Origin of the sequence: Aeromonas sp. 55A (assembly GCF_051919665.1) — a bacterium.
GTDB classification, from domain to species: domain Bacteria; phylum Pseudomonadota; class Gammaproteobacteria; order Enterobacterales; family Aeromonadaceae; genus Aeromonas; species Aeromonas veronii.
In genome coordinates, this window is sequence record NZ_JBQBEH010000001.1 from 401384 (window position 1) to 513895 (window position 112512).

Sequence of the window (112512 nt, forward strand, 5' to 3'; positions counted from 1 at the left end):
GTAGATGCATCCAGACAGCACTGAGCAAAATCAGATTAAAAGTACCGGTCACGCGAGAGAGAGCAGGCATAGCGTCATTGACCCACGCCACCGCTGCCTCACGGGTATGACATTGCCCCTGTAGAGCAAGTGCCTGACAGGGCTCGGCAGCAACCACAGTGTTGCCCTGATGGAGCTCGGCTAAAAACGCAGCATCCCGACCACTGCCAGCCCCCACATCAAGCACCCTGCGCGGTGCAGCCAAAAGCCAAGGCTCCAGCAGAGTGAGCCAGTCGCCGTGAACGGCGCGCGCAGATACCTGTTGGTAACGAGTCGCCAATTCGGTGGCATGGCACTGGTAGTAGTCGAGGGACACAATGCGTTCCAAACGGAAAAGGAAGTAAAATAATCTCACAAGATCAGTTAGTTGGCCATGGCCAGAACGACACTTTCCCAACATGAACGATTAATCGGGCAGCGGCATTTACAAAACCGGGTGTCCGCCAAAAGAACCGCGGCCAGAGGGCTCTGAATGATGCCACCATTCAACATTTCGGGTAATATTCGGCCAACTCACTGATCTCTTGGCACTTATTATCGCCATGAGAGGTCAACGCCAGATGGAGATGGCTATTAATGAACTCGACTGATGTCGTGACCCTGTTTGGGGATGACAAGATTCTTTCCTTTGACCTTGAACTGACCCGGGACGAAAAACTCCGTCATCTGGGGGCGCTCCTGGCTGGTCGTGAACTCAATCTCAAAGGCCCGCAGGATCTCGCACTCAAGGAGTTAAATGCGCTGGCACAAGGGGCGGATGTGATCCTTGGTCACAATATTCTCGATTTTGATCTCCCCTGGTTGGCCAAACAGGCTGTACGCCCTCAGTTACTTCTCGAAAAGCCGGTAATAGATACCCTCTATCTATCTCCCCTTGCCTTTCCCAAAAACCCCTATCACCGCTTGGTCAAGGATTACAAACTGGTTCGAGATACCCTCAATGATCCGGTCGCGGATGCAAGGCTCGCATTGCAGATTTTCTCGGAACAGCTGATAGCACTACAAGCCTTACCCCTGTCCCAATTGCAGCTTTATCAATATCTGTTCGACCAGGGAGTCATGGCGCAATTTAACACTCAGGGTCTGTCACTGGTGTTTGCCAGACTGACAGGCCGCCCGCCAGTGCGGGTCTCGGAGCTACCCACTCTCATCAAGAGCATTGCCCATGAGAAAGCGTGCCCCAATCAGCTCAACCGAGTGATTGGTGATGCCCTGCGTCAACCCATGCTGTTGTTACCATTGGCTTATGCCTGCGCCTGGTTGCCCGTGTCCGGCGGGAACTCCGTATTGCCCCCCTGGATTTGGCGCAGCTTCCCCCAGACTGCAGAGATCATTCACACAGTTCGTGAACGTCACTGCGGTCATGCTGACTGCAGCTATTGTCAGGAGAACCACGACGCACGCCGCCATCTGCAGCGAATTTTCGAGCTCGACAACTTCCGCAACTTGCCTGATGGGACACCATTGCAGAAGGCCTTGATCGAGGAAGCCATGGCTGGCGTCGCATTGCTCGGCATACTCCCAACCAGCGGCGGCAAGTCGCTTTGCTACCAACTCCCGGCACTGGTGCGTAACCAGCGAAGCGGTGCTCTCACGGTCGTGATATCCCCTCTGCAGGCTCTGATGAAAGATCAAGTGGATAACCTTAAACACAAGGCCGGTATTGAAGGTGTTGCCGCTATCTCGGGGCTGCTGACGCTACCAGAGCGAGGCGCGATTCTTGAACAGATCCGCATGGGGGATATCGCCTTGCTCTATATCTCCCCCGAGCAGTTGCGCAACCGCACAGTCAAACAAGCAATACGACAACGTCAAATCGGTGGCTGGGTATTTGACGAAGCGCACTGCCTGTCGAAATGGGGACATGATTTTCGCCCTGACTATCTCTACTGCGCCAAGGCCATCGCCACAATTGCCAAGGAACAGCAGGTCCCCATGCCTCCTGTCTTCTGCTATACCGCGACCGCCAAACCGGATGTGATTGAGGATATTTGCGCCCAGTTTCTCGATAAACAACCCAGACCTCTTCTCAGACTGGAAGGCGGGGTTGAACGTACCAACCTAGAATATGCCGTCGTTGAGTGTCCCGGTCTCAATAAACAGGGCCATATCCTTAACCTGCTCGAGCAGTTCTTCGGTGAGGAAAAGCCCGGTTCCTGCGTTATCTACTGCGCAACCAAGCGCAGCGTGGACGAGCTGGCCGATTTCCTCGGTCAGCAACAATCCCTCCCTGTCTCGCGCTTTTACGCCCGAATGGACAGTGCACAGAAAAAAGCGACTCTCGAACAATTTATCAATGGCGAGATCCGGGTCATCTGCGCGACCAACGCCTTCGGGATGGGGATCGACAAGGATGATGTGCGTTTGGTGATCCATGCCGATATCCCCGGCTCCCTCGAAAACTATCTACAGGAAGCGGGACGAGCTGGCCGCGATACAGCACAAGCCCACTGCGTATTGCTGTTTGATGAACAAGATATCGAGAAACAGTTTCAGCTCGAGGCCATGAGTGAAGTCAGCCTGCGCGATATCAAACAGATTCTGCGCGGAATAAGGCTCAGGGCCAGCAAAGGAGGCAAGCAGGATAACAACTCGCCACTGGTCGCCACCAGTGCAGAGCTCATCAACCAGCCAGAGGTAGAAACCAGCTTCGCTGCCGATGACAGCAATGCGGATACCAAAGTCAAGACAGCTATTGCCTGGCTCGAACGAGCGGGCTATCTGGAACGTAGCGACAACATCACTCAGGTATTTCAGGGTCGTCCCCTGTTTGCCTCCACCGAGGAGGCGATGAAAAGGGTAGAGAGTCTGAAACTGGCCCCCAAGGCCAAAGCCATATGGCAAGCGGTTATCCAGGCGCTGATGAGTGCTGCCGACGATGATGGCCTCAGTGCCGATACCATCGCCGAAGAGGCAGGCCAATACATGGCAGACAAGGGTAGTGGTGTTCAGGCCAGCGAAGTGATGCGGGTACTCACCCAGATGGCAGATGTCGGCCTTCTCTCTCAGGGGATGTTACTGACTACCTGGCTTCGCCCCAAAGGAAGAGACAATGCCCGCGTGCTCTACGGGCAAGTACACAGCATTGAAAAGGCGATGCTGGACACCTTGCGTGAAAAAGAACCCGAACCTGATACAGGGCAAGGGCTGATCTTTAACATTCGACTGGTCAATCAGGCCATCAAAGATCTGGGGCATGAGCGGTGTAACCCTGGCTTGCTGCGCAATTTGCTGACCAGCTGGGCCCAGGATGGTCGCTCGGGGGGCGAGAAAGGCTCCATTGATGTCAAATATCTCTCTCGGGATCTTTACCAACTCACCTTCAACCGAACCTGGTCCCAGATTGAGCAGACAATTGATCAACGCCATCGCGTCACTGGCGCCACCCTCGATTTTCTCTACACCCTGTTGGCAAGCAGCGAAGAGAGTGTCCAGCGCCAGGTGATGCTGTCATTTGCCCTGGAGCAACTGGTCAAATACCTGCGAGAAGACATGGATGTGGCTCAGCTCATGAACAAGCGGGAGGCAAGCAGCCAGCAGGAGTGGTTGCTCAAAGGGGCAGAGCGGGCACTGCTCTACCTGCATGAGCAACACGCCATCGTGCTGCAAAATGGCCTTGCCGTGTTCCGAAGCGCTATGACCCTCACGCTGACCGCTGAGCGGCAGCAACAATACAACAAGGCAGACTATCAGCCGCTTGAGCATCACTATCGCCAGAAGGTGATTCAGATCCATGTGATGAATGAATACGCCCGCATCAGCCTGGAACACTTCAAGAAAGCCAAAAAGCTGGTGACAGACTACTTCTCCATGGAAGCTGACAAGTTCCTCGGTCACTACTTCAAAGGGCGCAACAAAATCCTGGAGCTGGCGACCAGCGAACACTCCTGGAAGCGCATCGTCGAAGATCTTCACAACCGTTCCCAGGAACAGATCGTCCAAGCACCGCCCGAGCAAAACTTGCTGGTACTGGCAGGGCCGGGGTCAGGCAAGAGCAAGGTGATTATCCACCGCTGCGCCTATCTGATGCGGGTCAAGCAGATCTCCCCATCGCGGATCATGTTGCTCTGTTACAACCATAATGCGGCGATGTCCCTGCGCCGACGCCTGACCGAGTTGCTGGGGCGTGACGGAGCACGGGTCTCGGTATTCACCTTTCACGGTCTCGCAATGAGTCTGACGGGCAATGCGGTGCAAAATCGGACATCAGACGATATCGACTTTACCACCATCATTGATGACGCAATCAAGCTGCTCCGGGGAGAGCAGAACCAGCTTGGTCTCGAATTGGAAGAGCAGCGGGAAAAGCTGCTCGGTGGACTGCAATTTCTGCTCGTCGACGAGTATCAGGACATTGATGAACAACAGTACCAGCTTATCGCTGCACTGGTTGGAAAAAGCGAAGAGGATGAAGAAGCGCGCCTGCACCTGATGGCGGTGGGTGATGACGACCAGTCTATCTACGCCTTCCGCGACGCGAACGTCAGCTTTATTCGCCGCTTTGAGCAAGACTACAACGCCCAGACTCACTTCCTGACCTGGAACTATCGTTCCACCGCCCACATCATCGAGACCTCCAACCGCCTGATTGAGCACAATCAGGATCGCATGAAGCGTACACATCCCATCGAGATCGACGACAGGCGCAAGATGGAAGTGGCTGGGGGGCACTGGGAGGGGATGGAGACAGCACAGGGTCTCGTCATCATCCAGCAGTGCCAGGATGCAGCCCAACAGGCAGCCGAGGTCGTGAGACATATCGCGCTTATCCGTGAGAAGACTCCCACTTGCCCGCTGGAATCTATCGCCGTGCTGGCCCGTAATGGGCTGGAGAAGGAGGAACTGGCATGGGTACGCTCGGCACTGGCAGATGCTGATATTCCCTGTCGTTTTACTCTGGATAAAGAGAACGGTTTTCCTGTGCATCGCTGCCGTGAAATCTTGCGCTATCAGAATTGGCTACAACAGCAAGGTCATGCCCTGCTGACAGCGGAGCAACTTGCAGCCCCTCTCCCTCCACTCTCACTGGCCAACCGTTGGGAGGAGCTACTGCACGATCTGATTGCTCAATGGCAAGCCAGCCAGGGAGAGCACGCTCTTTCTGCCCACCACTTCCTGATGTTCCTCTACGAATATCTGAGCGAACAGAGACGCCAGATCCGCTTTGGCAAAGGAGTGCTGCTAAGCACGGTGCATGGGGTAAAGGGAGAGGAGTATCGCCATGTACTACTTCTCGATGGCGGTTGGCAACGCTCTGCCGAACTATCGTCCGGCAACCAGGAAGAGGAGCGGCGCCTCTTCTATGTGGGGATGACTCGCGCCATCGACAGACTGGTTCTCATGGCTCGCCACGATCAACGTAATCCCCATATTCCACTGATCGCCTCCCACTGCTACGTGCAGAGACCTAACGCAACCCGACCGGACAGACAACGTCGTTTCGCCATGATGGGTATGTCGCAACTGGTGCTGGGCTATGCCGGACGCAGTAGCGAGACTCATCGTATCCACCGCCTGCTCAGTCAGATAAAGGTTGGCGATGCCGTGCGTATCGCTCCCGATAAAAACAACAAGCTTCATGTGTATCACCAGAATCACGAAATAGCTCGCCTCTCCCTGTTCGGCGAAGAGACCTGGAAATTCGACATGAATAGCATCCGTGAAGCCCGAGTGATTGCTCTGGTGGAACGACGTAAAGAACAGGAGAAAGAAGAGTATCAACCCAAGATGCGCAGCGAACGTTGGGAGATCCCCATAATCGAGCTGGAGTTATGAACCAAACTGGTAGCCCCCCATGCTACCGGGATAGACCTTCACGACTTGCAGCACCAGCTGTGCCGGTACTGCAATAGGTGATAGTGAAAGCCTGGTGACTTGACGACACGTCGCCGCCAATAGCCTCAATTCAGGTCATAATGTAGTGGTCAACTAAATCCAGACTCTTGGTTAGGCCGAACCTCGGCTTTTGCTGGCGGTATCCCGTTATTGTATTGATGTGGACGCCGCCAGTTGTAGTAATCCATCAAGTAATAACTGATATCTCGTTTCGCTTCTCGCAAGCTCATATATCCCATAGCCGGGAGCCACTCTGACTTCAGGCTTCTGAACAACCGTTCCATCGGGGCGTTATCCCAGCAGTTTCCACGCCGACTCATACTCTGGGTCATGCGATAGCGCCACAGTCGTTGCCGAAATGCCCTGCTGCCATATCGGCTGCCCTGGTCGGAGTGAAACAGCACACCGGATGGGCAACCCCGCTGCTGATAGGCCATCTCCAGTGCTTTGATTGCCAATTCTGCATCAGGTTTATCAGACATCGCCCAGCCCACGACCCGCCGGGTGTACAGGTCAAGCACCGCTGCCAGGTAATACCAACGACCACCTGCCCAGACGTAGGTGATATCGCCACCCCACACCTGATTGGGTTGCTGGACATCAAATTCTCGGGCCAGCAGATTGGGAATGTCCGGTCGTTCAGACCGAGCGACCTGATAGCGATGAGCGCCCGGTTGCTTGGATACCAGACCGGCTTCCTTCATCAGGTTACGTACTTTGAATCGACCAATCTGATACCCCAACTCCCGCATCATCGACATCAAGGCACGGCTGCCTGCCGAGTTCCGGCTCACTTTGAACAAACGGCGCAACTCACAGCGATGCTGCATGCGCTCACGGTTAATCGTCCGCCTGCGAGCCAGATAGTCGTAAAAACAGGATGTTGGAACATCGAAAGCGCAGCAGACCAGGGTGATGGGGGCTTGCTCCCTTAATCGGTCTATCAGCGCGTACGTGTGAAGTCGTCCGACATCAAGAGAGCAGTAGCTTTTTTAGAATGACCTTTTCACGTTCGAGTCGGTTGATACGGGCTTCCAGCTCCTGGATTTTCTGCTGCTCAGGAGTTAGCGCTTTGCTGATTGGGGTTGTGCCACTGCGTTCGGATTGAAGCTGCTGAACCCAGCGACGAAGCACAGTTTCACCGACATCCAGTGAACGGCTTGCTTCGGGAACAGAATACCCCTGGTCGAGCACCAGGGATGCGGCTTCGAGTTTGAATTCGGCAGTAAATGAGCGACGTAATCTTGTCATTGAACACCTCAGGTCATGGTGGCGACTGTACCACCTAAAATGGTGTCCGGGATGATTAGACCACTACATTGCTTATTGGCGGGTGACCCGGATCTGCAGGGTCTGGCGCTCGCTCTGGCTACCTCGCCCGCCCTGTAGCTGGGTGCCGAGGCTACTCCCCTGATCCGCTGAGCTGGTCGAAAGCTCTCCCACCGTCAGCCACTGGCCCGGGGCCCCGCTCACCTCAGTGGCACTCTGCCCACGATTGATGGTGCCCTGATCCAGCCTCGCCTGTTCGCTGCTCAGCGCAATCTGCACCCGATCGCCAATCAAGGTGGCCGTGGCATAGAGGCCGTTCACCAACGGCATCATCCCCACCACGGCGCCCCCGTTCCATTGGTAGAAAGTCACCGGCTGATAGGAGCCCATCTGCAGCAGCACGGGACGGCCCGAAAGCCCGCGCACCTGCCAGCTGTCGTTTTGGCTGCGCTGGTACTGCTGGGAGTTGCCATCGAGCAACCACTGCCGCTTGGCCTCGTCGCGACTGATTGAGCCCCCCAGTTGCTGACCGCTGGCGGCACCATCGACCCGCCACTCGATAAGCAGGCTTTGCGGTGGCTGGCTGATCTGCGCCAGCGTGGCTTCGGCCTCCTGCAGCTGGGCTGGCGTCCCGCTCAGCACCAGCTGATTCCCCATGGCGCTGACCCCAAGCTGGGGATAGATCTCCTTGAGGGTCTGCACCGCCGCCTGCGCCTCGAAGACCGGGATCACTTTCACCTCGGCCCACAGCGATGGGCTCCAGAGTCCCATCATGCAGCCAAGCCACAGCAGCGCCCTGCGGCCAACCTTGCCCATCCGAACCATTACGCTCTCCTCGTTCTCTGTGCTCTTCTCGCTCTCTGTTCTCTCTCTGCTCAGGCGTAGACCTGCGCCCGCAGCCAACAGCTCAGCCCTATTCCGCTCACTCGTCGATGATGAACCCGGCGGTTGCAAAAAAACAATCGGGAATGCAGCAACTCCGTGATTTCCCACGGTATGAAGCTCTCATTCCACGCCCGTTATCGCGTAAGATAGCGCCATCATAGTTGCCCAAGCGGAATCCATCATGTTGAAACAGCTGTTGTTACTCCCCCTCGCCTTGCTGCTGGGGGCCTGCTCCCTGACCCAATACAACGTCAGCGAGGCCGAAATCAACCAGTACCTCAAAGATCAGGTCTCTTTTGAAAAACAGCTGGGGATCCCCGGCATCATGTCGAGCAAGATCCGTCTGGATGAGATGCAGAGCCGTATCGGCCGCAAACAAGCAGATCGCATCGAGCTGGACGCCGCTGGCGACCTGCAGGTGAGCAGCCCCCTTGGCAGCCAGCAGATGAAGATCCGCTTTGCCCTGAGCGCACGCCCGGACTATGTGGCCGATCAAGGCGCCATCTATCTGCGCGACCTTGAGCTGATCTCGGTCAAGACCGAGCCGGCCGATATCGGGGCTGCCCTCACCCCACTGCTGCCCACCTTCAATCAGTCCCTTTCCCTGTTCCTGTCGCAGACGCCGGTCTATCGCCTCGACAGCAGCCGCAAGAACGAAGCCAGGATCAAGGAGAAGGTCGAAGCCCTCAAGGTAGAGCCGGGCCGTCTGGTCATCCCGTTCAAGCTGCTCTGATTCCCGCCGCACCGGCACTTTCAGCGCGCTCAACAGATAACCGTCCTATTCGACAGCGCACATCCGGTTTAACGTGCAGCCGAATGGGGCGGTTTTTTACTTCTCAAGTTCCCCTCAACACAGCATAATGCAGACCATTCTCATTTAGATTCGTCATGAGAAGCGTCAATAATAAAACCAATGGTGAGAAGGGACATGAGAAAAACCGTACTGGTTCAGGCAATCGCCTGCGCACTCCTCAGCAGCGCCGCACAGGCTGCCGTCAAAGTCGAAGACAAGACATTCAATACCGCCGCCAACATGCTGGCCTATACCGAATTCGAGCTCTCCGGTGAGCCGCTGGCCGAAGCGCTGGGGCTGGATCTGGACGTGCTGGATGCCAACCGTGCCGATGAGCCGACCCCGTTCGACTTCGCTGCCGGCATCGAATCCTACGAATACTCCGAAGAGGCGATGTACGCCCTCAACTACCAATCCGGCATGGGCCCGCATCTGGTGAACGGGCCGCAAAACCTGGCCCGTGGCGGCACCATGGCCTCTCTGGGGCAACGGGTGCTGGCCATGGCCGACGCCGTTGGCTTCCCGGCTGATGAAGTGCCGCAGGGCATGTATCCCCTCTCCCTGCCCTACGCATCCGCCAATCCGGAGTTTGCCCAGGCCGTCAACGCCACCCCGGTCAATGGCGACCAGATCACCATCAAGACCGCCAAAGGGACCGAGAAAACCGTCAAGACCCAGGTGCCCGCCTACTTCCGCGACTACAGCACCCTGCGCTGGAGCGGCAGCGACAACCTACTGGTGCCCGCAGCGGTGGGCGGCATCCTGCTCAAAGAGGTGATGTGGTCCCAGGACTTCCTCGGCGGCATGCACGTGGCCGAGACCGATGAAGAGGTAGAAGCCGCCTCCGCCACCATGGATCAGGATGGCAAGCACAAGCTGGGCGTCTCTGCCGCCGATGGCTTCAACGGCATGATGCTGACCGAACAATCCATCGACAAGCTGGCCATCATGCAGAACCAGCTTGGCTTCGACGGCAAGCAACTGGGCGCCAAGATCACCCCGCAGTACGATCCGGCCAAGGGCGTGATTTACTTCCCCCATCAGGTGAAAGTGACCGAAACCAGCAACAACGATGCCGGTGCCATCGGCAAGCTGGAGGTGGTGGATGGTTCCGCCCAGCTGCGCGATGCCTGGATGATGCTGTGGCCGCTCTCCGAGTTCTATGCCTTCAGCGATCAGCGCAGCGCCAACACCAACCAGAACCCGGCCTTCCACGCCGTGTTTGACGGCGCGCCGTTTGCCGCCGCACCGGCTGCCAACAAGGCCAATGACCTGGGCAAAGCGGTCGCGGGCAGCGATGCCTTCTCGCTGGCGATCAATCTCTCCAATCTCACCTTCAAGAACCTGGCCGCCCTGCACTTTGATGCCAAGGCTGGCACCCTGGTCGACAGCTGGCAGGCAGGCAAACAGGGCAAGCACGTCACCACCTTTGACGCAGCTTACGCACTGGTCGCCCTGCAGATCTTCCAGCGCGCTCAGGATGCGCTGCCGGTCGGTTACGCCGCCGGTTACAATGGCGAGCTGAACCTCAAGACCAGGCAGGGTCAACAGGCGCTCGACTTGATCCGCAAACAGGCCGATTTCATCCTTGCCAACCTCAAGGGCAAAAATGGTCTGGTGCATGACGGCATCACGCTAGGTGGCAAGCTCGATGCCGGCCACTCCATCGATGCGCAGTTCGCCGCCATCCGTGGTCTGACGGCCGCCTTCCTCGCTACCTCCGATGCCAATTACCGCACTGCCGCCCGCGAGCTGTTTATCGCTGCCGACAAGGCCTACTTCAATGCCAAGGCGGGCACCTGGCTGGCTGGCAAGCAGGGTGAATACACTCCCTGGACCCAGGCTGCCATCTCCGGCGCCCTGCGCTCAGCCATGCTGAACCTGCGCAACGAAGGGGCCGAGAAGGCGCCCGAGTTGGAGCTGGCCAAGCTGACCGGTCAGTACGTCAGCTGGTTCCGTGGCACCGTCAACGGTGGCATGCAGATGGCCGAGTGGATCGGCGACTCCGGCGAGAACATCATCGAAGGTGCCGGCAGCGACACCGACGAAGATGGCGTACCGCAAGTGACCGCCGCCGGTGGCAAGCACGGCACCGCCATGGTGATGGCCGCCAAAGCGGTGGTTAGCGAATAATCCTCGCCATTTACCAGCATGAAAAAGGGAGCCAAATTGGCTCCCTTTGCATTACAGCGTCTGACACAATTTCAAGGGCCTTCCTCAAACCAGCTTGTCCAGCATCTCCTTGGTCACCAGCACAATCCCCTGCTCGGAGCGGTAGAAGCGGCGGCTATCCTCATCGGCATTCTCGCCCACCACCAGCCCATCGGGCAGCACACATCCCTTGTCCACCACCACCCGGCGCAGACGACAACCGGCGCCAATCTCGACCCCGGGGAAGATGATGGCCTGATCCAGAGTGCAGAAGGAGTGCACCCGCACATTGGTAAAGAGCACCGAGTTGAGCACAAACGACCCGCTGACGATGGTACCGCCCGAGAACATGGAGTTGATGGTCATGCCATGCTGACCATTGCGATCCTGCACAAACTTGGCCGGTGGCGTCAGGGTCTGGCTGGTCCAGATGGGCCAGTTCTGATCGTAGATATCGAGCTCGGGCAGCACGGAGGCGAGATCCATGTTCGCTTCCCAGAAGGAGTCCAGCGTACCCACGTCACGCCAATAGGGCTTTTGCCCCTCGCGCGCCCCGACACAGGACATGTTGAAGGGGTGAGCAAATGCCATCCCCTCCTCCACGATGCGGGGGATCACGTCCATCCCGAAGTCGTGTTTGGAGTCCTGATTGTGAATATCCTCCTCCAGCAGTTGGTATAGGTACTCCGCCTCGAAGATATAGATCCCCATGGAGGCCAGCGAGCGATCTTCACAACCCGGCATGGCGGGCGGATTGGCCGGTTTTTCGACGAAGGCGCGGATCTTGCGCTGCTCGTCGATATCCATGATCCCGAAGGCCGATGCCTCGGCCCGCGGCACCTCGATACAAGCCACAGTCACCTTGGCGCCAAGGCGCACATGGTCGAGCAGCATGGCAGCGTAATCCATCTTGTAGATGTGATCCCCCGCCAGCACCACCAGGTATTTGGGGCCGTAGTCACGGATGATATCGACGTTCTGATAGATGGCATCGGCGGTACCGCGATACCAGTGCACCTCGTCCACCCGTTGCTGGGCAGGGAGCAGGTCGATGAATTCGTTCATCTGGTAACGCAGGAAGGACCAGCCCGATTGCAGGTGACGCAGCAGGCTGTGAGATTTGTATTGGGTGACTACACCAACCCGGCGGATCCCCGAGTTGATACAGTTGGAGAGCACAAAATCAATGATCCGGAATTTGCCACCGAAATGGACGGCAGGCTTGGCGCGGTTGTCAGTCAACTGCTTCAGGCGACTACCACGTCCACCCGCCAGCACCAGTGCCATACTCTGGTTCAATAATTGTCGTGCTTTGGCACTATTTTCGGGCTCTAACAACATGATTTACCTCTGCCTTGTTTGATCTATTTTCAACTCATCTTCGCCTGTTTCGGCACCTGTGAAAGTGGTTTCACTCACATTTAACCGATCTCAATTGACCCTTTTCACCGAGTTGCGAGGAATAGCATGCTTTGCACCGCAAGCTTGGTTAAAATTCCCTCATAAAGCAGCCACTTCAAGGATAAAAAGATGGTTCACAAGCTTGGACGCCCCCTCTTCATGATCGCCACCATAGTGACCATACCCCTGCTGCTCCTGCAAGCAGTTTGGTTGGCCCTTCAGAGCACACCGCTCACTCTGACAGTTATTCTGGCCACCACACTGCTCGGCATGATCCTGTTGTTAATGCTGGCCATGCGCACCATGGACGGCATGGTCCAGCATCAGGAGCTCACCTGGGTCAAGGCCATCAGGAGCCGGGATCCCTCACTGCTTGATGAGCCCGCCTCCCGGGAAGTGCTGCAACAGCTGCTGGAGCAGTTCGAGAGTGCCGAACAGAGTGCCCATCGTCAGCTGACCGAACTGAGCAATCTGGCCACCACCGACGAGCTGACTCAACTACTCAACCGCCACGCCTTTCGCCGCGACATGACCGAGTTGCTGCAGCGGGATCAGGACACCCAGACAGCAAGTCTGGTGCTGATCCGCGCCACCGAGCTTGGCAAGATCAACGCCCAGCGCGGCTTCCAGTCTGGTGATGCCTACATCAAGGACATGGCGGCCCTTATCAAGCGGGTGGTGAGCCGCTTCCCGGGCAATCAGGTCTATCGCATTTCGGGGGCTGATTTCGCCGTACTGGTGCAACCGGTGGCCAATATTCCCCCCCATCTGCTGGGACAGGATTTGAAAGTGGCTTTCGATCACTATCAGGCTCAACACGAGCTGGAGAGCACCGGTTACTCGGGGTTGACCAAGCTCAGCAGCGGCCAGAAAATCGAGGCCGTGCTGGCCAGGGCGGATTTGGCGCTGGCACGCGCCCAGACCGAAACCATCAATGGCTGGGCCATCCAGCAGGATGACAACGTCTCCGATATGCAGGGACAGCATCACTGGCGCGAGGTGCTGACTGAAGTGCTGGCACAGGAGCGCCTCAGCTTCACCTATCAGCCAATCCAGCCCCTGCACCGCAGCATGCTGGCCTACAACGAAATCTACACCCGTTTCAGCGGCGGCGATGGTACCGCCCTGCCCACCGACACCCTGTTTGCCATGGCCCAGCGGCTCGATATGGTGATGCGGCTGGAGCAACTGGTGATTGTTCATATAATGCGTCAATACCGGGCTTTTGGTGCCAATCAGAGTCGCTGGGGAGTCAATCTCTCCCCCAACCTGCTGCAAAACAGCGCCTTCCTGATCTGGCTTGACCGCCAGTTGCTCAAAGATCCCAATACCAGCGCCAATCTGGTGTTCGAGCTGGATGAAGAGCATCTGGAACGCAACTTGACAGGTGCCAAACGGGTATTTGAACTGCTGCGCCGCAACGGCAGTCGCTCGGCCATCGCCAATTTTGGCAAGGGGATCGGCTCCTTTACCCTGTTTCGCGAGCTCAAGCCCGACTACATCAAGCTGGACCCTGCCCTTATTACCGGACTGGAGCAGGATCAGACCAACCAGCAGTTTGTGCGGATGATCGTCGATGTATCACATCGGATGGGATGTCAGGTGATTGCTGAGGGGGTGGAACAGCTTGGCCAGAAACAGCTGCTGCAGGGGATGTACGTGGATGGCTTGCAGGGCTATCTGATCGCCCGGCCGCAACCGCTGCGACCGGATATCAGCCAGCTGGGGCTCTTTACTGAGGATGCTTCAGCTTCAACAGGGTCAGAATGATGTCATTGAGCTGGCGGTAACGCTCCAACTCCTTCTGATCGTAACGGGTCGCCAGTGTAGTAGGATTGTGGCGGTTTTTGAGGTAACGGTTGATCTGCAACCGGTTGAACCCCGCCACCTGATAGACCTGGCCAAGCAGGGTATTGAGCTCATCGTGCTCCAGACCGGCTCTGGCCAGATAGTCACCATCGGCGGGACTCTCGGTCTGGTGACTCCACTTGCCAATGCGACCACTCTCCTGCAGATAGCTGAGCCACTGCTCGATATAGAGCGGTTTGCACCCCGCCAACAGATTGAAAAAGCCCACAGCATCGCAACGACAACCGCTCAGGAGCACGACCGCCAGCTGATCATCATCGCACTGGAAGGTCACAGGTCCGGCTTGCGCCCAATCCAGCGCCTGCACCCGAATGCTGGCCTTCTCACCCGCAGCTCCCGTTACGTCGAATACAAACATGGCGCTCCTCCCTTGGCAAAAGGTTGATGATGGACCATCCCCCTGACAGGTGCAAAGGCAAATCGGCTTTTAACTCATCAATCGGACCATTCGACCATAAAAAAGACCGGCACCCTCACGGATGTCGGTCTTAGTCCCGATGGTCTGTGCGTTCAGGCCATCAATGGAGGCGCTTTCAGGCGTCCAGTTCAACCAGTGCCTTGGCCAGCTCGATCGGTTCGAGCTCCTGGCCTTCCAGATCGGCGTTCCAGTTCGGGCCGACCAGTACATCGTCTTCATCCAGATCGTTGATCCAGATATCGAGAAACTCTTCCAGATCGATCACTTCCGGCTCGTAATCGGCCCACTCGTCAACACAGTGCAGACGGGCGTCCTCTTCGGCAGACCAGAGCGGCATCACGTCGGCATCTTCAAATTCGGCGGAGCGGCAGACGACCCAGTCTTCCCCATAGCGCAGACCCCACACCTGACCCGACTCGCGGACTTGTTCGATAAACAGTTGGAAATTGGCGTCAAGGTTGTCGTTAAGCATGCTCATGGGATTCTCTCTTTCTTTCGGGTGCTGCGGTATTGTCGGGCGACAATACGATGGCCAAATGGTGTCGCAAAAGTGACATGGACTCAAGCATATTGGGGTTATTCCGGGAAAAAAGCCGGGATAACTCATATTTGCCTGCAAAAACGCCTCCCGATGGAGGCGCCTTGCAGATTAGGAGATCAACGCTCCCAGTAAACCTCTTCAAGGCTGTCCTCTTTCTCCGGCAAACCGCGGGAGAGACGGGGACTGCTCTGGGCCAACACCTCGTAGCTGACGCGGTTGGCGTATTTGCACACCTGAGCCAGTGAGGAGTAAGTCAGGAACTCGGAGATGTGCTTGGCGGAGTTGGGCACATTCATCCGGTGATAGGAGTTGGCCACCATGTCGTGCAGCACGGCGGAAAGGGCGCCATCCCCTGCCCCGTTGGTGTTCTTGATCTTCTCCGGGCCACCCATGTACGGGGAGATGTGGGAGTAGATACGGGCCGGTTTGCGGCACTTGGCACGGGCCATCGGGCGGCTGAACTCATACATGTTGAACTCGGGGATAACGCCCGGCAACAGGGTATGAGTGGTCTCGCGCTTGTAGTCCTCGTCGGTGTAGCTCGCCATATAGAGGCCGATGGGGCCAGCAGTACAGAGCACCATGTCGGCCCAGTCGAGCGCCTTGTCGGCCGCACCGAGCGGATCTGCGATACCGGTCAGGGCTTCACCTTCGTCTTCGTTCATCGCCAGCACAGTCACGTTCTCGGCAATGAAGTCGCGCCACCACTGGGGGTTTTCGTCGATGACGAAACGGGTGCCCAGGGTCAGCACCACGGGAATACCGGCCTCACGGGCATAACGCACAGCAGTCATGGCCGCCTCTTTCATCGGATCACCATCGTCACCACGCACCAGATAGGCGGTGATCACCAGTGCAGACGCCCCCTTGATCACATCCTCCGGAATGTGCTGCACATCCAACTGGTTCATCTTGCCGGCGTTGATGCCGAAGCTGCGCTCGCCGCACTCGGTAATGAAGGTGAAGCAACGGCCTATGGGGCCATCAACCGGCTGCAGATAGTCCAGATTGACGCGGGAAGAGGTGTTGCACAGATAACGGTAGGCGTAGCAGCCGATGCGAATATCTTGACTCATCACACCCAACAGGATGGAGTGGGAATCGGCCAGTACCGAGTAGTTGTGTACCGTGTTGCCAATGGTGCCACCGGCAAACTCGCTCACCACCATGTTGTTGGCCTTGAGCTCGTCATAAATCCGTTCTGCCACGTCGTCATTGATGACGACGGAGTGCCCCTTGCTCAGACCATAACGGGTCAGAAAGTCTTCATCCACATGGGCTTCGATATCAACCAGGGTCTGATCAATCCCGACCACGTAGGCTTTGCCCAGCTCGGTTAACAGGGGATTTTGCGGCACCAGGGGATCGCGTCTGTCGACAGGGAAGTAGTGTTTGGACTTGCGCTGACCGGGAAATTTCATGGCAATGTTCTGTGCTCTGGGGGAAAGAGGGGCGGGATTTTAACACAATCCGCCGCCCCGAAAAGTCGCCCTGTTTAAATAATGGAGTCAGTATAGACAAGGCCCGCAAGGAAAAACGTTTGCCTTTTCACCATAAAAAAACCACCCCGCCCGAGGTGGTTCAATAGCATACAAAGCGCCTGTTTTCAGGCGGCCGCCATGCCCTGCAACAGAGCCAGCAGCGAGAAGAGGCCGAGGGCGAGCCAGAACAGCAAGGTGCCCAGAAAACGGGGCACATTGGGGGCTTTGGGGATCTGGATGCCGATGGCATGCAGGATGCGGCCAACCAGTAGCATGGCGCCACCGGCATGCAGCCAGAGCGCACCGGCACCGGAGAGCTCGCACAGCGCCATCAGCAGCAGGGTCAGCGGCACATACTCGGCAAAATTACCGTGGGCCCGGATCGCCGCCAGCAGCTCGGGGGCTTCCCCCTGCCCTATCATCACCCCGAACTGGGCGCGGCGTCTGACCACCCAGAAAGAGAGCCCCAGAAACAGCAGCCCAAGCAGGCCTGCGTATATCAGCGTGATATGTACCATGACTCGACTCCTTGTTTGACTGACTGTCGGTCACTCATGCCAATTCGCGGCAGATGAGCGAGACCATCATCCTGATATGGGCCTGATCGCTGTTGAGGGCCGGAATATATTCAAACCGCTCGCCACCGGCCTCCATGAAGATCTCCCGGTTCTGTACCTGAATTTCCTCGAGGGTTTCGAGGCAGTCGGCGGCAAAGGCAGGACAAATTACATCGAGCCGCTTGATGCCCGCTGCAGGCATACCGGCGATGGTCACGTCTGTGTAGGGCTTGAGCCACTCCTCCTTGCCGAAGCGGGACTGGAAACTGGCCGTCCACTGCCCGGCCTCCAGCCCGAGCGCCTCGGCCAGCAAGCTGGCGGTATGGCGACACTGGTGACCATAGGGGTCCCCTTCGTTCTCGTAGCGCTCTGGAATACCGTGGAACGACATCAGCAGGTGATCACCCTGACCGTGCTGCTCCCAGTGACGGCGCACACTCATGGCCAGCGCCTGAATGTATTCGGGATGGGCGTGATAATCACGAATGAGCCGTACCACCGGCAGATTGCGTTCTCTCTTCATCGCCTTGCCCCAGGCATCGAAGACCGAGGCGGTGGTACTGACCGAATATTGCGGATAGAGCGGCAACAGGATCACCCGGTTGACCCCTTTGGCCTTGAGCGCCTGCCAGCCATCATTCACTGACGGGGAACCATAGGTCATCGCCAGCTCCACCGGCACTTCGACCCCCTCCCGCTTGAGCTCCTGCTCCAGCGCAGCGCGCTGCTGTTGGCTTATCACCATCAGCGGCGAGCCCTGCTCGGTCCACACCTGCTTATAGAGCTTGGCCACTTTGGGCGAGCGCGTCGGCAAGATGATGAAGTGGAGCAGCGGACACCAGAGGTAACGGGGCAGGTCAACCACACGGGGATCGTGCAGGAACTGGCTGAGGAACGCTTTGACGGCAGCGGTGGTCGGTGCGGCTGGGGTACCCAGATTGACCAGCAATATTCCGGTTTTCGTGGTCACGTTGGCTTCCTGTCTATCTGTCATTATGCAAAAAGGGCCCGACAGGGCCCTTCTCTTTATTTATCTGATGGCACGGGAAACAGTGCCGGCAGCAAAGATCAGCCCAGAATGGTGGCAAGCTGCTTGCTGACCAGATCAACCGGCTGGGTGCCGTCGATCTTGACGTAACGGGTGTGGCCCGCTTCCGCCTCTTTGCCGTAGAAACCGATCAGCGGCGCGGTCTGCTGATGATATACATCCAGACGCTTGCGTACTGTGGTCTCTTCGTCGTCGGCGCGGATCACCAGATCTTCACCGGTCACGTCATCCTTGCCTTCCACTTTCGGCGGGTTGAACACCACGTGGTAGGTACGGCCGGAGCCGGAGTGAACGCGACGGCCGCTCATGCGCTTGACGATCTCTTCGTCCGGCACATCGAACTCCAGCACGAAATCAACCACGACACCGGCGTCCTTCATGGCTTGCGCCTGGGGAATGGTGCGCGGGAAACCGTCCAACAGGAAGCCTTTGGCGCAGTCCGGCTGAGCGATGCGCTCTTTGACCAGACCGATGATGATGTCGTCAGAGACCAGCTGACCTGCGTCCATCACAGCTTTGGCTTTCAGACCGAGCTCGGTGCCCGCTTTGATCGCCGCACGCAGCATGTCGCCGGTGGAGATCTGGGGAATACCGTGTTTTTCCATGATGAACTGAGCCTGGGTACCTTTGCCGGCGCCCGGAGCCCCCAACAGAACAATGCGCATACACGCTCCTATTGATTGGTTATTCAAATCTTGCGAAGGCAAAAAAGTACACGGTTTCGCCCGTTTCTACAAGGGTGAGCCACCTGAATGAGCACTTTATCACCACAATAACCGGCTGATCGAACAGGATTTCATCGCAAGGGGAAGACGCAAAAATAGCCAGGGATTCAGCATAGAGCGCCAAAAGCAGGAAGGACGTACGACAGAAAAAAAGATCCCGGCTCAGGGCCGGGAATTGCGCTCAAAAGTAACTACTTGTCGCTCGTAGTAGGAACAGGGCAATAGTAGTTTGCCCCCTGTGCGTCAACAACTGTCAGATGTGACAGGCAGGCCGCTATGAAACCTGAACTGCGGATCCGGCGAGCAGATTAGCTCGGCTTCCAGCTTGCCAAAGAAGGCCACCCGCTCGCTGATATCCTCCCCTGCGTACTGTTCGGCCAGGCTCAGGTAATCCTGATAGTGGCGCGCCTCGGAGCGCAGCAAAGAGACGTAGAAGCGGCTCAGCTCTTCGTCCAGATGGGGCGCCAGCTTGGCAAAGCGCTCGCAGGAGCGGGCCTCGATATAGGCGCCGATGATCATCTTGTCGACGATGGTGGCCGGTTCATGGGTGCGCACATGCTGCATCAACTGGCGGGCATAGCGAGAGGCCGTCACCGGCCCGTATTCGATACCGCGGGCCTGCATGATCTCCAGCACCTGCTCGAAGTGATGCAGCTCCTCCTGAATGAGCCGCACCATGGGAAACAGCAGCGGATTGCGCTCCAGCTCGGCAAAGACGGTGCGATCAGACTCCCCCATGCTGCGTTTGCCCAGGATCTCGGCCTTCTCCGGGATGGCATCCAGCTCGCGATAGAACTCCAGCTTGGGCAGCAGATGGCGCTTGCCCTTGGGCAGGCAGTAGCGGCGCACCAGACTGTGGGCAGTGAGTGCGGCCTTGGTCTCGCAGTTGGCGTGATCGATGAGCAGGGTCGGTAAACGGGCCGGATCCCGCGCCATTTCTACCCACTCATCCGGGGTCTCGCACTGCAAAAACTGGCGCACTGGGGCTAACAGATCATCCATCTGAACTCTCGTCTCTTAAAAGCGTATCGGTCATATATGTTGCCGCCTATGCTAGCGGATCCCGCTGGCCATGCCCATATCCGGCAAGATAAGCGGATATTTTTCAAACAGATACACCCTACCCCTTCTGGCGGTGCGAGGTAGAAACGACAATGGGGGCCTCTGGCCCCCATCTCGCTATCCCATCCGGCAAAACCGCAAACGTTTAACTACCTTCGTTAAAAATTTCCAGATTGCTGGTGCCTTCCTGCCATTCACGCACCGCTTTGGTGTCATCGTTGCGCAGGGCGTTGAGGTGATCCAGATAGGACTGGTCCACGTCGGAGGTGACGTAGTGGCCATTGAACACCGAGGTCTCGAAGTGACGCAGATCCGGGTTGATCTCCCGCACGGCGGCTTCCAGATCTTCCAGATCCTGGAAAATCAGACCGTCAGCACCAATCAGCTTGCACACCTCTTCCACTTCGCGGCCGTGGGCGATCAGCTCGTTGGCGGTAGGCATGTCGATGCCGTAGACGTTGGGGAAGCGAATTTCCGGCGCTGCCGAGGCGAAGTAGACCTTGGCTGCCCCCGCTTCACGGGCCATCTGGATGATCTGCTCGGACGTGGTACCACGCACGATGGAGTCATCCACCAGCAACACCTTCTTGCCCTTGAATTCAGAGCTGATGGCGTTGAGCTTGCGACGCACCGACTTCTTGCGCTGAGTCTGGCCCGGCATGATGAAGGTACGGCCGATGTAGCGGTTCTTCACGAAGCCCTGACGGTATGGCAGATCCAGGGTGTGAGCGATCTCCAGCGCCACGTCACAGGAGGTCTCGGGGATGGGGATAACCACATCAACGTCGAGATCTTCCCACTCGCGGGCAATCTTCTGACCCAGCTTGCGACCCATGTTGAGGCGGGCGGCGTAGACCGAGACCTTGTCGATGCACGAATCGGGACGAGCGAAGTAGACGTATTCGAAGATGCAGGAGCTCATCTGCGGGTTCTCCGCACACTGCTCGGAGAAGAGCTGGCCCTGCTCGGTGATGTAGATGGCTTCACCCGGCGCAATATCCCGCACCGTCTCGAAACCGATGGCGTCGAGCGCCACGCTCTCGGAGGCGAGCATGTACTCCACCTGGCCCTGCTCGTCCTGACGACGACCGAGGATCAGCGGGCGAATACCGTTGGGATCGCGAAAACCGATGAGACCATGGCCAATCACCAGCGAGACCACCGCATAAGCACCGCGGATCTGCTGATGGGTTCTGCGCACCGCGGCGAAGATATCTTCGGGGCGCAGCGCCATCTTGTCACAACAATCCAGCTCGTGGGCCAGCACGTTCAGCAACACTTCCGAGTCGGAGGTGGTGTTGATGTGGCGACGGGCGACCTTGAACTGCTGCTCCTTGAGCTCCTTGGCGTTGGTGAGGTTGCCGTTATGGGCCAGCACCATGCCGTAGGGTGAGTTCACATAAAAAGGTTGGGCTTCAGCGGCACTTGAGCTACCTGCGGTGGGATATCTGACATGACCTATGCCGATGTTCCCTTGCAGACGCTGCATGTGGCGCACTTCAAACACGTCCTTCACCAGGCCATTGGCCTTGCGTTGCCGGAAGTTTCCACTATCAATGGTCACGATCCCGGCGGCATCCTGTCCCCTGTGCTGCAACACCGTCAAGGCGTCGTAGAGGGCCTGATTGACGGGGGTGGTGCCAACTATACCGACAATACCACACATGTCTTTGCTACCTCGAAGTCACTATACCTGTTTAAGAAAACTGGATGAGTTCAACATGAACCCGAAAAACCACTGGATCACCGGCTTGAACTCCGGCACCAGCTTGGACGCCACCCACCAGTCGCTCTGGGAGAGGCTGGTGAAGGTATCCATGAAAAAAAGCAGGGCACTGACGATCAGCACCCCGCGAATTGCACCGAAGCAGACCCCCAGCACCCGATCGGTACCGGAGAGACCCGTCTTGTCCACCAACAGGCCCACCACATAGTTGACCACGCTGCCGAGGATCAGGGTTGCCACAAACAGCGCCGCGATGGCCAGACCGTTGCGAACCAGCGCGTCGGAGAAGGAGGTGAAATAGACGGCGAGATCGGGATAGAAATGGCTGGCAATAAAGAAGGCGACGAACCAGGTGACAAGAGACATGGCCTCCTTGACGAAGCCGCGCACCAGGCTGATGAGAGCAGAGAAACCGACGATGCCGATGATGGCGTAATCAATCCAGACCATAGAAAAAGATGTCCTGCGAAATTGCGGCGCAGTCTAACAAAAACGATTGCGCATTGCTTGATAAAAATGTGTTAACTGTTCAAAGCGACGCCGAAAAGCCGCATTTTTTCAGCACTAAAACGGTTGTTCGGCGCCAGAATGCACAACGCCATGGCAATGCCATGGCGTTGTGGTCTGCGGTGTGAGCTTACCCGATGTGGGTCAGGCCACCCATGTAGGATTGCAGCGCAGCCGGGATGGCGATGCGGCCATCTTCCTGCTGGTAGTTCTCCATCACGGCAACCAGGGTACGACCCACCGCCAGACCGGAGCCGTTCAGGGTGTGCAGCAGCTGCGGCTTGCCGTCGATACGCACGCGAGCCTGCATGCGGCGCGCCTGGAAGTCGGTGCAGTTGGAGACAGAGGAGATCTCACGGTAAGTATTCTGGGCCGGCAGCCACACTTCCAGATCGTAGGTCTTGGAGGCGCAGAAGCCCATGTCACCGGTAGAGAGCGCCATCACGCGATACGGCAGCTCCAGCAGTTGCAGCACCTTCTCGGCGTGACCGACCATCTCCTCCAGCGCATCCCAGGATTTCTCCGGGTGAACCAGCTGAACCATTTCGACTTTGTCGAACTGGTGCATACGGATGAGGCCACGGGTATCACGACCGTAGGAACCGGCTTCAGAGCGGAAGCAGGGGCTGTGGGCGGTCATCTTGATCGGCAGCTCTTGGGCGTCAAAGATCTCGTCACGGGCCATGTTGGTGAGCGGCACTTCGGAGGTCGGGATCAGGGAGAACTTACGCAGCTTGCCCTCTTCTTCCCCTTCGCCTTCGATACCGGTATTGAACAGGTCCTGGGCAAATTTTGGCAACTGACCGGTGCCATAGAGGCTGTCCGGGTTCACCAGATAGGGCACGTAGCACTCGGTGTAACCGTGCTGCTGGGTGTGCAAATCCAGCATGAACTGAGCCAGGGCACGGTGCAGACGCGCAATCTGCCCCTTCATCACCACGAAACGGGTACCGGAGAGTTTGACGCCGTTTTTGAAGTCAACGCCCTTGGCCGCTTCGCCCAGATCGATGTGATCGCGTACCGGGAAGCTGAACTCGCGCGGGGTACCCCAACGGCGCACTTCCACGTTGTCGTTCTCGTCACGGCCCACCGGCGTGGTCTCGCTCGGCAGGTTGGGGATGGCGTCGGCAATGGCTTTCAGCTGAGCCAGCAGGGCATCCAGCTCGACCTTGCTGGTTTCCAGCTCGTCGTTGATTTTGGTCACTTCGGCCTTGAGCGGGGCAACATCTTCACCACGACGGGCAGCTTCACCGATGGATTTGGAGCGGGCGTTGCGCTCGGCCTGCAGCTCCTGGGTACGGGACTGCAGATCCTTGCGCTTCTCTTCCAGAGCATTGACAGCCGCTACGTCCAGAACGTAGCCACGTGTCGCCAGACGAGCGGCAGCCTCTTCGATATCGCTGCGCAGATATTTGGGATCCAGCATGGTTTACCTACTTTTTTAAAATGGGATCTGGGCCTGAGTCGTCATGACGGGCTGGGAAACAGATCCGGAAGTTAACATCGGTTGGCGCACCCCAATCGTCTTCAGAATCGGGCCTTAACTATCACAGGCCTTCGAGATCAAGAAGATGGCGCAAGGCCAAGACAAGCGGGGTCAGACGGGCAGTGTAGCAGACCGCCCCCCCGCCCGAACAGGGACTATTTGTGTCGTTTTTACCGACTTTGGCACGCAAACCGTCCTGCATATTCAAACGCCTGACCAATTTTCAGCCATGCGAGGTAACAAAGGGGCTATTTGCCCCGATGCTGCGGACTTTGCCTGTCCAGTTCATGGAGGTAATCGAGCTTCTGACCAATCTGCTTTTCAAGGCCGCGATCGGTGGGCTGGTAGTACTGCTTGCCCGCAAGCTCGGGCGGAAAATACTGCTCGCCAGCGGCATAGGCGCCCGGCTCGTCATGGGCATAGCGATACTCGGCGCCATAGCCCAGATCGCTCATCAGCTTGGTCGGCGCATTGCGCAGGTGCACCGGAACCTCGAAGTCAGGGAGGTTTTTGGCATCATGAAGCGCCGCCGTCCAGGCGGTGTAGACCGCATTGCTTTTCGGAGCGCAGGCGAGATAGACGATCGCCTGGGCGATGGCCCGCTCCCCTTCCGCCGGCCCGATCCGATGGAAACAATCCCAGGCTGACAGGGCGACCTGCATGGCACGGGGATCAGCATTGCCCACATCTTCCGAGGCAATCGCCAGCAAGCGGCGGGCAATATAGAGGGGATCGCAACCGGCGCTCACCATACGGGCGTACCAATAGAGCGCCGCATCCGGCGCCGAGCCGCGAATGGATTTGTGCACCGCCGAGATGAGGTCGTAGAAGTGATCGCCCCCCTTGTCGAAGCGGGCCACGTGCTCCCCCACCACAGCAGCGAGCAGGGCACTGTCGATCACCCGCGCCCCTGTGCTGTCGGTTTCGGCCATGTCGGCCAACAGCTCCAGATAGTTGAGGGATTTACGCCCGTCCCCATCCACCGCCTTGGCCAGCGCCTCTTTGACGCCGGGGGCGAAGGTGAGTGCCGGATCATTGAGACCACGGGGATCGGTCATCGCCTGATCGAGCATGGCGAGAATATCGCTCTCCTCCAGTCGCTTGAGCAGATAGACCCGGGCTCGTGAGAGCAGTGCGTTGTTGAGTTCGAACGAGGGGTTTTCGGTGGTGGCACCGATAAAGGTGATGGTGCCATCTTCGATGTGGGGCAGGAACACATCCTGCTGGCTCTTGTTGAAGCGGTGCACCTCATCCACAAACAGGATAGTACGCACCCCGCGCCAGCTGTTCTCCTTCGCCTTGTCGATGGCGGCGCGGATCTCCTTGATACCGGAGGTGACCGCAGAGAGTCGCTCCACTTCCGCCTGGCAGTAGTGAGCCATCAACTCCGCCAGCGTGGTCTTGCCGGTACCGGGCGGCCCCCACAGGATCATCGAGTGACAGTGACCCGCCAGGATCGCTTTGCGCAGGGGCTTGTCAGCCCCCAGGATATGTTGCTGACCGATATACTGATCGAGGTTTTGCGGCCGCATCCGGGCCGCCAGCGGACGAAAGTCCGACGAGAAATCCAGCGACAAGTTGCTCATCTGTATTGACCACCCAGCGTCACGCCACTCACCTTTGACTGGCGCAGTGGCGAGCAATCCAACGACCGCCTGCTCATTAGCGCTGGTCGTCCAGTTCGACCCCCTTCGGGATCTTGAAAACAAATTCGTTGCCCTTGAGCACCGGCTTGCGGTTGAAGCTGCTCAGGGTGAATTCACTCCACTGCCCTTGCGCCTCTTTCACATCGAAACGACTGATGTTGTCTTGTCTGTCGAAGGTGACTCGGAAGGAGGCAATCAGCTCATCCTTATTACGGCTGGTGACGGTGTAGACATCCCCCTGCTGGGTCACGTCATAATTCTTCCAGAACTTGTCGTCATTGCCAGCGATCAGAATAAAGGGGGTGTTGAGCACCGCATCTTTCAGCTTGAGGGCGGTCACCTGCTCGACGAAGGGATCATAGACCCAGACATCCTGACCATCGGCCACGATCAGGCTCTCGTCCGGCGAGGTGGTGTGCCAGTTGAAACGGTTTGGCCGCTGCACCAGCAGATCGCCGCTGGCCTTTTGCAGCTCCTTGCCCTTGCTGTCATAGACGGTCTGGGCAAATTTGGCGGAGAAGAGGCTCACCCCCGCCAGCTTCTGTTTGAGATCGCTGGCCGCATCGGCCCACACCTGGCTGCTGGCCATCAGCAGCACGGTACCCATCAACAGTTGTTTTTTCATCACGCTCTTCATAAAGACGCTCTCGATAAAAGGCCACGCCCGCGGAGGGCATGGCCAGGGATAGTATGAAACGGTGAGGTTTAGTCCCGCACCGGCGGCGGTGCCAGCACGTCGCGCTGACCATTGCCACCCGGTGAGCTGACGATGCCCTGATTCTCCATCTGCTCGATGAGACGGGCTGCCCGGTTGTAACCAATCTTGAACTTGCGCTGGACGCTGGAGGTCGAGCCACGGCGGGACTCCACCACAAAAGCGACCGCTTCATCGAACAGGGGATCCAGCTCTTCGTCGCCACCCCCGCCATATTCGCCGCTGCCACCTTCGCCACCCGACTCACCGGAGAGGATCTCCTCGATGTAGTTCGGCTCGCCGCGCAGTTTCCAGTCCGCCACCACCTTGTGCACTTCGTGATCATCGACGAACGCACCGTGTACCCGGGTCGGGTTGGAGGTCCCAGCCGGCATGTAGAGCATGTCGCCCATACCGAGCAGAGATTCGGCGCCGCCCTGATCGATAATGGTACGGGAGTCAATCTTGCTCGACACCTGGAACGAAATCCGGGTCGGGATGTTGGCCTTGATAAGACCGGTAATCACATCCACCGACGGACGCTGGGTCGCCAGAATAAGGTGAATACCGGCGGCCCGCGCCTTCTGGGCGATACGGGCGATCAGCTCTTCCACCTTCTTGCCGACGATCATCATCATGTCGGCAAATTCGTCCACCACCACCACGATGTGGGGCAGCTTCTCCAGCTCCGGCGGCATCTGATCCATGGAGTCACCCGGGCGCCACAACGGATCCAGCAGGGGTTCCCCCTCCTCGATGGCAGCCAGTACCTTGTCGTTGTAGCCCTTGAGGTTACGCACCCCGACCGCCGACATCAGTTTGTAACGGCGCTCCATCTCGCCCACACACCAGCGCAGGGCGTTGGCGGCGTCCTTCATGTCGGTCACCACCTCGGTCAGCAGATGCGGGATCCCTTCGTAGACCGAGAGTTCCAGCATCTTGGGGTCGATCATGATGAAGCGCAGATCGTCCGGCGAAGATTTGTAGAGCATGGAGATGATCATGGTGTTCACCCCCACCGACTTACCGGAACCTGTGGTACCAGCCACCAGCAGGTGCGGCATCTTGGCCAAGTTCACCACCACCGGCTCGCCGGCGATGTCCTGACCCAGGCCCATGGTGAGCGGGTTGCGGCTATCGCGGAAGGCATCGCAGTCAAGGGTTTCGCGCAGGTAAACGGTCTGGCGCACCCGGTTGGGCAGCTCGATACCGACATAGGTTTTACCCGGGATCACTTCCACCACCCGCACGCTGCTGGCAGAGAGGGAGCGGGCCAGATCGCGCGAGAGGTTGGTGATCTTGCTCGCCTTCATACCCGGCGCCAGATCCAGCTCGAAACGGGTAATAACCGGGCCCGGATAGACACCGACCACCTTGGCCTGCACGTTGTAGTCGGCAAGCTTGGCCTCCACCAGACGGCCCATGCGATCCAGCTCATCCTTGCTCATCATCTGGGTCTTGGCGGGTGGACGGTCGAGCAGTTCGATACTCGGCAACGGCGGCAGCGTAGATTGCGGACGACGCTTGGGCTTGGTCGGTGCGACGGCTACCGGCGCGGCAACCTCGTCGTCCCCTTCGGCCCAGGGCAGATCCAGATCGTCCTCATCATCGTCATCGGCCACAGCCAGTACCGGCTGGCGGCGACCATTGGCGGCCGCCACCGCACGTTTAGGCTTGGCAGCCGGAGCCGGCTCATCATCTTCATCATCAAACTGGGGATCGAACTCGAAGGTATCGTCGTCGAGTTCCGGCAGCCACTCTTCGGCGGCAGCCTTCTGGTTCTTGGCCTTGGGCTTGCGAGTCCAGCTGGTGTGCGGCTCATCTTCTTCGTCATCAAACGCGATGGCCCCTACCCCGCCTTCCAGCAAGGGATCCGGCCCCTCGTTGCGGGGTTGACGCCAGCCACCGGTCAACCAGCGGCCGAGGGTGGTCGGGAAGTGGTAAACGGCGCTGACCGAACCGGTACAGGCCGCGCCGATCTGCTCGACGATGGTGAGCCAGGACCAGCCGGTAAACAGGGTGATGCCGGTTGCCACGAAGCAGAGCAGCATCAGGTTGGCCCCGACGCCGCCAAACAGCGGCACCACGGCAGAAGCGATCACATCCCCCACCAGACCACCGGCGGAGAAGTTTTGCATATCGTTGAAGTTCATGCTGGCAATGGCCGACATGCCGAGCACGGTCAGGATAAAGCCGATGATCCGCACCCCCAGGGTGAGGTAATCCACATCGAGCAGACGGCTCGGACGCCAGAACAGACTCCAGCCCAGCAGCACCACCAGCGGCGGCACCAGATAGGAGAAGGCACCAAAGGTAAACATGGTGATATCGGCGAGCCAGGCACCGGCACTACCGGCGAGGTTCTTCACCTCCCCTTGCCAGGAGGTCTGGGACCAGCCGGGATCAGCGGGATGATAGGACAACAGGGCAAGCAGAAGATAAGCAGCCATCAGGGTGATGGCGATCAAGACGGCTTCGAAGATCCGTTGTGTACCTGATAAAGGAGTAAACAGCTTTTTATCGGCCAAACTCCGGCTCCTTTCTGAAAACATGTAATGCAGGAAATAAGGGGGCCTAGTATCCCCGAAAAGCCCATCGATTGTCAGCCAGAGCCTGATGGGACGGGGCCATATTTGCAATTATCTTTACAAGAAGAAACGAGCGGACCGGCCGCTCGTTTCTGACTGTCATGGTGTCTCATATGGAAAAGATACCACGGCATAACCTGCTTTATCGGGTGCTGATCACCAGACGACTGCTCTGCTTGACCTCTTCCATCACCACGTAGGTGCGGGTGTCATTGACACCGGGCAGACGCAGCAGGGTTTCCCCCAACAGACGGCGGTAAGCCGACATGTCGCTGACTCGGGTCTTGAGCAGATAGTCGAAGTCACCGGAAACTAGATGACACTCCTGGATCTCTTCGAGTACCTGAACAGCCTTGTTGAACTGTTCAAACACATCAGGCGCCCCGCGATTGAGGGTTATCTCTACAAACACCAGCAGAGATGCGTCCAGATAATGAGGGTTCAGAATAGCGGCATATCCTTCGATATAACCTTGTCGCTCGAGGCGACGAACCCGTTCCAGACACGGTGTAGGACTCAGGCCAACTCGCTTGGACAACTCAACATTCGAAATCCTGCCATCCTTTTGCAGTTCATTAAGAATGTTGCGGTCAATCCTGTCCAAATCCTTTAGCCGACTCTTAGCTTCCATCATTTTATTCCATCCTTTGGCTATTTTTTGGTAAGAATCACCAGTCATTTTATAATTATGGTCACAAATCCTGTCAATACCTGAATATACTAGGCGCAAATGTTGGTTAACATTTTGGCAACATGAAACACCAATCTATAGACGAGGGATAGCATGATTATCGGTGTACCTAAAGAGATAAAAAACCATGAATACCGCGTAGGCATGGTTCCGGCCAGTGTACGTGAACTGACAGCACGAAACCATACTGTTTTCGTCCAAAGCGGTGCCGGAAACGGCATTGGCTTCAGCGATGCAGATTATATCGCTGTTGGAGCCGAAATTTTGGCCTCTGCAGCAGAGGTTTTCGCCAAAGCCGAGATGATCGTCAAGGTCAAGGAACCTCAGCCTGTCGAATGTGCCATGCTGCGTCCGGGTCAGACCCTGTTCACCTATCTGCATCTGGCGCCAGACTTGCCCCAGACCGAAGCCCTGCTGAAAAGCGGCGCCATCTGTATCGCCTATGAAACCGTCACCGACGGCCGTGGCGGCCTGCCCCTGCTGGCCCCCATGTCGGAAGTTGCCGGACGCATGTCTATTCAGGCGGGTGCCCAGGCGCTGGAAAAATCGCGCGGTGGGAGCGGTGTGCTGCTTGGCGGCGTACCCGGTGTCGAACCGGCCAAGGTGGTGATCATCGGCGGCGGCGTGGTCGGCTCCAATGCAGCCCGCATGGCCATTGGCCTGCGCGCGGATGTCACCATCCTCGACAACAACGTCGATACCCTGCGTCGTCTCGATAACGAGTTCCAGGGAGCAGCCAAGGTGGTTTACTCCAACAGCGAGACGCTGGAGCGCCATCTGCTGGCGGCCGATCTGGTCATCGGCGGCGTGCTGGTGCCGGGTGCCACCGCGCCAAAACTTGTCCGCCGTGACCACATTGCGCGCATGAAGCCGGGTTCTGCCATCGTCGATGTGGCCATCGATCAGGGCGGCTGTGTGGAAACCTCCCACGCCACCACCCACCAGGATCCGACCTATATCGTCGATGAGGTGGTGCACTACTGTGTCGCCAACATGCCAGGGGCGGTGGCCCGCACCTCGACCGTGGCGCTCAACAATGCCACCCTCCCCTTTATCATCAAGCTGGCCCAGCAAGGGTATCGTCAGGCACTGCTGAGCGACCCCAACCTGTTGCACGGGCTCAACGTGATGGAGGGCAAGCTCACTTGCAAGGAAGTGGCCGTGGCACATGGCCTTGCCTACACGGATCCCCTGACCTTGCTGAACTGATCTGCGCTGGCCTGCGCCAGTTGGAGATGAGTGAAAATCCGCCCGCGATGGGCGGTTTTTTTATTCCTTTATTTTGCATGTCACCCCTTGTGAACACGATTAGTGCAATCGACTCACCAGCCTTTGACCCCGGATCACGAATTACCTACAATCGCGCAAACTCATCACATCCCGGAAATGACATCATGAGCCAAGTCACTCACAGCAAATTGCTGATCTTAGGGTCAGGCCCGGCCGGTTACACCGCGGCCGTCTATGCCGCCCGCGCCAACCTCAATCCCCTGCTCATCACCGGCATGCAGCAAGGGGGTCAGCTGACCACCACCACCGAAGTAGAGAACTGGCCAGGTGATCCGGAAGGGCTGACCGGCCCTGCCCTGATGGAGCGCATGAAAGCCCATGCAGAGAAGTTCGATACCCGCATCCTGTTTGATCACATCAACAGTGTCGAACTGACTCAGCGCCCGTTCCGTCTCAAGGGCGACAACGGCGAGTACACCTGCGATGCCCTGATCATCGCGACCGGCGCGTCCGCCAAGTATCTGGGTTTGCCCTCCGAAGAAGCCTTCAAGGGGCGCGGTGTCTCTGCCTGTGCCACCTGTGACGGTTTCTTCTACCGCAATCAGGAAGTGGCGGTTATCGGCGGCGGCAACACCGCAGTTGAAGAAGCCTTGTATCTGGCCAACATCGCCAAGAAGGTGCACCTGATCCACCGCCGCGACGAATTCCGTGCCGAGAAGATCCTGATCAAGCGTCTGCACGACAAGGTCGCGAGCGGCAATATCGTGCTGCACACCCACCAGACTCTGGACGAAGTGCTGGGGGATCAGATGGGGGTCACCGGTGTGCGCCTGCGCAACACTCAGGACAACAGCACCAGCGAGCTTCCGCTGATGGGGGTCTTCATCGCCATCGGCCATCAGCCCAATACCCAGATCTTCGATGGCCAGCTGGAGATGCAAAACGGCTATCTGAAGGTACGTGGCGGCCTCGACGGTTTTGCCACCCAGACCAGCATTGAAGGTGTCTTCGCTGCCGGCGACGTGGCCGACCACAACTACCGTCAGGCGATCACCTCTGCCGGTACCGGCTGCATGGCAGCCCTCGATGCCGAACGCTACCTCGACGCGCAATAAACAAGCGCAGTTGTGATATAAGGCATACCAGTCGGTATGCCTTTTTTATTTAAAGGAGTCTAATGAAACAGAAGATATTGATTGTCGAAGATAGCCTGACCATCCGCCGTATGCTGACTCAGGCCATTGCCCAGCAAACTGGCCTCGAGATTGACGCCTTCGATACCCTCGAAGGTGCCCGTCACTGTCGGGGAGAGGAGTATGTGGTCGCGCTGGTGGACCTGACCTTGCCGGATGCGCCCCGTGGCGAAGCGGTCAACGAGCTGCTGGCTCGAGGTTTGCCGGTGGTGATCCTCACTGCCGACATCAGCGAGGATAAACGTGCCGCCTGGCTGGAAACCGGCGTGCTGGACTATGTGATGAAGGATTCGCGCCACTCGCTGCAATATGCCGTCAGTCTGGTGCACCGCCTCTATCTCAACCAGTCGATCGAAGTGCTGGTGGTCGACGACTCACGCACCTCCCGTCACCGCACCATGGCCCAGTTACGCAAGCAGTTGTTGCAGGTGCATGAGGCCAGTCATGCCCGTGAAGCGATGGCGATGCTGGAGCAACACCCGGACATCCGGCTGGCACTGGTCGACTACTATATGCCGGATATCGATGGCATCAGTCTGGTGCGGATGCTGAGAGAGCGTTACAGCAAGCAGCAGCTCGCGATTATCGGGATCTCGGTCTCGGACAAACGCGGTCTCTCTGCTCGCTACCTCAAGCAAGGCGCCAACGACTTTCTCAACCAGCCGTTCGAGCCGGAAGAGCTGCAGTGTCGGGTCAGCCACAATCTGGAAGCGCTCGAGCAGTTCAACAGCATTCAGGAGTCAGCCAATCGCGACTACCTGACCGGTCTCTACAACCGACGTTACTGGTTCAACGAAGGGCAAAAATGGTTTGAAGAGCATCAGCGCCAGCAGACGCCTCTGGCACTCTGCGTGCTCGATGTGGATCATTTCAAGCAGGTCAACGATCACTGGGGCCATGCCATCGGCGATCAACTACTCTGCCATCTGACCCGGCTACTGACCCAGTTCTTCCCCGATGCCATGATCGCCCGGTTTGGCGGAGAGGAGTTTGCCATGATGGTGCCTCACTGTACCGTCCCTGTGTTGATCAAACGTCTTGAAGGGCTGCGTCAGCAGCTGCGCCAGCAACCCTTGTCACCGGAAACCCCGCTCTTTGTTCGCGCCAGTTACGGCGTGATCAGCGTCGGGCGGATATCCATGGACGAGGCGCTGAGCGTAGCGGATCGGCTGCTCTATCAGGCAAAGAACACCGGTCGCGACAAGATAGTCTCTCAAGAGATAACTATCTGAATCCTCAGGGCATCAGTCCCGTGTATTACCGCCCGACAGACTTTCCGGCAGGAGAGTCTGCGGGTTCCTTTCCCGCCACAGTCTCCCCATCACCATGACTATCGAAAGTCAGTAAGTCTTGTCGACCCGCACCCCATCATCGAAGTAGAGAATGCGCACCTTGTCCCCGTTGGTAAAGACCATGGCGGGATCATAATCCTGGATCACGTTGATAAGGGCATTTTGCTCGTTGCGGATCAGCAGCTCCACCAACTTGTTTTCCACCACGGTTCCCCCGGACTGGTATTGCTGCGCAGCTGCAGCCCCCGCGAGCGCGCCGACGGCGGTGGCGATTTCACGGCCATGACCGCCGCCAAACTGGTTCCCCAGCAGGCCGCCCAACACAGCCCCCCCCAGCGTCTTCCAGCCAGAGTGCTCGGACTCCAGGATCTGGCGCTGGGTAATATTGCGCACCGTTTCGACCTGACCAAACACCACCTGATTGACCGGCCGCGCGGTATTGCGCTGGTAGACCTCCGCCCCGGCGGGCGCCGTGACAAAGCAGAGCAAGCTGGATACTATCAGGATAATGGCCTTCATCTATGAACCTCGTTGCCTTATGTCTCGCTATCTTACCCAACTGGATGATGAGCTTTGCTGGTTTCCCGACCCCAGCCATGCGCTGGAAGAGCCCAACGGCTTGCTGGCGATCGGCGGGGATCTCTCCCCGGCCAGATTGCTGGCAGCTTATCACAAGGGGATCTTCCCGTGGAATGAACCCCACCAGCCGACCCTGTGGTGGTCACCGGATCCCCGCGGGGTGATCCGTCCCGACCAACTCCATGTGGGGCGGACACTGCAGAAGATTATCCGCCGTACCCCATTCGATATTTCCGTCAATCGCGCCTTTAATGAAGTCATTACCGCCTGCGCCGCCCCTCGTCGCACTGCCGATGGCACCTGGATCAGCCAACCCATGATCGAAGCCTACCAGCAGTTGCACCGGCTGGGTCATGCCCACTCTATCGAGATCTGGCAGGAGGGAGAGCTGCAAGCGGGACTGTATGGCCTCTCTATCGGCCGACTGTTTTGCGGTGAATCCATGTTCAGCCGGATTGATAACGGCGCCAAGCTGGCGATGGTGGCACTCTGTCGCCACTTCGCACGCCATCGCGGCGCCCTCATCGATTGCCAGATGCAAAACCCGTTTCTGGCGACCCTGGGTATCGAGGAGTGGCCACGGGCCCGTTTTCTGGCTGAGCTGGCGCGCCTTGGCCATCAACCACTATTGGCTTCCTGCTGGCAAGAGGGGGAGATCAGCCTATGACAGAAGAAGTGATCCTTAAAGTAGGGCTGACTCCCAAGCATCCCTGCAGTTATCTGGACCATGAACAGGAGCAGTTGCTGGTGCTGATGGATCACAATCTGCTCAACGCCAACGGTTACGAGCGATTGTTGACTGCCGGTTTTCGCCGCAGTGGCAACGACATCTATCGCCCCCACTGCCCGGCGTGCCATGCCTGCCAATCCCTTCGTATTCACAGTGAACACTTTCGTCCCAGCCGCGGCCAGAAGCGGATCCGCCAGCTCAACAGGGATATCGAGATCGTCCTGAGCTACGATGACAAACCCGAGTATTACCTGCTCTACGAACGCTATATCCGCGAACGCCATCACGATGGCAGCATGTATCCCCCCAACCGCAGCCAGTATCGCGGGTTTCTCCATTGTGACTGGATGCCGCCACTCTATCTGGAAATGCGCAAGGAGGGCCGTCTTATCGGCGTGGCCACCACAGACCTGCAACCCCACTCCTTGAGCGCTATGTACACCTTCTTCGATCCGGATTATGCCGATCGCTCCCTGGGCACCTTTGCCATCCTCTGCCAGCTCGATCTGGCCAAGCGAACAGGGCGAAGCTGGCTCTATCTTGGCTATCTGGTGGAGGCGTGCCGCAAGATGAATTACAAGCGCAATTATCTCCCTCACGAGCTGTTAATTCAGGGGGAATGGAAAAATATCGACACCAAGCCCGAGTAAACTTTACACATAGCCTTAAATCCGGCATGATCCAGCGGTTTTTTGTTGTGGCTTATCAAGAGGATTCAATGGCTAAAGAAGACAGTATTGAGATGCAGGGCACTATTCTCGAAACCCTGCCCAATACCATGTTCCGTGTGGAACTGGAGAATGGTCACGTGGTTATCGCTCATATTTCAGGCAAGATGCGCAAAAACTACATTCGTATCCTGACTGGAGACAAAGTAACGGTAGCACTGACTCCCTACGATCTCTCCAAGGGACGTATTGTTTTCCGCTCTCGCTAAGCCAGGAATTCAGCAAAAAACCCCAACCTTTCGGTTGGGGTTTTTTGTCGTTTTCTGATCACTGACGCTTAGTGGGAAACAGCTTCAACATTGACCTGAAAATCAAAGCTGAGGCTGTCATTTACCAACTCAACCTTCACAATTCCCCCGTCAACCAGTGAGCCGAACAGGATCTCGTTGGCCAAGGGTTTCTTGAGGTGCTCCTGGATTACCCGACCCATCGGTCTGGCGCCCATGGCTCTGTCATATCCCTTCTCTGCCAACCAGTGGCGGGCACGCTCGGACACCTCGAGAGAAACTCCCTTCGCATCCAGTTGAACCTGCAATTCGACAATGAACTTGTCGACCACCTGATGGATCACCGTCATATCGAGATGGTTGAACCAGATGGTGTGATCAAGCCGGTTACGAAACTCCGGACTGAAGGTCTTGTTGATCACCGCCATGGCATCGTGGCTCAAATCCTGTTGCTGGAAGCCAATCGATTTGCGCTGGGTCTCCTGCACACCGGCGTTGGTGGTCATTACCAGGATCACATTACGGAAATCTGCCTTGCGCCCGTTGTTATCGGTCAGGGTGCCGTTGTCCATCACCTGCAACAGCAGATTGAATACGTCCGGGTGAGCTTTCTCAATTTCGTCAAGCAACACAACGGAATGAGGATGCTTGATCACCGCATCAGTCAGCAGACCACCCTGCTCAAAACCAACATAGCCGGGAGGCGCACCAATCAGACGTGAGACGGTGTGACGTTCCATGTACTCGGACATATCAAAGCGCAGCATCTCGACACCCAATGCCTTGCCCAACTGCTGGGTCACCTCTGTTTTACCAACACCGGTAGGACCGGCAAACAGGAAGCAACCAACCGGACGACGCTCGTTGCCAAGTCCTGAACGAGAGAGGCGAATCGCATCGGTCAGCACCTCGATGGCTTTATCCTGACCAAAGACCACCATCTTCAGATTGCGTTCCAAGTTCTTCAGTACTTCTTTATCTGAAGAGGAGACTGATTTTTCCGGAATGCGGGCGATCTTGGCCACAATGGACTCAATTTCCTGCACATTGATCACTTTCTTGCGCTTGCTCGCAGGCAGCAACCGTTGACCGGCGCCCGCCTCGTCGATCACATCGATCGCCTTGTCGGGTAGGTGACGATCATTGATGTACTTGGCAGAGAGCTCGGCAGCTGCACGGATCGCCTTGGCGGTATAGCGTACGCCGTGGTGAGCTTCATAGCGACTCTTGAGCCCCATCAGGATGCGAGTGGTGTCATCGATAGTCGGCTCGACAATATCGATCTTCTGGAAGCGGCGGGCCAGCGCACGGTCTTTCTCGAAGATCTGGGCGTACTCCTGATAAGTGGTGGAGCCCACACAGCGGAGCAAACCATTGGATAGCAGCGGCTTGATCAGGTTAGCCGCATCCAGCTGACCACCGGATGCAGCACCGGCACCGATGATGGTATGGATCTCGTCGATAAAGAGGATGGCCCCTTCCTGACGCTCAATCTGCTTGAGCAGTACCTTGAGGCGCTTCTCGAAATCACCACGGTATTTAGTGCCCGCCAGCAGAGAACCCATATCCAGCGAATAGATGGTACTGCCCGCAATCACCTCGGGGACATCCCCCTTGACGATGCGATAGGCCAGACCTTCGGCAATGGCGGTTTTACCCACGCCCGCTTCACCCACCAGCAGCGGGTTGTTCTTGCGACGACGGCAGAGCACCTGAATGGTACGGTTGAGCTCCTGATCACGGCCAATCAGCGGATCGATGCGCCCTTCCAGCACCAGCTGGTTCAGGTTGGTGGCAAAGCTCTCGATCTGTGCGGCCGAGACATCATCATCAGACTCGGGATTGTTATTGCTGCCGAGATCCGGCTTGCTGTCCTTGCGCACCCCGTGGGAGAGGAAATTGACGACGTCGAGACGGCTGATCTCGGCTTTTTTCAGGAAATAGGCAGCTTGTGACTCCTGCTCACTGAAGATAGCGACCAGCACGTTGGCGCCGCTGACTTCGGTATTGCCGGAGGATTGCACATGGAAGACGGCACGCTGCAACACGCGCTGGAAGCCCAGTGTCGGCTGGGTTTCACGATCTTCATCATCGCGCGGTATGAGCGGAGTAGTTTGGGTGATGAATGCGCGGATCTCCTTGCGCATCTGCTCAACATCGGCACCACAAGAGCTCAGCGCCTCATGGGCTGAACTGTTATCCAGAAGGGCTAACAACAGGTGCTCGACGGTCATGAATTCGTGGCGCTCGTCACGGGCCAGTTTGAAAGCCTCGTTCAGCGTCTTTTCTAGATCTTTATTCAACATAGGCACCTCCCCTAGTACAGCTACAATGTGGTGTCACACTCGCCATCAAGTCATCAGATTCAAGCCTTTTCCATAGTACAGAGCAGTGGATGTTCGTTGTTACGTGCATAGGTGTTGACCTGGACAACCTTGGTTTCGGCGATCTCTGCGGTAAACATGCCGCAGACACCCTTACCACTATAATGCACACTCAGCATGACCTGAGTCGCCTTGTCCAAATCCATACCAAAGAACTTTTGCAGCACCTCCACCACAAACTCCATGGGCGTGTAGTCATCGTTGTTCAACACAACCTTATACATGGGTGGCGGCTGCAGCTTTGTTTTCTCTGCTTCTGCAATCTCTTCATTAGCAAAGAGTTCTTTCTGCTTGCTCATAATCGCGCTTTGGTACCTCTAGATTACTACCGTCTAACACAAGGTTGTCAATAGACTTGTTAACCAGATCACATCAGCTGTTAACAACTTCTTGACTCGCTCAAAAGTTAGACTAGATTGGTTACTTGCTAATCTGTGCCCGTCTGCTATGGGCCCATGTCCTTAGTTATAAAGGGCTGGCGCAGGTTACTCAACGACTTCTGGGTAATCAATAAAAGGATGTAGAAGTATGGCAACCGGCACAGTTAAGTGGTTTAACAACGCAAAAGGATTTGGGTTTATCTGTCCGGAAGGGGGCGGTGAGGATATCTTCGCTCACTACTCCACGATTCAAATGGAGGGCTACAAGACCCTGAAAGCGGGTCAGGCTGTCAATTTTGAACTGCAACAGGGGCCGAAAGGAAATCACGCCTCTGTGATTGTGCCAAACGAAGCACAAAATATGTAAATAACACCCGTTGGATAAATAAAAAACCGGTTCCTCTCTGAGCAACCGGTTTTTTATTGTCAGATTTCTGGCGAATCCTGCCTCCTCACGGGATCACAGGGTTATCACCAGCCATGATCAGTCGTGATATTCACTGCAGGCGATCAGGGTATTTTCCATCAGGCTGGCGACCGTCATCGGGCCCACGCCACCGGGTACCGGAGTAATGAAGGAGGCATGGCTGCGCGCCGTCTCAAACTCCACATCCCCGACCAGCGAGCCATCAGCCAAGCGATTGATGCCCACATCGATTACCAGTGCCCCCGGTTTGATCCACTCGCCAGGAATGAAGTTGGGCTTGCCGACCGCAACAACCAGCAGATCGGCACGGCGAACCTGCTCTTCCAGATCCCGGGTAAAGCGGTGACAGGTCGTGGTTGTGCAGCCAGCCAGCAACAATTCGAGGGTCATGGGACGCCCCACTATGTTGGACGCTCCCACCACGACCGCATGCAGACCGTGCGTCTTCACGCCGGTGGTCTCGATCAGCGTCATGATCCCTTTCGGAGTGCAGGGACGCAGCGCCGGAATACGTTGGGCCAGACGGCCGACGTTATACGGGTGAAATCCATCTACATCCTTGTCAGGCTGGATCCGCTCCAGCACCTGAGTGGTATCAAAGTGATCCGGCAACGGCAACTGAACCAGAATGCCATCTACGTGGCTATCCGCATTCAGCTGGTCGATCAACGCCAGCAGCTCTTCCTGACTGGCGGTTGCACTCAGATCATAGGAGCGGGAGAGAAACCCCACCTCCTCGCACGCCCGACGTTTGCTGCCGACATAGACCTGAGAGGCTGGATCTGCCCCCACCAGAATGACTGCCAGCCCAGGAGCCCGTTTCCCTGCCGCCAACCGCTGTTGGACTTGCGCCGCGACCTGGCTGCGAATCGTTTGCGCAACCTGTTTTCCATCTATGATTTTGGCAGACATCGTTCTCCACTCACCATGTGTTCAACTGCCGCGCATTGTCGCATTTTTTTAGCCGGGATGTTAGCAGCAGACGCACGCCATACCTGTAGCGGGCAATAAGTAGGCACTTGAATTTACTGGGGGAAAAAGTCGTTGACGCTGGCCCTTACGCTTGGCTATCATGCCCGCCCGTTGCCCAGTACGACTCATGTCGATATGCTGGTCAGGGATTTTCGGTGATTAGCGCAGTCCGGTAGCGCATCTGGTTTGGGACCAGAGGGTCAAAGGTTCGAATCCTTTATCACCGACCATGTTCATCGACTCGTCCTTAAGACGTGTTGATACAAAGCGCCCTTAGCTCAGTTGGATAGAGCAACGGCCTTCTAAGCCGTGGGTCGCAGGTTCGAATCCTGCAGGGCGCGCCATTGATGTTCCCCAATCCTTCTGGATTGGCGAGCGTTGATGAAAATTTCAGTGGTGGCTGTAGCTCAGTTGGTAGAGTCCCGGATTGTGATTCCGGTTGTCGTGGGTTCGAGCCCCATCAGCCACCCCATTATTCTGTCGATAATCGCCGCAAGGGGATGTCCATCGACTTGGTGAAGTGACCTTCTGGTCTGCTCCGCGAAAAACCGGCCTTGGCCGGTTTTTTGTTTTGCGCTCGACTGTGCCATGCCTTGTCTGCAAGGCCATCATCCTCCAGATCGATAAACGCGGCTCCGCCCATTTGTCACGATTCGCGCCTCCCCATCGATACACACAGCCACACTCCCCCACACATCAGCCTGCCCGGTTCTTTTTCTGTATTTCCCAAGCGCCATTGATATGCTGATCGCTCTTCTTTTCTCCTGCTTTCCGTTGGAGCTTTTCTATGCAACGCATTCTTTTTGTCGAAGATGATCCCGAGATTGGCCAGCTCATCAGCAGTTGGCTCGGTCGCCACGATATGGACGTGATCCTCGAGCCCAGAGGGGATATGGCGCTGGCCCGGGTCGAGGCCGAACAGCCCGATCTGGTGCTGCTCGATATCATGTTGCCGGGGCAGGATGGCATGTCCCTCTGTCGGGATCTGCGGCCGCGCTTCGACGGCCCCATCGTAATGCTCACCTCGCTGGATAGCGACATGAACCAGATCCTTAGTCTGGAGCTGGGCGCCAACGACTACATCCTCAAAACGACACCACCACCGGTGCTACTGGCCAGACTGAGGGTGCAATTTCGCCAGCACCAGCAAGCATCAACCCAACCGGCAGCCACCAGCAGCGTTCCCCAGCAACTGCAATTTGGTCGGCTGCGGGTGGATGGCCCGGGGCGAGATGTGCGACTCGATGGCGAGAGCATTGCTCTCTCGACCGCCGACTTTGATCTGCTGTGGGAGCTCGCCTGCCACGCGGGCCAAATCTTGAGTCGGGAAGCCCTCTTTCGCAGCTTGCGCGGCCGGGAGTACGACGGTCAGGATCGCAGCATGGATGTGGCCATCTCCCGCCTGCGCCGCAAACTGGGTGATAACCCCGACAACCCGACCCGGATCAAGACGGTGCGCCAGAAAGGCTACCTCTTCGTCCCCCACGCCTGGGAATAACCCTCTTTCGGGAGCACCGCCATGCGCCGTCTCTTTATCCAATTCTATCTGTTGCTGATCGGCTGCTTCACCCTGGCCATCCTGCTGGTTGGCGTGGTCTATCAGGTGACCGCCGAACGGGCGGGTGATCGCTATCTCGAACGCATGATGCAGGGCTCTCTTGGCCTGTTGACCGGCGAGTTGGCAAGAACCCCGCCAGAGCGCTGGCCCGATCGACTGGCCGAGCAGAGCAGTCAGTTTACCCTCCCCCTCAAGATCGGCGAGCTGGTGCGCCAGCCCTTGGCCAGCGAGGATCAGGCCTTTCTGGCTGCCGGCAACATTGTCATCGTCGAGGAGGATGACACCTTCCTGCAGCGCATCCCCGATACTGACCGGGTGCTGATTGTCGGCCCTGTACCCTACCTCTCCTACCTGCATGAGCTGCACTGGGTCGATGTGGGGCTGCTGCTGGTGATCGGCCTATCCCTCGGCCTGCCCATTCTGCTCTGGTTGCGTCCCCACTGGCACGGATTGCAGCAGTTGGAGCAAACCGCACGTCGCGTAGGCGATGGGGATCTCTCCTGCCGAACCAATCTGCCACCGGGCAGCAGTCTGGCCCGGGTGGGACGCACCTTCGATCAAATGGCGACCCAATTGCAGGCCATGATTGCCAGCCGCAAGCAACTGACCGATGCCATCGCCCACGAGTTGCGCACCCCGCTGGTCCGGTTGCGCTATCGGCTTGCCATGCTCGATCCTGCCCCTGCCGAACAGGAGCAGCAGGCGCTGGAGCGAGATCTGGGAGCGCTGGACGCCCTGATCGAAGAGATGCTCACCTACGCCAAGCTGGACAGGCCGGAGCTACCGTTGCAGCGCGACGAGCTGGAGCTCAGTCACTGGGCACAAGCGCATCTTGGCGACTGGCAAGCGCTGGCCCCCGAGAAGAGGCTCACCCTCGATCTGCCGCCACGTCACATGCCCTGGTGCGGCGATCAGCGTCTGCTGACGCGCGCGGTGGAGAACCTCATCGGCAATGCTCTGCGCTACGCCGAGAGCGAGGTTACCCTCTCCATCTCGCGGCTTCAGGAGAACTATCTGCTGGAGGTGAGCGACGATGGACCGGGGATCGATCCGGCGCTGGCGCCCCAGATCTTCGAACCGTTCGTGCGCCTTGATCAGAGCCGGGATCGTCGCACCGGCGGCACCGGGTTGGGACTGGCCATCGTGCGCAGCATTGCCCGTCATCACGGGGGGGATGTGGCGTTGCTGGCCAGTGACCACGGCGCCCGCGTCTGCCTCACCCTGCCTGTACATTTGGATACAAACCGTCACCAACCGATCACTGAAGGGCCGCTGCAACCGTCATAGGATGACTGTCATGGAGAACGCTCCATAACATCAACCCGAATAAGGAAATTGAACATGAAAAAGATCATTCCCCTGACCCTGGCAGCCGTCTTCGCCCTCACTTCCGGTTTCACCATGGCGGCCACCCCGACCAAGACAGCCACACCGCAGGCGACCCAGACCAAAGTGGTGAAAAAACACCATAAAGCCACCCACGCCAAGACCCCTGCCGTCAAAGTCGCGCCGAAAACCAAGTGATCCAAGCGGTCACTTGATAGCACCAAGGGAGGCTGACGCCTCCCTTTCCATCTCTTCCCGAAATTTTCCTGACGAGCGCCTCCCTCGTCCAAACCGGATCCACGACCCGGCTCCCTTTGCGGGAAACGGTCAATGACCACAGGAACATGGCATGTGGCGTCATCTGCTTAAATGGCTCGGCCCCTTGTGCAGCTTGCTGCTGCTCGGCACCGCACTGACCGTGCTGTATCACCTGACTCAGGCATGGCACTGGCACGATATTCGTGTGGCCATCTGGTCCCAACCCCTGCAGAGACTGGCGGGCGCCCTGTTGCTGACCCTGCTCAGTTATGGTTGCCTCTGCAGCTATGACATGCTGGCGCTCCATGCGCTGGGCAAACGCCTTCCCTGGCAACAGGTCAGCATCACCTCCTTTATCGCCTACACCTTCTCCAACACCCTGGGATTTGCCCTGCTGACCGGCACCTCGGTACGCTATCGCCTCTACTCTGCACTGGGGCTCGCCACCGGAGAAGTGGCCCGCGTGGTGCTGTTCTGCTCCATCACCTTTTTCCTCGGCCTGTTGGCGTGGGGAGGTGGCGCCCTACTGACCTGCGATGTATCACAGTTGCTGCCTGACTGGCCGCAATGGGCAGATACCCTGCTCAGGCTAGCGGGCGTCATGGCGCTGCTGTTGGTGGCCTGCTACCTCTGCTGGCCCGCCCCACGTCTCTCCTGGCGAATACACACCCTGACCCTGCTGGGCTTTCGGATACGTCTGTTGCAACTGTTGGCCGCGCTGGCCGACTGGATGGCCGCCGCAGCAGTGCTGTTTGTGCTGTTGCCTGCCGATAGCGTCCCCTACCCTGTGCTGCTCAGTGCCTTCGTGCTGGCCAGCTTCCTCGGGGTACTGGCCCACGTGCCGGGCGGGATCGGGGTGTTCGAAGCGAGCATGAGCCTGCTGCTGGCTCACTACCTGCCAACCGACAAGCTGCTCGCCTCGCTGCTGCTCTACCGCTGCATCTATTATCTGCTTCCCTTTCTCTGTGCCCTGCTGCTCTTTACCAGTCAGGAGATGCTGCAACAAAAAGCGCGCTGGCAGCGGCTACAGGGGCTGATGAGCGCAGTGCGCGAATTTCTTCCCGCCCTTATCAGCATGGGCACCTTCGCCGCCGGCAGCCTGCTGCTCTGCTCGGGGATGATCCCGACCATGCGCAGCCACATCGAAGTGTGGCTGCAGGTGTTGCCGCTCCACCTGCTCGAGCTCTCCCACGTGCTCGGCAGCGTAAGCGGTGTCCTCCTGATCCTGCTGGCGCGCAGTCTCTACCGCCGTCACGACGCCGCGTTTCGCATCACCCAGCTGCTGCTGGCTCTGGGGATCGCCTTCTCCCTGCTCAAGGGGGGGGACTGGGAGTCCGCCCTGCTGCTCGGCAGCTTCCTGCTCATCATGACTCCCTGCCGCTCTCTTTTCTATCGCAAGGGGTCGCTGCTCTATCCCCAGTACACTCCGGGCTGGCTCATTTCAGTCGGCGCCGTGCTGCTGGGAGCCCTGTGGCTACTGCTCTTCTCCTACCGTCAGGTGGAGTATGACCACGCCCTCTGGTTCCACTTCTCACCCCACGGCGGAGCTGCCCGCGGCCTGCGCGCCATGGGGAGCGTGGTGGCCGTACTGGCCGTTGCCGGGGTTGCCCAGCTGCTCGCACCGCTGCGGGTAGTCGGTGAAAAGCCGGACAAGGAGATGCTGACGCGCGCTCACGAGCTGGTGGTGTGCGAAGGGGGGATCCACGGCTATCTGGCCCAGTTGCAGGACAAGTCCCTGCTGTTCCACCCCGCAGGCGACGCCTTCCTGATGTATGGCATCGAGGGCAACAGCTGGATTGTGATGGGGGATCCCGTCGGTCGCCCCGAGCAGATCGAAGAGCTGCTCTGGCAATTTCGCGAGCGGTGCGACGAGCACGACGCCAATCCGGTCTTTTATCAGGTCTCGGCCCGCTATCTGCCGCTCTATCTGGAGCTGGGGTTGATCCCCTTCAAGCTCGGTGAAGAGGCGATGGTCGATCTGGCTACCTTCGATCTGGCGGGCAGCCGGCTGCGCAACCTGCGCCAGAGCCACGCCAAGGGCAAACGGGAAGGGTTGACCTTCGAGGTGGTCGAGGCAAGCGCCGTGGCCCCCCTTCTACCCAGATTGCAGACCGTCTCCGATACCTGGCTGCAGAGCAAGATGGGCAAGGAGAAGGGCTTCTCGGTCGGCCGTTTCGAGCCTGACTACCTGACCTTGAGTCCGGCTGCGCTGGTGTGGCATGAGGGGCAGATCGTCGGCTTTGCCAACCTCTGGGTGAGCGATAACAAGGAGATGCTCTCCATCGATCTGATGCGCTACAGCCTGGATACCGGCACCGCCCCCATCATGGATTTTCTCTTTGTCGAGCTGCTGCTGTGGGGTAAGGCGCAGGGGTACGCCAGCTTCAATCTGGGGATGGCCCCCATGTCCGGCTTCAACGATCATCCGCTCAACAGCTACTGGGCCCGCCTTGGCAATACCCTGTTCGTCCGTGGCAGCCGTTTTTACAACTTTCAGGGGCTCAGACGCTACAAGGAGAAATTTTCGCCCCGCTGGGAACCCCGCTACCTGCTCTGCAGCAGCAAGCTGGTACTGCCCAGAACCCTGACTCACCTGATCACCCTGATTAGCCGCGGCCCGCTGGGGCTGCTCAAGAAATAGGAGCATGGCCAATGAGAGCCTTGATATTGCTGTTACTCAGTCTCGTACTGCCCGTTTCATCTTTTGCGGCGCACGCCGCCCCGGTCAAGGATGACCTGAGCCTGATTGAGCTGCCGGTCAAGCAGCCATCCGACGCCCCCATGGTGGTGTTTCTCAGCGGCGATGGCGGCTGGGCGGCCCTCGACAAGGGGTTGAGCGCCCAGTTTCAGCTGCACGGCCTGCCGGTCGTGGGCTGGAGCTCCCTCACCTACTACTGGAAGAAGAAAACCCCGGAGCAGGTGACCGCCGATCTGGAGCGGATCCTCGATGATTACCAGACTCGCTGGCAGCGCCCCCGCTGGCTGCTGGTCGGCTTCTCGTTTGGTGCCGAGATTGTCCCCTTCGTCATCAACCGGTTGCCGGAGCACTATCGTCAGGGGCTGGTCGGGGCCGTGATGCTCTCCCCCTCCACCAGCTCGGACTTCGAGATCCACGTCAGCGATATGCTGACCCACAAGGCCCGCAGCTACCCGACCGAACCGCAGGTGAAGACCATCCGCGATCTGCCGATGCTCTGCCTGCAAGGTGCCGATGATGATGACGGCGACCGCCTCTGCCCCCGTCTCAACCAACCCAACGTCACCAGCGTCACCCTGCCGGGAGGACACCATTTTGACGATAACTACCCCCAGCTCTATCAGGCCATCACCAAGCATCTGAACCTGCCCCCGGATCCGCTGACTGTGGAGCATTAACCGGTATCACCACGGTATGCCTTTCAAGTGCCGAGCAGAGCAAATCAGCGAGCAATGAAAAGGGCCTCTCTTTCGAGAGGCCCTTTTACTGAATTGGGCGGAAACTTTAAAAGGATCGACCAATGGGTTGGCCGTGGCGTCAAGGTCACCGAGGCATTTCACTGCGATTGCCCAAGCGGCTTAGCCAGATGCAGCGCTATTAAGAATGAAGATTTGCATTCCTATGCCAGCAACCACGCGGGGATTGCGCCAGAAAGCAAAAAGCCCTGATGTTTCCATCGGGGCTTTGCAATGTGGCGGTGAGGGAGGGATTCGAACCCTCACTCTCGCATGTCAACGCACAAATATAACCTTCAATGTCTTACGTAACATCTAATAGCTGTGAAAGCAGCTTGTTTGTCTCAGGTAATTGTTATGATACTCATGATACCTTTATAGCGATAAATAATGAATTGTCAACCGCATGGATGGTGGCAATTTTAACTGCGTTGTCGCTCCCATCTGAATGATGAAGAACTATTGAGGTATCTTATGAACGCGGCATCGTCAGTTACAGCCATGACCTTCTATGCCGATGGCCGTGCCAGTTATGACATTCAGTATCTGACCCGAGACGAGATCAGCGCCGATGTGTTGCGCCAATATGAGCGCTACCTTAGCCTGATCCAGAGTGACAGTACCGAACTGCTCAGCTCGGCACCGGAGCACAGCACTCCTGCACTGCCAGCAGTTGAATTATCGAACACGCCCAATCGCATTACGCGAATTGCATTGCAATAAAAATCCAATTCCTCTTCATCACTTGGAATATTAGTCATAGAGTGAGCCTCGTATTAGGAGCATAACCGTTAGTAGAAACTCCATCTCAGATAACAGTCAAAGTACCGAGACTCCGGCATGTCTCCATGGAGTCTTCAGTAAAAAAATCATAAATTTAAATATATTAACTCAATGGCAGTCCACTATTTTATAGCCATTCCTACCGCTATTCTTGGCCTGATACAAAGCTTGGTCGGCTCGTTCACACAGCGCCTCTAACGTGGATCCCGGTTGCCAGAGTGCAATACCGAGGCTAACAGTCACATGGGGAGCCGTGGTTGATTGCGCATGGGGTAACTGGAGTTTCTGCATCTGCTCACAGATCCGCTGCGCCACGATGGCGGCTCCGTCGGCATCGGCATCTTCCAGAAAGACAATGAACTCCTCACCACCATAACGCCCCACCATATCGACATCCTCGCGCACACAAGATTGCAGGCAACAAGCGACTTGTTGTAGACAACGATCCCCAGCCGGATGACCATAGTGATCATTATATTTCTTGAAGTGATCGACATCGAGCATCAAAATGGCAGCACTGCTTGTTTCTGATTTTTTCCGCAGCAATTTATTACTCACCCGGGAGAAGAACGCCTGCCGGTTAGGAATTGACAATAGTGAATCCAGATTCAACGAGTGGATCAATTTTTCCGTCAATTTGAAGTTGTTGAACTCCACCTCGGCAATAAATCCGATAGTCCGGCGCACAGCATAAAATACAGCACCTATAAATGTCATCAAGAAACCGATGATAACCGCATTCATTAGCCAGCCATCCCAGCGACTATCCAGTAGCTGGTTGACAACCAGACATAACAACATAGCAATGCTAAAATAGGGGATAACCAGCATGGCGCCGATATAGGTCAATGGTATCAACACCACCAATGCTGGTTCGATGGAGCGAATATAGCTCAACTCATAAATAACTTGATGATGATAGAACGATAAGATCACCAACCAAACCATAGTTACGACATAGGTGTAGACAATAAATCGCCTCTGGAACTGCTTATTCACATACAGCGCCGTTCTTGCTCGATTAAGACAAAATACCGGGAATATCAAAAACAACAAAAACACCCCTGTAATAACGACCGTCAAATAGAGGTAATGGATCTTGCTTTCGAGGCCACCGAATATTTTTACATCGAATCCAGCATAATCAAACACCGACAGATAGATCATCCTGAACAGGGTCACCGTCAGCACGGCGGCATTAGTTACGACAAAAAACAACATCCCCTTGTGGGACATGTCTGACACATGTCTGGCTAGAAAATCCTTATGCTGCAGTGATACATCATCCGATAAAATCTGGGAGGATATCAACAAAGCATCGGCTTTTTTCAATGCGTTTAGGATTGAATTTTTACCCATATATTCCGTACCAGTTCAGTTAATTATTTATTGCATCACAGCCGAACGACTTTGCCACCAATCCACCAGTTCATGGGAGCGGATAGCCGGTGCAAAATAGAAGCCTTGCAGGCTGTCACATCCCATCTCTTTGAGCATCTGCGCCTGCTCCCAAGTCTCTACCCCTTCAGCCACAGTATGAAGGCGCAGATGATGCGCCATAGCTAGCGAGGCATGTACCGCCGAACGGTAGCGTGCATCCTCCAACATGTTGGCCACGAAAATACTATCGATCTTCAACTCAGAGACCGGGCTCTGTACAAGATGCAATAAGGACGCATGCCCGGTACCAAAGTCATCAATTGCCAGCTTGATCCCATGCAAACGAAGGCGTGAAGCAGTCTCCAGCAAGCTAGAAAGATCGTCATATTCTTCGGTTTCGGTGATTTCCAGACATAAGAGCTGCTCCGGCAAACCGTATTGTTCTAGAAGGGTAAATACCCGATCGGCAAAATGAACATCCAAAAGTTCGGATGGCGAAATATTTACCGAAACCGAGACCTCGACCCCCTGGTCCAACCACTGACGGCAGCGCGCGATGGATTGCTCCAGGATCTGGGCCCCAAGTTGACCCACCAGCGCATGTTGATACAAAGGATCGATGAACGAGGCAGGCGACAGAGTTCCTCGCTGGGGATGCTCCCAGCGCGCCAAAGCTTCGGCGCCGATCAAGCGCCCAGTAACAGCACAGATCTGCGGTTGAAAATAGGGGCGGATCTGCTGCTGCGCCAATGCCACCTCCAACTCCTGTCTGTTCGGCTGATAAGGAGCCAGTGCTCGAGTGGTAAGGCGTTCATCTACTGCGGGTAAGCATCGCAGGCAATCACTAAGGAAGGTGCGAATAAGCGGGGAAATTCTTCTCGGCTGACGCAGTCATTTCATTTCTTCATGTTTGAGCCGATTTTTTCTCCCGTAAATGCCTTGAATCAGCCTATTTAGACCGTTTCTTCGCCATTTAAGGCGTTATTCCCAGTTTTTAGTGAGATCTCTCCCACTGACGTATCATTTGGTCCGCCCGAAACAGGTTGGCCAGCGTGAATAACATCGCCAGTTGGTTATCGTTTTTCAGCAACCCCTTGTATCTGGCTTTCACGAAGCCGAACTGTCGCTTGATGATGCGAAATGGGTGCTCCACCTTGGCCCGGATGCTGGCTTTCATGTATTCGATGTTGATGGCCGTTTTGTTCTTGCGTGGATGCTGTTTCAAGGTTCTTACCTTGCCGGGGCGCTCGGCGATCAGCCAGTCCACATCCACCTCGGCCAGCTCCTTGCGCTGTGGCGCCCCTTGGTAGCCGGCATCGGCTGAGACAAATTGCTCCTCTCCATGCAGCAGATTACCCAGCTGATTGAGGTCATGCTCGTTGGCCGCGGTGGTGACTAGGCTGTGGGTCATGCCACTCTTGGCATCGACACCAATGTGGGCCTTCATGCCAAAGTGCCACTGATTGCCTTTCTTGGTCTGATGCATCTCCGGATCGCGTTGCTGCTCTTTGTTCTTGGTCGAGCTGGGTGCCTCAATGATGGTGGCATCGACCAAGGTGCCTTGGGTCATCATGACGCCTGCTTCGGCCAGCCAGCGATTGATGGTCTTGAACAATTGGCGGGCCAGTTGATGCTGCTCCAGCAGGTGGCGGAAATTCATGATGGTGGTGCGGTCCGGCAAGGCGCTATCCAGGGATAACCGGGCAAACAGACGCATGGAGGCGATTTCGTACAGAGCATCTTCCATCGCGCCATCGCTCAGGTTGTACCAATGCTGCATGCAGTGAATGCGTAGCATGGTTTCCAGCGGATAAGGTCGCCGGCCATTACCAGCCTTGGGGTAAAACGGCTCGATGACTTCCACCATGTTTTGCCATGGTAGAATCTGCTCCATGCGGGACAAGAAAATCTCTTTTCTGGTCTGACGGCGCTTACTGCTGAATTCACTGTCGGCGAAGGTGAGCTGATGACTCATGATGAACCCTGTTCCATGGCTCCAGATGACAAACATGATCTCATATCAGGGACTTGTTCGCACCTTCCCTAATCTGTTGACGGCTTACCGGTTTTTGCAATGCTTCGCTGACCGTTACACCATATAAGGTTGCCATCTGTACAACGGAATGAATGATGTCCTGACTTGCCGCACTGACCAGTAATACGGGACAAGTCATCTCAAATTCGGCTAAATGCCGCAAAAAGGTCACACCATCCATACCCGGCATATTCAAATCACAGATCAGCGCATCTGGCATTCCCTGTAGGTCAATCATCTTCAGCGCCGCCTCTCCATCACGAACCCGGTTAATGGTTTTTGCCAGCGGTTTACATAATTCGTGCAACCAGTTGAGTTGAAACAACTCATCTTCAATAATTAACAGATTATCAAGAATACTCATTGTTCACCTCATGACATAGCTGAGTATGATTGGTTTTTTCGATATTTCAGCCTTATCTACCCGATACTGAAAACCGTCAACATCCTGTCATGCGGAATTGATGCCTGCCATTGGCTGATATATGTTTTCATCGTCGTCATTAAGGCAGGCTTATTGTTTTTTAATTGGTCATTTTTTAACGTTAAATAATACTCGTGCAAGATTTCCGGTTTGGTGGGCAAGACCATCAATTTCTCCCATTCCAGCTCTTCGACTAATCCCATCTGATAAACCTCTACACCCCCACTAAGCTGCCGATGTTGCTCGATAATCGAATCTGCACACAGCGGGTTACCACTGGCGATCGCTGCATGAGCCTGCAGCATCGCTTCGATCGACTGCGTCATCGGTGTGCTGCGCGATCCATGCCAACTCTGACTCAGCTGGCGGAAACGCCCCAGATACGTCTGATGCTCCAGCGGTTCACCACATGCCGCCAAATCCAGATATAAGAGAGCCAGCAACTGTTGCAGTGACTCCTCTTCGTGCTGTCGGAAACGCGCAAATCTAAGGCCACGTAAGGCTGTCTCCTTAGCCGACGTGAGGTCAAAAACTGCCATTTCGATAAATGCCTGCAACCAGTAGCGTTCAATGCTGCGAGGCGACAAAGCGATAGCCTGACGAATGCTATCTAATGCGAGATTGGGTTGCTGTTGCAGGGCGTAGGCTTCCGCCTTGATGGTCAAGGCCATGCCACACCACAGCGGATCCTCCTGCAGAGGGCGCACTAGGGCAAATACTGATGGAAGATCGGCTTGTTGCAACGCCATCTGCGCCAACCGAATATGCGCCTTATTCCATACGCTCGTTTTTTTGAGCCCAATCAACAGATGGTGCGCCTGTTCCTTATCACCAGCCTCAAGACATGCCTCAGCCATGATGAATCGCGCCTGCAGGCTGATGGCCCCTCGCGTACGAATTAAGCGCTGCCCTATGGCTAACACTTTCGATAAATCCTGTTCTCGGCGCGGGATCATCAATTCGCGGAGTCGCCGCTGGCGCTGCATCAAATCGCCCAAGCGCTGGCTCAACACCTTGTAACTAATCGGTTTGATAAGATAGCTATCCGGCTCCAACTCCTGAAAACTACGCACCATTTCTAATGACGCTTCGGCTGTCAGCACTACAGTGACACAATCCGCTGGTAGCAACTGTTCTTCCCGCAATATTACTAGCAGCTGATAGCCATTTATACCACGATTGCCAAGATTAAAATCCAGCACCAGCAATTGATAATATTTTACGGCACAGAGGGCCAGCGCCATTTTTGCAGTATCGGCCAAATCAATTTTATCGGCGCTATATCCCATCTTCTGTAACATACCCCGAAGGGCATTACTCATGATGGAGCAATCATCAATGATCAATATTGGACGGTTATTGTCAGCAAACATGATTAGTTCCCAATTCATACATTGTGTATAGCCTTAAGTATCCACCAGCAATCCTATGCACGTTTTAATTCATGCTTCAATAATAATAAAATATAGTGCTCTTGTCTGTTCTTCAAAGAACAGACAATTACTCAAAACCAATTTACTATTAAAGCTGGGCAGTCATCTATATAGATGATAACGATCAGCAGCAAGTCTTTTTTTAAAACTGGCTGTATCTGTCAAAAATAATGAATAAGTCTCCATCAGCGCCATCATCCATTTGCGTGACAGCGATTGATTGTCAATATTCAGCTCACAACTCGGGAGTTGCAGAGTGAATACTCAACCTTTTGATACAAGTTACGAAAAATCAGCCACGAGACCCTACTTGGATCAGATTCATGTACTGGAGCTACTGGCCGATGATATCGTCTTGGTGCAGTTACTTCTTACCGCCTATCTGCAGGCGAGTTCTGTCGAGATTGCAGCCCTAAAGGAGGCAATTCTCACAGAGGATCGACGCGATGTAGTGGTTCGTGCGCACCGCCTGCGCGGTTCATTGCGCTATTTGGGAACTCGCGACCTAGAAGATATGTTGCTGGAGATCGAAGCTGCAGCGAACCAAGCCGAGCCGCATGAACTGTTGATCTATTACCATTCTTTTTATACCGCCGCCCACTCTCTGGAGCAGGAAATTCGCCACTGGCAATCCCAGCTTCGGCAAACAGCAGTTTAAGTGGAACGAGCCATAGATTCCGATGTATCCACCCATGACACAACCGCAGCTCTATGGCATTCTGACTACCGAGCAGGCTACAGGACTCGTACGCCTCAGCAAGTACCGTCATTGCAGTCATGCCCAGCGTACCCTGCAAAGGCGACGGAGGAACATTATGGAATATACTAACCTTGGCCTAGTCGCCGCCGACATGCGATGGCCCTGTCCCCTGTCCGATGATACAAAATACCGGCTACTGGCAATCGCCCAGCCTTTCGATTATAAGCGGTTGACCGGCCCTATGCCCGGTGTTTTTTATGTCGCATCTGGCTGTCTGGTCGGCTATACGACCAACATGACCACGGATAATTCCTTGGGGTTGGTGTTGGGCCATGGCAGTTGGTTTGGCATTCAGTCAATCAACAATCCCGAGTATGCACCGAGCGAACTCTATGACGCCTTGTTACCAACTCAGCTGTGGCTTTTCCCGCGTCAGGAGCTAGAGCGCCTGTTGACTCAGGATCAGGAAGTCTACAAATTTCTGTTCTACATCGCCCAGCAGATAGGCCGTATCACCCTGCAGTTGGGGAGCAATACGCTGTATTGCCTAACCACCCGCGTCACCTATCTGCTGCTCGAGTTGGCCAATCAGCATCCACTCACGGCACCTCAGACACCGGTGATCCTCATCACGCAGCAGATCCTGAGCCAGATTGCGGGCATCAGCCGCCCACGCGTCAATGAGGTACTGAAGTTGCTCTCCGACGCTGGCGAAATTGCCGTCAGTCGCGGCGAGATCCAGTTATTGGATCCCACCGCCTTAAAGGCCCGCCTGCCAGAACTGAGCTTCATGTACCACGATCCGTTACCTCAGCCGTAAACGCTTTCATTATTTTTGCTCTGATATTTACTCGGTTGGGTCCTGGTGGTAGCGTGGTCACTGAGTATATCAATGAGCGGGTTGCCAACACGCAATATGCTCACCATTGAGCCCGAGGCGTCGCATATCCAATAACAAGACGTTCATATTACAGCGAAGATCATCGGTTCCCGCCGCAACTACCAGTGCGAGTATTGCTTTTATCTGGAGAAAGATGAAATTCTTGGCCCTAAACCGGTTAAGATGCCGGATAGCATATTACAGGCGGCCCCTACGGGAAAAACCTCTGTTGGTAAATGGGCTGAAGAGTTCTTGTGTGCACGTGCAATCGATGAACACCCCAAGGTAAAACATTGGGTTCGCAACGTAGAGAAAGAACCTCGACTCTCTTTCAAACTTCCTGTGACAGGTAGCTATTTCTATCCTGATTTTGTGTGTTAATTGACTGATGGTCGTTTGCTGGCTGTCGAATACAAGGGTCAACACCTGCAAGATAACGCGGATAGTCGGGAGAAAGCAGCAGTTGGAGCACATTGGGAGAAACCAGTGGTGGGCAATGCCTTTTCTTGATGGCAATGGCAGACAATAATGGTGCTAATGTATCAAGCCAAATTAACTTGAAAATCGATGCTAGATAGACAATGTTTGGCCTCGTAAAAACAATCGAGGCGTTATACCAAATCTAGCAAATAAAAAGGGACTGCAAACGCGCTGCGCTTTCAGTCCCGCTTATTTTAAGATTGCTACTTTCATCAGATGTACATTTCACGTTATTGGTGAAGGCGTTTGAACCTCATACATATCATGTTCAAACTTCTTACACATCAATAAGATTGGTGGAGCAGAGCCAGACTAAGGAAGGTGCGAATAAGCGGGGAAATTCTTCTCGGCTGACGCAGTCATTTCATTTCTTCATGTTTGAGCCGATTTTTTCTCCCGTAAATGCCTTGAATCAGCCTATTTAGACCGTTTCTTCGCCATTTAAGGCGTTATTCCCAGTTTTTAGTGAGATCTCTCCCACTGACGTATCATTTGGTCCGCCCGAAACAGGTTGGCCAGCGTGAATAACATCGCCAGTTGGTTATCGTTTTTCAGCAACCCCTTGTATCTGGCTTTCACGAAGCCGAACTGTCGCTTGATGATGCGAAATGGGTGCTCCACCTTGGCCCGGATGCTGGCTTTCATGTATTCGATGTTGATGGCCGTTTTGTTCTTGCGTGGATGCTGTTTCAAGGTTCTTACCTTGCCGGGGCGCTCGGCGATCAGCCAGTCCACATCCACCTCGGCCAGCTCCTTGCGCTGTGGCGCCCCTTGGTAGCCGGCATCGGCTGAGACAAATTGCTCCTCTCCATGCAGCAGATTACCCAGCTGATTGAGGTCATGCTCGTTGGCCGCGGTGGTGACTAGGCTGTGGGTCATGCCACTCTTGGCATCGACACCAATGTGGGCCTTCATGCCAAAGTGCCACTGATTGCCTTTCTTGGTCTGATGCATCTCCGGATCGCGTTGCTGCTCTTTGTTCTTGGTCGAGCTGGGTGCCTCAATGATGGTGGCATCGACCAAGGTGCCTTGGGTCATCATGACGCCTGCTTCGGCCAGCCAGCGATTGATGGTCTTGAACAATTGGCGGGCCAGTTGATGCTGCTCCAGCAGGTGGCGGAAATTCATGATGGTGGTGCGGTCCGGCAAGGCGCTATCCAGGGATAACCGGGCAAACAGACGCATGGAGGCGATTTCGTACAGAGCATCTTCCATCGCGCCATCGCTCAGGTTGTACCAATGCTGCATGCAGTGAATGCGTAGCATGGTTTCCAGCGGATAAGGTCGCCGGCCATTACCAGCCTTGGGGTAAAACGGCTCGATGACTTCCACCATGTTTTGCCATGGTAGAATCTGCTCCATGCGGGACAAGAAAATCTCTTTTCTGGTCTGACGGCGCTTACTGCTGAATTCACTGTCGGCGAAGGTGAGCTGATGACTCATGATGAACCCTGTTCCATGGCTCCAGATGACAAACATGATCTCATATCAGGGACTTGTTCGCACCTTCCCTAACTTTCAATAGTTAGTTTTGCGACTGAACCAACATCAATAATGGCTATACTTTTACTCTTGAGAGTACATTTATCGCCATTTTGTGATTTTCTATAATAGTAGATTCATTCATATTGTCAGCCCCCATCTCTGCAAGGGAAAGTGCGAACAAGTCCCTGATATGAGATCATGTTTATCATCTGGAGCCATGAAAAAGGGTTCATCATGAGTCATCAGCTCACCTTCGCCGACAGTGAATTCAGTAGTAAGCGCCGTCAAACCAGAAAAAAGATTTTCTTGTCCCGCATGAACCAGATTCTGCCATGGCAAAACATGGTTGAAGTCATCGAGCCGTTTTATCCCAAGGCTGGTAATGGCCGGTGGCCTTATCCGCTGGAAACAATGCTACGCATTCACTTCATGCAGCATTGGTACAACCTGAGCGATGGCGCGATGGAAGACGCTCTGTACGAAATCGCCTCCATGCGTCTGTTTGCCCGGTTATCCACGGATAGTGCCTTACCGGATCGCACCTTACCGGATCGCACCACCATCATGAATCTCCGCCACCTGCTGGAACAGCATCAACTGGCCCGCCAATTGTTCAAGACCATCAATCGCTGGCTGGCCGAAGCAGGCGTCATGATGACTCAAGGCACCTTGGTCGATGCCACCATCATTGAGGCACCTGCTCTACCAAGAACAAAGAGCAGCAACGCGATCCGGAGATGCACCAGACCAAGAAAGGCAATCAGTGGCACTTTGGCATGAAGGCCCATATCGGCGTTGATGCCAAGAGTGGTCTGACCCACAGCCTGGTCACCACTGCGGCCAACGAGCATGACCTCAATCAGTTGGATAACCTGTTGCACGGTAAGGAGCAATTTGTCTCGGCCGATGCTGGCTACCAAGGGGCACCCCAGCGCGGAGAGCTGGCCGAGGAGAATGTGGACTGGCTGATCGCCGAGCGTCCCGGCAAGATGAAAACCATGAAGCAACATCCGCGCAAGAACAAAACGGCCATCAACATCGAATACATGAAAGCCAGCATCCGTGCCAAGGTGGAGCACCCGTTTCGCATCATCAAGCGGCAGTTGCGTATTCCGGCGAAGTTGAACAGCCATTCCGGCCAACGTGAACACCCTGATCCTTAACGCGCTCACGTCATCCCGTTTCTAACTCGACTGTTCAGATTGGGTCAACTCACTTCTCCTCTTTCTCATCGATTCTCCCTTCAGTGACAGCCGGTGAGCGTTGTGCATCAGCCGGTCCAGGATCGCATCTGCCAGGGTGTTGTCACCCAAGCTCGCGTACCACTCTTCAGTTGGCAGCTGACTGACTACTACCGTCGAGTATTTCCCGTACCGATCATCCATGATCTCCAGCAGGGCGTTGCGCTGCTCGGCATTCACCGCTTCCAGTCCCCAGTCATCGAGGACCAGTAGCTCTATCCTGGCCAGTTGACCCAGCAGTCTGGCGTAACTGCCATCTACCTTGGCCTGGCTCAGCTCAAGTAGCAGACGCGGCAGCCGGTAGTAACGAGTGCTATGCCCTTGCTGACAGGCTTGGTAGCCCAGCGCACAAGCCAGGTAGGTTTTTCCACAGCCACAGGGGCCGGTAATGAGCAGGTTCTGGCCTCGGCGCAGCCACTCTCCTTGGGCCAGGTTTGCAACCTGTGACCGCTCCAGGTTGCGTGCAGACTGGTAGTCCACCTCTTGCACCGTGGCTTGGAGTTTGAGCCGCGCCTGCTTGACTAGCCGAGCTTGTTTACGTTGCTCCCGGCTCAGTTGTTCGTGTTCGACCAGCAGGCTTAGACGCTCGATGAAGGGCAGCCCTTCGTAGGTACTGGCCTGTTCCAGTTGTTGTTGCACTGCATCCGCCATGCCGGTCAGTTTCAGGTTTCTCAGGCGGGTCAGGGTTTGTTGGGTCATGGGGCGTATCCTCTTTAGTGGAAGCTCTGGGGGCCACGGATGTTCTCGTGCTCTTGCGGTAACTCTGGGTAGCTCAGCGGGCTTTCGGGCAGTTGGTCGCGGCCACTGGTCAGCACCGACTTGAGCTGTTTGAGTCGCACCAGTCCTTCCCGATTAGCCAACTGACAGCAGGCCTCGACCCGTGATGGCGGATACTCCCGGCTAAGACTCAGTAGCCCCAGGCAGAGTCGGTATGCCTGCTCGACATGGGCTTTCTCTTCCAGCCGTTCGCTCACCCAGCACAAGGTGCCCGGTCCGATATCAGCAGCCCACTGCTTGAGACGGCCTGGCGTCCAGCGTTGCTGCTTGCTGTGGCGTTCCGGCATGTGCTCCGGGATCGTGCTCATCCCCGGGATGGTTTTACGCGGATGGCTCGCGACCAGCTGTTGCTGGTGATAGACCTGAAGCAAAGTGTCGCCAGCATGGAGCTCCAGTTGCTGGCCCACATACTGGTGTGGCACCGAGTAGTGGTGCTGCTCATAGCTGACGTGATAGTCGATGTTGACCTTGACCGTTTTGATGGCGACATAGCGATAGGGATGCACCGGCAGTGGTCCCAGCGCCGGGCGGTCCAACTGCTCAAACGCCTCGCGCCGGTTACCGGGCAGTTGCTTGAACGGGCGCTCGTTGAGTTCGTCCAGCAAGGCCCGGATGCACTGGTTGAGCTCGGCCAGCGAGAAAAAGGTCTGGTGGCGCAAGCGGGCGAGGATCCAGCGCTCGACGATCTGCACACCCACCTCAGCCTTGGCTTTATCCTTGGGCTTGTAAGGGCGAGCTGGCATCACTGCCACCTGATAGTGCTCGGCCAACTGCTGGTAGCTGGGGTTGAGCTCGGGATCGTATCGGCAAGCCTTGCTGACACCGCTTTTGAGGTTGTCGGGGATCAGCAGTGCAGGTGTACCGCCGAAAAACTCAAAGGCACGGACATGGCTTTGCAACCAGTCCGGCAGTGACTGTGACCAGGTAGCCTCGGCAAAGGTGTAGTTGGACGCACCAAGCACGGCGACAAAGATCTGGGCCTGACGGACCTCCCCCGTGGAGGGCGAGGCGATGGGCACCGTGGGCCCGCAGTAGTCGATAAAGAGCTTTTCCCCCGCCTTGTGGATCTGGCGCATGGAGCGCTTTTGCAACTGACACCAGGATTTGTAACGGTCGCAGAACTGGGAGTAGCTGTAACAGCTGTTGGGATAGCGCTGGGTGTACTCCTCCCAGAGCAGTTGTTTGGAGACCCCCTTACGCTTGAGCTCCTGATGGACAGAGGGCCAATCCGGTACAACATGGCGGGCCGAGATGGTGGTATCGGCCTGCGGATAGAACAGGGCCGCCAGTTGGCCATCATCAAGCTGGCTAGGTAAGGGCCAGGTCAGGCCGAGCGTCTGGGCACTTTTGAGGAGTTTCTGGATGGAGCCAACGCTGACCTTGGTGCAGCAACTTATCTGGCGAACAGAGAGGTCAGCTTCCAGCCGCAGTCGCAGCACTTCACGAATTTTACGCATTGCAATCCTCTTGGCAGACATAGGCTCTTCCCTGGCAAAAGGGAGAGCGTATCAAAGGTTGTTAAATCAATGCGTTAAGGATGATTCCGGTGAATGTGAACAGTGATTCCGGGATGTTGAACACTGTTTCCGGAAAGGAGGAGCAAAGTGTTCAGGTTGAGCCGGAATGAGCGTTCACATTGGTCCGGAAATGGTGTTCACGTTGAACCGGAATCGGTGTTCATGATCGGCCGGAATATGCAGCAGTTTGGCTTCGTGAAAGCCAGATACAAGGGGCTGCTGAAAAATGATAACCAACTGGCGATGTTATTCACCCAGGCCAACCTGTTTCGGGTGAACCAGATGATACGTCAGTGGGAGAGATCTCACTAAAAACTGGGGTAATGACTCCAATCAGTTGAAATGGTGTCTTTCTATAAAGGCACCAATCACTTTCTCGTGGAGCTCAACGGAACGAGAGAAGCAGATGGTCTTGCGAGCCAATCGCTTGATGCGCATTCTGAGCGTCAGGTTGTTACGCTCGATACGCTGGGTGAATATCTTCCCGGTCAGATGCATCTCGCTCGGCACCTCTCTGGCATAGCTTCCCCAATCATCACTGGTGATAAAGCCTATCTGGAACGGAGAAAGCAGGCTCAGCAACCGACGGCATGTCTCATCGTTGCGTGGGCCAAAGGTATATGCCACGACTCGTTTTCTCTTGGTATCAAAAGCATACCACAGCCAATGTCGATGCTGTTTGTTGCCAACATAGGCCCATTGCTCATCAAGTTCACAGATAAGTGCCACGTCATCGAGCACCACCTTTTCGGAGGTTACTTGCCTTGGGGTGAGTTTTTTAGGGTGCGTATGACTGTGTTGATGCCAATCTTGAGGACGCGAGCAGTATCACGAACACCTGAGCCGTTGAACGCCATATCAACAATCTTGTCTTTGACGCCAGGCTTGCGGGCTTCATAGGTGTAGGTGAGCTGAAACACGTGCGGACAGACGGGGCAACGATAGCGAACATGGCCGGCAGGGGTCTTCCCATGGCGATATACGTGGTCAGAGTTGCAGCGAGGGCAGTGAACGGTGATGGATGCCATGAAGCTGTCGGTCTCAAAAGAGTTCATCATATCAACTCAACCGATCGGATGCATCGCCGGTTTTTTCATGGGGGGTAGATAGCCCTGTTACCCAAAAAATATGCGTCATCTTTACGGTGATTTTCCCCCTGACAGCAGGTGGTGGGGTATCAGGTCGGTAGGAAGGGATTGGATTTTCTCATTCAGCAGCCTAATGTTCACACGTTTGCCATAGCGGCCAAACGTCAGGCCGTTTTTACTGTGTCCCGCAAGTTCGGCCACAAAATGCTCAGCGACATCCGCCTGCTGTAACTCATCGATGAAGCTATGCCGCAGCCCGTAAAGTGTGGGACGGCCCTGACCTACGATGCCAGCCTCATTGAGGTGGCGTTGGAAGCGACAGGTGATGTTATGCGCCCAGTCGTCGTCTTTGCCTGATGGTTGGTCATCGAACAAAAATACCTTCCCTTGACTGCGACGACTCTCCACATAATCCAGGAATTGATGTCCGATCAACGCACTGTGCAGTGGCACGGTACGGTACGCATTGACGGTTTTGAGCTGTTGATCAGCCTCTCCCGCATCGACCATCAAACACCAAATCCCCTCAACCTGTTTGATGTTGTGAGTTTTGAGTTGACAGGCCTCAGAGGGACGCAGCCCTGCGTACAGGCACAAGAGCGGTACCCACCAGTCCTGTATTTTCAATTTTTTACCTTTCTGGGATTGTTTGCTGCGCAGGCTGGCAAACAGCTGAGCCAGTTGAGGGCGATACCAACGCACTCGCTCCTCATCCGCCCGTTTGTTCGGTTTTTTACCTGCCGTCAGCCCATCGAATGGGTTACGACTGCAATAGTCCAGTGCCACGCACCAACGGAAGAACTGTTTCAGGGCAGCCAAATAATCGGTCTTAGTTTTGAAACTGATGCCGCTCTTGCGAAGCAAGTCGTTGCGATACTCCTGTGCTAGCGCGGGCGTCACCTCATCAATTTTGACGCCTTTGGCCCAGGTGACGAAGGCGTTGATCCGAAGTTGGAGCTGGCCCACCGACTTATGCTGGATCCCCTCACTAGTTTTAGTCTCGATGAATCTCGCCAGTGCGTGGGTGAGCGTGATCCCACTGCTGGGGCAAGCTGAGCCATCAACAGAAGGCTCACGAGGTGTGGAAGGTGTTTGAGGAGGGATGAACCCCGCAGCTTTGAACGCGTCTAGATCGGCGCGGATCCAGCGATAGAAACTGCGAGGGGAAGTATCAGCAGGGGTAGCCGCGATAAGTGCGCGAGTACGAGCTGCCACAGCCAGGTTTCGGTCGACAGCGAGCTGCCTATCTTTGGTGCAAAGGGAAGTACGGATAGCGAAGGGCAAGCCACGGTAACGTAATGACTTAGGCAGCGGGAGACGAGTGTAGTAGGTGCCGGAGGCATTTTTACTCAGATACATGATTGTTCCACCCAGTTGATCCAGGAAAAAAATCACGTAAGTCTAGAAATGAAAAAACCCGTTGAAATTCAACGGGTTATATTTGGCGGTGAGGGAGGGATTCGAACCCTCGATACGTTGCCGTATACACACTTTCCAGGCGTGCTCCTTCAGCCACTCGGACACCTCACCAAATTTTGGTCTGTGGTTTAACGTGTTCAGCCAACACGGTGTTCACTGCGCTGTTGCGCTGGAACGGGGCGTAATTTAGGGGAAAGCCCCGCCCGCGTCAACGGCTTTTTTCACCTAGAGAACCGTTCGAACACTTAATGCACAGATTCCGGTGCAACCTGGATTTCCGGCAGGTTGAGGAAGCCGGAACGTTCGCATTCGGCAACCAGTTCGTGGGTGGCGGCGATGGTGCTTTGCACGAACAGCAGGAACTGCTCGACGCTGAGTCCTGCCTTGGTAAAGACGGTGTGGCCGACCACCAGTCGCGGCAGGTTGTCATCAATGATATCGAGGAACACCTTGAGGGAGGGGTACTGCATATTGAGTCGGCCCAGTTCGGCAACCAGCGGCAGCATTGCGGAGGGGCGCACTTCCAGCTCGGAGGAGAACAGCAGGCCTTCCTCTTCCACGAAGATCCGGCTCTCCTGAATACCGTCGACCGACTGCAAAGAGACAATGTGGATACCGTGACACTGGTCGCAGACATAGTGCTCGATACGAGCCTGTTGCAACCAACGCATTATCATTTCGGAGCTGGGGATATTCATCATTTCCACGACAAGATTGGGATCAAGGGGCGCAGTCTAAACCAATTTACTATCAACAAAAAGCACGCCAATCCGATAACCCTGCGGCTCGCTTCTTTTTGGCAAGCGCTATGCATATACTCAGCCAAATCCACGACGACGCTTGCCCCACAGGGGGCCCCATGACTATCCAAGAAAAGTATCGCCTTCATCTGAAATCACTCTCGGATGAGCTGCTCACCCTGCAAAAACCCATCCGCATTCTGGATGCCATCAAATGGCCACGCCATCTGCAGGATCGCTTTCTGACAAGCGGTGGCAGGGAGCTGCCCGCTATCGACAGGCACTTCTATGATGCCCTCCCCCTCGGCTTCGATCCGCGCAACAAGTATCTGGAACTCAAGGAGCTGCGGGACCGGATCCGCAGAAAGTTGGGGCCACAGGACGATCTTGGCCGGATCCTGCAAGAGACGGTCGATCAGTACATGGTGGTGATTGAGATGCTGCGCCAGCGGGGCCAACCCGATTTTCAGCGTTACAGCCAGCTGCTTTATGGTTCTGCCAGCGATCACCTGCGCGGGGATCGCAAGACTCTCAAGGAGCTGGGCGCCCGCCTGTGCGATATCTTCTCCCTGCCCGGCGCCCGCCATCTGGTGCGCCCCTACCCCAAGGAGTTCGAAGGAGAGGCCGCGGTCGCCAAACTGCAGGGCAAGCTGTCGAGCTACTTCAGTGACGGCACTGTGCAGGTGAAGCTGAGCGATGGCATCGTCTCCGATGCCGCTGCCGGTGGCGACTACATCAAGCTCAACTCCCACGCCCGTTTCTCCGAGCTGGACTTGCAGGTGCTGGAGGTACACGAGGGGTGGGTCCATGTCGGCACCACCCTCAACGGTCGCCAGCAGCCTTATGCCACCTGGCTGAGCGCCGGTTCACCGCGGATCACCGCCTGTCAGGAGGGGCTGGCCGTCCTGATAGAGACCCTCACCTTCAGCTCCTTTCCGGATCGGGCCAAGCGTATCTCCGATCGGGTGATGGCCATCGACATGGCCGAGCGCGGCGCCGATTTTATCGAGGTGTTTCAACACTTCGTGCAGCAGGGCACCAGCGAGCACGACGCCTACAAGATCACCCAGCGGGTCTTTCGTGGCGGCATGGTGGGCGGCGGCGCCTGCTTTACCAAGGATCTCTCCTACGTGCGTGGCTATGTGGAGACGGTCAACTTTATCCGCAGCGCCGTGCTGGAAGGGGTGCCCGAGATCCTGCCGATGCTGTTTGTCGGCAAGGTGACACTGGATGACATTCCGGTGCTCTATCAGCACTATCTGGAGGGGCTGATCGCCGCTCCCCGCTATTTGCCGCCGATGTTTCGCGATCTCACCGGCCTCTATGTCTGGTTCGGTTTTGCCTCCGGTATGTCACTGGTCGATATAAGCCGGGTACAGCACCATTTTCGCCAGCTGTTTCAACGCCTGCCGGTGGCCGACCCCATCATTGCGCCGGTGGATATCGAGATCGACTGAACCACAGCGATACAAGTTGGGGAAAATAAAAAGGGCGCCAGATTGGCGCCCTGCTCGACGATTCAAATATCGCAGCCGAATTACTTGTAGGCCCGACCTTCGAGATAGTGTTTGCGACAGAGCGACACATAGCGATCGTTGCCGCCGATCTCCACCTGTTCGCCATCACGCATCACCTGCCCCGCTTCGTTGACCCGGGAGTTCATGTGAGCCTTGTTGCCACACCAGCAGATGCTCTTCAGCTCTTCAAACTTGTCGGCCAGACAGAGCAGATGGTAGGAGCCCGGGAACAGCTCGCCGCGAAAATCGGTCTTGAGGCCATAGGCCATCACCGGAATATCCTGCTCATCGACGATGCGGGCCAGCTGGTAGACCTGCGCACGGGTCAGGAACTGGGCCTCGTCCACGATGAAAACATCGATATGTTTCTTCGCATGGCGCGCTTTCACCATTTCAAACAGATCGCAGCTGTCGCTGAACACGTCCACCTTCAGTTCAAGGCCTACCCGGGCACTGATCACCCCGACCCCGAAACGGTCATCGATGGCTGGCGTCATCGCCAGAGGATGCATGCCCCGCTCCAGATAGTTGAAGTGCGCCTGAATGAGCTGGGTGGATTTGCCTGAATTCATGGTGGCAAATTTGTAGTGCAGTGAAGCCATGATACTGTTCCGAAACTGAATTTATGGGGCGCATGCTAACCAAAGCCCCTGACAAAACCAAGGGGCCCGCGGGCCCCTTGCTCTATAAATGTTACGCGGTGGCCAACACTGGCCGCGCTTTGGCCTTTTTCAGGTGATAGCCGGTAAAGAGCACGAACCAGAGGGCACTGACACTGAAACCGGCCAGGCTGGAGTGCATCAAGCCCATCGCCAGGTAACCGATGGCCGCGCCGAAGGCGATGGCCAGTGCATAGGGCAGCTGGGTCATCACGTGATCGATGTGATGGCAACCGGCACCGGTGGCAGAGAGGATGCTGGTGCTGGAGATGGGCGAGCTGTGATCCCCGAATACCGAACCTGCCAGTACCGCGGCCAGCATCGGCAGCATCAGGCTGATGTCGCTGGCGGCGGCCATGTCACCGGCCAGCGGCAGCATGATGCCGAAGGTACCCCAGCTGGTACCGGTAGCAAACGCCATGGCACAGGAGAGGATAAAGACCACGGCAGGTAGCACTTCGATCGGCAGGTTGCCGTTAGCCAGCGAAGCCAGGTACTTGCCGGTCTCCACGTCGCGTACCACGGCACCTATGGTCCAGGCAAACAGCAGGATGTTGATGGCTGGCAGCATGGCCATGACGCCTTGCGGCGCGGCCTTGATCCAGTTCTTGGCACCCAGCTTCAGGCGCATAGCCAGACCGATGGAGACCACCAGACTGCACAGGGCACCGTAAACCAGCGAAGAGCCGACGTTGGTGTTTTCGAACGAGCCAAGCACGCTGAAGGGCAGCCCTTTCTCGCTCAGCACCGCAGCACCGGAATCAATCATGAAATAGATGGTGGCGGCGGTCAGGGTCAGGATCGGCAGTACCATGTCGATCATGCCGCCGTTGCTCTCTTCCGGGCTCTCCATATCCAGACCGATGGGGCGGCCCTTGGACTCATCCCACAGCTTGCCTTCCAGCGCCCACGCTTCGTGTTGACGCATCGGGCCGATATCCAGCTGACAGGCGATCACCACCAACACCATGATCAGGGTGAAGACGGCGTAGAGGTTCATCGGGATCATCTCGACAAACGCAGCGATGGGGCTCTGCTCGGTCAGACCGTGGGCCGCCATGATGCCGCCAACCAGGGCGATGATATAAGCCCCCCAGGAGGAGATGGGCATCAGCACGCAGACCGGCGCCGCGGTGGAGTCCAGCAGATAGGCCAATTTGGCACGGGAGATCTGGAAGCGGTCGGTCACCGGACGGCAGATGGCCCCCACCGACAGGCTGTGGAAGAAGTCATCGATAAAGAAGGCAAACACCATCATGCCAGTCAGGGCTTTGGCGCCCTTGCGGGTCTTGGCACGACGCTCGGCCCACTCGGCAAAGGCACGGGTCGCCCCGGAGACGCTCATCAGGCTGATGAGGCCACCCAGCAGCAGCATAAACAGGATCATGTTGACGTTGTCACGATTGAGCGCGCCATCGACCCAGAAGATCTTGAGCACGGTATTCAACATGTAATGCAGGGATTCGAGGGGTGAAAACTGATTGAGCAGCAAACTGCCGGTGACGATGCCCACACCAAGGGACAGCAGCACGCGGCGGGTCATGATCGCCAGCGCGACAGCCAACAGGGGGGGAAGAACGGACCAACCGGAGTCGGCGAAATGACTAATGTCCATGATCTCTTTGCACCTAAAGATTACAGGTGGAGATCTACCGAGAGGATCTAAAGAAACAAAACCTATGGGGAGGTCATACTCCTCAGCCCCTTCAGGTAGCGCTCCATAGTGGATGACTATGGCAGTCCTGCACCTATTAGATGCAGAACCAGCAGCCCGGTATGATGGCCTGGCCACTTCGGCGCTGACTCCTTTCCTTGTGCATCACAGGCATCACCCTCCGCACAAATACTCATAGGCAGCGCGCCTCTACTTAAAGGTATTCGCCGCACATTTTATCGAGATGGCAGCTTATAGCAAGTTTTTTGATTAAATAGTCATGACAAACATATCAAGGTCGAAAAATGGTAGTCAAATGATGCAACAACGCCAGCTTTGACGCTATTTTCACCTACTGGGTTTCATTGGCATCCAATCTCCAAGCCTATTGCAGGCCATATTAAATATCTGTATTGATGTTCCCCACGGATATTATATTTAACCCGGCTTGACTTATTTAAATCACCAAGCAAGAATCAGCTGGAACATAATATTTTTCTCTGACTCGACGTGGTAACTCCTATGAATGAATTTTTAAAGGTACTGCTTAATATCCGCAGTCTGCGTGCGACCTGCCGCGAGCTTTCTCTGGAACAACTGGAAGAGGCACTGGAAAAACTCTCCACTATCGTTGCTGAACGTCAGCAGGATGAAGCTGCCGAGCGTCAGGCCCGTGAAGAGCATCTGCGGAAAATTAACGAATATAGCGAAATGCTGAAAGCAGCCGGTATTGACCCGGCAGAATTGGTAAGCGCTGTCGCTACCAACCCCGGCAAATCAGAAAAAGCCAAGCGGGCGCCACGTCCTGCCAAATATCGCTATCAGGATAATGGCGTAGAGAAAACCTGGACCGGCCAGGGCCGTATGCCTTCGGCTATTGCCAGCGCAGTGGCAGCAGGCAAATCACTGGAAGACTTTGCTATCTGATCTCAATCTCGTTGCTAATAAAAAACCTCGCCAAGGCGAGGTTTTTTATTGCCGCTTAAACGTGAAATATCAGATAGCCGATTGCGGGCGATCTGCTGCCTTGACCCACAGCACTTCACGATCCCCTGCTACGCAGATGAGATAGCGGGCAACGGTAAAGAACCAGTCACTCATCCGGTTCAGATAGGGCAGCACCTCGGGATTGACCCGCTCTTCCCGGCTCAATGTCAGCAGCAAGCGCTCGCAATGACGCACCAGAGTACGCACCACATGCGCTTGCGCCGCGGCACGGGAACCACCCGGCAATATAAATTGGCGCAGCGGTGGCAATGGCTCACTATAACGATCTATCTGCTGTTCAAGGCGAGTTGTCCAGGCGGCATTAACCTGCCAAATCGATTCATTCTGGGCGTCACTGGAGAATGCCAACTCCCCCCCAGATCAAACAACTCCTGTTGCAACAGCTGTAAATCAGCCAATAAGCAGAGCTCTTGCGGCGGGACGTCACAAATCAGCAAGCCAATATGGGAGTTGAGCTCATCGATATAACCGTAGGTCTCGACCCGCAAATGATCCTTTGGCAACTGGATACCATCGGCCAGCCGGGTCATGCCCTTGTCGCCCTGCCTCGTATATATTCTCATACCGACATCCTGTTAATAATGGGAATAATCATGGATTCGAGTCCATTGAGTTTGATTTCGTAAGCCAACGCCAGCGTCTGGCCCAATTTACCCACCGGAAAACCGCTGCGCGCCATCCACACCAGATAGGGTTCTGGAATATCGATGATACGCCGCCCCTGATATTTACCGTAAGGCATCTTGTTGGTCAGGGTCAGCAGTACCTGTTCGTCGGATAGCCAATCCATATTAATCGATATCCAGATATTTATGAGTCTGGATTGAGAGTCGCCAGTTACGCGCGATACAGGTATCCATCGCCAATTGGGTGGCCCTTGGCTTCTGGCTGATCGGCTGCAAGGCAATGACCACATCAGGGCGCAGGGTAGCAGTAGCGAGCAGCGTATCCAGCTCTTCAATATGGTGCTCGGTGGCCACCGGATGCTTGATCTCGTTGGCCCGCTCCAGCGCCGAGACCAGCACAGGCAGCCCCCCTTTCATGCCAATTTTGGGGGAGACGGTCACCCAGGTCTGCTCATGGGTCTTGATCTCGCTGGTGCCACTGGTTTCAATCTGCACCTGATAACCCGCCGCCAGCAGGGCTGACGAGAGTTCGTGCAGATCATAGAGGCAGGGCTCGCCACCGGTGATCACCACATGGCGCGCCTGATAACCCAGGTCGGTAAAGCTCTTGATAATCTGCGCGGTGCTAAGTTGGCTCCAACAATCGGATTCGTTGGAGCGATCCAGCACCGCCTCCTTGCCCACTTCACGAGCCGGATCAACAACCCAGGTATGACGGGTATCGCACCAGGGGCAGCCCACCGGGCAACCCTGCAGGCGAACAAAGATGGCGGGCAGGCCGGTAAAGATGCCCTCCCCCTGGATGGTCTGGAAAATCTCGTTGATTGGGTAGTGCATCTCGATCACGGCTTGTTGCAAAAGTCGCGGATTATACCCCAAGCCACGGCAAGACGCAGGCTCACTCTGCGCTTTTCTCGCCCAGCCCGGTTTTCTCAAACAGTCTGGCCATGATGCCCGCCTTGTCGGCCAGATAGTTGTTCAGGCCGCGACTGCGCAGTTCACACGCAGGACACGTGCCGCAGCCGTCACCGGCAATGCCGTTGTAGCAGGTCAGGGTCTGCTGGCGCACCGTGTCGAGGTGACCATAGTGATCCGCCAGTGCCCAGGTCTCGGCCTTGTCGAGCCACATCAAGGGAGTTTCAAAACGGATGCCGCGATCCAACCCCAGCGACACCGCCTGATTGAGGGCCTTGACGAACTCGTCACGGCAATCGGGATAGCCGGAGAAGTCGGTCTCGCAGACACCGGTGATCACCGCTTCGGCGCCCACCTGATAGGCATAGATGGAAGCCAGGGTCAGGAACAGGATATTGCGACCCGGCACGAAGGTGTTGGGCAGGCCATTATCCTGCAGCTCGCAGCTGACCGGGATGTCGTCACGGGTCAGGGCAGAGACCGCCAGCTCATTGAGCAGCGTCACATCCATCACCTTATGGGCGGCGATCCCCAGTGCACTGCCCAGACGGCGCGCGGTGTCGATCTCTTCCCGATGGCGCTGGCCATAGTCAAAGGTGATGGCGTGCACTTCATCATACCGGGCCAATGCCTGCACCAGACAAGTAGTGCTGTCCTGACCACCGCTGAAAACCACGACTGCTTTTTTCATCTTGATAACTCCTTGAATTGTCACGCGCGGCGGCCTTCGGCAAAGTCCTGCCACTGGGTATTCAACCGATTGAACAGGGTCAGCAAGGGCGCATAGCGCTCCGGCCTCCCCTCCCACCGGGACAAGAGGTGATAGCCCGCCTCTATGGTAGAGAGGGCATCGGGAAAGGGTTTCTTTCGAATGGCATATTGACCGGCAATGGCACCAATGCAGATGCGGGGCAAGCGGGCCAGTGCCGGGTTGCTCTGCAACATGCGATAGGCTTTGCGCCAGGTGCCGTCAAGCAAGATAAAGGCGACTGATGCGGAGCCAGAGGATTCACTCTCCCACTGTTGGCGAAGATCGGTCAGCGAAATGGCATCCTCATCCGGCCAGAGCAAATAATAACGACGGGATTGGTCAGCCAGCAGCACATTGAGCCACTCATCGCGGGAAAAGTCCTCCCCCACATGGATCTCGCACTGTTGCAAAGAGGCCGCCAGCAGTGCCGCGGTCCCCTTGGGATGTGCCACCTCGTTGGGGTGCTGCAAGATGTAGAGGGGCGTGTGATTGTCAACCGGCACAATATAATCGCACAGGCAGGCTTTGAGGGCTCGGGTGCAACGTGTACAGTATCGACTGTTCTTGTCGTTGGACTGTTTCATGTTGTCAGACAAATCTGGATTGCTCTGGGTTATCACGCTCTCTCTCACCAGCTTGCTACTCTTCTTTACCGTTCCCAATCTTCAGCTCTCCTTCGATCGGCCCTTGATCGCCGGGGGCGAAGGGTGGCGGATCATAACAGGCAATCTGGCTCATACCAATCTGTGGCACCTGCTGCTCAATCTGGGCGGCCTCGCCATCCTCTATAGCCTGTTTCGCGACTATCTGGGTGGGGCTCGCCTGCCGCTGCTGATGTTGCTGCTCTGGTTGGCAGTGGGCTTGGGGATCTGGTGGTGGTGCCCGCAGACCCAGTGGTACATGGGGCTATCCGGCTCGCTGCATGGTCTGTTTGTCTGGGGGGCAATGCAGGATATCCGCCACGGACGCCGCACGTCGGGCTGGCTACTGTTGGCAGGGATGGGGCTCAAGCTGGCGATGGACTTCTACAACGCAGGAGAGAGCCCGATATCCACCCTGATCAATGCCAAGGTACACATCGGCTCTCATCTTATCGGGGCCGGTGCAGGCCTGTTGCTCGGCCTGCACCGCGTATCACTGAGTGAGCCTGTTACGCACCAGCCAGCTCGGCATTGATGCTGGCCAGCATGGCGGCCGGATCGGCAGCCTGCGTAATGGGGCGACCGATAACCAGATAATCGGACCCCGCCTCGACCGCCGCTTTCGGTGTCATCACCCGGCGCTGATCCCCGGCCGCTGAACCGGCCGGGCGAATACCCGGGGTCACCAGCTTGAACTCATCACCCAGCAAGGCTTTAAGCTCATGGGCCTCGTTGGCAGAGCAGACAACCCCATCCAAGCCGGATGCCTTGGTCAAGGTAGCCAGCCGGATCACCTGCTCGGCAGGGCTCACATCCAGACCAAGAGGGATCATGTCGGACTGCTCCATGCTGGTCAGCACGGTCACCCCGATCAACAATGGCGCCTTGTCGCCATAAGGCAGCAGCGCCTCTTTGGCGGCACGCATCATCCGCTCACCACCACTGGCATGCACGTTGACCATCCAGACACCGAGCTCGGCACTGGCTGCCACCGCTTTGGCAACGGTATTGGGAATATCGTGAAACTTCAGATCCAGAAAGACATCGAATCCCTTGGCCACCAGCTGACGTACAAACTGCGGGCCAAACAGGGTAAACATCTCCTTGCCTACCTTGAGACGGCACTGGGCCGGAGAGATACGTTCAACGAACGCTAAGGCATCTGCCTCGTGCTGATAATCCAGCGCTACCAGTACTTTGGGATCTTGCATCTCACATCCTATTGCTTGTTATTCACCGTCCAGACCGCGGATCGGCTTGATGGAACCCCACTGGCGACAAGACGGGCACTGCCAGAACAACGAGTGAGTGGCAAAGCCGCACTGCCGACACTTGTGGGTTGACTTGATTTTTATCTGCTCGCCGACCAGCTGTTGCAGCAGTTCGAGGCTCTCCTTGGCAGGCCCCTCCTCCGCACTGGCCAGTTGAAAACCCACCAACTGGTAAAAACCTTTCATCGAGGGATGACGACGCAGCTGACGCAGCACCAGTGAACGGGCCTGGCTCAGGCCATCACGCTCTTCAACCAGCTTGGCAAGGGCCAGGGTCACGCTGACACCGGCGTGATCTTCCACTGCCTTCTCAAGCAGCGGGATCAACGCAGGCGTGCGCCCCAACTGCTGATAGCACTCGAGCAATTTGGGCATCGCCTCGGAGGCAAAGTCGATATCCTGCTCGAACACCCGCAGCAGCTCCTTGCTGGCCTGCTCATACTCCCCTTCCGCCATGGCAAGCTCAGCGAGGCGCAAACTGGCCCGGGCACATGCCGGATTGATACTGAGCGCCCGTTTGAGCTTGGCCAGCCCCTCCCCTTTATTGCCCTCACGCAGCGCGATCTCGGCTTGTTCGCAATAGAAATGGGAGATGGGGTCGGCCAGCTTCTTGCCCTGGAATTTTTGCAGACGCACCGCCACATCGATGGCCTTATCCCAATCCCGCAACTGCTGATGGATGATCAACAGCTGTGCCAGCGCCGTCTCTTCAAAATCGCTGTCGTCACACAGCTCATTCCAGAGCGCTTCCGCCCGGTCCAGCAGACCAGCAGCCAAAAAGTCGCGCGCAAGCTCCTGCAGGGCAAGCTGTCGCTGCTCCCGGGTCAGTTGGCGGGTTACCAGGTTCTGGTGGATCTTGATGGCACGATCGACCTCCCCACGCTGGCGAAACAGGTTGCCGAGGGAGAGGTGTGTTTCGATGGTTTCACTGTCCACCTCAAGCAGCTGGATAAAGAGATCCACCGCCTTGTCGGATTCATCGGACAGCAAATAGTTGAGGCCCGCCACATACTGGCGGGAAAACTGGTTACTCTGTTTTTGGGTGTCCTGGCGAACACTCCTGCGACCCATGTACCAGCCATAACCGGCGGCGATGGGTAACAGCAGGAAAAGCAGTTCAAGCATTGAGGAACATTATTCCTTACCCGGTGACCGGGCCAGCTCCAACTCGCGGGATTGACGACGCATGGTGCGGTTGAGGGTGCGGTTTTGCATTTTCAGGCGCAGGAACAGCAGGCCGAATACCAGCCAGCCCAGTAAAAAACCGCCAGCGAAGAAGAAGCCCAACAGCATGGCAAGCGAAAACTCACCCTGAGCGATCAGGTAATTGAACTGAACCAGCTGGCCATTTTGTGAGCCCAGCGCCAGGGTCAGAACAAACACCAGCACCAGCGGAATGAGGGCCAAAATACGCTTCATAAGAGCTCCCTGTCAGTATCTAATGAGAAGCTGATTATCCTTAAAATCGCAGGCAGACTCTAGAGTGAATGGGAAAAGAGTTTAAGAAACAAGACGATTGGCACAGGAATCGGTGCCAAAAAGAAAAAAGGCATACCCGAGGTATGCCCATTTCTGCATTATTCAACGATGTTGACGCGCTCGCGCAACTCTTTACCAGGTTTGAAGTGCGGGACATATTTCCCGGTCAGTTCAACCTTGTCCCCAGTCTTGGGGTTGCGGCCCACACGGGGCGCACGATAGTGCAGTGAAAAACTGCCAAATCCGCGGATTTCAATCCGGTCGCCGTTTTGCAAGGTCGACGCCATCTGCTCAAGGATCTCCTTGATGGCGGCTTCGACATCCTTGGCCGGCATATGCATGCGGCTGGCTGCCAGTTGTTCGATGAGATCTGATTTGGTCATAACGTTAAATCTCCTTCCCCGATCACATGCAATATTCATTTTGCCAGGATAAAAAAGGGCGGCGCAATGCCGCCCTTTTCTTGCATCAAGGATTACTCACCCTTGGCGGCTTTGAACGCTTCCATCATAGCATTGCTGAACACAACTTCTTCTTGCTGGTTCAGGTTATCGATAGCAACACGCTCATCAGCCTCGTCCTTAGCACGGACAGACAGGCTTACGGTGCGGTTCTTACGATCAACGCCCATGAATTTAGCTTCAACTTCGTCACCAACAGACAGCACCAGAGTGGCGTCTTCTACACGGTCACGAGCAGCGTCGGAGGCACGCAGGTAGCCTTCTACGCCATCAGCCAGTTCGATAACGGCACCTTTGGCATCAACCTCGGTAACCTTACCCTTCACGATAGCACCTTTCTTGTTGTCAGCCAGGTACTTGTTGAACGGGTCTTCTTCGATCTGCTTGACACCCAAGGAGATGCGCTCACGCTCCGGATCCACTTGCAGAACAACGGCTTCGATCTCGTCGCCTTTCTTGAATTCACGCACGGCTTCTTCGCCCTGGTTGTTCCAGGAGATGTCAGACAGGTGAACCAGACCGTCGATGCCGCCATCCAGACCGATGAAGATACCGAAGTCAGTGATGGACTTGATCTTGCCGGAAACACGGTCGCCTTTGGCGTGAGTTTCGGCAAACAGCTGCCACGGGTTGGATTTGCACTGCTTCAGACCCAGGGAGATACGACGACGCTCTTCGTCGATGTCCAGAACCATCACGTCAACCACGTCGCCAACGTTAACAACTTTGGACGGGTGGATGTTCTTGTTGGTCCAATCCATCTCGGATACGTGTACCAAGCCTTCAACGCCTTCTTCGATTTCAACGAAGCAGCCGTAGTCGGTCAGGTTGGTCACGCGGCCAGACAGACGGGTGGTCTCCGGGTAACGCTTGGCGATAGCAACCCAGGGATCTTCGCCCAGCTGCTTCAGACCCAGGGATACACGGGTACGCTCGCGGTCGAACTTCAGAACCTTGACAGCGATCTCGTCGCCAACGTTGACGATTTCGGAAGGATGCTTAACGCGCTTCCACGCCATGTCGGTGATGTGCAGCAGGCCGTCAACACCGCCCAGATCTACGAATGCACCGTAGTCGGTCAGGTTCTTGACGATACCCTTAACTTCTTGACCTTCTTGCAGGTTAGCCAGCAGGCTTTCGCGCTCGGAGGTGTTCTCGGTCTCGATCACGGCACGACGGGAAACAACAACGTTGTTGCGCTTCTGGTCCAGCTTGATGACTTTGAACTCGAGTTCTTTGTTTTCCAGGTGAGCGGTGTCACGGATCGGACGCACGTCAACCAGAGAACCCGGCAGGAAGGCACGGATGCCGTTCAGTTCAACGGTGAAACCACCCTTGACCTTGCCGTTGATGATACCGATAACGGTAGCTTGCTCTTCGTAAGCCTTCTCAAGCTGCAGCCAGGCTTCGTGACGCTTGGCTTTTTCGCGGGACAGCTTGGTTTCGCCGAAACCATCTTCGATAGAGTCCAGAGCCACGTCAACGGTGTCGCCGACGTTGATTTCCAGCTCGCCCATGGCGTTCTTGAATTCTTCAGCCGGGATAGCGGACTCGGATTTCAGACCGGCGTCAACCAGTACGAAACCGTTCTCGATAGCAACGACAGTACCCTTGACGATGGAACCTTGACGGGTTTCAACGGCGTTCAGGGACTCTTCAAAGAGTTGAGCAAAAGATTCGATCATTGTTTATGTCACAAATGAAACATCCACTTGCAATCCGGCACAAGCGGGGCTGTTTTAAATAATCTGCGCCATCCTTGGTGCAGACGACCGGATGTCAGCTTGCGCTGGCATCACCAAGTTGTTGCTCTGCATAAGCGAGTACTGTTGCCAGCACTTCATCTATGGTCATGGCGGTAGAGTCTACCACCAGAGCATCTTCTGCCGGTTTCAGGGGTGCAGTGGCGCGATTTCTGTCGCGATCATCACGTTCCCGAATCTCGGTTAAAAGACGCTCAAAGTTAACATCAAAGCCCTTATCTTGCAACTGCTTATAGCGACGCTGGGCCCGTTCTTCGGCACTGGCGTCGAGGAAAATCTTCACCTCGGCCTCGGGGAAAACAACTGTACCCATGTCACGACCATCGGCAATCAGACCCGGGGCCTGACGAAATGCCCGCTGACGGCGCAGCAAGGCTTCGCGCACACGGGGGAAGGCGGCGATTTTACTGGCAGCATTACCCACTTCTTCAGTGCGGATGGTGCGGGAGACATCTTCCCCTTCCAGGATCACCTTGACCAAATCGCCCTCAACCTGAAATTGCACATCCAGATTGGCAGCCAGCGGCACCAGTGAGGCTTCACTGTCCAGCTCTACATCGTGATGCAGGGCGGCCAGGGACAACACCCGATAGATGGCGCCCGAGTCCAGCAAGTGCCAACCCAGCTTCTCAGCAAGCAGCTGACACAAGGTGCCTTTACCTGCACCACTGGGGCCATCAATTGTCATTACGGGGGCCATCTGAGGCATAACTTCTCTCCTGCACTGTGTTGCTCCCATCCCGAAGGGGTGGGTTAATGGGCGCCGATTATACCCGAATGTGGTGAGCCTGGCAGTCATCAATCCGCACAAAGGGCCAAAACCCCGCCGGACAGCTGTGCTTGTATCTCATTTGGAGATTTCATTAAGCAATGCAGGGACTTGTTCTTATGGTCGTTCCTGACAAGGCGCGCTAAACTGGCCCCCTTTTTTGAGCCGTTAGTAGTAAGGAGCAACCTATGAGCAGCGTTACCCTCGTGGCTAAATCCAAATTGCCAACCCCCTGGGGCACCTTCACGCTGGTAGGTTTTCAGGAAACCGGCACAGGCAAAGACCACGCCGCACTGGTGATGGGCGACATTACCGGTGACGAGCCCGTGCTGGGCCGGATCCACTCAGAGTGCCTGACCGGCGACGCCCTGTTCAGCCTGCGTTGTGACTGCGGTTTCCAGTTGCAGGCGGCCATGGAGAATATCGCCAAAGCCGGTCGTGGCGTGTTGCTGTATGTGCGTCAAGAGGGCCGTGGCATTGGCTTGCTCAACAAGATCCGCGCCTATCACCTGCAGGATCAGGGGGCCGATACCGTGGAAGCCAACGTGGCCCTTGGTTTCGCCGCCGATATGCGCGACTACACCATCTGCGCCGATATGCTCAAGCAGCTTGAGGTCAAGTCTCTCAAACTGATGACCAACAACCCGCGCAAGATGAAAGCCATGGAATCCTTCGGTATTCCGGTGGCCGAACGGGTACCGTTGCAGGAAGGGCGCAATCCCCACAACGAGTTCTATCTGTCGACCAAGGCCAACAAGCTGGATCACATGCTCAAAAAATGAGCCTGCATTGACGAATGCCAGATAGTCAAACGCCTCCCAATCGGAGGCGTTTTTCTTGGAACGACCACACATCAACCCTGGCTATAGCTGTGGTACGGTCAAATTGGCCAGCAGAGCTTCAAGCTCTTCGCCAGTGCGGGCAGCACAGTATTGTTCGACCCGCTCGCGGGTCAATTGCGGCGCGAGACGTTCAATCAGATCGTAGAGATAGCCGCATAAAAATGCCCCTCTGCGCAACCCGATAGCGGCTACACCGCCTGGTAGCCAGGGCGCCGTTTTGAGCACCAGATCGCCATCGCGCTGGGGCTCCCAAGCAAAAGTTGCCATCACCCCGATGCCCATTCCTTGTCTGACATAGGTCTTGAGCACATCGCTGTCGCTCGCACAGCAGGAGATCCGGCTCTCGGCATGAGCGCAATCAGTGCCATGAGCTGTGGAAAGCGCCCTTCCATCGGTCACCAATGCAAACTCCACCAGCTCAGCCGGAGTCAGCGATGTTGCTTTGGCCAACGGATGCTCCTTGGGTAGCACCAAGCCCCGTTGCCACTGAAAAGAGGGGAGCACAAGCAGATCGCTCCCATCCTCCGGTTCATCCGCCAGCAGCAGATCGGCAGCGCCATCATGCACGGCTGCGCGGCACTGCGTCGCACTCCCTTGCATCACAGTTACGGCAACTTTGGGAAAGCGGGCCATAAAACCCTTGAGGATGGCGGGCAGAATATAGCGAGCTTGCAGATGAGTAGCGGCAATGGTGAGGGTTCCCTGCTCCAGATGCACATGCTGCCTGGCCATTACCTTGATGGTGGCGACCTTGTCCAGCACCTCCGCGGCCACTTTGATCACATCCCGACCGATGGGGGTGATCTGGGTCAGGTGTTTGCCGCTACGCTCGAAGATCTGGATCCCCAGCTCATCCTCCAGCATCCGCACCTGTTTGCTGATCCCGGGCTGGGAGGTAAAGAGGCTCTCGGCGGTGGCCGACAAATTCAGCCTGTGGTTGGCCACCTCGACGATATAGCGCAATTGCTGCAATTTCATGGTGTAGCCCTCAAGCGAACCCACCGTTAATAGTAACAAACTTTCAGCAATGGCCCGCCGCCATCAGGCCGGGCGATCCTTGAGTAGAAAATCGCGCAAGGCACGGTTGGCCATGGAGAGCGGATCGCCACGCCGCCACGCCACGCAGAGATCGAGATAGATAGGCGGGTCGAAGGGCACGCCACTCAGATCCGGCTCCTCTTCCAGCACCATCCGCAAGAAGGTGGTCACCGCAAAGCCTTGCCGCACCACCGCCTTGAGCAGAGGGATAAGATTGCTCTCGAAGGCGATATCGGGTTCGACGCCCAGGCTCTGGGCCAGCGCCTCCATATGCTCCCGGTGGTAGAAACCACGGCGAAACAGCGCCAGCTCCTGAGCGAAAAACTGAGAGAGGGTGACGGCCGATGCGCCACGCAAGGGGTGATCGTCCCCCACCACCATCAACATCTCTTCACTCAGCAGATGTGCCCCCTCAATGGCGGGGGGAGATCACTGGTGATGAGAATGGCCAGATCGAGGGAGCCATCCACCATCCGGCTGAGCAGCTCACGGGTGCCGGCCTCTTCGACCCGGATCTTGAGGCCGGGATAGCGGTGCTTGAAGGCCATCAGACGAGGGGGAAAATAGTAGGAGCCCATCATGTAGGGGATCCCGATCCGCACCTCCCCCCGCTCCAACCCCTTGAGCTCGGCCATCTCGGCCTCGGCCTGATGCATCTGCAGCAACAAGCGCTCGGCATGGCGACAGAGCACCTCTCCCTCCGGGGTGAGCCGTACCGCCCGATCCTGTCGATCAAACAGCCGCAATTCGAGCTGCTGCTCCAGCTTGGCGATGGCCATGCTGATGGCCGGCTGTGCCACATGCAGACTGTTGGCTGCCTTGGTAAATGAGCCGCCATCCCTGACCGCCAGCAGATAGGTGAGCTGTTTCAGATCCATGTATCAATTCATCTTATGAGATAGATAACTTAAATATATTATATTTATAACTGCAAGGACTCTACCCTGACCAAAAGTAGTCAGGACAATACGCAATGATTGAAGTCGGAAGTCGCGAGTGGATACGTGCAACCCTGGCCCTCAGCCTGGGCTCTTTTCTGGTGTTTCTGAACCTCTACCAGACCCATCCCCTGTTACCCCTGATTGCCGAGGTCTTCTCGGTCAGCTCCCTCTCGGCCAGCTGGACCCTGGCAGGATGCACTGCTGGCCTCGCCGCCTCCCTGCTGATCTGCGCCAGACTGGCGGATCGCCATGGCCGTCGGCAGGTCATGCTGGGTACCCTCACCCTGGCGATCCTGCTCTCACTGTTAATCCCGCTGGTTGAGCAGTTTGGCACCCTGCTGTTGCTGCGCATCCTGCAGGGCGCGCTGCTGGCAGGACTGCCCGCGACCGCGATTGCCTATATGGGGGAAGAGTTCAGCAAACGGGCGCTCCTCTCGGCGGTGGGGGTCTATATTGCCGCCAACTCCCTCGGTGGCATTGCCGGTCGGGTGGTCGGCGGCCTGCTGGCGGGCTGGTTTGGCGACTGGCAGCATACCTTTCTGGGGATCGGTGTGATCAGCCTGTCACTGCTGCCGCTGGTCTTCTGGCTGCTGCCCCATCAGACCCGCTTTGTGGCGAGCGCCCCCGTTCGCGGCCAATTTACTCGCGCCTTGCAACAACATCTGACCAACCCCTTGCTGGTAGGGGCTTACCTTATCGGGGGGCTCAACTTTATGGTGTTTCTGAACCAGTTCAGCTACCTCACCTTCCTGCTGGCCAAGCCCCCCTTCTCGCTGCCCACCCAATGGCTCGGCATGCTGTTTCTCACCTATCTCTCGGGGACGGTGGCCTCCTCACTGAGCGGCCGCTTTGCCAACCGCTGGGGGGCACAACGCATGCTGCTGGTCGGGATCGCCCTGATGGCCCTCGGCAGTCTGTGGCTGCTGCAAGCTAGCTTGCTCGGGATCCTGAGTGGCTTGCTGATCTCCAGCTTCGGCTTTTTCCTGGCACACGCCTGCGCCAGTGCCTGGGTCGGTCATCATGTCGAACACAACCGCGCCCTCGCCTCCTCCCTCTATCTGGTGGCCTACTATCTGGGAGCCAGTCTGGGTGGGCTTTACCTGCACCCGTTCTGGGAGCAAGGCGAGCTGGGCGGTCTGGTCATGGGAATTGAACTGGTCCTCATCCTGACGGCGGGCTTGAGCCTCTGGCTCGGCCGTCTCAAGCAGCGAAGCCAATCGCCACTGCCCACCCAGCAACCCCACCGACACGGGTAACGGGCTCAGCGCAAACAGGGTCACCCACGAGCAGATAGCGCTCTCGCAACCCAGCACCGCCAGATAGCAAAAGGGGTCACACCGGTGACCCCTTTTGCTGCGTTATTCAAGAGCCTGTCAGGCTCGCACCGCATTTAGAGCAGGATCACTCCTGATCGAAATAATCCGCAGGCACCGCGACCACAGCACCGGTCGCCACCTCTTCGGCGATCACCTCAGCCAGCGGGCGCAGATGAAACTTGATCTGGCCGGAAGGCAACATCAGGCCAATATCGGGGTTGCGGATATCCTGCATGTTGCCAGTTTTGAATGGCTGCTCGGGATAGCGCGCTACCAGATCTTGCAGTGAAGTAACCACCAGCTCGATATGTTCCAGCCCCGCCTGATGGACGCGACCCGGTTTCGGTGCGGCCAGCTCGATACAGGGTACCTGTACCTCACCAGCCAACAGCGGCTGATGCAACTGATAAGTGGCGATGGGACGTCCGCCAATCATACCCTCCACCAGCAAGGAGCCCGCCTCAGCCAGCACAGCACATAGCGCGCGGTACTCCTGCAGGGTAGCCGCCCGATAACAGAGGTGATCGACCGTTGGCTGTGAAATTGTGACGCCAGTGGCGGCCAGTTCGGCCAACAGCTGAGAAACAAATGGGGCCATTGGCCCCAGTGTGGAATCGAGTGGGTGGGACATGCTTACCATTTCTTCTTGGGTTGAAACAGGACATCGAGCTCGTCAGCTTCCTTGTCCTTGATGTTTTGCAGATCCTGCGCGCTGTTTTGCTGCTGCAGCTCTTCAAGCTCCTTGAGCCCCTGACGCATATCTTCTTCACGGGCCAGCAGATAGGGATCCTTGTCGCCCACGCTCGCCATGGCCGACAGACCCTTGGTATAGAGCTGGCGGCATGTACCATATTGGCCCTGAATGCGGGCATCCATCGCCCGCTTGACCAGATTGGAGATGTTGATCTTGAGCTGCATCAGCTCGAGGCGGCGCTCTTCCTGGGCAAACCCCTGAGGGTCAATCTTGCCCTTGTTGTGCTCGACCCGCAGCACGGCCCGCATCTTCTTGACCAGCTGCAGCATCTGGATCGCCTGACGATCGGACTCCGGGGTCTTGAACTGCCCCTCATCCTGCACGCTGTAGTTCTCCTGCACATTCTTGATCTGGGTCTGCACATCGACGATGCGTTGCTTGATCTGATTGTTCGGCATCACCTGGGCGATGGCGCGATAGGCATCGAGGATCCGGTGCTGCAACAGCAACACCATGTTCTTGGAGAAAGGCACCAGATTGACGTTCAGCAACACTTCTTCGGTCTCGTCAGCCACCGTCTTGTGTCTGGCAACGGCGTGACGCTTGTCCGCCTCTGCCTTCTGCTTATATTGCTGCACCACGTTATAGGCGATAACCAAAAACAGGAGTGCGCCAATAGACAGCAATACCAAAGTTAAAATCATAGGATGTCCAAACCCCTGTTCCTATCCAATTGCGTGATCCTACAACAGCTTACCCACTTAAGGTAGCCTGCAGATCCCCCCTTGCCCACGATTTGTCACCAAGCTGTGCCCCCGGTCTCAGGGAGAGATTGCAGGATCAGGGGATGATGACCATGACGGTCACCTCCCCATAGTATCGCCCATCAGCGCCATTACTTGAGGTTAAAGCCCCGCGATTGCAGGAATCCCAGCATGAAAGGGCGGGACTCCTTGCCCAGAATGGCGCGGATCTGTCCGCTCCAGGTCTGCTGCTTGTTGTTGCTGCTGCGGGCCTGATAGTAGTCCGCGATCTGCTGATCGTACCGGGCCAGCAGGCCGCGATCCAGCTCGTGCTGGTAGCGCTCCTGATGCACCACCAATCCCCTGGGCAGACGGGGTTTCTGCTCCGGCTGCTGGGCAGGATGACCAAGGCAGAGGCCAAACAGCGGGATCACCTGATGGGGCAAGCCGAGCAGTTCGCTCACCTCGGCCGGATGGTTGCGAATGCCGCCGATATAGACCCCGCCCAGCCCCAGCGACTGCGCCGCCAGCAAGGCGTTTTGCGCCATCAGGGCGCCGTCGATGGCTCCGATCAGCAACTGCTCCGCATAGCCGGTCTGGGCCTCGGGCACGATCTGGGTGTGGCGGTGGTAATCGGCGCAGAACACCAGAAACTCGGCCGCCTGCACCACATAGGGTTGATTGCCCGCCAGCATGGCCAACTGCTGACGCGCATCGGGCTCGCAGACTCGCACAATACTGGTCACCTGCAAAAAGCTCGAGGTTGAGGCGGACTGGGCGGCGGCGAGAATGGCATCCAGCTGCTGCGGGGCGATCGGCTCGGCAGTGAACTGACGAATGGAGCGATGGGAAAGGATAAGATCGATGGTCTGATTCATGGCACCTCCAAAATGAGGTAACACCATAGCGAAAAAAACGAGGGAGCCCAAGGCTCCCTCGCACACCCAGCTTAAGGGGCCGGATAGACGTAAGGGGCTTGCAACCCGAGCGGGAAGCCGAGCGCCCAGTAGAGCAGCAGGAAAATCGTCCAGCTCACCAGGAAGGCCAGCGAGTAGGGCAGCATCATGGAGACTAGGGTACCGATCCCGGTGCTTTTCACATACTGCTGGCAATAGACCACCACCAGCGGGAAGAAGACCATCAGCGGGGTGATGATGTTGGAGGCGGAATCCCCGACCCGATAGGCCGCCTGGGTCAGCTCGGGGGAGATCCCCACCGCCATCAACATGGGTACCAGGATCGGGCTGATCAGCGCCCACTTGGCCGAAGCCGACCCCACCACCAGATTGACGCTGGCGGTCAGCAGGATCATCCCGACGATGGTCACTTCACCGGGCAGCGCCAGCGCATGAAGCACTTCGGCACCGGAGAGGGCCAGCAGGGTGCCCAGGTTGGAGTCGCCAAACGCCTTGATAAAGAGCGCGCAGAAGAAGGCCATCACCATGTAGGAGCCCATCTTGTTCATGGTGGCCGACATAGCGTCGATCACATCCTTGCCACTCTTGAAGCTGCCTGCGACAAAGCCGTAGACAATCCCGGGCAGGATAAAGAGCAGGAAAATGAGCGGCACTATGGACTTCATCACCGGTGCGGCGAAGGTGGTCAGGGAGCCATCGGCAGCACGCAGCGGTGAATCGCTCGGGGAGAGCGCCAGCGCCAGCAGCACGATAGCCGCCAGCATGGCAAACCCGGCCCAGTTGAAGGCCCGGCTCTCTTGCGCGCTGTAGCGCCCCATCTCGTCGGCACTCTCCAGATCCTCGTTGAGCGCCACATGCTTGAGGCGCGGCTCCACCACCTTTTCGGTGATGAACCAGCCGACGCAGATGATCAGCAACGAAGAGGCACCGGTAAAGATGATGTTGCACAGGGTGTTGACCATGTAGTCAGGATCGAGCAACTGAGCGGCGGACTGGGTAAAGCCCTGCAGCAGCGCATCCCCGCCGGAGGGCAGGAAGTTGGCGGCAAAACCGCCGGAGACACCGGCAAAGGCAGCGGCGATCCCCGCCAGCGGATGGCGTCCGGCAGCGTGGAAGATGATGCCACCGATGGGGATCACCAGCACATAACCCGCATCTGCGGCGGTGTGGCTGACGATCGCTACCAGGATCAGCATGGGAGTGAGAAAACGGGCAGGCGTCACTTTGAGCAACTTTTTCAGACCGGTATTGATAAAACCGGACTGCTCGGCCACCCCGACCCCCAGCATGGCCACCAGCACGATGCCCAGCGGGGCAAAGCCGGTGAAAGTGGTCACCATGGTGGAGAGAAACTCGGCCAGACCGGCACCGGTCAGCAGGTTGTTGACCACTACCGCCTCCCCGGTACGGGGGTTGACCAGATCAAACTGGAATTGTGACAACACCCAGGAGCCGACCCAGACGATCAGCAAGGCGTAGAGGAACAGCATGGCGGGGTCGGGTAATTTGTTCCCGGCTTTCTCGACGCCATTGAGGAAACGGTTCAGCCAACCTTTGGGAGGGCTGGCCGGACGGTCATTGACAGCAGCATGACTCATTATTGCGATACTCCTTTCCCTAGAAACGAGGTCGCATGCTAGCAATTCCAGCCAATCCGTCTCATGACCGATCGCAAAAGAATGATTAATTTTGATTAAATGTTGCGGAATAAAATTCCAAGTTGTGGCCTAACGCACACTTGTTACTCTGCCATCACGGCATCTAACAGTGGATAACGCCCAACCTGACACTCCACCACGAAACCGCTTGCCTCGACTTGTGCCACCGTCAGCGGCTTGCTGAACAGATATCCCTGGAACACATGGCACCCCTGGGTCTGCAGTGCGGCCAGTTCGTGAGGCTCCTCCACCCCTTCCGCCATGATCCCCAACCCCAGATTGGTGGCCATGGCGGCGGTCGCCCGGATCACCGGCAGGTTGAGGCCGACCACGAAAGAGCGATCCAGCTTGATCGTATCGATGGGCAGGCGATTGAGATAGGCAAGGGATGAGTAGCCGGTACCAAAATCGTCGATGGCAATCTTGATCCCCAGTTCACTCAAGTCATCGAGAATATCGAGGCACCCCTTCATATCCAGCATAAGCACGGTTTCGGTCAGTTCCAGCGTCAACAGGGAAGCATCCACTCCGTGCAGAGCCAGCTGCTGGCGCACTTGCCCGGGCAGTGCCGACGAGAGCTGGAAACCGGAGAGGTTGACGGAGACTGGCACCCGGTGATGGAGGCGCTTCTTCCAACTGGCCATCTGGGCAAGTGCGGTAGAGAGCACCCAGCTGCCGATCTCGCGGATCAGCCCCATCTCTTCGGCCAATGGGATAAATTCCACTGGCGAGACATGGCCAAGCACCGGGTTATACCAACGCAGCAGCGCCTCGTAACCGATCAGACGCCGTTTGGCGACATCGACCTGTGGCTGGTAACAGAGGCTCAGCTCCTGACGACCGATAGCCTTGGCCAGAAACTGCTTAAGATTGAGCTTGCGCTGCAGGGTCTGCTGCATGCTGGGGGTAAAACGCTGCCAGCGCAGCCGCCCCATCTGCTTGGCCTGATACATGGCCATATCGGCGCGGGTGATGAGGTTATCACCATCGTCCGCATCATCGGGATAGATGGCAATGCCGATACTGCCGCCGATGGTTACCTCCGGCAACCCGCTCCAGCAAGCGGTCTCCCGCCTTATGGCCGTAGTTGTCGTTGACCAGCTTGAAGTTGTCCAGATCCATGAATACCAGCGCGAAACGCTCCCCCAGCCCGCAATAGGCCTCGAGAGATTTCATCAAGCCATAACGGTTGAGCAGGCCGGTCAGGGAGTCATGCCAGGCGAGGTGGCGATGCTCCAGCTCCTCGAGTTTGCGATCGGTAATATCGCGCATGGTGAGCAGGATCCGTGCTCCTTGCTGGATATAGCGGAACTGATACTGGAACCAGCGCATCCCCTTGAGGGTTCGGCACTCCCCTTCGGTCACTACTTCATCGAGTCGGGAGAGCTTCTGGTAAAAACTGTCGTCACTACCGGAAAAAACCTGGGAGAGCGTGGCGATCCGGTGACCGAAACACATCTCGAAGTGATAGTTGCCGCTTTCGAACGCGCCATTGCTATCGAACAGGCAGGCCAGGGTATCACCGGTTGCCAGCGAGGACTCCTGATAGAGGGTATCGGAGTCGAGCACCGCCTCGGTCATCATCATCAGACGACCAGCCAGCTGAATGCCGGAGAGGCGTAGATAGATCTGCTTCTTGACCCCCTTTGGGGAGATAGTCCACCACTCGTTGTAACTTCGCCCCTGCTGAAAATCACCGAGGTAGCGTTGCAACAACAGCGCTATGGCTGTGGCCATATCAGCCGAAAAATCCCTGGAACAGAGCTCGTCAAGGGAGGTGGCCTCCCAGAGAGGAAGTGCTGCGCGGTTTGCCCAGAAAATATGGTGATGTTCGATGTCATATACCCAGATAGGGGTATGCAGAACATCCATTGTCTTCAGTAACCGTTCGTCAAGCGTATTCATCTGGTCAAAGTCATTCATGCTGGATGGTCACTGGTGAACCGGAAAACAAATGGGCAAACCGCCGTATGCAGAATGCAAGGTGAAAACACCTCTCGGCCACTATTTCTCGCGATGGCCAAAAGCAGATAACTGATTTCAGAAATCAACAACAGGAGAGCCAATCCAGCCACAGAAAAAAGGACTCAGCCAATACTCCTGTCAATCAGAACAAATCCCTCGTTCGTTTTTAACTTTTTTTCCCAGCAAAAACAAGCACTAAGAATTGCACTCTGGATACTTCAAAAAACATTTTTACGATTCACAACAAACACTTATTTACTGACAAGCAAGTCAACTAAAAAAGTGCCGGCATTTCCCTCGTAAAACTTTCATTTATTAACCAGCGCGTTGAATAAACAGACAAAAAAGAGCAAAACCGGCCCCAAATAGCGACTTAACAAGGAACTTAAATACCTCAAAACCGAATATCTACCTTCACCAGACCGGCATGATGAATATGCGACTGTCATCACATTCACATCGCCGAAAAAAAGAACTGCTCTTGACCAGCGCGATCCTCTTTTTCCTGAGGATGGGTCGTATTGTAGTCATACCATGTCGCCTCTCTCTCTTGAGCTAACGGGTGACATCTCGCAACAATGACTGTGGCGCAGAAAATAATCCTCATTCGAGAACAATTGAAAATTTAAACTGGTATCAGTAGAAATCGAATCCAGATCAATTAAACGCTGAATTACCCTTGCCAAGCGATAAGGCTCTTTTTATGGTTGCCCCCTTGTTACACCCAGAACAGCGTTTATGAAGCACATCGAAGAGTTCTACCTGTTCGTCAAGGTGGTGCAAGAGGGAGGATTCTCCCATGCTGCAGCCGCACTGGGCATGCCAACAGGCACCATCAGTCGACGCATTTCCCAGCTGGAAGAGCAACTGGGTTGCTCCCTGCTACATCGCTCTACCCGTAAACTCCGCCTTACCGATGAAGGGCTCAGATACTACGAGCGTCTCTGCACACCGCTTGCACAAATCGAGCAGGCCACCAGCGAGATCCGGGGTAAAGAAGCAGACATCACCGGGCTTATCCGGATAGCCGCGCCGATCGCGCTCTCCAACACCATCCTCATCGATATGCTGGCCGAATTCGGGCTGCACTATCCCGAGGTACAGTTCGATATCACCCAGACCAATGATCACCAGCACCTGTTCGACAATGATCGGGATCTGGTGTTCTTCAACGGTGAGCTGCCCCAGTCGCTGCCCAATGCGATCTGTCTCGGTCATATCGAGTACGGCCTGTTTGCCTCGCCACTCTATCTGACCAAGAAGGGAACCCCCTCCCACCCCAGCCAGCTGGAAGAACATGATCTCATCTACTGCTGGCCACACCAGCACTGGCAACTGACCGACAAGGATGGCCAGAGCGTCTGCATCAAACGCAGCGCCAAACTGACCGTCAACCAGACTCAGGCCGCCGTGCGCGCAGCCCGGCGTCATCTGGGGATCGTCAACGCCCCGCTGCACTATCTGAGCAGCTTCCTCCATGACGAGCAGCTGGTACCGGTACTGACCGACTGGCAGACCGGCAATCGCCCCTTCTACATGTTGTGTTGCCAGCACCAGTTCGCCCCGTTGCGTGTTAAGATGTTCGCTGAATTTGTTGAGAAATACTCCGCACGCTATCGTAACCGGCAATGGGATAACCAATTTTCACAGGGTGACAACCTCCCACATTGCATCTGACTGTTAGCGGGCCACACTTATAGCAATCCTTGCCAACAGAGCCTGCCTAACGCCATGAATGTATTGATATGTGATGACTCCGGGTTCGCCCGCAAACAGCTGGCACGAGCGCTACCGGCTGACTGGAAAGTCGATTTGCACTATGCGGCGAATGGCCTTGAAGGGATCGAACAGGTGCTGATGGGCCATGGGGATCTCATCTTTCTCGATCTCACTATGCCTGAGATGGACGGTTACGGTGTGCTGGAGACCCTGAAACGGGAAGGACTACGCAGCAAGGTTTTCGTGGTCTCCGGAGATATCCAGCCTGAGGCCTATCAGCGGGTCATGGGGCTGGGGGCGCTCGATTTCATCAAGAAGCCCGCCGCCCCAGATACCCTGCTAGCCCTGCTCAAACAACATGGCTTCTGGAGTGCTTCATCGGGTAATCAGCCGAGTGCAGCCGAGCCCTTGCCAAGCGGCGTGGTAGCCGATGCAGGCGTCAAGATCACCCCCGAAATCCGCGATGTCTATCAGGAGCTGGCCAACGTCTCCATGGGTCAGGCCGCCGACTTGCTGGCTCGTCTGCTCAACGCCTTCGTGGTGCTGCCTATCCCCAACGTCAACGTGCTGGAGGTCTCCGAGCTGCATATGGCGCTCTCGGCGGCTGCGGATTCGGATACCCTCTCCGCCGTCTGTCAGGGGTTTATCGGGGCGGGGATCGCCGGCGAAGCGCTGATCCTGTTCCATGACTCCAGCTTCAAAGATTTGGCCAAGCTGATGAACCATCAGGGAACGCTGGATCGCACCGCCGAACTGGAGCTGCTGATGGATACCGCCAACGTGCTGATCGGCGCCTTCCTGCGCGGCTACGCCAACCAGCTCGATACTCCCTTCAGTCAGGGGCACCCGGTGGTGCTCGGCCAGCACAGACCCATCAACGAGCTGATCAACACTAACAAGAGTCGCTGGCGCCGCACGCTCGCCATCGAGATCAACTACCGGATCCAGGACTACGCGGTGCAGTGTGATCTGCTGCTGCTGTTTACCGAAGATTCCATCGCCACCATGAACAACAAAATCATGCACATGCTCTAGGAGTGACTATGGAAATCCGTGAATTTCATTGGCTGATGAACATAGTCCAGAACTTGGACGTAGGCTTGGTGGTGCTCGACAAGGAGTACAAGGTACAGGTGTGGAACGGCTTTATGGAGAGCCACAGCGGCCGACTGGCCAGTGACGTGCGTGACGGCGTGCTGTTCGAGCTCTTCCCCGATGTGGACAGAGCCTGGTTCGAGCGCAAGGCCAACATGGTCTTCAAGCTCAACAACCGAGCCTTCAGCACCTGGGAGCAGAAGCCCTACCTGCTGCGTTTCTCCAACTATCGCCCCATTACCGGCTCGGCCCCCCACATGTTCCAGAACCTGACGCTGGTGCCACTGGCCGATTTCGGCGGTCAGGTGACCCATATCGCGGTGATGATCTACGACGCCACCGATGAGGCCATGCTGATGGGCGGCCAGCGGCAGGCTTAAGTTTGCTGCAAACAACCAAATAACAGAGGGCGCCGCGGCGCCCTCTGTTATTTCGGTATGAACAGGTCTTGGTATAACCTCTACCTGACCAGCCGTCTCAACGCGCCCCGAGATACTCGGTGAAAGCGTCGATCACCTCTTCAATATCGTCATCGTTGATCTGCAGATGAGTCACCAGCCGCAGCTCGCCGTAACCGGAGAAGAGGATCCCCCGCTCCTTCATAAAAGCGAGCAGAGGGGCCGATTCCCCCTCACGCAGCCGCAGGAACACCATGTTGCTCTGCACCAGCGAGAGGTCGAGCTCGATGCCCGGCAGTGCAGCCAACCCTTCGGCCAGCCGTTTGGCACGGCGGTGATCATCGGCCAGACGGGTCACGTGCTGCTCGAGGGCAAACAGACCGGCTTGCGCCAGAATGCCCGCCTGGCGCATGCCGCCCCCCAGCATCTTGCGCAGTCGGCGCGCACGGGCGATGAAGTCGTGACTGCCCACCAGCAGCGAGCCCACCGGTGCGCCCAACCCCTTGGAGAGACAAATCGAGATGCTGTCAAATGGCGCGGCGATCACCTCGACCGGGGTCTCGCTGGCCACGGCGGCGTTAAAAAGCCGTGCGCCATCGAGATGGAGCTTCAAGCCACGTTCAGCAACAAATGCCCCCATCTCTTGCAGATAGGGGAGCGGCAGCACCTTGCCATTGTGGGTGTTCTCAAGACAGATGAGGCGAGTCTGGACGAAGTGGGCATCATCAGGGGCCAGCGCAGCCTTGATATCATCGAATGCCAGCGTGCCATCGCGCTGCATCGGCAAGGGTTGCAGTGCTACGGAGCCCAGCACGGCACTCCCCTGCGCTTCATAGCGATAGATGTGAGCTGCGTTGCCGAGGATGGCCCCCTCACCGCGCTGACAGTGGCTCATCACCGCCAACAGATTGGACATGGTGCCGGACGGCACAAACAGCGCCGCCTGTTTGCCCAGCAATCTGGCCCCAAAGGCCTCCAGCGCGTTGACGCCCGGATCTTCACCATAGACATCGTCACCGACTTCGGCGTGGAGCATGGCTTGACGCATGGCGTCAGTAGGCTGGGTGACGGTGTCACTTCGTAAATCGATATAGCGCATGAGATCCCTCCTGAAACAGGAGAGTGACGTTAGCCATGCGCCCCTCGCTTGGCAAGGGGCGCATGAGCAGAATGTGAAGCCAATAGACGTCCATAGAACCCGCAGGCGGGATTTACCAAGGCAGCGGCTGGCCGTTGAGATCCAGTAGCTGACCCGATTGGGTCAACGATAACCCCTTGATGAGATTGAGCAGTTTCACCGCCACCTCGGCAGGCTCCTGCAATTGCTCCGCAGGCAACTCGCTCAGAAAGGGGGTATTCATCGGGGAGTCCATCAAGCCGGGCGCAACGGCCACCACCCCTGCTTGCGGGAAACGTTGCGTCCACTCGAGGGCCAGGGTTTTCACCCCCATGTCGAGGGCCGCCTTGCTCATCCGGTAGCTGTAACGCCCCCCCTCCAGATTGGAGGTGATGGAGCCCGCCAGATCGGAGATGGCACAGAGCCACAGCGGATGGTCATTGCCCATCAACCGACTGAAACGGGCAGCCAGCGCCAGCGTTGGCCAGGCATTGGCCAGCAGGCTGTCGCACAGCCACTTGGGGTGCACCTCTTCGACCCGCCGCTCCGGCATAAAGCTGACATCGTGCAACAGGCCGATGGTGTTGATCACCACAGTGGGAAGAGGATCGGTGTCGTAGAGGGTAAACAGGGCGTCGAACGAGATGGCGTCCACCTCTTGCAGCGGGAAGAAAGCCCCCATCTCGATCCCTTTTGGATAGGTGCGCCCGGCAAGAAGGAAGGACTCCCCCCTTGCCATCAGCTCTCTTGCCAGCGCCGAGCCCAGCGCACCACTTCCGAGGATCAAGTAGCTCATCGCCCATTCCATGGAGATTTATCTTGCTTAGAGCGTATCAGAATAATCAACCGGCCGTGACACGACCAAAGGGTAATATGCCCCTCATCACGCTTCCCCCAGATGGCGACCAAACTCCCGCGCCAGCGCCAAGTCGAGAAAACCGTCCGCTTTCTTGTGGGTGCGCAAAAACTGGTAATAGGCGAGCAAGGTGACCAGTGCCTCCTCATCGGGCAGCCCCACCCCGGGTTGCTGCTCGCCCAGCAGTAGCTGCGCCGCTGCCAGCGCCTCCCTGTCCACCACTTCCGCCTGACGGTAGAGATAACCGCAGCCGGTTGCCAGCCACTCCAGCGAGCAGTTGGCCCCCATGGCGATCTGGTTGGCCCGCGCCAGGCCAGGCTCGGCTCCCTTCAAATATTTGCGGATCAGCGCTTCACTGAGCCCCACCTTGCGGGCAAACGCGCTCACGCTCATCTCCCCGATCAGGCTCTGCAAGCGCTCGGCAAATCCTTCCATCCAACTCTCTCTCCTACTCTGCGATCAGAACCAAAGTTCGAATCATGCCACTGCCCATTATTGCTTTGCCAGCCACATGAGGCCAAGATGCCCGCAGTCATCTATGTTGCACATCGTTTTCGCATCGTGTTTTTCAAGGAGTCAACCATGTCTGTATCCCGTGTCGCCCTGCATCCGCAAGGCCCCACCTTCTCTCGCCTCATCATGGGTTACTGGCGCCTGATGGAGTGGCAGCTCTCTCCGGCCGCTCTGCTCGATCTGATGAAATATCATCTGGATCTGGGGGTCACCACCATCGATCACGCCGATATCTATGGTGGCTACCAGTGCGAAGAGGCCTTTGGTCACGCCCTGCGCCTCGAGCCTTCCCTGCGCAGCCGGATGGAGATCGTCACCAAGTGCGGTATCGCCCTCACCGCCAAGCCGGAGCATGCTCTCAACCACTACAACACCGGCAAGGACCATATCATCGCCAGCGCCGAAGCCTCGCTGCGCAAGCTCGGCACCGACCATCTGGACCTGCTGCTGATCCACCGCCCAGATCCCCTGATGAACGCAGATGAAGTGGCCGACGCCTTTATCACCCTGAAACAGGCGGGCAAGATCAAGCACGCCGGGGTATCCAACTTCACCGCCCGTCAGTTCGAGCTACTGCAATCGCGCCTCCCCTTCCCGCTGGTCACCAACCAGCTGGAGATCTCGCCGCTTCATCAGGAAGGGACCCTCGATGGTACCCTGGATCAGTGCCAGCAGCTTGGCATCAAGCCGATGGCCTGGTCATGTCTCGGCGGCGGCCGACTGTTCAGCGATGACGCCTATGCCCCGCTGCGTGCCGAACTGGAGCAGATCCGTCAGGAAGTGGGCGCCCAGACTATCGAGCAGGTGGTCTACGCCTGGGTAATGATGCTGCCAAGTCAGCCGCTGCCATTGATTGGCTCCGGCAAACGGGAGCGGATTGCTGCCGCCGTGGCCGCCGAATCCATCGCCCTCAATCGCCAGCAGTGGTTCCGCATCCGCAAGGCGGCGCTCGGTTACGACGTCCCCTGATCACAACAAAACGTACAGAAACAAAAACGGCATGGGGGAAACCCATGCCGTTTTTTTATTGCCGAGGCACCTTAGCGGTGGCGCTGTTGCGGGCGACCACGGGGAGCATCTGTCTTCGGTTTGGCCTGGTTGACGGTGATGGTACGGCCACCGACTTCAGTGCCATGCAGACCAGCGATGGCCTTCTCGGCATCACCATTGACCGGCATTTCAATAAAACCAAACCCCTTTGACTGGCCGGTATCGCGGTCGATGATGATATCAACCTTGTCGACCTGTCCAAACTGGCTGAACAGGGTTTTCAGTTCGTCGGCCGTCATCCGGTACGACAGATTTCCTACGTAAATCTTCATTCCATCCACTCTCGATTCAAGGTGCCTTCTCTATGCAATTCCCAGCATAACGGTAAGGGCACAACCCCTATGCCGGACCTGCCATGGCTTCATGCCGTGGCCTTCTCCACACTGTCGTCAAGTGATTGATCTCTTGGGTTAACAGTGCAGACAAGATCAATTCGAGTCACTGGCAGTATCTGAGCTTTGCCGGGAATTGTCGAGAAAATAGTCGACTCAGGCCGATTGCAGATCTGACAACCGTTGCGCCAGCATCCGGCGACCGTGCCAGGCCCGTTTAAAGCCGAAGCGATAGACAGACGGGCTCACCAGATGCAGCTCCCCCGCCTTGAGATCCAGCAAGGCCATGGCCGCCGCCAGCTCATCTTCACTCAGTTGCAGATCGAGGCTGAAGTCGAGCCACTGGCCGTCGTGACCCACTCGTCGCTCCCGTTCAAGCGCCACCAGCTGGTTGCGGGGCAGCGCCAGCGCCTCATCCTTGTTGCCATTGAGCAGATAGATATGCTGTTCGTCCCACCCCAGCTCCGCCAGGCGCCAGGGCTGCCAGCTGCGGGGCAGCGAAACCATGATCCCGGTGATGCCACCAAAGACCACGCCCACCCAGTTGAGCAGCGCCATGGCGCCCCAGCCATCCCACAAGGAGGCCGCCACCACGCCCCAACTCACCAGCAACAGCAGAAAAATGACGCAGCGATAGCGCACCGCTGGCGGCATCAACAGCTGCACCTGCGAACCGGCAAGCAAGGATGTAATACGCATGAAAAGCTCCTGTCATCACGAAATGGCGTCATTGTGAATAGCCATCAGGATGCTGACAAGGGGGTTTTCTTTGTCATCCCCCTATAAAATCAATACCATGGCGTAAATGATTCTCAGTGGAACCCGCTTCTTGACCAGCTCGCAACCCTGTGTGCGCTTTTGTGGCGTCGACAAATTCTATGGCGATTTTCAGGCTCTTCATCACATCGATCTCACCATTGAACGGGGAGAGAAGTGGGTCATCTGTGGCCCGTCAGGCTCGGGAAAATCGACCCTGATCCGCACCATCAACGGGCTGGAGGGGATCGACGGCGGCCAGCTGTTCCTGTTTGGCGAGCCGGTAACCCCCGCCTACTTGCGTCGCCTGCAAGGTCGGGTCGGCATGGTGTTTCAGCAGTTCAACCTCTTCCCCCATATGACGGTGCTGGAGAACCTGATGGTGGCGCCGGTGCATACCCTGGGGTTGCGCCCTGAGGAGGCCAAAGCCCGGGCGCTCGGGCTGCTCGAGCGGGTGCGCATTCAGGCACAGGCCGACAAGTACCCCCACCAGCTCTCCGGCGGCCAGCAGCAGCGGGTCGCCATCGCCCGCTCCCTCTGCATGCAACCCGAGCTGATGCTGTTTGACGAGCCCACCTCCGCCCTCGACCCCGAGATGATCCGCGAAGTGCTCGATGTGATCCGCGAGCTGGCTGACGAGGGGATGACCCTGATCTGCGTCACTCACGAGATGGGCTTTGCCCGTCAGGTGGCGGATCGGGTGCTCTTTATGGATGAGGGGAAAATCATCGAGTCGGCCCCGCCCGCCCAACTGTTCAACGCCCCCCGGCACCCGCGCACCCGGGCCTTCCTCGAACAGGTGCTTAGCTATCATGACTAGGCTCAATCGCCCCCGCCTGCTTGGCTGGCTGTCGGGCACTGTGATGCTCTCTGCGCTACTGGGCTGGGCGCTCTATAGCGGCGCTCGCCAGATGGGCTATGAGTGGCAGTGGCCGCGGGTGTTGCCCTTTCTCGGCGAGTGGGATGAGGGAACCTTTTATGCCGGCCCCTTGCTAAACGGCCTGCTGGTCACTTTGCAGGTGGCGCTGCTCAGCCTGTTGGGCACTCTGGCGGTCGGGGTGTGCGTGGTCAGCCTGCGGCTGCTTCCCTCCAGGCTCGGCCCATGGCTCGCCATCGCCTATCTGGCGCTGGTGCGCACCACGCCCCAGCTGGTGCAGCTCTATATTCTCTATTTCTTGCTGGGCCCCATGCTGGGATTGGCCCCCCTTGCCTGCGCCGTGTTGAGCCTCTCCCTCTATCAGGGGGCCTTCACCGCCGAAGTGCTGCGTGCAGGCGTACATGCCATTCCCAAAGGACAGTGGGAGGCAGCCCAGTCGCTTGGCTTGTCACGGGCCATCACCCTGCGCAAGGTGATCCTGCCCCAGCTGGTGCGCATCACCTTGCCGCCGCTCACCAACGAGCTGGTCTCCCTTATCAAACATTCGGCGCTGGTGAGTGTGATCGCCATCTTCGATCTGACCAACGAAGGGCGTACTCTGGTTGCCGATACGTTTCTGACCTTTGAGGTGTGGTTTACCGTAGCTGCCCTCTATTTGCTGTTAACCCTGACGCTGTCAGCCTGTTCGCGGGCGCTGGCCCGTCACCTGAATCCGGATCAACAAGGACGCTAACCATGAATCTGTCATTCAAGACCACCCTGTCGGGCGCTGCCCTGCTGCTGACAAGCCTGCTCACTCCGGCACTGGCAGAAACTGCCCCCTCCGACACCCAGGCACAGATCGAGCAGAGCGGTACCCTGCGGGTCGGCATGTCCACCTTCGCCCCCTGGGCGATGCGCGACAAGCAGGGGGCCCTGATCGGTTTCGAGATTGACGTGGCCCGTCGCCTCGCCACAGATAACGGCTGGCAGGTAGAGTTCGTGCCTACCGCCTGGGATGGCATCATCCCCTCCCTGTTGGCGAAAAAATATGACGTCATCATCGGCGGCCTCACCATCACCCCCGAGCGGGAGAAGAGCGTGCGCTTCACCCAGGCCTACTCCCATTCGGGGGTGCAGCTGGCCGCCTCCAGCACCATGGCCAAAGAGAAGAAAACCGTGGCGGACTTCAACCAGCGCGGGGTGATCCTGGCGGTACGTCGTGGCGCCTCACCGGTACAGGTGGCAAAAGAACACTTCCCCAAGGCCACCCTGCGCCAGTTTGATGACGAGTCACAGGTTTTTCAGGAGGTGCTGAACGGCCGCGCCCACGGTGCCCTCTCCTCTTCCCCGAAACCCGAGCAAGAGGCGCTGCGCCACCCGGATGCCCTCTTTATGCCGTTTGCCGAGCCGTTGGCACAAGGCGATGAAGGCTTTGCCCTGCGCAAGGGGGATGATGCCCTGGCTGAACAGTTCAACGAGTGGATCGCCGCCCGTCAGGCCGATGGCTGGCTCAAGGCGCGCCATGACTACTGGTTCAAGTCGCTGGCGTGGGAAGCGCAGGTCGCCAATCCCTGATGCTGATGGCCCTCAAACAGACCATCCGGCGCATCGTCCGGAAGCCATGTCGGAACATCAACTGGCTGGATGGGGCGATCGCCCTGATCCTGCTGCTGGCTGGCCTCTGGCTGGCCAGCCGCTTGCACATCGGGGTGGCCTATCAGTGGCGCTGGCATGAAGCCTTCGACCTGATGTTCACCCCCGGCCCTCACGGCGAGTTGCCCTACTTTTTCAGCGGTCTGCTCACCACCTTGCGCATCGCCCTGCTCGGCATGGTACTGGCGCTGCTGCTCGGCACTGCGCTGGGGGTAGCCGCCTTCAGCCGCCGCCCCTGGCTGGTGATGCCCGCGACCCTGTTTATCCAGCTGATCCGCAATCTGCCGCCGCTGGTCTTTATCTTCATCTTCTACTTCTTTATCGCCAACCAGCTGCTGCCTTCGAGCGGCCTCTCCCGCTGGCTCGGCACCGTATCACTCTCCCCGTGGCAAGAGGCGCTGTTTGGCCCACCTGCCCGCTGGGAGAACCTCATCTCAGGCACCCTCTGCGTTGGCATGATCAGCGCAGCCTTCGTCGCCGAGATCGTCCGCGCCGGGCTGGCCGCCATCCCCCGTGGCCAGTGGGAGGCGGCGCAGAGCCTCGGGCTCTCTCCCTGGGTGCGGCTGCGCCATGTGATCCTGCCGCAGGCCATGCTGCTGATGCTCCCCCCCCTCACCGGCCAGCTCATTGCGCTAGTGAAGGATACCGCCATCGTTTCCCTTATCTCGGTGCAGGAGCTCACCTTCGTCGGCACCGAGATGGCCAACTCCAGCGGACTGGTCTACGAGATCTGGCTGCTGGTGGCCGCGGCCTATTTATTTATATGTTTGAGTCTGTTCGTATTGCTGAGCAGACTCGAAGCAAGACAAGGAGCACGCACATGCTGACGTCCCTGTTGCTGGCGACCGTATTGCAAGCGGAAGCCATTGGCGGTTATGCCGCCGGTTGCCTGAAAAACGGCGTATCCCTGCCCCTCGAAGGGCCGGGTTATCAGGTGATCCGCACCAAGCGGCTACGCTACTACGGCCACCCCGACCTCATCCACTATCTGCAAGCGCTGGCCAACCAGACCCGCATGGCCGGGCTGCCGGATCTCTATATCGCCGATCTGGCGATGGCCCGTGGCGGCCCCTTTACCTCCGGCCATCGCAGCCATCAGACCGGACTTGATGCCGATATCTGGTTTCGCATGGCCAACCGCCCCATCAGCAAATGGGAGCAGGATGCCCCCAAGGAGTGGGCGCTGATCGACGAACCCAGCTACAAGATGTTACCGGGCCGCTTTGGCCCCCAGCAGCTCACCCTGCTGCGGCTTGCGGCCAGCAAACCCGAGGTGGCCCGCATCTTCGTCAATCCGGTGATCAAATCCGCGGTCTGCCAACAGGCTGGTAACGAACCCTGGGTCGCCAAGCTACGCCCCTGGGTGGGCCACTTCAGCCACTTCCACGTGCGGCTGCGCTGCCCGGTGGGCAGCCCCGATTGTGAACCCCAGGCTCCCATTCCGCCCGGCAATGGCTGTGGGGAAGAGCTGGCCTCCTGGCTAAAAGACAAGCCCCAGTTGCCCAAGGTCTCAGGCATCAACAAGCGACCTGAGCTACCTGCGCGTTGTGGCAACTGACCCAAGCTGGTATGGTGATGCACTCTTGGTAGTACACCATCCATGGCGCAGTATCGACTCGAAATATCAAAGGAGAACAACAAGATGGCCACATCACTCTGGCGCAGAACCACGCAGAGCCTGTTGACCCTGACCCTGCTGCTCGGCCTGACCGGCTGCGGCATGAACAACATTCCGACCCTGGATGAGCAGGTCAAGGCGAGCTGGGGGCAGGTGGAAAACCAGTATCAGCGCCGTGCCGATCTCATTCCCAATCTGGTGGCAACCGTCAAGGGCTACGCCAGCCATGAGCAGGAGACCCTCAAGGCGGTCACCGATGCCCGTGCCCGGGTCGGCAGCGTGCAGGTGAGCGATCCTGCCCAGCTCAAGGAGTTTGAAGCGGCGCAGAACCAGCTCTCCAGCGCCCTCTCCCGCCTGATGGTGGTGGTAGAACGCTACCCCGAGCTGAAAGCGGATCAGCAGTTCCTTGCCCTGCAGGCTCAACTGGAAGGAACCGAGAACCGCATCTCGGTGGCACGCCGCGACTATATCGAGGCGGTGCGCCAGTTTAATACCGAGATCCGCACCTTCCCCGGCGTTATCTGGTCCAAGCTGCTCTACTCGGATCTGGAAGCCAAACCCAGTTTCAGTGCCAAACCCGGTGCCGATGAGGCGCCCAAGGTCAGCTTCCAATGAAGATGATGCTGCGCTGGTTTCTTCCCTGTCTGCTGCTCTGGGCCAGTGCCCTGCAAGCGGCACCCGACTTCCCGACGCTGAGCGGACGGGTTGTGGATGAAGCCAGTCTGATGTCCCGCAAACAGGCCCATCAACTGACCCAGCAACTGGCGGCCTTTGAAAAACGCAGCGGCATCCAGCTGGTGGTGGTCTCTGTCGACAGCCTCGATGGGGAGACTATCGAGGAGTACGGCTACCAGCTCGGTCGCCACTGGGGGATCGGCCAGAAAGGCAAAAACAATGGCGTGCTGTTGCTGATCGCCCAGGATGAGCGCAAGGTGCGGATCGAGGTGGGATATGGGCTGGAAGGCGCCCTGCCCGACGCCATCGCCGCCAACATCATCCATGGCCGCATCCTGCCCGCCTTCAAGCGCGGCGATATGGTGGCCGGGATCATGGCGGGCAGCCAGAGCATCATGAAGGCACTCGCCGGAGAATATCAGCCGGTCGAGCAGCCAAAGAGTGACAACGGTGGCGGCCCCTGGCTGTTTATTCTGGTGGTGATTGCGATGATCGTGCTCCACAACCTGCGCGGGGGTGGTGGCGGTGGGCCGGGAGGACGACGTCGGTCGGCCTATATGGCTGGTGGATTGGGTGCCGGCTCCTTTGGTGGTCGCTCCGGCGGCGGATTCAGCGGTGGCGGCGGCAGTTTTGGCGGCGGCGGAGCCTCCGGTGGCTGGTAACAGGAGTAAAGAGACAAATCATGATTTCTAAACAGTTCTTCCACACGCTTCAGGCAAAGGTGCGCGAAGCGGAGCTAGAGACTGATGCTGAACTGGTCACCGTGCTGGCCCCGGCCAGCGATGGCTATCGCTACATTCCCACCCTCTGGGCGGCGCTGCTGGCGATGCTCACCCCGCTGCTGGTGTTCCAGCTCGGCTTCTGGCTCGGCTGGTACGAAATCCTGCTGGTGCAGTGGTCGGTCTGGCTGCTGCTGAGCCTGCTGTTCCACTGGACCCCCATCAAGATGCGGCTCATCCCGAAAAAGGTGCGCCAGCACCGGGCGGCCCTGATGGCTCGCCTGCAATTTGTCGAGCAAGGGCTGCACCGCACCCGCGACCGGCTCGGGGTGCTGATCTTCGTCTCGGTCGCCGAGCACTATGTAGAAATACTGGTGGATGACGGCATCGCCCAGCATATCGACAACGGCCAGTGGCAGGAGATCATCGACGACTTCGTGGCGCGCGTGCGCAACAAGGAGATCGAACAGGGTTTTCTGGAGTGCGTGGAGCGCGTTAGCGCCATTCTGACCGACGCCTTCCCGGCCACCCGGGATCAAAACGAGCTGCCGGACAGTCTGATCATCCTCGACAAGCCCTGATCCGGTTTAAAAAACCGGCATTCTGCACAAGGGTTAGGCATTCGGAAAAGATTATGAAAAATAAGGGGAAAAGAGGTTGACCCACACAGCCCTTTCCCCTAAATTACGCCCCGTTCCAGCGCAACAGCGCAGCGAACGAAAATTTGGTGAGGTGTCCGAGTGGCTGAAGGAGCACGCCTGGAAAGTGTGTATACGGCAACGTATCGAGGGTTCGAATCCCTCCCTCACCGCCAAATTAAAAAACCGACCTCATGGTCGGTTTTTTGCTTTCCGGAAAACACAAACATCGGTGCCGACAACTGCAACAACGACATAAACAGGTGAGCACTCTCGCCAGACCATCGCCTGTATGAGCAACACCTCCCCGGCACTTCCCATGGAGCAGCTGGTTGGGCATGGGCTTGCTCATCGCCGTTGTGTCATTAGCCGGCATGCCCCCCTTTTCTAACGCTCAGCGACGGGTACCCAGCAAACCACCCTCAGGGCGATGGTGAGGCATGCCACGTCGGCGTCATCTATCTCCTCAGCATGACAGCTTTATGGCAGCCTGAGCGCTCACCACAAGGCTCTGAGCACAGTTTTCCTGTTATCCTCGGCGCACCAGCACCTTACCGCCTCGCGAGAGGCTGGCACAAAAAAAGGCCGCTCAATGAGCGGCCTTCTTCATAACGGGATCAGCAATCAGCTTTCGCGGCGCTTGCCACCGAATTTGCGATCTTTGTTGAAACCACCTTCGCGGCGATCCTTGTTGAACGGACGGTCACCCTGCGGACGGCGATCCTTGTTGAAAGGACGGTCGCCACGGAACGGACGATCACCGCGCGGCGGACGGCTGCTGGTGTTGCCACCGGCCGGCACCTCGGTGTAGCGAGTGATCTGCAGCGGACGCTGGCAAACACGGGCTTTCTTGATCACTTCCAGCACATCGGCGCTAATGCCTTTGGGCAGGTCAACGGTGGAGAAGTCGTCAGCGATGTCGATGTTGCCGATGAAGCGGCTCTCGATGTTCGCTTCGTTGGCGATGGCGCCCACGATCTGGCCCGGCTTGACACCGTGATGGGCACCCACGTCTACGCGGTAACGCTCCATCTCCACATCCGGGTTGTCTTTCAGCGGACGCGGCTCCAGGGACGGCATGCGACGGGCCGGACGATCGCCACGGTCACCGAAGTCACGACCGCCGCGATCGTTGAAGTCACGACGCTCGAAGCCACCACGATCGTTGCTGTTGTTGAACAGCGGATCCGGGATGGAGTCATCCAGCAGCAGCGGTTGGTCGCCCTGTACCAGCTTGGCCAGTGCGGCAGCCAGCTCCAGCGGATCGGCAGAATCTTCTTCGATCAGCTCGTTTACCAGGTTGTGGTAGATCTCGAGCTCTTCGCCCATCATGGTTTCGCGGATGCGCTCTTTGAACTTGGCCAGACGATGCTGGTTGATGTCCTCGGTGCTCGGCATCTTCATCGGCTCGATGGCCTGACGGGTTGCGTGCTCGATGGCGCGCAGCATGCGGCGCTCGCGCGGAGCCACGAACAGGATGGCCTCGCCCTTGCGACCGGCACGACCGGTACGGCCGATACGGTGAACGTAGGATTCGGTGTCGTACGGAATGTCGTAGTTCACTACGTGGGTGATACGCTCAACGTCCAGACCACGGGCAACCACGTCGGTGGCGATCAGGATGTCCAGCTGGCCCTGACGCAGCTTGTCAACGGTACGCTCACGCAGCTTCTGCGGGATGTCACCGTGCAGCGCTTCACAGGCGTGGCCACGTGCGGCCAGCTTGCCAGCCAGCTCTTCGGCAGCGTTCTTGGTACGTACGAATACCAGCAGGGCTTCGTAGGATTCCACTTCCAGCAGGCGGGTCATGGCGTCCAGCTTGTGCAGACCGGTTACCTGCCAGTAACGCTGGCGAATAGTGGTAGCGGTAGCAGTCTTGGAGGCGATCTTGATCTCTTTGGGCTGCTTCAGGTGCTTCTGGGCCACGCGACGGATCTGCTCCGGCATGGTGGCAGAGAACAGAGCAACCTGACGAGAGCTCGGGCACTGCTCCATGATCCAGTCCACGTCGTCGATGAAGCCCATACGCAGCATTTCATCAGCTTCGTCCAGTACCAGAGCTTTCAGGCCGGAGAGATCCAAGTTCTTGCGACGGATCAGATCCATCACGCGGCCCGGAGTACCGACGACAACCTGGGCACCACGACGCAGGGCGCGGGTCTGGGTTTCGTAGGAGGCACCACCGTAGATCGGCAGCACGTGGAAATCAGGCATGTGGTGTGCATAGCGTTGGCACGCTTCAGCCACCTGCAGCGCCAGTTCGCGGGTAGGCGCCAGCACCAGGATCTGGGTGTTGCGGTTACCAGCTTCCAGACGAGACAACAGAGGCAAGGCAAAAGCAGCGGTCTTCCCTGTACCGGTTTGCGCCTGCCCCAGCAGATCGTGTCCCGCCATCAGGTGGGGAATTGCTGCGGCCTGGATCGGTGACGGGCGCTCATAGCCCACGTCCTGCAGCGCTTTCAATACAGGCGCGGCCAGTCCAAGCTCACTAAAAAGGGGCAGTTGTTCGGTATCAGACATAGATTCTTCCAGATTAAGGCAGGCGGCTAACACCGCGGAATAGCAAAAAGGCGGCGATTATAGCGCCACTTTGTTCTGCTGTCTTGAAAAATGTGATAAGCCTCTCAAGACGTTGGCAATTATAGAGGGATCTGGCGAGTATGGCTTGCTTATTTTGCACTCATAGTGCGTTATTGCAGATCACTCCTCGCTGGAGTCCTTGCCCCGCTTGTGTTTGAGCACCGCCATGGTCAGTCGGCTGGTGCACAATAAACGCTCACGTTCGTCCCGAATTTCAATCTGCCACACCTGGGTTGTTGCTCCCAGATGGAGCGGCGCGCAACGCCCGGTCACCACTCCTTCCCGCTTGGCTCGCAGATGGTTGGCATTCACCTCCAACCCCACACAGTAGCTATCTGGCCCCACCGCCATATTGGCCGCCAGCGACCCAAGCGTCTCCGCCAGCACCACGGACGCACCACCATGCAGCATGCCAAGGGGCTGGTGGGTGCGGTGATCCACCGGCATGGTCGCTTCCAACCAGTCGGGGCCAAAAGCGGTGTAGATGATATCGAGGTGGGCCATCAGGGTGTTGCGAGAGGTGGCGTTGAGGCCCTCCAGACTCATGGGTTTACGCCAGATGTGCGCAATATCGTGACTCATTGCGAGCAGACTCCTTATGTAAGCGATGAATGCATACCGATATGAGTGAAACGCCCTCCATCGGCAACATGGTTCTGTTATATGAGTTGTTGGTTATCAGGTGACGTGGTAACAACGCAGCCCCGACCCGGAGCTGCATGTTACACAATCATGCCCTTAAGCGGGATGTCACCAAGGGTAGGTAACGCCGGGCCACTCAGCCCAGGGCACATCTCGTCCCGGCAGGCGGGGTTCTGGCCACTGCCACACACTGGCGAGCCACTCGCGCAACTGCGTCTCCAGCTCCTCATCCGCGATGGGCGCCTCGGCCACCTTCCAGAAGAAGAGCTCCACCGCTACCTCTGGCAACACCGAGGGGTAGAGATAAACCCCACCCCAAAATTGCGGCTCCCGATCCGGGCTCCAGAGGCCATAGGCAAAGGAGCGCTTGGCCAGAAACTCCGACTGCTGCCACTCCAGATCCCTTTCGTGCTGGCTCAGGCTGAAATTGGCCGAGGGCCAGAGATCGTTCGGGCGAAACAGCTGATGGAGCTGCTCGCGCTCGCGCAACATGGCGACAAACTCCACCACCGCCTGAGAGGGAGTGGCGGGTAACAGCAAGAAACGTGGATGCCGATAGGCCTTCGGCACCCGAAACCGCTTGGGGAACGTCAGCATCAGAGCAGCTCCAGCAGGGCTTGCAATGGATGTTTGAGCTTTTCCCCCTCCATCCGTTTGACCTGACTGCGGCACGAATAGCCGGTCGCCAGACAGCGCGCTTTGGGCAGGTGCGCGAGTGGCTCAGCCCAGCTCAGTCCATAGATCCCCTTGGAGTTCTCCACCTGTTTGACGTCGTGACCATAGGTGCCCGCCATACCGCAGCAACCCACAGAGACCGGCTGCAAGCTGGCCCCGAAGCGGCCAAACAGGGTGCTCCAGTCACCGTGAGTGGAGGGCTTGGCGGTCTTCTCGGTGCAGTGGGCAAAGAGATACCAGGGCTCACTCCCCTCCTCGATCTTGGTCTTGTTGGCGCTAGCAGGCAGTTGATCTGCCGGCAGCGAGAGCAGCCACTCCTGCGGCAACAACACCTGAAAATCACCGCGGGCCGACCCCAGCGCCTTGGCATACTCGTCGCGATAGCAGAGCACCATGGCCGGATCCACCCCCACCATGGGAATGCCAAGCGCCGCCACCTTGTTGAGGAACTGGGCGCTGTTGGCGGCGGTGCGGGCAAAGGCGCGCAGGAACCCCTTGATATGCTGGGGCTTGCCGTTGGGTTTAAAGGGCAGCAGATAGGGCTGGAAGCCGAGCTTGCTGGCCAGTTTCACCAGGTCGCGCACCACGGGGGCATCGTAATAACTGGTGAAGGGATCCTGCACGATGAGCACTACCTGCTTGCGCTGCTCGGCACTCATCCGCTCCAGTCCCGGCAGATCAAAATAGCGGGCGCGGTTATCGTGCAGGCTCTCGGCCAGGGTCGGCACCGAGAGCAGCGGCACATCCACCATGCCGATACTCTTCTCGGTCGCCTTCTGGGCCCACTCTTTTTCGAGGAAGAAGTTGACCAGCTTCGGCGCCTTGGCAAGCAACGGCGCATAGCTCTCCACCGTGCCGACGAAGTAATCCTTCGGCGCACGCAGGTAGCGGCCGTGGTAAAGCTGCATAAAGCGGGCGCGAAAATCGGGCACATCCACCTTGATCGGGCACTGGCTGGTGCACGCCTTGCAGGCCAGACAGCCAGCCATCGCCTCCATCACCTCGTGGGAGAAATCATACTCGCCGCGCTGTTTGGCCCAGCTGTTGCGCACCTTGTCCACCAGCTGTTTGAAGCGCACACCACCGGATTGCAGTGCCACCTCTTCCGCCAACGGATCGAAGCCCTGCTCCGCCAGCTGACGCAACCATTCACGCATCAGGCCCGCCCGCCCCTTGGGGGAGTGGCGGCGATCGCGGCTGATCTTGACCGAGGGGCACATGGGGGAGTCGGTCTCGAAGGTGAAACAGAGACCATTGCCGTTGCAATCCATGGCGCGGGTGTAGCTGGTGCGCACCGCGAGCGGGATCTGGCGGTCATACTTGCCGCGCTTGGGGCCATCCACCGACACCAGCTCGGCGCCGCTACCGTAGGGGATACAGATCTTGCCCGGGTTGATGCGGTTAGCCGGGTCGAACGTCCCCTTGACCCGCTGCAGCTCTTCCCACAGCTCGCCAAAGAAGGCGGGGCTGTATTCGGAACGAAAGCCCTTGCCGTGCTCGCCCCACATCAGGCCGCCATATTTGGCGGTGAGCGCCACCACCTGATCGGAGATGCGGCGCAGCAGCACCTCCTGCTCGGGATCGCACAAGTCCAGCGCAGGGCGCACGTGCAGCACACCGGCATCGACGTGGCCAAACATGCCGTAGTCGAGGCCGTGGGCGTCGAGCAGGGCACGAAACTCCATGATGAAATCGGCCAGTGACTCTGGCGGCACGGCGGTATCTTCGGTGAAGGCGACCGGCTTCTTGCGTCCTTCAGCGTTGCCCAGCAGCCCCACCGACTTCTTGCGCATGGTGTAGATGGTCTCGATGCTCGGCAGGTGGTCACACACCTGATAGCCGATGATCCCCGCCTCGCCCTTGGCCAGCAGGTCGTCGATACGGCGGCAGAGCTCCGCCACCTTGGCCTTGTGTTCTGCCTCGTCGGTATCGGCAAACTCGACGATGTTGAGCCCCTGCAGATCCTTGCCGGGCACATCCTGAATAAGTTCTTTCACCGAATGCCAGATGATGTCGGCACGGGCCAGCCCAAGCACCCGGGAGTCCACCGTCTCCACCGACAGCGCTTGCGCCTGCACCATAAAGGGGGCGTTGCGCAGAGCCGAAGGAAAGCTGTCGTACTTGACGTTCACGAGCGTACGGTAGCGCGGGATGGGGGTGATATTTAGTTTGGCCTCGGTGATAAAGCCCAAGGATCCTTCCGAGCCGCACAGCACCCGACTCACATCCAGCGTGTCGGTATCGGGTTGATAGAGGTGCTTGAGATCGTAACCGGTCAGAAAGCGATTGAGCTTGGGGAAGGTCGCCTCGATGTCGGCGCGACGCTCCTTGCCGATGCGATAGAGGGTGCGATAGATCTCCCCTTCCCGATTCTCCAGCGCCAGCTTGTCGGCCAGTCGCTCACCGGTCAGCGGCTCGGTGGCCATGATGTCACCGTTCTCCAGCACCGCCTTGAGACCCAGCACGTGATCCGAGGTTTTACCGTAAACGAGGGACCCCTGCCCCGAGGCGTCGGTGTTGATCATGCCCCCTAAGGTGGCGCGGTTGGAGGTGGAAAGATCCGGCGAGAAGAAGTAGCCATGGGGCTTGAGATAGGCGTTGAGCTGGTCTTTCACCACCCCGGCCTGGGCACGCACCCACCCCTCTTCCAGATTAATTTCCATGATCTGGTTCATATAACGGGAGAGATCGACGATAATGCCGCCGCCCAATGACTGGCCATTGGTGCCGGTACCGCCACCGCGAGGGAAAAAACTCAAGGAGGCGAACGCCGGCTCTGCGGCCAGCTTGAGCATTGCTGCTATGTCGTCCGCACTGCGCGGATAGAGAACCGCCTGAGGTACTACCTGATAGACGCTGTTATCCGTCGCCATCGCCAACCGGCTTGCATAAGACTTTTCGATATCACCACGAAAGGCGCTGCGCCCTAGCAACTCTAGGAACGACAGGGTTGTGGGTGACAAACTGTCCTGGTAATCGAGTCTCGGGATCATGAATCCTTGTTCCCTTATTTTGCTTGATGCCGGCACCCCGGCGACTACGACTGGCCAGCCGCCTGTCAATGGCAATCAGGCCAGTCCGCTCACATGTGAGCGGGCAGTATATCAGCTAGAAAACCGCTTGCGCTTGGCAATATTCACCATTTGAAAGGAGGACTTTTATGGCTCACCACAGCCATGTTATCAGTACGCTGGTCACCACCGAAAAACAGGCGCTTACCCTGTCGCTGTTCGGTTGCATCACCTTTGCCATCTTCGGCATCGGCTACGGCCTCTTCGTCGGTTCCAACGCCATCATGCTCGATGGTATCTTCACCCTGTTCAGCATGGGCATGACAGGCCTCGGTCTGGTCACTGCCTATCTCGTTACCCGCCCTTCCGATGCGCGCTTCCAGTATGGCTACGCCCACTTCGAGCCCATCACCAACGTCATCAATGGCACCATTATTCTGCTGCTCTGCCTTGGCGCTCTCTATAGCGGCATCACCACCCTGCTAGATGGCGGACGAGAGATCGATCTCGGCCACGCCCTTATCTATGCCGCCGTCTCCACCTTTTTCTGCGCCATCATCTATCGCATCGAAGCCCAGGTTGCCGAACAGGTAGACTCCGAGCTGGTGCGGGTCGACTCCAAGGAGTGGCTGGTGGATACACTGCTCAGCGCCACCCTGCTTATCGGTTTCGTAGTCGCCATCGGCCTCGATGCCATCGGCTACGGCCAATACAACCGCTACATAGACCCGGTGCTGGTCTCGCTGCTGGCCCTCTGCGCCACTCTCATTCCCATCAAGGTGCTCGGTCGCAACCTGCGGGAAGTGTTGAAGATCGCCCCCAAGGGAGATGTGCCACGGCAAGTCGAGCAGGAGATCGAGGCGCTGCGCCAGCGCCACGGCATCGAGTGCTACAGCCATCTGGCCAAAAGCGGTCGCCGCTTCGATCTGGAATTGAACATTCTGGTGGCGCCGGGTCAGGAGTGGCCCGTCGAACGTCAGGATGCCCTGCGTCAGGAGCTCTGGTCTCGCCTTGGCGACACCCTGGGCGATGCCTGGCTGTCGGTCTGTTTCACCCGCGAAAAGCGCTGGTTGTAACGACCGCACGGGGGAGAGCGGCACCGCTGCCTCCCCCTGTCGCATCACAACCCCATCACGCCTCGCTGACGCTGCTCTTGCCAAATTGGCGCCAGCCGCTATCATCAGGGCTCATTTTTCACCCGAGGTTTTATTGCCCATCATGGACAATCCCCGAAGTTGCCCTTCGTCTCTCTCTGTCAAAGCCTATCTTTTTCTGCTTAATCAGCGCCTCTGAATAACACCTTTGCCTTGCTGTTACTGCGGCCATCGCGCGCCGTGATCACTCTCTGCTCTGTCTGTTTTTATTGAGGTCATACAATGGAATTGCTGCTGGATCCCCATATCTGGATCGGTCTGTTTACCCTGATCATTCTGGAAATCGTGCTGGGGATCGACAACCTGGTCTTTATCGCCATTCTGGTGAAAAAACTGCCTCCCGCCCAGCGGGACAAGGCACGCGTCATCGGCTTGTCGCTGGCGCTGCTGATGCGCCTTGGCCTCTTGAGTGTCATGTCATGGCTGGTCACCCTCACCACTCCGATTTTGCACCTGTGGGATCACCCCTTCTCAGGTCGGGACCTGATCCTGATGGGAGGTGGCCTGTTCCTGCTGTTCAAGGCTACCTCCGAGCTGCACGAGCGGCTGGAAGCCAAACCCCAGGATGACGGCCCAGTCGGTGTCTACGCCAGCTTCGGCGTGGTGATCGCCCAAATTCTGGTGCTCGATGCGGTCTTCTCGCTGGACTCCATCATCACCGCCGTCGGCATGGTGGAACACCTTGGCGTCATGATGGCCGCCGTGACCATCGCCATGGTGGTCATGGTGCTCGCCTCCAAGCCACTGACCCGCTTCGTCAACGCCCACCCGACTGTGGTAGTGCTCTGCCTGAGCTTCCTGCTGATGATCGGCTTCAGCCTGGTGGCGGAAGGGTTCGGTTTCCATATTCCGAAGGGCTACCTCTACGCAGCCATCGGCTTCTCGGTGCTGATCGAGTTTTTCAACCAGCTGGCCCAGCGCAGTGCCATGCGTCACGAAGCCAGAATGCCACTACGGGAGCGGACCACTGCCGCCATCTTCAAGTTAATGGGCAGCAAGGCCTATCAGGATCAACCGGATGACGATATGGATGCACCGACCACCGAGCCGGTGAGCTTTGGGGAAGAGGAACGCTACATGGTGACGGGGGTGCTGTCGCTGGCCGAACGCTCCATCCGCACCATCATGACTCCGCGCTCCGAGGTGGCCTGGATCGATATCAATGACTCCAGCAACGAGATCCGAGCCCTGTTGCAGCGCGAGCCCCACAGCCTGTTCCCCATTTGTGACGGGGATCTGGACGAGGTAGTCGGGGTGGTCAAGGCGCGCGACCTGCTGTTTGCCTTGAACGAAGGACAATCCTTAAGCGAACTGGCCAAACAAAATGACCCCATTATCGTGCCGCAGACCATCAACGTGATCCGCCTGCTGGCGGAACTGCGCAAAGCCAAGGGGAGCCTGATTCTGGTCTCCGACGAGTTTGGCGTGATCCAGGGGCTGGTCACCACCCACGATCTGCTGGAGGCCATCGTCGGCGAGCTGCCAGACGAGGACGAAACCCCTGATATCGTGCGCGATGGTGAAGGCTGGCTCATCAACGGCAGCACCAACATCCACCATGTGGAACAGGTGCTGGAACACGAGGGGCTGGTGAGCGAGAGCGACGAGTATGTGACCCTGGCGGGCATGCTACTCTCCCACTTCGGCACCCTGCCCACTCCGGGCCAGCAACTGCAACTGCAGCAACTCAACTTCGAGGTGATCGAAGTGAGCGAGCGGCGTATCGAGCGGGTGAAGGTGATGCCTGCCACCGCTTGACCCCGTCACCAACAGAGAGCAGAAGAGGGCCAGATGGCCCTCTTTTTTATGCTTCGACGCCTTATTTCCTGATGGTGTGCGCTGATTACTGCATCACGCGCAATTCTCTTGTGCAATTACCCCTCTTTTTCACAACAAGATAGCGGCATAAAGTGGCCTCACTTCCACCATGAGGAACTCAAGATGAGCCACGATCACCTGTTCTGCCCGCTGCGCCTCGGTCAGTTGCACCTTGCCAACCGCATCGTCATGCCCCCCATGACCCGTTCCCGTGCCAGTCAGCCGGGTGATGTGGCCAACGCCATGATGGCGAACTACTACGCCCAGCGCGCCGAGGCGGGTCTGATCATCAGTGAAGGCACCCCAATCGACCCCATGGGCAAGGGCTATGCCTGGACGCCGGGGATTTACAGCGCCGAGCAGATCGCTGGCTGGAAGCTTGTGACCGATGCCGTGCACGCCAAGGGGGGCACCATCTTCGCCCAGCTCTGGCACGTGGGCCGGGTCACCCATCCGGACAACATCGGCGGTGCCCAACCCATCTCCGCTTCAGCTCTGCCCGCAGTGGGCGTCAAGGTGTTCGTCGATAACGGCAGCGATGCGCCGGGCTTTGTCGAGACCGTCACCCCGCGCGCCATGACCCAGACCGATATCGATGCGGTAGTGGGCCAGTTCCGTCAGGCGGCTCGCAACGCCATCAGCGCCGGTTTTGACGGCATCGAGCTGCATGCCGCCAACGGTTATCTGATCAACCAGTTCCTCGACTCCGAATCCAACGCCCGCACCGACAGTTACGGCGGATCGCTGGAAAACCGGCTGCGCTTCCTCAAAGAGGTGACCGAGGCGGTCAGTAGTGAAATCGGGGCCGACCGGGTCGGGGTGCGTCTTGCGCCGCTCACCACCCTCAACGGCACAGTGGATGCAAACCCGCAGGAGACCTATCTGGCGGCCGCCCGCCTGCTTGGCCAGCTCAACGTGGTCTACCTGCACATCGCCGAGGCGGACTGGGACGATGCTCCCCTGATGCCGGAGAACTTCAAGCAGGGCCTGCGGGATGCCTTCCCCAACACCCTGATCTATGCCGGTAAATATGACGGGGAGCGTGCTCGTGCCGCCCTCGACGCGGGCTGGGCCGACATGATTGGTTTTGGCCGCCCCTTCATCGCCAATCCGGACCTGCCGAACCGGCTGCGCCACGGCTATCCGCTGGCCCCCCACGATCCGGCAACCCTGTTTGGCGGCGGCGAGAAGGGGCTGACCGACTACCCCGTCTATCAGGCTGACGACGCAGCGGCCAGCCGCTGATTGCCCATGGCCAACCGGCCACGTAACGCAGGCCCCACAGATTGGGGCCTGCCGTATTGTTGCCCATTCGCAGCAGTGGCAGTTTCACGGCCTTGCTGTTGCAAAGATCTCGTTGCTATCTCCCCTCGCTTTTACAAGGAGTCATCATGGATCACACCCAAGCCTGGTGCTGGCATGCCCCCGGTGAACCGACCCAGCTTACCCTCGCCGCGCTGCCCCTGACACCGCTCGCTCCTGACGAGGTGCTGGTGGCCAACCGGGTCATCGCCTTCAATCCCGTGGACTGGAAGCTGATCGAATACGGCCACTCCAACTGGCAGGATGGTCAGGTGCCCGGTGTCGATGGCATGGGCACTATCGTGGCCCTCGGCACCAACGTCAGCCATCTGCGCCTCGGTGCCCGGGTCGCCTATCACACCGACCTGCGCCACCACGGCAGCTTTGCCCGTCACACCAGAGTGCCCGCCCGCGCGCTGCTGCCGGTACCCGATGCCCTGAGTGACGAGGCGGCCGCCGCCCTGCCCTGCCCAGGCCTCACCGCCTGGCAGGCTCTGGCCAAGCTGCCGCGCCTGCACGGGGAAGCGCTGCTCATTACCGGTGCCGGTAGCAGTGTGGGTCGCTTTGCAGTGCAGCTCGCCCTTAAACAGGGAGCGCGGGTCTTTGCCAGCGTCAGTCCACGCCACCATCACTGGCTCAAACAGATCGGTGTGCAGGGTGTAGCCGATTATCGGGATCCCGACTGGCTGGCCACCTTGCAGGCCGCCAACGGCAACGAGCCGTTCGAGGGGATCATTGATCTGGTCTCCAGCCAACAGGCAGAGAGCCTGCTGCCAGCCCTTGGCTACTACGGCCATATGGTGACTGTGCTCGGGCGCATCCCGCACAATCCGCTGCCCGCCTTTGCCCATTGCCATTCGTTGCACGAGATTGCGCTGGGCGCCCAGCACGCCTTTGGCACCGACAAGCAGTGGAGCCGACTGGTGGCCGCCGGTGTTGCCATGATGGAGCAGATGGCGAGCGGCGAGCTGACCCTGCCGCCGCTGATGGTCGGCAATTTCGAGGCGCTGCCCACCCTGCTCGAGCGCTTCAAGCGTGAAGGACAGGGCGAGAAGTTTCTGGTGCGAGTGGCATAACGCTGACCTTTCCCGATAACCACACCAGTCTTTGAAATAAGAGAGGCCCGCCAGTAATGGCGGGGCCAGAGACAGCCAGCTCGCCTCAACGGCATTGAGCGACAAGCGGCAGAGCTGG

At 57.3% G+C, this 112512-nt stretch carries 100 protein-coding genes, 5 tRNA genes, 5 pseudogenes and 1 riboswitch (1 of these 111 running past the window's edge); of the genes and pseudogenes, 47 read left to right on the forward strand and 63 right to left on the reverse strand.

Annotated features, from left to right (window positions below):
- Positions 1 to 355, reverse strand: the 5' portion of a protein-coding gene (locus tag ACTG2G_RS01845) for a class I SAM-dependent methyltransferase (RefSeq protein WP_421387749.1). 272 nt of this gene lie to the left of the window's left edge; 355 of the gene's 627 nt are visible here — the first part of the coding sequence; the start codon lies at positions 353 to 355; its stop codon lies beyond the left edge, outside the window.
- Positions 356 to 615: 260 nt separating this feature from the next.
- Between ACTG2G_RS01845 and ACTG2G_RS01850 the strand changes: the two genes are divergently transcribed.
- A complete protein-coding gene (locus ACTG2G_RS01850) occupies positions 616 to 5814 on the forward strand; it encodes a RecQ family ATP-dependent DNA helicase (protein ID WP_429204308.1) in 5199 nt (1732 codons plus the stop codon).
- Between the two features lie 149 nt (positions 5815 to 5963).
- Here the strand turns inward: ACTG2G_RS01850 and ACTG2G_RS01855 are convergent.
- Together ACTG2G_RS01855 and ACTG2G_RS01860 are read right to left on the reverse strand one after the other, a co-directional pair.
- Positions 5964 to 7125, reverse strand: a protein-coding gene (locus ACTG2G_RS01855; protein ID WP_421387753.1) for an IS3 family transposase whose coding sequence is annotated in 2 segments (ribosomal slippage) — positions 5964 to 6861 and positions 6860 to 7125 — 1164 coding nt in all. Because the reading frame shifts where the segments join, the coding sequence is not laid out codon by codon here.
- A gap of 72 nt (positions 7126 to 7197) precedes the next feature.
- Positions 7198 to 7917 (reverse strand): hypothetical protein, encoded by a 720-nt coding sequence (locus ACTG2G_RS01860; protein ID WP_407060756.1) that lies wholly within the window; start codon positions 7915 to 7917, stop codon positions 7198 to 7200.
- Between the two features lie 292 nt (positions 7918 to 8209).
- On the opposite strand from ACTG2G_RS01860, the gene ACTG2G_RS01865 reads away from it, so the two are divergent.
- A complete protein-coding gene (locus ACTG2G_RS01865) occupies positions 8210 to 8761 on the forward strand; it encodes a lipoprotein (protein WP_136501231.1) in 552 nt (183 codons plus the stop codon).
- 195 nt (positions 8762 to 8956) lie between these two features.
- Positions 8957 to 10954: a hypothetical protein gene (locus ACTG2G_RS01870; RefSeq protein WP_439985112.1), complete on the forward strand. Its 1998-nt coding sequence runs from the start codon at positions 8957 to 8959 to the stop codon at positions 10952 to 10954.
- 84 nt (positions 10955 to 11038) lie between these two features.
- Here ACTG2G_RS01870 and glgC read toward each other — a convergent pair whose 3' ends face one another.
- The gene (gene glgC, locus ACTG2G_RS01875) at positions 11039 to 12313 is read right to left on the reverse strand and encodes a glucose-1-phosphate adenylyltransferase (protein WP_005337070.1); all 1275 of its coding nucleotides are present in this window, start codon (positions 12311 to 12313) and stop codon (positions 11039 to 11041) included.
- Between the two features lie 189 nt (positions 12314 to 12502).
- On the opposite strand from glgC, the gene ACTG2G_RS01880 reads away from it, so the two are divergent.
- A complete protein-coding gene (locus tag ACTG2G_RS01880) occupies positions 12503 to 14143 on the forward strand; it encodes an EAL domain-containing protein (protein WP_421387759.1) in 1641 nt (546 codons plus the stop codon).
- Here the strand turns inward: ACTG2G_RS01880 and ACTG2G_RS01885 are convergent.
- The 9 genes from ACTG2G_RS01885 to ACTG2G_RS01925 form a co-directional block, all read right to left on the reverse strand.
- Positions 14106 to 14600: a hypothetical protein gene (locus tag ACTG2G_RS01885; protein ID WP_042055706.1), complete on the reverse strand. Its 495-nt coding sequence runs from the start codon at positions 14598 to 14600 to the stop codon at positions 14106 to 14108. The two genes, ACTG2G_RS01880 and ACTG2G_RS01885, sit on opposite strands and share 38 nt — an antisense overlap.
- Positions 14601 to 14775: 175 nt before the next feature.
- On the reverse strand, positions 14776 to 15138 hold the full coding sequence (locus tag ACTG2G_RS01890; RefSeq protein ID WP_005337077.1) for a DUF2750 domain-containing protein: 363 nt from the start codon (positions 15136 to 15138) through the stop codon (positions 14776 to 14778).
- Positions 15139 to 15317: 179 nt separating this feature from the next.
- Entirely contained in the window at positions 15318 to 16622 is a 1305-nt protein-coding gene (locus ACTG2G_RS01895; RefSeq protein WP_005337079.1) for an inosine/guanosine kinase, read from the reverse strand.
- Positions 16623 to 16807: 185 nt separating this feature from the next.
- Entirely contained in the window at positions 16808 to 17200 is a 393-nt protein-coding gene (locus tag ACTG2G_RS01900; RefSeq protein ID WP_064338136.1) for an MAPEG family protein, read from the reverse strand.
- Positions 17201 to 17234: 34 nt separating this feature from the next.
- On the reverse strand, positions 17235 to 18209 hold the full coding sequence (gene hemH / locus ACTG2G_RS01905) for a ferrochelatase (protein ID WP_168797110.1): 975 nt from the start codon (positions 18207 to 18209) through the stop codon (positions 17235 to 17237).
- A 98-nt stretch (positions 18210 to 18307) separates the two neighbouring features.
- Complete coding sequence (adk, locus tag ACTG2G_RS01910; RefSeq protein WP_005337083.1) at positions 18308 to 18952, reverse strand: adenylate kinase; 645 nt, start codon at positions 18950 to 18952, stop codon at positions 18308 to 18310.
- Between the two features lie 303 nt (positions 18953 to 19255).
- Positions 19256 to 20014: a tRNA isopentenyl-2-thiomethyl-A-37 hydroxylase MiaE gene (gene miaE, locus ACTG2G_RS01915; RefSeq protein ID WP_005346385.1), complete on the reverse strand. Its 759-nt coding sequence runs from the start codon at positions 20012 to 20014 to the stop codon at positions 19256 to 19258.
- Between the two features lie 205 nt (positions 20015 to 20219).
- Positions 20220 to 21740 carry an amidophosphoribosyltransferase gene (gene purF / locus ACTG2G_RS01920; RefSeq protein WP_005337085.1) on the reverse strand — a complete coding sequence of 507 codons (1521 nt, stop codon included), beginning with the start codon at positions 21738 to 21740 and terminating at the stop codon, positions 20220 to 20222.
- Between the two features lie 21 nt (positions 21741 to 21761).
- Positions 21762 to 22250, reverse strand: coding sequence for a CvpA family protein (locus ACTG2G_RS01925; RefSeq protein ID WP_005337086.1), 489 nt, complete (start codon positions 22248 to 22250; stop codon positions 21762 to 21764).
- 8 nt (positions 22251 to 22258) lie between these two features.
- Here ACTG2G_RS01925 and ACTG2G_RS01930 point away from each other — a divergent pair, with 8 nt between their 5' ends.
- A complete protein-coding gene (locus tag ACTG2G_RS01930) occupies positions 22259 to 22435 on the forward strand; it encodes a hypothetical protein (RefSeq protein WP_236346943.1) in 177 nt (58 codons plus the stop codon).
- 2 nt (positions 22436 to 22437) lie between these two features.
- Here ACTG2G_RS01930 and serS read toward each other — a convergent pair whose 3' ends face one another.
- From serS to lrp, 5 genes are all read right to left on the reverse strand, one after another.
- Positions 22438 to 23733 (reverse strand): serine--tRNA ligase, encoded by a 1296-nt coding sequence (serS, locus tag ACTG2G_RS01935; RefSeq protein WP_005351225.1) that lies wholly within the window; start codon positions 23731 to 23733, stop codon positions 22438 to 22440.
- 308 nt (positions 23734 to 24041) lie between these two features.
- Positions 24042 to 25379 carry a replication-associated recombination protein A gene (locus tag ACTG2G_RS01940; protein ID WP_439985114.1) on the reverse strand — a complete coding sequence of 446 codons (1338 nt, stop codon included), beginning with the start codon at positions 25377 to 25379 and terminating at the stop codon, positions 24042 to 24044.
- Positions 25380 to 25455: 76 nt separating this feature from the next.
- The gene (gene lolA / locus ACTG2G_RS01945; protein ID WP_041202312.1) at positions 25456 to 26064 is read right to left on the reverse strand and encodes an outer membrane lipoprotein chaperone LolA; all 609 of its coding nucleotides are present in this window, start codon (positions 26062 to 26064) and stop codon (positions 25456 to 25458) included.
- A gap of 80 nt (positions 26065 to 26144) precedes the next feature.
- Entirely contained in the window at positions 26145 to 28661 is a 2517-nt protein-coding gene (locus tag ACTG2G_RS01950; protein WP_139740941.1) for a DNA translocase FtsK, read from the reverse strand.
- Between the two features lie 202 nt (positions 28662 to 28863).
- Positions 28864 to 29355: a leucine-responsive transcriptional regulator Lrp gene (gene lrp / locus ACTG2G_RS01955; protein WP_005300047.1), complete on the reverse strand. Its 492-nt coding sequence runs from the start codon at positions 29353 to 29355 to the stop codon at positions 28864 to 28866.
- A gap of 150 nt (positions 29356 to 29505) precedes the next feature.
- On the opposite strand from lrp, the gene ald reads away from it, so the two are divergent.
- The 3 genes from ald (at position 29506) to ACTG2G_RS01970 (ending at position 33067) form a co-directional block, all read left to right on the forward strand.
- Entirely contained in the window at positions 29506 to 30621 is a 1116-nt protein-coding gene (gene ald, locus ACTG2G_RS01960; RefSeq protein ID WP_005337098.1) for an alanine dehydrogenase, read from the forward strand.
- Positions 30622 to 30806: 185 nt separating this feature from the next.
- The gene (trxB, locus tag ACTG2G_RS01965) at positions 30807 to 31757 is read left to right on the forward strand and encodes a thioredoxin-disulfide reductase (RefSeq protein ID WP_042062225.1); all 951 of its coding nucleotides are present in this window, start codon (positions 30807 to 30809) and stop codon (positions 31755 to 31757) included.
- A gap of 62 nt (positions 31758 to 31819) precedes the next feature.
- Entirely contained in the window at positions 31820 to 33067 is a 1248-nt protein-coding gene (locus ACTG2G_RS01970) for a diguanylate cyclase (protein ID WP_019445529.1), read from the forward strand.
- 108 nt (positions 33068 to 33175) lie between these two features.
- Here ACTG2G_RS01970 and ACTG2G_RS01975 read toward each other — a convergent pair whose 3' ends face one another.
- Positions 33176 to 33646 carry a glycine zipper 2TM domain-containing protein gene (locus ACTG2G_RS01975; protein ID WP_058059142.1) on the reverse strand — a complete coding sequence of 157 codons (471 nt, stop codon included), beginning with the start codon at positions 33644 to 33646 and terminating at the stop codon, positions 33176 to 33178.
- Positions 33647 to 33665: 19 nt separating this feature from the next.
- On the opposite strand from ACTG2G_RS01975, the gene aat reads away from it, so the two are divergent.
- The 3 genes from aat (at position 33666) to infA (ending at position 35373) form a co-directional block, all read left to right on the forward strand.
- Positions 33666 to 34373, forward strand: coding sequence for a leucyl/phenylalanyl-tRNA--protein transferase (aat, locus tag ACTG2G_RS01980; RefSeq protein WP_019445527.1), 708 nt, complete (start codon positions 33666 to 33668; stop codon positions 34371 to 34373).
- Positions 34370 to 35086, forward strand: a complete 717-nt coding sequence (locus ACTG2G_RS01985) for an arginyltransferase (RefSeq protein ID WP_439985115.1) — start codon at positions 34370 to 34372, stop codon at positions 35084 to 35086. Before aat ends, ACTG2G_RS01985 begins: the two co-directional genes overlap by 4 nt.
- A 68-nt stretch (positions 35087 to 35154) precedes the next feature.
- Positions 35155 to 35373 carry a translation initiation factor IF-1 gene (gene infA / locus ACTG2G_RS01990; protein ID WP_005300033.1) on the forward strand — a complete coding sequence of 73 codons (219 nt, stop codon included), beginning with the start codon at positions 35155 to 35157 and terminating at the stop codon, positions 35371 to 35373.
- Between the two features lie 68 nt (positions 35374 to 35441).
- On the opposite strand, the gene clpA is transcribed toward infA, so the two are convergent.
- Positions 35442 to 37697, reverse strand: coding sequence for an ATP-dependent Clp protease ATP-binding subunit ClpA (clpA, locus tag ACTG2G_RS01995; RefSeq protein ID WP_005337110.1), 2256 nt, complete (start codon positions 37695 to 37697; stop codon positions 35442 to 35444).
- 59 nt (positions 37698 to 37756) lie between these two features.
- Positions 37757 to 38074 carry an ATP-dependent Clp protease adapter ClpS gene (gene clpS, locus ACTG2G_RS02000; RefSeq protein WP_005337111.1) on the reverse strand — a complete coding sequence of 106 codons (318 nt, stop codon included), beginning with the start codon at positions 38072 to 38074 and terminating at the stop codon, positions 37757 to 37759.
- A 229-nt stretch (positions 38075 to 38303) separates the two neighbouring features.
- Between clpS and cspD the strand changes: the two genes are divergently transcribed.
- Entirely contained in the window at positions 38304 to 38522 is a 219-nt protein-coding gene (cspD, locus tag ACTG2G_RS02005; RefSeq protein ID WP_005300025.1) for a cold shock-like protein CspD, read from the forward strand.
- Positions 38523 to 38639: 117 nt separating this feature from the next.
- Here cspD and folD read toward each other — a convergent pair whose 3' ends face one another.
- Positions 38640 to 39494, reverse strand: a complete 855-nt coding sequence (gene folD, locus ACTG2G_RS02010; protein WP_005337113.1) for a bifunctional methylenetetrahydrofolate dehydrogenase/methenyltetrahydrofolate cyclohydrolase FolD — start codon at positions 39492 to 39494, stop codon at positions 38640 to 38642.
- A 213-nt stretch (positions 39495 to 39707) separates the two neighbouring features.
- Here folD and ACTG2G_RS02015 point away from each other — a divergent pair.
- The 9 genes from ACTG2G_RS02015 (at position 39708) to ACTG2G_RS02055 (ending at position 46851) form a co-directional block, all read left to right on the forward strand.
- Positions 39708 to 39784: transfer RNA gene (locus ACTG2G_RS02015), tRNA-Pro, on the forward strand.
- A gap of 37 nt (positions 39785 to 39821) precedes the next feature.
- Positions 39822 to 39898, forward strand: a tRNA-Arg gene (locus ACTG2G_RS02020).
- A 52-nt stretch (positions 39899 to 39950) separates the two neighbouring features.
- Positions 39951 to 40026, forward strand: a tRNA-His gene (locus tag ACTG2G_RS02025).
- A gap of 315 nt (positions 40027 to 40341) precedes the next feature.
- Positions 40342 to 41052 carry a two-component system response regulator RstA gene (gene rstA, locus ACTG2G_RS02030; RefSeq protein WP_021230547.1) on the forward strand — a complete coding sequence of 237 codons (711 nt, stop codon included), beginning with the start codon at positions 40342 to 40344 and terminating at the stop codon, positions 41050 to 41052.
- Positions 41053 to 41073: 21 nt separating this feature from the next.
- Complete coding sequence (gene rstB, locus ACTG2G_RS02035) at positions 41074 to 42399, forward strand: two-component system sensor histidine kinase RstB (RefSeq protein WP_429204319.1); 1326 nt, start codon at positions 41074 to 41076, stop codon at positions 42397 to 42399.
- A gap of 54 nt (positions 42400 to 42453) precedes the next feature.
- Entirely contained in the window at positions 42454 to 42636 is a 183-nt protein-coding gene (locus tag ACTG2G_RS02040; protein WP_005337116.1) for a hypothetical protein, read from the forward strand.
- Positions 42637 to 42787: 151 nt separating this feature from the next.
- The gene (mprF, locus tag ACTG2G_RS02045; protein ID WP_439985118.1) at positions 42788 to 45337 is read left to right on the forward strand and encodes a bifunctional lysylphosphatidylglycerol flippase/synthetase MprF; all 2550 of its coding nucleotides are present in this window, start codon (positions 42788 to 42790) and stop codon (positions 45335 to 45337) included.
- Between the two features lie 11 nt (positions 45338 to 45348).
- On the forward strand, positions 45349 to 46071 hold the full coding sequence (locus tag ACTG2G_RS02050; RefSeq protein ID WP_429204323.1) for an AcvB/VirJ family lysyl-phosphatidylglycerol hydrolase: 723 nt from the start codon (positions 45349 to 45351) through the stop codon (positions 46069 to 46071).
- A gap of 531 nt (positions 46072 to 46602) precedes the next feature.
- Entirely contained in the window at positions 46603 to 46851 is a 249-nt protein-coding gene (locus tag ACTG2G_RS02055; RefSeq protein WP_421387781.1) for a hypothetical protein, read from the forward strand.
- Between the two features lie 168 nt (positions 46852 to 47019).
- Here the strand turns inward: ACTG2G_RS02055 and ACTG2G_RS02060 are convergent, their stop codons facing one another.
- The 5 genes from ACTG2G_RS02060 to ACTG2G_RS02080 all read right to left on the reverse strand — a co-directional run bounded on the left by ACTG2G_RS02060 (position 47020) and on the right by ACTG2G_RS02080 (position 52123).
- Entirely contained in the window at positions 47020 to 48270 is a 1251-nt protein-coding gene (locus ACTG2G_RS02060; protein ID WP_421387783.1) for a GGDEF domain-containing protein, read from the reverse strand.
- Positions 48271 to 48297: 27 nt separating this feature from the next.
- Positions 48298 to 49047, reverse strand: coding sequence for an EAL domain-containing protein (locus ACTG2G_RS02065; protein WP_439985120.1), 750 nt, complete (start codon positions 49045 to 49047; stop codon positions 48298 to 48300).
- Between the two features lie 238 nt (positions 49048 to 49285).
- Positions 49286 to 50266, reverse strand: coding sequence for an IS5-like element IS5 family transposase (locus ACTG2G_RS02070; RefSeq protein WP_232093577.1), 981 nt, complete (start codon positions 50264 to 50266; stop codon positions 49286 to 49288).
- Positions 50267 to 50306: 40 nt separating this feature from the next.
- Positions 50307 to 50690 carry a response regulator gene (locus ACTG2G_RS02075; protein ID WP_439985122.1) on the reverse strand — a complete coding sequence of 128 codons (384 nt, stop codon included), beginning with the start codon at positions 50688 to 50690 and terminating at the stop codon, positions 50307 to 50309.
- Between the two features lie 56 nt (positions 50691 to 50746).
- Positions 50747 to 52123, reverse strand: a complete 1377-nt coding sequence (locus tag ACTG2G_RS02080) for a response regulator (protein ID WP_439985123.1) — start codon at positions 52121 to 52123, stop codon at positions 50747 to 50749.
- Between the two features lie 316 nt (positions 52124 to 52439).
- On the opposite strand from ACTG2G_RS02080, the gene ACTG2G_RS02085 reads away from it, so the two are divergent.
- Together ACTG2G_RS02085 and ACTG2G_RS02090 are read left to right on the forward strand one after the other, a co-directional pair.
- Positions 52440 to 52841, forward strand: a complete 402-nt coding sequence (locus tag ACTG2G_RS02085) for an Hpt domain-containing protein (protein WP_421387790.1) — start codon at positions 52440 to 52442, stop codon at positions 52839 to 52841.
- A gap of 157 nt (positions 52842 to 52998) precedes the next feature.
- Entirely contained in the window at positions 52999 to 53703 is a 705-nt protein-coding gene (locus ACTG2G_RS02090; RefSeq protein WP_421387793.1) for a Crp/Fnr family transcriptional regulator, read from the forward strand.
- Positions 53704 to 54705: 1002 nt separating this feature from the next.
- Here ACTG2G_RS02090 and ACTG2G_RS02095 read toward each other — a convergent pair.
- Positions 54706 to 55686: an IS5-like element IS5 family transposase gene (locus tag ACTG2G_RS02095; protein ID WP_232093577.1), complete on the reverse strand. Its 981-nt coding sequence runs from the start codon at positions 55684 to 55686 to the stop codon at positions 54706 to 54708.
- Positions 55687 to 55962: 276 nt separating this feature from the next.
- Between ACTG2G_RS02095 and ACTG2G_RS02100 the strand changes: the two are divergent.
- Positions 55963 to 56831: pseudogene (locus ACTG2G_RS02100) on the forward strand (IS5 family transposase); the annotation flags it as partial.
- 81 nt (positions 56832 to 56912) lie between these two features.
- Here ACTG2G_RS02100 and istB read toward each other — a convergent pair.
- Positions 56913 to 57668, reverse strand: coding sequence for an IS21-like element ISAs29 family helper ATPase IstB (gene istB, locus ACTG2G_RS02105; protein ID WP_059296348.1), 756 nt, complete (start codon positions 57666 to 57668; stop codon positions 56913 to 56915).
- Positions 57669 to 57682: 14 nt separating this feature from the next.
- On the reverse strand, positions 57683 to 59224 hold the full coding sequence (gene istA / locus ACTG2G_RS02110; protein WP_059296349.1) for an IS21 family transposase: 1542 nt from the start codon (positions 59222 to 59224) through the stop codon (positions 57683 to 57685).
- A gap of 219 nt (positions 59225 to 59443) precedes the next feature.
- Here istA and ACTG2G_RS02115 point away from each other — a divergent pair.
- Positions 59444 to 59575: pseudogene (locus ACTG2G_RS02115) on the forward strand (IS5/IS1182 family transposase); the annotation flags it as partial.
- A gap of 21 nt (positions 59576 to 59596) precedes the next feature.
- Here ACTG2G_RS02115 and ACTG2G_RS02120 read toward each other — a convergent pair.
- The 4 genes from ACTG2G_RS02120 to ACTG2G_RS02135 all read right to left on the reverse strand — a co-directional run bounded on the left by ACTG2G_RS02120 (position 59597) and on the right by ACTG2G_RS02135 (position 62471).
- Positions 59597 to 60291 (reverse strand): IS1 family transposase gene (locus tag ACTG2G_RS02120; RefSeq protein ID WP_270657729.1). Its coding sequence is split into 2 segments (ribosomal slippage): positions 59597 to 60045 and positions 60045 to 60291, totalling 696 coding nucleotides; the frame shifts between segments, so codons are not numbered across the junction.
- Positions 60292 to 60402: 111 nt separating this feature from the next.
- On the reverse strand, positions 60403 to 61710 hold the full coding sequence (locus ACTG2G_RS02125; protein WP_421387445.1) for a tyrosine-type recombinase/integrase: 1308 nt from the start codon (positions 61708 to 61710) through the stop codon (positions 60403 to 60405).
- An 83-nt stretch (positions 61711 to 61793) separates the two neighbouring features.
- Positions 61794 to 61881 (reverse strand) — tRNA-Ser (locus ACTG2G_RS02130).
- A 134-nt stretch (positions 61882 to 62015) separates the two neighbouring features.
- The gene (locus ACTG2G_RS02135) at positions 62016 to 62471 is read right to left on the reverse strand and encodes a YbjN domain-containing protein (protein WP_005337119.1); all 456 of its coding nucleotides are present in this window, start codon (positions 62469 to 62471) and stop codon (positions 62016 to 62018) included.
- A 158-nt stretch (positions 62472 to 62629) separates the two neighbouring features.
- Here ACTG2G_RS02135 and ACTG2G_RS02140 point away from each other — a divergent pair, with 158 nt between their 5' ends.
- Positions 62630 to 63967: a flavohemoglobin expression-modulating QEGLA motif protein gene (locus ACTG2G_RS02140; RefSeq protein ID WP_139494218.1), complete on the forward strand. Its 1338-nt coding sequence runs from the start codon at positions 62630 to 62632 to the stop codon at positions 63965 to 63967.
- An 80-nt stretch (positions 63968 to 64047) separates the two neighbouring features.
- On the opposite strand, the gene ACTG2G_RS02145 is transcribed toward ACTG2G_RS02140, so the two are convergent.
- Both ACTG2G_RS02145 and ACTG2G_RS02150 read right to left on the reverse strand, forming a co-directional pair.
- The gene (locus ACTG2G_RS02145; RefSeq protein WP_421387441.1) at positions 64048 to 64629 is read right to left on the reverse strand and encodes a thymidine kinase; all 582 of its coding nucleotides are present in this window, start codon (positions 64627 to 64629) and stop codon (positions 64048 to 64050) included.
- A 91-nt stretch (positions 64630 to 64720) separates the two neighbouring features.
- A complete protein-coding gene (locus ACTG2G_RS02150; RefSeq protein WP_005351177.1) occupies positions 64721 to 66301 on the reverse strand; it encodes a Na+/H+ antiporter NhaC family protein in 1581 nt (526 codons plus the stop codon).
- A gap of 88 nt (positions 66302 to 66389) precedes the next feature.
- Positions 66390 to 66561, reverse strand: a riboswitch (Lysine riboswitch).
- A 301-nt stretch (positions 66562 to 66862) separates the two neighbouring features.
- Between ACTG2G_RS02150 and ACTG2G_RS02155 the strand changes: the two genes are divergently transcribed.
- A complete protein-coding gene (locus tag ACTG2G_RS02155) occupies positions 66863 to 67267 on the forward strand; it encodes an H-NS family histone-like protein (protein WP_005359895.1) in 405 nt (134 codons plus the stop codon).
- A gap of 198 nt (positions 67268 to 67465) precedes the next feature.
- Here ACTG2G_RS02155 and ACTG2G_RS02160 read toward each other — a convergent pair.
- The 5 genes and pseudogenes from ACTG2G_RS02160 to ACTG2G_RS02180 form a co-directional block, all read right to left on the reverse strand.
- Positions 67466 to 67911 (reverse strand): annotated as a pseudogene (locus tag ACTG2G_RS02160) (cob(I)yrinic acid a,c-diamide adenosyltransferase); the annotation flags it as partial.
- Positions 67908 to 68138, reverse strand: a complete 231-nt coding sequence (locus tag ACTG2G_RS02165) for a DUF3820 family protein (protein ID WP_421263205.1) — start codon at positions 68136 to 68138, stop codon at positions 67908 to 67910. The gene ACTG2G_RS02165 and the pseudogene ACTG2G_RS02160, both read right to left, overlap by 4 nt.
- 1 nt (position 68139) lies before the next feature.
- Positions 68140 to 68811, reverse strand: coding sequence for a 7-carboxy-7-deazaguanine synthase QueE (gene queE / locus ACTG2G_RS02170; protein ID WP_040069335.1), 672 nt, complete (start codon positions 68809 to 68811; stop codon positions 68140 to 68142).
- Positions 68812 to 68872: 61 nt separating this feature from the next.
- On the reverse strand, positions 68873 to 69580 hold the full coding sequence (gene queC, locus ACTG2G_RS02175) for a 7-cyano-7-deazaguanine synthase QueC (RefSeq protein ID WP_005359893.1): 708 nt from the start codon (positions 69578 to 69580) through the stop codon (positions 68873 to 68875).
- Between the two features lie 20 nt (positions 69581 to 69600).
- The gene (locus tag ACTG2G_RS02180; RefSeq protein ID WP_439985124.1) at positions 69601 to 70224 is read right to left on the reverse strand and encodes a tRNA-uridine aminocarboxypropyltransferase; all 624 of its coding nucleotides are present in this window, start codon (positions 70222 to 70224) and stop codon (positions 69601 to 69603) included.
- Between ACTG2G_RS02180 and rrtA the strand changes: the two genes are divergently transcribed.
- Positions 70223 to 70816 (forward strand): rhombosortase, encoded by a 594-nt coding sequence (gene rrtA / locus ACTG2G_RS02185; RefSeq protein ID WP_164537041.1) that lies wholly within the window; start codon positions 70223 to 70225, stop codon positions 70814 to 70816. The two genes, ACTG2G_RS02180 and rrtA, sit on opposite strands and share 2 nt — an antisense overlap.
- On the opposite strand, the gene pyrF is transcribed toward rrtA, so the two are convergent.
- The 6 genes from pyrF to cmk all read right to left on the reverse strand — a co-directional run bounded on the left by pyrF (position 70791) and on the right by cmk (position 75964).
- Positions 70791 to 71492, reverse strand: coding sequence for an orotidine-5'-phosphate decarboxylase (pyrF, locus tag ACTG2G_RS02190; RefSeq protein WP_201995390.1), 702 nt, complete (start codon positions 71490 to 71492; stop codon positions 70791 to 70793). The two genes, rrtA and pyrF, sit on opposite strands and share 26 nt — an antisense overlap.
- An 18-nt stretch (positions 71493 to 71510) precedes the next feature.
- Positions 71511 to 72677, reverse strand: coding sequence for a lipopolysaccharide assembly protein LapB (gene lapB / locus ACTG2G_RS02195; protein WP_005351163.1), 1167 nt, complete (start codon positions 72675 to 72677; stop codon positions 71511 to 71513).
- A 9-nt stretch (positions 72678 to 72686) separates the two neighbouring features.
- Positions 72687 to 72971: a LapA family protein gene (locus ACTG2G_RS02200; RefSeq protein ID WP_005337143.1), complete on the reverse strand. Its 285-nt coding sequence runs from the start codon at positions 72969 to 72971 to the stop codon at positions 72687 to 72689.
- Positions 72972 to 73129: 158 nt separating this feature from the next.
- On the reverse strand, positions 73130 to 73414 hold the full coding sequence (ihfB, locus tag ACTG2G_RS02205) for an integration host factor subunit beta (protein WP_005337145.1): 285 nt from the start codon (positions 73412 to 73414) through the stop codon (positions 73130 to 73132).
- A gap of 92 nt (positions 73415 to 73506) precedes the next feature.
- The gene (rpsA, locus tag ACTG2G_RS02210; RefSeq protein WP_005337148.1) at positions 73507 to 75177 is read right to left on the reverse strand and encodes a 30S ribosomal protein S1; all 1671 of its coding nucleotides are present in this window, start codon (positions 75175 to 75177) and stop codon (positions 73507 to 73509) included.
- A 94-nt stretch (positions 75178 to 75271) separates the two neighbouring features.
- Positions 75272 to 75964, reverse strand: coding sequence for a (d)CMP kinase (cmk, locus tag ACTG2G_RS02215; RefSeq protein ID WP_019444698.1), 693 nt, complete (start codon positions 75962 to 75964; stop codon positions 75272 to 75274).
- 248 nt (positions 75965 to 76212) lie between these two features.
- On the opposite strand from cmk, the gene ribA reads away from it, so the two are divergent.
- Entirely contained in the window at positions 76213 to 76806 is a 594-nt protein-coding gene (ribA, locus tag ACTG2G_RS02220; RefSeq protein ID WP_005351157.1) for a GTP cyclohydrolase II, read from the forward strand.
- A gap of 81 nt (positions 76807 to 76887) precedes the next feature.
- Here ribA and ACTG2G_RS02225 read toward each other — a convergent pair whose 3' ends face one another.
- The gene (locus ACTG2G_RS02225; RefSeq protein WP_439985125.1) at positions 76888 to 77844 is read right to left on the reverse strand and encodes a LysR substrate-binding domain-containing protein; all 957 of its coding nucleotides are present in this window, start codon (positions 77842 to 77844) and stop codon (positions 76888 to 76890) included.
- A 63-nt stretch (positions 77845 to 77907) separates the two neighbouring features.
- Positions 77908 to 78782: pseudogene (locus ACTG2G_RS02230) on the reverse strand (LysR family transcriptional regulator).
- 95 nt (positions 78783 to 78877) lie between these two features.
- On the opposite strand from ACTG2G_RS02230, the gene ACTG2G_RS02235 reads away from it, so the two are divergent.
- On the forward strand, positions 78878 to 80101 hold the full coding sequence (locus ACTG2G_RS02235; protein ID WP_429204330.1) for an MFS transporter: 1224 nt from the start codon (positions 78878 to 78880) through the stop codon (positions 80099 to 80101).
- 145 nt (positions 80102 to 80246) lie between these two features.
- Here the strand turns inward: ACTG2G_RS02235 and ACTG2G_RS02240 are convergent, their stop codons facing one another.
- From ACTG2G_RS02240 to ACTG2G_RS02260, 5 genes and pseudogenes are all read right to left on the reverse strand, one after another.
- Positions 80247 to 80801, reverse strand: coding sequence for a VOC family protein (locus tag ACTG2G_RS02240; RefSeq protein ID WP_421387430.1), 555 nt, complete (start codon positions 80799 to 80801; stop codon positions 80247 to 80249).
- Positions 80795 to 81559: a hypothetical protein gene (locus ACTG2G_RS02245; RefSeq protein WP_005337161.1), complete on the reverse strand. Its 765-nt coding sequence runs from the start codon at positions 81557 to 81559 to the stop codon at positions 80795 to 80797. Before ACTG2G_RS02245 ends, ACTG2G_RS02240 begins: the two co-directional genes overlap by 7 nt.
- 191 nt (positions 81560 to 81750) lie before the next feature.
- The gene (nfsA, locus tag ACTG2G_RS02250; protein ID WP_421387429.1) at positions 81751 to 82476 is read right to left on the reverse strand and encodes an oxygen-insensitive NADPH nitroreductase; all 726 of its coding nucleotides are present in this window, start codon (positions 82474 to 82476) and stop codon (positions 81751 to 81753) included.
- Between the two features lie 71 nt (positions 82477 to 82547).
- A complete protein-coding gene (locus ACTG2G_RS02255) occupies positions 82548 to 84113 on the reverse strand; it encodes an AbgT family transporter (protein ID WP_005351146.1) in 1566 nt (521 codons plus the stop codon).
- A gap of 143 nt (positions 84114 to 84256) precedes the next feature.
- Positions 84257 to 86045 (reverse strand): annotated as a pseudogene (locus ACTG2G_RS02260) (putative bifunctional diguanylate cyclase/phosphodiesterase).
- Between the two features lie 831 nt (positions 86046 to 86876).
- Between ACTG2G_RS02260 and ACTG2G_RS02265 the strand changes: the two are divergent.
- From ACTG2G_RS02265 to ACTG2G_RS02275, 3 genes are read left to right on the forward strand one after another with little or no spacing between them, the layout of a single operon-like run.
- A complete protein-coding gene (locus tag ACTG2G_RS02265) occupies positions 86877 to 87815 on the forward strand; it encodes a LysR family transcriptional regulator (RefSeq protein WP_216953384.1) in 939 nt (312 codons plus the stop codon).
- A gap of 54 nt (positions 87816 to 87869) precedes the next feature.
- A complete protein-coding gene (locus ACTG2G_RS02270; RefSeq protein WP_103251765.1) occupies positions 87870 to 88892 on the forward strand; it encodes a response regulator in 1023 nt (340 codons plus the stop codon).
- 8 nt (positions 88893 to 88900) lie between these two features.
- Positions 88901 to 89332, forward strand: a complete 432-nt coding sequence (locus ACTG2G_RS02275; protein WP_180993760.1) for a PAS domain-containing protein — start codon at positions 88901 to 88903, stop codon at positions 89330 to 89332.
- Between the two features lie 97 nt (positions 89333 to 89429).
- Here ACTG2G_RS02275 and ltaE read toward each other — a convergent pair whose 3' ends face one another.
- From ltaE to ACTG2G_RS02290, 3 genes are all read right to left on the reverse strand, one after another.
- A complete protein-coding gene (gene ltaE / locus ACTG2G_RS02280) occupies positions 89430 to 90449 on the reverse strand; it encodes a low-specificity L-threonine aldolase (RefSeq protein WP_416004610.1) in 1020 nt (339 codons plus the stop codon).
- A 112-nt stretch (positions 90450 to 90561) separates the two neighbouring features.
- On the reverse strand, positions 90562 to 91263 hold the full coding sequence (locus ACTG2G_RS02285) for a short-chain dehydrogenase (protein WP_416004609.1): 702 nt from the start codon (positions 91261 to 91263) through the stop codon (positions 90562 to 90564).
- An 87-nt stretch (positions 91264 to 91350) separates the two neighbouring features.
- Positions 91351 to 91758, reverse strand: coding sequence for a helix-turn-helix domain-containing protein (locus ACTG2G_RS02290; RefSeq protein WP_005351138.1), 408 nt, complete (start codon positions 91756 to 91758; stop codon positions 91351 to 91353).
- A gap of 147 nt (positions 91759 to 91905) precedes the next feature.
- Here ACTG2G_RS02290 and ACTG2G_RS02295 point away from each other — a divergent pair, with 147 nt between their 5' ends.
- Positions 91906 to 92805: an aldo/keto reductase gene (locus ACTG2G_RS02295; RefSeq protein WP_139411973.1), complete on the forward strand. Its 900-nt coding sequence runs from the start codon at positions 91906 to 91908 to the stop codon at positions 92803 to 92805.
- Positions 92806 to 92876: 71 nt separating this feature from the next.
- Here the strand turns inward: ACTG2G_RS02295 and ACTG2G_RS02300 are convergent, their stop codons facing one another.
- Both ACTG2G_RS02300 and ACTG2G_RS02305 read right to left on the reverse strand, forming a co-directional pair.
- Positions 92877 to 93158, reverse strand: a complete 282-nt coding sequence (locus ACTG2G_RS02300) for an RNA recognition motif domain-containing protein (protein WP_005337180.1) — start codon at positions 93156 to 93158, stop codon at positions 92877 to 92879.
- A gap of 216 nt (positions 93159 to 93374) precedes the next feature.
- Positions 93375 to 93917, reverse strand: coding sequence for a hypothetical protein (locus ACTG2G_RS02305; RefSeq protein ID WP_416004608.1), 543 nt, complete (start codon positions 93915 to 93917; stop codon positions 93375 to 93377).
- 106 nt (positions 93918 to 94023) lie between these two features.
- On the opposite strand from ACTG2G_RS02305, the gene ACTG2G_RS02310 reads away from it, so the two are divergent.
- From ACTG2G_RS02310 to ACTG2G_RS02350, 9 genes are all read left to right on the forward strand, one after another.
- Complete coding sequence (locus ACTG2G_RS02310; RefSeq protein WP_416004607.1) at positions 94024 to 94794, forward strand: amino acid ABC transporter ATP-binding protein; 771 nt, start codon at positions 94024 to 94026, stop codon at positions 94792 to 94794.
- Entirely contained in the window at positions 94787 to 95584 is a 798-nt protein-coding gene (locus ACTG2G_RS02315) for an amino acid ABC transporter permease (RefSeq protein WP_439985127.1), read from the forward strand. The genes ACTG2G_RS02310 and ACTG2G_RS02315 overlap by 8 nt, the downstream gene beginning before the upstream one ends.
- A 2-nt stretch (positions 95585 to 95586) precedes the next feature.
- A complete protein-coding gene (locus tag ACTG2G_RS02320) occupies positions 95587 to 96408 on the forward strand; it encodes a transporter substrate-binding domain-containing protein (protein WP_064340006.1) in 822 nt (273 codons plus the stop codon).
- Positions 96408 to 97313 (forward strand): amino acid ABC transporter permease, encoded by a 906-nt coding sequence (locus tag ACTG2G_RS02325; protein ID WP_416004611.1) that lies wholly within the window; start codon positions 96408 to 96410, stop codon positions 97311 to 97313. Before ACTG2G_RS02320 ends, ACTG2G_RS02325 begins: the two co-directional genes overlap by 1 nt.
- Entirely contained in the window at positions 97307 to 98044 is a 738-nt protein-coding gene (mepA, locus tag ACTG2G_RS02330) for a penicillin-insensitive murein endopeptidase (protein WP_005359850.1), read from the forward strand. The genes ACTG2G_RS02325 and mepA overlap by 7 nt, the downstream gene beginning before the upstream one ends.
- Before the next feature lie 84 nt (positions 98045 to 98128).
- On the forward strand, positions 98129 to 98719 hold the full coding sequence (locus ACTG2G_RS02335) for a LemA family protein (RefSeq protein WP_005346564.1): 591 nt from the start codon (positions 98129 to 98131) through the stop codon (positions 98717 to 98719).
- Positions 98716 to 99441, forward strand: a complete 726-nt coding sequence (locus ACTG2G_RS02340; protein ID WP_005346567.1) for a TPM domain-containing protein — start codon at positions 98716 to 98718, stop codon at positions 99439 to 99441. The genes ACTG2G_RS02335 and ACTG2G_RS02340 overlap by 4 nt, the downstream gene beginning before the upstream one ends.
- Positions 99442 to 99461: 20 nt before the next feature.
- Positions 99462 to 100079, forward strand: coding sequence for a TPM domain-containing protein (locus tag ACTG2G_RS02345; protein ID WP_167569456.1), 618 nt, complete (start codon positions 99462 to 99464; stop codon positions 100077 to 100079).
- A 145-nt stretch (positions 100080 to 100224) separates the two neighbouring features.
- A tRNA-Ser gene (locus tag ACTG2G_RS02350) sits at positions 100225 to 100312 on the forward strand.
- A gap of 448 nt (positions 100313 to 100760) precedes the next feature.
- Here ACTG2G_RS02350 and ACTG2G_RS02355 read toward each other — a convergent pair.
- The 4 genes from ACTG2G_RS02355 to ydiJ all read right to left on the reverse strand — a co-directional run bounded on the left by ACTG2G_RS02355 (position 100761) and on the right by ydiJ (position 107026).
- Positions 100761 to 102656 carry a DEAD/DEAH box helicase gene (locus ACTG2G_RS02355; RefSeq protein ID WP_199258754.1) on the reverse strand — a complete coding sequence of 632 codons (1896 nt, stop codon included), beginning with the start codon at positions 102654 to 102656 and terminating at the stop codon, positions 100761 to 100763.
- Positions 102657 to 102836: 180 nt separating this feature from the next.
- Positions 102837 to 103298, reverse strand: a complete 462-nt coding sequence (locus ACTG2G_RS02360; RefSeq protein WP_216963333.1) for a hotdog fold thioesterase — start codon at positions 103296 to 103298, stop codon at positions 102837 to 102839.
- Between the two features lie 168 nt (positions 103299 to 103466).
- Positions 103467 to 103955, reverse strand: coding sequence for a hypothetical protein (locus tag ACTG2G_RS02365; RefSeq protein WP_439985129.1), 489 nt, complete (start codon positions 103953 to 103955; stop codon positions 103467 to 103469).
- Positions 103955 to 107026 (reverse strand): D-2-hydroxyglutarate dehydrogenase YdiJ, encoded by a 3072-nt coding sequence (gene ydiJ / locus ACTG2G_RS02370; protein WP_439985130.1) that lies wholly within the window; start codon positions 107024 to 107026, stop codon positions 103955 to 103957. Before ydiJ ends, ACTG2G_RS02365 begins: the two co-directional genes overlap by 1 nt.
- 167 nt (positions 107027 to 107193) lie before the next feature.
- Between ydiJ and ACTG2G_RS02375 the strand changes: the two genes are divergently transcribed.
- The 4 genes from ACTG2G_RS02375 to ACTG2G_RS02390 all read left to right on the forward strand — a co-directional run bounded on the left by ACTG2G_RS02375 (position 107194) and on the right by ACTG2G_RS02390 (position 112394).
- Positions 107194 to 108120 carry a cation diffusion facilitator family transporter gene (locus ACTG2G_RS02375; protein ID WP_005361338.1) on the forward strand — a complete coding sequence of 309 codons (927 nt, stop codon included), beginning with the start codon at positions 107194 to 107196 and terminating at the stop codon, positions 108118 to 108120.
- Positions 108121 to 108420: 300 nt separating this feature from the next.
- Positions 108421 to 109956, forward strand: a complete 1536-nt coding sequence (locus tag ACTG2G_RS02380; RefSeq protein WP_236302840.1) for a TerC family protein — start codon at positions 108421 to 108423, stop codon at positions 109954 to 109956.
- A 183-nt stretch (positions 109957 to 110139) separates the two neighbouring features.
- The gene (locus ACTG2G_RS02385) at positions 110140 to 111261 is read left to right on the forward strand and encodes an alkene reductase (RefSeq protein WP_236302839.1); all 1122 of its coding nucleotides are present in this window, start codon (positions 110140 to 110142) and stop codon (positions 111259 to 111261) included.
- Positions 111262 to 111407: 146 nt separating this feature from the next.
- A complete protein-coding gene (locus ACTG2G_RS02390; RefSeq protein WP_236302838.1) occupies positions 111408 to 112394 on the forward strand; it encodes a zinc-binding dehydrogenase in 987 nt (328 codons plus the stop codon).
- Positions 112395 to 112512 lie beyond the last annotated feature (118 nt).

Bases quoted from the DNA above. Each gene is read 5' to 3' on its own strand.
- ACTG2G_RS01850 (WP_429204308.1), top strand. From the start codon at position 616: ATGAACTCGACTGATGTCGTGACCCTGTTTGGGGATGACAAGATTCTT.
- ACTG2G_RS01860 (WP_407060756.1), bottom strand. From the start codon at position 7,917: ATGATGGGACTCTGGAGCCCATCGCTGTGGGCCGAGGTGAAAGTGATC.
- ACTG2G_RS01865 (WP_136501231.1), top strand. From the start codon at position 8,210: ATGTTGAAACAGCTGTTGTTACTCCCCCTCGCCTTGCTGCTGGGGGCC.
- ACTG2G_RS01870 (WP_439985112.1), top strand. From the start codon at position 8,957: ATGAGAAAAACCGTACTGGTTCAGGCAATCGCCTGCGCACTCCTCAGC.
- glgC (WP_005337070.1), bottom strand. From the start codon at position 12,313: ATGTTGTTAGAGCCCGAAAATAGTGCCAAAGCACGACAATTATTGAAC.
- ACTG2G_RS01880 (WP_421387759.1), top strand. From the start codon at position 12,503: ATGGTTCACAAGCTTGGACGCCCCCTCTTCATGATCGCCACCATAGTG.
- ACTG2G_RS01885 (WP_042055706.1), bottom strand. From the start codon at position 14,600: ATGTTTGTATTCGACGTAACGGGAGCTGCGGGTGAGAAGGCCAGCATT.
- ACTG2G_RS01890 (WP_005337077.1), bottom strand. From the start codon at position 15,138: ATGAGCATGCTTAACGACAACCTTGACGCCAATTTCCAACTGTTTATC.
- ACTG2G_RS01895 (WP_005337079.1), bottom strand. From the start codon at position 16,622: ATGAAATTTCCCGGTCAGCGCAAGTCCAAACACTACTTCCCTGTCGAC.
- ACTG2G_RS01900 (WP_064338136.1), bottom strand. From the start codon at position 17,200: ATGGTACATATCACGCTGATATACGCAGGCCTGCTTGGGCTGCTGTTT.
- adk (WP_005337083.1), bottom strand. From the start codon at position 18,952: ATGCGCATTGTTCTGTTGGGGGCTCCGGGCGCCGGCAAAGGTACCCAG.
- miaE (WP_005346385.1), bottom strand. From the start codon at position 20,014: ATGGATGATCTGTTAGCCCCAGTGCGCCAGTTTTTGCAGTGCGAGACC.
- purF (WP_005337085.1), bottom strand. From the start codon at position 21,740: ATGTGTGGTATTGTCGGTATAGTTGGCACCACCCCCGTCAATCAGGCC.
- ACTG2G_RS01925 (WP_005337086.1), bottom strand. From the start codon at position 22,250: ATGGTCTGGATTGATTACGCCATCATCGGCATCGTCGGTTTCTCTGCT.
- ACTG2G_RS01930 (WP_236346943.1), top strand. From the start codon at position 22,259: ATGTCCTGCGAAATTGCGGCGCAGTCTAACAAAAACGATTGCGCATTG.
- serS (WP_005351225.1), bottom strand. From the start codon at position 23,733: ATGCTGGATCCCAAATATCTGCGCAGCGATATCGAAGAGGCTGCCGCT.
- ACTG2G_RS01940 (WP_439985114.1), bottom strand. From the start codon at position 25,379: ATGAGCAACTTGTCGCTGGATTTCTCGTCGGACTTTCGTCCGCTGGCG.
- lolA (WP_041202312.1), bottom strand. From the start codon at position 26,064: ATGAAAAAACAACTGTTGATGGGTACCGTGCTGCTGATGGCCAGCAGC.
- lrp (WP_005300047.1), bottom strand. From the start codon at position 29,355: ATGATGGAAGCTAAGAGTCGGCTAAAGGATTTGGACAGGATTGACCGC.
- ald (WP_005337098.1), top strand. From the start codon at position 29,506: ATGATTATCGGTGTACCTAAAGAGATAAAAAACCATGAATACCGCGTA.
- trxB (WP_042062225.1), top strand. From the start codon at position 30,807: ATGAGCCAAGTCACTCACAGCAAATTGCTGATCTTAGGGTCAGGCCCG.
- ACTG2G_RS01970 (WP_019445529.1), top strand. From the start codon at position 31,820: ATGAAACAGAAGATATTGATTGTCGAAGATAGCCTGACCATCCGCCGT.
- ACTG2G_RS01975 (WP_058059142.1), bottom strand. From the start codon at position 33,646: ATGAAGGCCATTATCCTGATAGTATCCAGCTTGCTCTGCTTTGTCACG.
- aat (WP_019445527.1), top strand. From the start codon at position 33,666: ATGTCTCGCTATCTTACCCAACTGGATGATGAGCTTTGCTGGTTTCCC.
- ACTG2G_RS01985 (WP_439985115.1), top strand. From the start codon at position 34,370: ATGACAGAAGAAGTGATCCTTAAAGTAGGGCTGACTCCCAAGCATCCC.
- infA (WP_005300033.1), top strand. From the start codon at position 35,155: ATGGCTAAAGAAGACAGTATTGAGATGCAGGGCACTATTCTCGAAACC.
- clpA (WP_005337110.1), bottom strand. From the start codon at position 37,697: ATGTTGAATAAAGATCTAGAAAAGACGCTGAACGAGGCTTTCAAACTG.
- clpS (WP_005337111.1), bottom strand. From the start codon at position 38,074: ATGAGCAAGCAGAAAGAACTCTTTGCTAATGAAGAGATTGCAGAAGCA.
- cspD (WP_005300025.1), top strand. From the start codon at position 38,304: ATGGCAACCGGCACAGTTAAGTGGTTTAACAACGCAAAAGGATTTGGG.
- folD (WP_005337113.1), bottom strand. From the start codon at position 39,494: ATGTCTGCCAAAATCATAGATGGAAAACAGGTTGCGCAAACGATTCGC.
- rstA (WP_021230547.1), top strand. From the start codon at position 40,342: ATGCAACGCATTCTTTTTGTCGAAGATGATCCCGAGATTGGCCAGCTC.
- rstB (WP_429204319.1), top strand. From the start codon at position 41,074: ATGCGCCGTCTCTTTATCCAATTCTATCTGTTGCTGATCGGCTGCTTC.
- ACTG2G_RS02040 (WP_005337116.1), top strand. From the start codon at position 42,454: ATGAAAAAGATCATTCCCCTGACCCTGGCAGCCGTCTTCGCCCTCACT.
- mprF (WP_439985118.1), top strand. From the start codon at position 42,788: ATGTGGCGTCATCTGCTTAAATGGCTCGGCCCCTTGTGCAGCTTGCTG.
- ACTG2G_RS02050 (WP_429204323.1), top strand. From the start codon at position 45,349: ATGAGAGCCTTGATATTGCTGTTACTCAGTCTCGTACTGCCCGTTTCA.
- ACTG2G_RS02055 (WP_421387781.1), top strand. From the start codon at position 46,603: ATGAACGCGGCATCGTCAGTTACAGCCATGACCTTCTATGCCGATGGC.
- ACTG2G_RS02060 (WP_421387783.1), bottom strand. From the start codon at position 48,270: ATGGGTAAAAATTCAATCCTAAACGCATTGAAAAAAGCCGATGCTTTG.
- ACTG2G_RS02070 (WP_232093577.1), bottom strand. From the start codon at position 50,266: ATGAGTCATCAGCTCACCTTCGCCGACAGTGAATTCAGCAGTAAGCGC.
- ACTG2G_RS02075 (WP_439985122.1), bottom strand. From the start codon at position 50,690: ATGAGTATTCTTGATAATCTGTTAATTATTGAAGATGAGTTGTTTCAA.
- ACTG2G_RS02080 (WP_439985123.1), bottom strand. From the start codon at position 52,123: ATGTTTGCTGACAATAACCGTCCAATATTGATCATTGATGATTGCTCC.
- ACTG2G_RS02090 (WP_421387793.1), top strand. From the start codon at position 52,999: ATGGAATATACTAACCTTGGCCTAGTCGCCGCCGACATGCGATGGCCC.
- ACTG2G_RS02095 (WP_232093577.1), bottom strand. From the start codon at position 55,686: ATGAGTCATCAGCTCACCTTCGCCGACAGTGAATTCAGCAGTAAGCGC.
- istB (WP_059296348.1), bottom strand. From the start codon at position 57,668: ATGACCCAACAAACCCTGACCCGCCTGAGAAACCTGAAACTGACCGGC.
- istA (WP_059296349.1), bottom strand. From the start codon at position 59,224: ATGTCTGCCAAGAGGATTGCAATGCGTAAAATTCGTGAAGTGCTGCGA.
- ACTG2G_RS02125 (WP_421387445.1), bottom strand. From the start codon at position 61,710: ATGTATCTGAGTAAAAATGCCTCCGGCACCTACTACACTCGTCTCCCG.
- ACTG2G_RS02135 (WP_005337119.1), bottom strand. From the start codon at position 62,471: ATGATGAATATCCCCAGCTCCGAAATGATAATGCGTTGGTTGCAACAG.
- ACTG2G_RS02140 (WP_139494218.1), top strand. From the start codon at position 62,630: ATGACTATCCAAGAAAAGTATCGCCTTCATCTGAAATCACTCTCGGAT.
- ACTG2G_RS02145 (WP_421387441.1), bottom strand. From the start codon at position 64,629: ATGGCTTCACTGCACTACAAATTTGCCACCATGAATTCAGGCAAATCC.
- ACTG2G_RS02150 (WP_005351177.1), bottom strand. From the start codon at position 66,301: ATGGACATTAGTCATTTCGCCGACTCCGGTTGGTCCGTTCTTCCCCCC.
- ACTG2G_RS02155 (WP_005359895.1), top strand. From the start codon at position 66,863: ATGAATGAATTTTTAAAGGTACTGCTTAATATCCGCAGTCTGCGTGCG.
- ACTG2G_RS02165 (WP_421263205.1), bottom strand. From the start codon at position 68,138: ATGGATTGGCTATCCGACGAACAGGTACTGCTGACCCTGACCAACAAG.
- queE (WP_040069335.1), bottom strand. From the start codon at position 68,811: ATGCACTACCCAATCAACGAGATTTTCCAGACCATCCAGGGGGAGGGC.
- queC (WP_005359893.1), bottom strand. From the start codon at position 69,580: ATGAAAAAAGCAGTCGTGGTTTTCAGCGGTGGTCAGGACAGCACTACT.
- rrtA (WP_164537041.1), top strand. From the start codon at position 70,223: ATGTTGTCAGACAAATCTGGATTGCTCTGGGTTATCACGCTCTCTCTC.
- ACTG2G_RS02180 (WP_439985124.1), bottom strand. From the start codon at position 70,224: ATGAAACAGTCCAACGACAAGAACAGTCGATACTGTACACGTTGCACC.
- pyrF (WP_201995390.1), bottom strand. From the start codon at position 71,492: ATGCAAGATCCCAAAGTACTGGTAGCGCTGGATTATCAGCACGAGGCA.
- lapB (WP_005351163.1), bottom strand. From the start codon at position 72,677: ATGCTTGAACTGCTTTTCCTGCTGTTACCCATCGCCGCCGGTTATGGC.
- ACTG2G_RS02200 (WP_005337143.1), bottom strand. From the start codon at position 72,971: ATGAAGCGTATTTTGGCCCTCATTCCGCTGGTGCTGGTGTTTGTTCTG.
- ihfB (WP_005337145.1), bottom strand. From the start codon at position 73,414: ATGACCAAATCAGATCTCATCGAACAACTGGCAGCCAGCCGCATGCAT.
- rpsA (WP_005337148.1), bottom strand. From the start codon at position 75,177: ATGATCGAATCTTTTGCTCAACTCTTTGAAGAGTCCCTGAACGCCGTT.
- cmk (WP_019444698.1), bottom strand. From the start codon at position 75,964: ATGCCTCAGATGGCCCCCGTAATGACAATTGATGGCCCCAGTGGTGCA.
- ribA (WP_005351157.1), top strand. From the start codon at position 76,213: ATGAGCAGCGTTACCCTCGTGGCTAAATCCAAATTGCCAACCCCCTGG.
- ACTG2G_RS02225 (WP_439985125.1), bottom strand. From the start codon at position 77,844: ATGAAATTGCAGCAATTGCGCTATATCGTCGAGGTGGCCAACCACAGG.
- ACTG2G_RS02235 (WP_429204330.1), top strand. From the start codon at position 78,878: ATGATTGAAGTCGGAAGTCGCGAGTGGATACGTGCAACCCTGGCCCTC.
- ACTG2G_RS02240 (WP_421387430.1), bottom strand. From the start codon at position 80,801: ATGGTAAGCATGTCCCACCCACTCGATTCCACACTGGGGCCAATGGCC.
- ACTG2G_RS02245 (WP_005337161.1), bottom strand. From the start codon at position 81,559: ATGATTTTAACTTTGGTATTGCTGTCTATTGGCGCACTCCTGTTTTTG.
- nfsA (WP_421387429.1), bottom strand. From the start codon at position 82,476: ATGAATCAGACCATCGATCTTATCCTTTCCCATCGCTCCATTCGTCAG.
- ACTG2G_RS02255 (WP_005351146.1), bottom strand. From the start codon at position 84,113: ATGAGTCATGCTGCTGTCAATGACCGTCCGGCCAGCCCTCCCAAAGGT.
- ACTG2G_RS02265 (WP_216953384.1), top strand. From the start codon at position 86,877: ATGAAGCACATCGAAGAGTTCTACCTGTTCGTCAAGGTGGTGCAAGAG.
- ACTG2G_RS02270 (WP_103251765.1), top strand. From the start codon at position 87,870: ATGAATGTATTGATATGTGATGACTCCGGGTTCGCCCGCAAACAGCTG.
- ACTG2G_RS02275 (WP_180993760.1), top strand. From the start codon at position 88,901: ATGGAAATCCGTGAATTTCATTGGCTGATGAACATAGTCCAGAACTTG.
- ltaE (WP_416004610.1), bottom strand. From the start codon at position 90,449: ATGCGCTATATCGATTTACGAAGTGACACCGTCACCCAGCCTACTGAC.
- ACTG2G_RS02285 (WP_416004609.1), bottom strand. From the start codon at position 91,263: ATGAGCTACTTGATCCTCGGAAGTGGTGCGCTGGGCTCGGCGCTGGCA.
- ACTG2G_RS02290 (WP_005351138.1), bottom strand. From the start codon at position 91,758: ATGGAAGGATTTGCCGAGCGCTTGCAGAGCCTGATCGGGGAGATGAGC.
- ACTG2G_RS02295 (WP_139411973.1), top strand. From the start codon at position 91,906: ATGTCTGTATCCCGTGTCGCCCTGCATCCGCAAGGCCCCACCTTCTCT.
- ACTG2G_RS02300 (WP_005337180.1), bottom strand. From the start codon at position 93,158: ATGAAGATTTACGTAGGAAATCTGTCGTACCGGATGACGGCCGACGAA.
- ACTG2G_RS02305 (WP_416004608.1), bottom strand. From the start codon at position 93,917: ATGCGTATTACATCCTTGCTTGCCGGTTCGCAGGTGCAGCTGTTGATG.
- ACTG2G_RS02310 (WP_416004607.1), top strand. From the start codon at position 94,024: ATGATTCTCAGTGGAACCCGCTTCTTGACCAGCTCGCAACCCTGTGTG.
- ACTG2G_RS02315 (WP_439985127.1), top strand. From the start codon at position 94,787: ATGACTAGGCTCAATCGCCCCCGCCTGCTTGGCTGGCTGTCGGGCACT.
- ACTG2G_RS02320 (WP_064340006.1), top strand. From the start codon at position 95,587: ATGAATCTGTCATTCAAGACCACCCTGTCGGGCGCTGCCCTGCTGCTG.
- ACTG2G_RS02325 (WP_416004611.1), top strand. From the start codon at position 96,408: ATGCTGATGGCCCTCAAACAGACCATCCGGCGCATCGTCCGGAAGCCA.
- mepA (WP_005359850.1), top strand. From the start codon at position 97,307: ATGCTGACGTCCCTGTTGCTGGCGACCGTATTGCAAGCGGAAGCCATT.
- ACTG2G_RS02335 (WP_005346564.1), top strand. From the start codon at position 98,129: ATGGCCACATCACTCTGGCGCAGAACCACGCAGAGCCTGTTGACCCTG.
- ACTG2G_RS02340 (WP_005346567.1), top strand. From the start codon at position 98,716: ATGAAGATGATGCTGCGCTGGTTTCTTCCCTGTCTGCTGCTCTGGGCC.
- ACTG2G_RS02345 (WP_167569456.1), top strand. From the start codon at position 99,462: ATGATTTCTAAACAGTTCTTCCACACGCTTCAGGCAAAGGTGCGCGAA.
- ACTG2G_RS02355 (WP_199258754.1), bottom strand. From the start codon at position 102,656: ATGTCTGATACCGAACAACTGCCCCTTTTTAGTGAGCTTGGACTGGCC.
- ACTG2G_RS02360 (WP_216963333.1), bottom strand. From the start codon at position 103,298: ATGAGTCACGATATTGCGCACATCTGGCGTAAACCCATGAGTCTGGAG.
- ACTG2G_RS02365 (WP_439985129.1), bottom strand. From the start codon at position 103,955: ATGCTGACGTTCCCCAAGCGGTTTCGGGTGCCGAAGGCCTATCGGCAT.
- ydiJ (WP_439985130.1), bottom strand. From the start codon at position 107,026: ATGATCCCGAGACTCGATTACCAGGACAGTTTGTCACCCACAACCCTG.
- ACTG2G_RS02375 (WP_005361338.1), top strand. From the start codon at position 107,194: ATGGCTCACCACAGCCATGTTATCAGTACGCTGGTCACCACCGAAAAA.
- ACTG2G_RS02380 (WP_236302840.1), top strand. From the start codon at position 108,421: ATGGAATTGCTGCTGGATCCCCATATCTGGATCGGTCTGTTTACCCTG.
- ACTG2G_RS02385 (WP_236302839.1), top strand. From the start codon at position 110,140: ATGAGCCACGATCACCTGTTCTGCCCGCTGCGCCTCGGTCAGTTGCAC.
- ACTG2G_RS02390 (WP_236302838.1), top strand. From the start codon at position 111,408: ATGGATCACACCCAAGCCTGGTGCTGGCATGCCCCCGGTGAACCGACC.